The 111,682-nt window shown below is 74.1% G+C and carries 112 protein-coding genes and 1 tRNA gene (2 of these 113 running past the window's edge); 35 read left to right on the top strand and 78 right to left on the bottom strand.

Going from position 1 to position 111,682, the window contains the following annotated elements; translation table 11 throughout:
* A protein-coding gene (locus tag MJ876_RS08710) for an SOS response-associated peptidase (protein ID WP_240235872.1) crosses the window boundary here: on the bottom strand, positions 1-263 show its beginning. Its footprint begins 562 nt before the window's first position; 263 of the gene's 825 nt are visible here — the first part of the coding sequence; the start codon lies at positions 261-263; its stop codon lies off the left edge, out of view.
* Positions 264-312: 49 nt separating this feature from the next.
* On the opposite strand from MJ876_RS08710, the gene MJ876_RS08705 reads away from it, so the two are divergent.
* From MJ876_RS08705 to rsgA, 3 genes are read left to right on the top strand one after another with little or no spacing between them, the layout of a single operon-like run.
* Positions 313-843 carry a DoxX family membrane protein gene (locus tag MJ876_RS08705; protein WP_240235871.1) on the top strand — a complete coding sequence of 177 codons (531 nt, stop codon included), beginning with the start codon at positions 313-315 and terminating at the stop codon, positions 841-843.
* Positions 844-849: 6 nt separating this feature from the next.
* On the top strand, positions 850-2,145 hold the full coding sequence (aroA, locus tag MJ876_RS08700; RefSeq protein WP_240235870.1) for a 3-phosphoshikimate 1-carboxyvinyltransferase: 1,296 nt from the start codon (positions 850-852) through the stop codon (positions 2,143-2,145).
* A gap of 7 nt (positions 2,146-2,152) precedes the next feature.
* Positions 2,153-3,196, top strand: coding sequence for a ribosome small subunit-dependent GTPase A (gene rsgA, locus MJ876_RS08695; protein ID WP_240235869.1), 1,044 nt, complete (start codon positions 2,153-2,155; stop codon positions 3,194-3,196).
* Positions 3,197-3,205: 9 nt separating this feature from the next.
* On the opposite strand, the gene MJ876_RS08690 is transcribed toward rsgA, so the two are convergent.
* Complete coding sequence (locus tag MJ876_RS08690; RefSeq protein WP_240235868.1) at positions 3,206-3,685, bottom strand: DUF2231 domain-containing protein; 480 nt, start codon at positions 3,683-3,685, stop codon at positions 3,206-3,208.
* Between the two features lie 49 nt (positions 3,686-3,734).
* Between MJ876_RS08690 and MJ876_RS08685 the strand changes: the two genes are divergently transcribed.
* From MJ876_RS08685 to MJ876_RS08670, 4 genes are all read left to right on the top strand, one after another.
* The gene (locus MJ876_RS08685) at positions 3,735-4,619 is read left to right on the top strand and encodes an inositol monophosphatase family protein (protein ID WP_240235867.1); all 885 of its coding nucleotides are present in this window, start codon (positions 3,735-3,737) and stop codon (positions 4,617-4,619) included.
* Positions 4,620-4,717: 98 nt separating this feature from the next.
* Positions 4,718-5,161, top strand: a complete 444-nt coding sequence (locus MJ876_RS08680) for a CBS domain-containing protein (RefSeq protein WP_240235866.1) — start codon at positions 4,718-4,720, stop codon at positions 5,159-5,161.
* 47 nt (positions 5,162-5,208) lie between these two features.
* Positions 5,209-5,580, top strand: a complete 372-nt coding sequence (locus MJ876_RS08675; RefSeq protein ID WP_240235865.1) for an FKBP-type peptidyl-prolyl cis-trans isomerase — start codon at positions 5,209-5,211, stop codon at positions 5,578-5,580.
* Between the two features lie 8 nt (positions 5,581-5,588).
* Positions 5,589-5,819 (top strand): RNA-binding S4 domain-containing protein, encoded by a 231-nt coding sequence (locus MJ876_RS08670; RefSeq protein WP_240235864.1) that lies wholly within the window; start codon positions 5,589-5,591, stop codon positions 5,817-5,819.
* Between the two features lie 429 nt (positions 5,820-6,248).
* Here the strand turns inward: MJ876_RS08670 and MJ876_RS08665 are convergent, their stop codons facing one another.
* Entirely contained in the window at positions 6,249-7,520 is a 1,272-nt protein-coding gene (locus MJ876_RS08665; protein ID WP_240235863.1) for a DUF445 domain-containing protein, read from the bottom strand.
* A 43-nt stretch (positions 7,521-7,563) separates the two neighbouring features.
* On the opposite strand from MJ876_RS08665, the gene MJ876_RS08660 reads away from it, so the two are divergent.
* From MJ876_RS08660 to MJ876_RS08650, 3 genes are all read left to right on the top strand, one after another.
* Positions 7,564-7,962 carry an adenylyltransferase/cytidyltransferase family protein gene (locus MJ876_RS08660; protein ID WP_240235862.1) on the top strand — a complete coding sequence of 133 codons (399 nt, stop codon included), beginning with the start codon at positions 7,564-7,566 and terminating at the stop codon, positions 7,960-7,962.
* Positions 7,963-8,099: 137 nt separating this feature from the next.
* Entirely contained in the window at positions 8,100-9,698 is a 1,599-nt protein-coding gene (locus MJ876_RS08655) for an MXAN_6640 family putative metalloprotease (RefSeq protein ID WP_240235861.1), read from the top strand.
* A 65-nt stretch (positions 9,699-9,763) separates the two neighbouring features.
* On the top strand, positions 9,764-11,362 hold the full coding sequence (locus tag MJ876_RS08650) for an MXAN_6640 family putative metalloprotease (protein ID WP_240235860.1): 1,599 nt from the start codon (positions 9,764-9,766) through the stop codon (positions 11,360-11,362).
* Positions 11,363-11,404: 42 nt separating this feature from the next.
* On the opposite strand, the gene MJ876_RS08645 is transcribed toward MJ876_RS08650, so the two are convergent.
* Genes MJ876_RS08645 through MJ876_RS22180 form a run of 4 tightly spaced genes read right to left on the bottom strand, consistent with a single transcriptional unit; the run spans position 11,405 to position 14,931 of the window.
* Positions 11,405-11,800, bottom strand: coding sequence for a DUF5709 domain-containing protein (locus MJ876_RS08645; protein ID WP_240235859.1), 396 nt, complete (start codon positions 11,798-11,800; stop codon positions 11,405-11,407).
* Entirely contained in the window at positions 11,797-13,296 is a 1,500-nt protein-coding gene (locus tag MJ876_RS08640) for a cell wall metabolism sensor histidine kinase WalK (RefSeq protein ID WP_240235858.1), read from the bottom strand. The genes MJ876_RS08645 and MJ876_RS08640 overlap by 4 nt, the downstream gene beginning before the upstream one ends.
* Positions 13,297-13,310: 14 nt before the next feature.
* A complete protein-coding gene (locus MJ876_RS08635; protein ID WP_240235857.1) occupies positions 13,311-14,039 on the bottom strand; it encodes a response regulator transcription factor in 729 nt (242 codons plus the stop codon).
* A 10-nt stretch (positions 14,040-14,049) separates the two neighbouring features.
* Positions 14,050-14,931 (bottom strand): AraC family transcriptional regulator, encoded by an 882-nt coding sequence (locus MJ876_RS22180; protein ID WP_240235856.1) that lies wholly within the window; start codon positions 14,929-14,931, stop codon positions 14,050-14,052.
* A gap of 25 nt (positions 14,932-14,956) precedes the next feature.
* On the opposite strand from MJ876_RS22180, the gene MJ876_RS08625 reads away from it, so the two are divergent.
* The gene (locus tag MJ876_RS08625; RefSeq protein WP_240235855.1) at positions 14,957-15,328 is read left to right on the top strand and encodes a VOC family protein; all 372 of its coding nucleotides are present in this window, start codon (positions 14,957-14,959) and stop codon (positions 15,326-15,328) included.
* Between the two features lie 12 nt (positions 15,329-15,340).
* Here the strand turns inward: MJ876_RS08625 and MJ876_RS08620 are convergent, their stop codons facing one another.
* Positions 15,341-15,925 carry a dual specificity protein phosphatase gene (locus tag MJ876_RS08620; protein ID WP_240235854.1) on the bottom strand — a complete coding sequence of 195 codons (585 nt, stop codon included), beginning with the start codon at positions 15,923-15,925 and terminating at the stop codon, positions 15,341-15,343.
* Between the two features lie 62 nt (positions 15,926-15,987).
* On the opposite strand from MJ876_RS08620, the gene MJ876_RS08615 reads away from it, so the two are divergent.
* Positions 15,988-17,214 (top strand): SLC13 family permease, encoded by a 1,227-nt coding sequence (locus MJ876_RS08615; protein WP_240235853.1) that lies wholly within the window; start codon positions 15,988-15,990, stop codon positions 17,212-17,214.
* A gap of 22 nt (positions 17,215-17,236) precedes the next feature.
* On the opposite strand, the gene MJ876_RS08610 is transcribed toward MJ876_RS08615, so the two are convergent.
* Positions 17,237-17,692 carry a MarR family winged helix-turn-helix transcriptional regulator gene (locus MJ876_RS08610; RefSeq protein WP_240235852.1) on the bottom strand — a complete coding sequence of 152 codons (456 nt, stop codon included), beginning with the start codon at positions 17,690-17,692 and terminating at the stop codon, positions 17,237-17,239.
* 90 nt (positions 17,693-17,782) lie between these two features.
* Here MJ876_RS08610 and MJ876_RS08605 point away from each other — a divergent pair, with 90 nt between their 5' ends.
* The 4 genes from MJ876_RS08605 (at position 17,783) to MJ876_RS08590 (ending at position 21,732) form a co-directional block, all read left to right on the top strand.
* Positions 17,783-18,346 carry a YceI family protein gene (locus MJ876_RS08605; RefSeq protein ID WP_240235851.1) on the top strand — a complete coding sequence of 188 codons (564 nt, stop codon included), beginning with the start codon at positions 17,783-17,785 and terminating at the stop codon, positions 18,344-18,346.
* A 54-nt stretch (positions 18,347-18,400) separates the two neighbouring features.
* Complete coding sequence (locus MJ876_RS08600) at positions 18,401-18,922, top strand: VOC family protein (RefSeq protein ID WP_240235850.1); 522 nt, start codon at positions 18,401-18,403, stop codon at positions 18,920-18,922.
* 96 nt (positions 18,923-19,018) lie between these two features.
* Positions 19,019-20,635, top strand: coding sequence for an AMP-binding protein (locus MJ876_RS08595; RefSeq protein WP_240235849.1), 1,617 nt, complete (start codon positions 19,019-19,021; stop codon positions 20,633-20,635).
* Positions 20,635-21,732 (top strand): hypothetical protein, encoded by a 1,098-nt coding sequence (locus tag MJ876_RS08590; protein WP_240235848.1) that lies wholly within the window; start codon positions 20,635-20,637, stop codon positions 21,730-21,732. Before MJ876_RS08595 ends, MJ876_RS08590 begins: the two co-directional genes overlap by 1 nt.
* Positions 21,733-21,793: 61 nt before the next feature.
* On the opposite strand, the gene MJ876_RS08585 is transcribed toward MJ876_RS08590, so the two are convergent.
* On the bottom strand, positions 21,794-22,705 hold the full coding sequence (locus MJ876_RS08585) for an alpha/beta fold hydrolase (protein WP_240235847.1): 912 nt from the start codon (positions 22,703-22,705) through the stop codon (positions 21,794-21,796).
* 56 nt (positions 22,706-22,761) lie between these two features.
* Between MJ876_RS08585 and MJ876_RS08580 the strand changes: the two genes are divergently transcribed.
* Positions 22,762-23,394, top strand: a complete 633-nt coding sequence (locus MJ876_RS08580; protein WP_240235846.1) for a TetR/AcrR family transcriptional regulator — start codon at positions 22,762-22,764, stop codon at positions 23,392-23,394.
* A 143-nt stretch (positions 23,395-23,537) separates the two neighbouring features.
* Here MJ876_RS08580 and paaI read toward each other — a convergent pair whose 3' ends face one another.
* The 6 genes from paaI to paaA all read right to left on the bottom strand — a co-directional run bounded on the left by paaI (position 23,538) and on the right by paaA (position 27,896).
* Positions 23,538-24,008, bottom strand: coding sequence for a hydroxyphenylacetyl-CoA thioesterase PaaI (gene paaI / locus MJ876_RS08575; RefSeq protein WP_240235845.1), 471 nt, complete (start codon positions 24,006-24,008; stop codon positions 23,538-23,540).
* Positions 24,005-25,060 (bottom strand): 1,2-phenylacetyl-CoA epoxidase subunit PaaE, encoded by a 1,056-nt coding sequence (gene paaE, locus MJ876_RS08570; protein ID WP_240235844.1) that lies wholly within the window; start codon positions 25,058-25,060, stop codon positions 24,005-24,007. The genes paaI and paaE overlap by 4 nt, the downstream gene beginning before the upstream one ends.
* The gene (paaD, locus tag MJ876_RS08565; RefSeq protein WP_240235843.1) at positions 25,060-25,557 is read right to left on the bottom strand and encodes a 1,2-phenylacetyl-CoA epoxidase subunit PaaD; all 498 of its coding nucleotides are present in this window, start codon (positions 25,555-25,557) and stop codon (positions 25,060-25,062) included. Before paaD ends, paaE begins: the two co-directional genes overlap by 1 nt.
* Positions 25,554-26,480, bottom strand: a complete 927-nt coding sequence (gene paaC / locus MJ876_RS08560) for a 1,2-phenylacetyl-CoA epoxidase subunit PaaC (RefSeq protein ID WP_240235842.1) — start codon at positions 26,478-26,480, stop codon at positions 25,554-25,556. Before paaC ends, paaD begins: the two co-directional genes overlap by 4 nt.
* A gap of 13 nt (positions 26,481-26,493) precedes the next feature.
* The gene (gene paaB, locus MJ876_RS08555; protein ID WP_240235907.1) at positions 26,494-26,805 is read right to left on the bottom strand and encodes a 1,2-phenylacetyl-CoA epoxidase subunit PaaB; all 312 of its coding nucleotides are present in this window, start codon (positions 26,803-26,805) and stop codon (positions 26,494-26,496) included.
* An 80-nt stretch (positions 26,806-26,885) separates the two neighbouring features.
* Complete coding sequence (gene paaA / locus MJ876_RS08550; RefSeq protein WP_240235841.1) at positions 26,886-27,896, bottom strand: 1,2-phenylacetyl-CoA epoxidase subunit PaaA; 1,011 nt, start codon at positions 27,894-27,896, stop codon at positions 26,886-26,888.
* A gap of 53 nt (positions 27,897-27,949) precedes the next feature.
* On the opposite strand from paaA, the gene paaZ reads away from it, so the two are divergent.
* Both paaZ and MJ876_RS08540 read left to right on the top strand, forming a co-directional pair.
* Entirely contained in the window at positions 27,950-30,007 is a 2,058-nt protein-coding gene (gene paaZ / locus MJ876_RS08545; protein WP_240235840.1) for a phenylacetic acid degradation bifunctional protein PaaZ, read from the top strand.
* A 367-nt stretch (positions 30,008-30,374) separates the two neighbouring features.
* Positions 30,375-31,271: a sulfite exporter TauE/SafE family protein gene (locus MJ876_RS08540; RefSeq protein WP_240235839.1), complete on the top strand. Its 897-nt coding sequence runs from the start codon at positions 30,375-30,377 to the stop codon at positions 31,269-31,271.
* Here the strand turns inward: MJ876_RS08540 and MJ876_RS08535 are convergent.
* The gene (locus MJ876_RS08535) at positions 31,261-32,730 is read right to left on the bottom strand and encodes an NAD(P)/FAD-dependent oxidoreductase (protein WP_240235838.1); all 1,470 of its coding nucleotides are present in this window, start codon (positions 32,728-32,730) and stop codon (positions 31,261-31,263) included. The two genes, MJ876_RS08540 and MJ876_RS08535, sit on opposite strands and share 11 nt — an antisense overlap.
* A gap of 55 nt (positions 32,731-32,785) precedes the next feature.
* Here MJ876_RS08535 and MJ876_RS08530 point away from each other — a divergent pair, with 55 nt between their 5' ends.
* Positions 32,786-33,325, top strand: coding sequence for a DUF4334 domain-containing protein (locus MJ876_RS08530; RefSeq protein ID WP_240235837.1), 540 nt, complete (start codon positions 32,786-32,788; stop codon positions 33,323-33,325).
* Positions 33,326-33,349: 24 nt separating this feature from the next.
* Here MJ876_RS08530 and MJ876_RS08525 read toward each other — a convergent pair whose 3' ends face one another.
* From MJ876_RS08525 to MJ876_RS08495, 7 genes are all read right to left on the bottom strand, one after another.
* Complete coding sequence (locus MJ876_RS08525; RefSeq protein ID WP_240235836.1) at positions 33,350-34,375, bottom strand: CNNM domain-containing protein; 1,026 nt, start codon at positions 34,373-34,375, stop codon at positions 33,350-33,352.
* Positions 34,372-35,886, bottom strand: coding sequence for a hemolysin family protein (locus MJ876_RS08520; protein ID WP_240235835.1), 1,515 nt, complete (start codon positions 35,884-35,886; stop codon positions 34,372-34,374). Before MJ876_RS08520 ends, MJ876_RS08525 begins: the two co-directional genes overlap by 4 nt.
* 242 nt (positions 35,887-36,128) lie before the next feature.
* Positions 36,129-36,638, bottom strand: coding sequence for an Hsp20/alpha crystallin family protein (locus MJ876_RS22175; protein ID WP_240235834.1), 510 nt, complete (start codon positions 36,636-36,638; stop codon positions 36,129-36,131).
* A 27-nt stretch (positions 36,639-36,665) separates the two neighbouring features.
* Positions 36,666-37,607 carry a glycine betaine ABC transporter substrate-binding protein gene (locus MJ876_RS08510; protein ID WP_240235833.1) on the bottom strand — a complete coding sequence of 314 codons (942 nt, stop codon included), beginning with the start codon at positions 37,605-37,607 and terminating at the stop codon, positions 36,666-36,668.
* Positions 37,604-39,187 carry a BCCT family transporter gene (locus MJ876_RS08505; protein ID WP_240235832.1) on the bottom strand — a complete coding sequence of 528 codons (1,584 nt, stop codon included), beginning with the start codon at positions 39,185-39,187 and terminating at the stop codon, positions 37,604-37,606. The genes MJ876_RS08510 and MJ876_RS08505 overlap by 4 nt, the downstream gene beginning before the upstream one ends.
* Before the next feature lie 76 nt (positions 39,188-39,263).
* Positions 39,264-40,082, bottom strand: coding sequence for a cytochrome c oxidase assembly protein (locus MJ876_RS08500; protein WP_240235831.1), 819 nt, complete (start codon positions 40,080-40,082; stop codon positions 39,264-39,266).
* Position 40,083: 1 nt separating this feature from the next.
* Complete coding sequence (locus MJ876_RS08495) at positions 40,084-40,611, bottom strand: DUF2243 domain-containing protein (protein ID WP_240235830.1); 528 nt, start codon at positions 40,609-40,611, stop codon at positions 40,084-40,086.
* A 114-nt stretch (positions 40,612-40,725) separates the two neighbouring features.
* Here MJ876_RS08495 and purU point away from each other — a divergent pair, with 114 nt between their 5' ends.
* The gene (gene purU / locus MJ876_RS08490; protein ID WP_240235829.1) at positions 40,726-41,631 is read left to right on the top strand and encodes a formyltetrahydrofolate deformylase; all 906 of its coding nucleotides are present in this window, start codon (positions 40,726-40,728) and stop codon (positions 41,629-41,631) included.
* Between the two features lie 94 nt (positions 41,632-41,725).
* On the opposite strand, the gene MJ876_RS08485 is transcribed toward purU, so the two are convergent.
* The 9 genes from MJ876_RS08485 to boxC form a co-directional block, all read right to left on the bottom strand.
* A complete protein-coding gene (locus MJ876_RS08485; protein WP_240235828.1) occupies positions 41,726-42,223 on the bottom strand; it encodes a nucleoside deaminase in 498 nt (165 codons plus the stop codon).
* Positions 42,224-42,446: 223 nt separating this feature from the next.
* Positions 42,447-43,334, bottom strand: a complete 888-nt coding sequence (mmuM, locus tag MJ876_RS08480) for a homocysteine S-methyltransferase (protein ID WP_240235827.1) — start codon at positions 43,332-43,334, stop codon at positions 42,447-42,449.
* 28 nt (positions 43,335-43,362) lie between these two features.
* Entirely contained in the window at positions 43,363-44,673 is a 1,311-nt protein-coding gene (gene paaK, locus MJ876_RS08475; protein WP_240235826.1) for a phenylacetate--CoA ligase PaaK, read from the bottom strand.
* 174 nt (positions 44,674-44,847) lie between these two features.
* Entirely contained in the window at positions 44,848-45,408 is a 561-nt protein-coding gene (locus tag MJ876_RS08470) for a DUF6158 family protein (RefSeq protein WP_240235825.1), read from the bottom strand.
* Positions 45,405-46,292, bottom strand: coding sequence for an amidohydrolase family protein (locus tag MJ876_RS08465; protein ID WP_240235824.1), 888 nt, complete (start codon positions 46,290-46,292; stop codon positions 45,405-45,407). Before MJ876_RS08465 ends, MJ876_RS08470 begins: the two co-directional genes overlap by 4 nt.
* 6 nt (positions 46,293-46,298) lie before the next feature.
* Positions 46,299-46,628 (bottom strand): ferredoxin, encoded by a 330-nt coding sequence (gene fdxA / locus MJ876_RS08460; protein WP_240235823.1) that lies wholly within the window; start codon positions 46,626-46,628, stop codon positions 46,299-46,301.
* Positions 46,629-46,645: 17 nt separating this feature from the next.
* Entirely contained in the window at positions 46,646-47,680 is a 1,035-nt protein-coding gene (locus MJ876_RS08455; RefSeq protein ID WP_240235822.1) for an NAD(P)/FAD-dependent oxidoreductase, read from the bottom strand.
* On the bottom strand, positions 47,680-49,317 hold the full coding sequence (locus MJ876_RS08450) for a benzoate-CoA ligase family protein (RefSeq protein ID WP_240235821.1): 1,638 nt from the start codon (positions 49,315-49,317) through the stop codon (positions 47,680-47,682). Before MJ876_RS08450 ends, MJ876_RS08455 begins: the two co-directional genes overlap by 1 nt.
* Positions 49,318-49,320: 3 nt before the next feature.
* Positions 49,321-51,051, bottom strand: a complete 1,731-nt coding sequence (boxC, locus tag MJ876_RS08445) for a 2,3-epoxybenzoyl-CoA dihydrolase (protein WP_240235820.1) — start codon at positions 51,049-51,051, stop codon at positions 49,321-49,323.
* Positions 51,052-51,238: 187 nt separating this feature from the next.
* Between boxC and MJ876_RS08440 the strand changes: the two genes are divergently transcribed.
* Positions 51,239-52,093, top strand: a complete 855-nt coding sequence (locus MJ876_RS08440; RefSeq protein ID WP_240235819.1) for a PaaX family transcriptional regulator C-terminal domain-containing protein — start codon at positions 51,239-51,241, stop codon at positions 52,091-52,093.
* A 159-nt stretch (positions 52,094-52,252) separates the two neighbouring features.
* On the opposite strand, the gene MJ876_RS08435 is transcribed toward MJ876_RS08440, so the two are convergent.
* Both MJ876_RS08435 and boxB read right to left on the bottom strand, forming a co-directional pair.
* Positions 52,253-52,819, bottom strand: coding sequence for a GNAT family N-acetyltransferase (locus tag MJ876_RS08435; protein ID WP_240235818.1), 567 nt, complete (start codon positions 52,817-52,819; stop codon positions 52,253-52,255).
* Between the two features lies 1 nt (position 52,820).
* Complete coding sequence (gene boxB / locus MJ876_RS08430; protein ID WP_240235817.1) at positions 52,821-54,305, bottom strand: benzoyl-CoA 2,3-epoxidase subunit BoxB; 1,485 nt, start codon at positions 54,303-54,305, stop codon at positions 52,821-52,823.
* A 97-nt stretch (positions 54,306-54,402) separates the two neighbouring features.
* Between boxB and MJ876_RS08425 the strand changes: the two genes are divergently transcribed.
* Positions 54,403-55,299 carry an alpha/beta hydrolase gene (locus MJ876_RS08425; RefSeq protein ID WP_240235816.1) on the top strand — a complete coding sequence of 299 codons (897 nt, stop codon included), beginning with the start codon at positions 54,403-54,405 and terminating at the stop codon, positions 55,297-55,299.
* Here MJ876_RS08425 and MJ876_RS08420 read toward each other — a convergent pair.
* The 6 genes from MJ876_RS08420 to MJ876_RS08395 form a co-directional block, all read right to left on the bottom strand.
* The gene (locus MJ876_RS08420) at positions 55,272-56,450 is read right to left on the bottom strand and encodes a YibE/F family protein (RefSeq protein WP_240235815.1); all 1,179 of its coding nucleotides are present in this window, start codon (positions 56,448-56,450) and stop codon (positions 55,272-55,274) included. The two genes, MJ876_RS08425 and MJ876_RS08420, sit on opposite strands and share 28 nt — an antisense overlap.
* Before the next feature lie 229 nt (positions 56,451-56,679).
* The gene (locus MJ876_RS22170; RefSeq protein WP_240235814.1) at positions 56,680-57,501 is read right to left on the bottom strand and encodes a PaaX family transcriptional regulator C-terminal domain-containing protein; all 822 of its coding nucleotides are present in this window, start codon (positions 57,499-57,501) and stop codon (positions 56,680-56,682) included.
* 34 nt (positions 57,502-57,535) lie between these two features.
* Positions 57,536-59,911, bottom strand: coding sequence for a bifunctional salicylyl-CoA 5-hydroxylase/oxidoreductase (locus tag MJ876_RS08410; RefSeq protein ID WP_240235813.1), 2,376 nt, complete (start codon positions 59,909-59,911; stop codon positions 57,536-57,538).
* Positions 59,908-61,593 (bottom strand): AMP-binding protein, encoded by a 1,686-nt coding sequence (locus MJ876_RS08405; RefSeq protein ID WP_240235812.1) that lies wholly within the window; start codon positions 61,591-61,593, stop codon positions 59,908-59,910. The genes MJ876_RS08410 and MJ876_RS08405 overlap by 4 nt, the downstream gene beginning before the upstream one ends.
* Positions 61,590-62,492 carry an acyl-CoA thioesterase II gene (locus MJ876_RS08400; RefSeq protein WP_240235811.1) on the bottom strand — a complete coding sequence of 301 codons (903 nt, stop codon included), beginning with the start codon at positions 62,490-62,492 and terminating at the stop codon, positions 61,590-61,592. Before MJ876_RS08400 ends, MJ876_RS08405 begins: the two co-directional genes overlap by 4 nt.
* Positions 62,489-62,974 carry a cupin domain-containing protein gene (locus MJ876_RS08395; protein WP_240235810.1) on the bottom strand — a complete coding sequence of 162 codons (486 nt, stop codon included), beginning with the start codon at positions 62,972-62,974 and terminating at the stop codon, positions 62,489-62,491. Before MJ876_RS08395 ends, MJ876_RS08400 begins: the two co-directional genes overlap by 4 nt.
* Positions 62,975-63,030: 56 nt before the next feature.
* On the opposite strand from MJ876_RS08395, the gene MJ876_RS08390 reads away from it, so the two are divergent.
* Complete coding sequence (locus MJ876_RS08390; protein WP_240235809.1) at positions 63,031-63,459, top strand: RidA family protein; 429 nt, start codon at positions 63,031-63,033, stop codon at positions 63,457-63,459.
* A 30-nt stretch (positions 63,460-63,489) separates the two neighbouring features.
* Here MJ876_RS08390 and MJ876_RS08385 read toward each other — a convergent pair whose 3' ends face one another.
* Positions 63,490-63,906, bottom strand: a complete 417-nt coding sequence (locus MJ876_RS08385; protein ID WP_240235808.1) for a hypothetical protein — start codon at positions 63,904-63,906, stop codon at positions 63,490-63,492.
* A gap of 125 nt (positions 63,907-64,031) precedes the next feature.
* On the opposite strand from MJ876_RS08385, the gene MJ876_RS08380 reads away from it, so the two are divergent.
* From MJ876_RS08380 to MJ876_RS08370, 3 genes are all read left to right on the top strand, one after another.
* Positions 64,032-65,039: an acetamidase/formamidase family protein gene (locus tag MJ876_RS08380; protein WP_240235807.1), complete on the top strand. Its 1,008-nt coding sequence runs from the start codon at positions 64,032-64,034 to the stop codon at positions 65,037-65,039.
* Positions 65,040-65,078: 39 nt separating this feature from the next.
* A complete protein-coding gene (locus MJ876_RS08375) occupies positions 65,079-65,837 on the top strand; it encodes an SDR family NAD(P)-dependent oxidoreductase (protein WP_240235806.1) in 759 nt (252 codons plus the stop codon).
* A 399-nt stretch (positions 65,838-66,236) separates the two neighbouring features.
* Positions 66,237-66,683: a DUF1707 domain-containing protein gene (locus MJ876_RS08370; protein ID WP_240235805.1), complete on the top strand. Its 447-nt coding sequence runs from the start codon at positions 66,237-66,239 to the stop codon at positions 66,681-66,683.
* Positions 66,684-66,724: 41 nt separating this feature from the next.
* Here MJ876_RS08370 and MJ876_RS08365 read toward each other — a convergent pair whose 3' ends face one another.
* From MJ876_RS08365 to MJ876_RS08345, 5 genes are read right to left on the bottom strand one after another with little or no spacing between them, the layout of a single operon-like run.
* Positions 66,725-67,084, bottom strand: coding sequence for an ANTAR domain-containing protein (locus MJ876_RS08365; RefSeq protein ID WP_240235804.1), 360 nt, complete (start codon positions 67,082-67,084; stop codon positions 66,725-66,727).
* A gap of 42 nt (positions 67,085-67,126) precedes the next feature.
* Positions 67,127-68,302 (bottom strand): zinc-dependent alcohol dehydrogenase, encoded by a 1,176-nt coding sequence (locus MJ876_RS08360; protein ID WP_240235803.1) that lies wholly within the window; start codon positions 68,300-68,302, stop codon positions 67,127-67,129.
* Entirely contained in the window at positions 68,299-68,775 is a 477-nt protein-coding gene (locus MJ876_RS08355; RefSeq protein ID WP_240235802.1) for a hypothetical protein, read from the bottom strand. Before MJ876_RS08355 ends, MJ876_RS08360 begins: the two co-directional genes overlap by 4 nt.
* A complete protein-coding gene (locus tag MJ876_RS08350) occupies positions 68,772-69,347 on the bottom strand; it encodes a type 1 glutamine amidotransferase domain-containing protein (RefSeq protein ID WP_240235801.1) in 576 nt (191 codons plus the stop codon). The genes MJ876_RS08355 and MJ876_RS08350 overlap by 4 nt, the downstream gene beginning before the upstream one ends.
* A gap of 1 nt (position 69,348) precedes the next feature.
* Complete coding sequence (locus tag MJ876_RS08345; protein WP_240235800.1) at positions 69,349-70,503, bottom strand: glutathione-independent formaldehyde dehydrogenase; 1,155 nt, start codon at positions 70,501-70,503, stop codon at positions 69,349-69,351.
* Between the two features lie 616 nt (positions 70,504-71,119).
* On the opposite strand from MJ876_RS08345, the gene MJ876_RS22165 reads away from it, so the two are divergent.
* A complete protein-coding gene (locus MJ876_RS22165; protein ID WP_240235799.1) occupies positions 71,120-72,157 on the top strand; it encodes a response regulator transcription factor in 1,038 nt (345 codons plus the stop codon).
* 47 nt (positions 72,158-72,204) lie between these two features.
* Positions 72,205-73,398 carry a glycosyltransferase family 4 protein gene (locus tag MJ876_RS08335; protein ID WP_308192579.1) on the top strand — a complete coding sequence of 398 codons (1,194 nt, stop codon included), beginning with the start codon at positions 72,205-72,207 and terminating at the stop codon, positions 73,396-73,398.
* On the opposite strand, the gene MJ876_RS08330 is transcribed toward MJ876_RS08335, so the two are convergent.
* Positions 73,356-75,515: a glycogen debranching N-terminal domain-containing protein gene (locus tag MJ876_RS08330; RefSeq protein WP_240235797.1), complete on the bottom strand. Its 2,160-nt coding sequence runs from the start codon at positions 75,513-75,515 to the stop codon at positions 73,356-73,358. The two genes, MJ876_RS08335 and MJ876_RS08330, sit on opposite strands and share 43 nt — an antisense overlap.
* Positions 75,516-75,665: 150 nt before the next feature.
* On the opposite strand from MJ876_RS08330, the gene MJ876_RS08325 reads away from it, so the two are divergent.
* On the top strand, positions 75,666-76,655 hold the full coding sequence (locus tag MJ876_RS08325; RefSeq protein ID WP_240235796.1) for a hypothetical protein: 990 nt from the start codon (positions 75,666-75,668) through the stop codon (positions 76,653-76,655).
* Between the two features lie 29 nt (positions 76,656-76,684).
* Here the strand turns inward: MJ876_RS08325 and MJ876_RS08320 are convergent, their stop codons facing one another.
* From MJ876_RS08320 to MJ876_RS08305, 4 genes are all read right to left on the bottom strand, one after another.
* Positions 76,685-76,984 carry a putative quinol monooxygenase gene (locus MJ876_RS08320; RefSeq protein WP_240235795.1) on the bottom strand — a complete coding sequence of 100 codons (300 nt, stop codon included), beginning with the start codon at positions 76,982-76,984 and terminating at the stop codon, positions 76,685-76,687.
* A gap of 147 nt (positions 76,985-77,131) precedes the next feature.
* Complete coding sequence (locus MJ876_RS08315; protein WP_240235794.1) at positions 77,132-78,004, bottom strand: MEDS domain-containing protein; 873 nt, start codon at positions 78,002-78,004, stop codon at positions 77,132-77,134.
* A 124-nt stretch (positions 78,005-78,128) separates the two neighbouring features.
* Positions 78,129-79,508, bottom strand: a complete 1,380-nt coding sequence (locus MJ876_RS08310) for an NAD(P)-binding protein (protein WP_240235906.1) — start codon at positions 79,506-79,508, stop codon at positions 78,129-78,131.
* An 81-nt stretch (positions 79,509-79,589) separates the two neighbouring features.
* Positions 79,590-79,666: transfer RNA gene (locus MJ876_RS08305), tRNA-Met, on the bottom strand.
* 83 nt (positions 79,667-79,749) lie between these two features.
* Here MJ876_RS08305 and MJ876_RS08300 point away from each other — a divergent pair.
* Complete coding sequence (locus MJ876_RS08300; protein ID WP_240235793.1) at positions 79,750-81,243, top strand: four-carbon acid sugar kinase family protein; 1,494 nt, start codon at positions 79,750-79,752, stop codon at positions 81,241-81,243.
* Here MJ876_RS08300 and MJ876_RS08295 read toward each other — a convergent pair.
* The 5 genes from MJ876_RS08295 to MJ876_RS08275 all read right to left on the bottom strand — a co-directional run bounded on the left by MJ876_RS08295 (position 81,240) and on the right by MJ876_RS08275 (position 86,851).
* Positions 81,240-84,260, bottom strand: coding sequence for a UPF0182 family protein (locus MJ876_RS08295; RefSeq protein WP_240235905.1), 3,021 nt, complete (start codon positions 84,258-84,260; stop codon positions 81,240-81,242). The genes MJ876_RS08300 and MJ876_RS08295 overlap by 4 nt on opposite strands.
* A 5-nt stretch (positions 84,261-84,265) precedes the next feature.
* Positions 84,266-84,892: a PPA1309 family protein gene (locus MJ876_RS08290; protein WP_240235792.1), complete on the bottom strand. Its 627-nt coding sequence runs from the start codon at positions 84,890-84,892 to the stop codon at positions 84,266-84,268.
* Positions 84,889-85,938 (bottom strand): PDZ domain-containing protein, encoded by a 1,050-nt coding sequence (locus tag MJ876_RS08285; RefSeq protein WP_240235791.1) that lies wholly within the window; start codon positions 85,936-85,938, stop codon positions 84,889-84,891. Before MJ876_RS08285 ends, MJ876_RS08290 begins: the two co-directional genes overlap by 4 nt.
* Before the next feature lie 90 nt (positions 85,939-86,028).
* The gene (locus MJ876_RS08280; RefSeq protein WP_240235790.1) at positions 86,029-86,268 is read right to left on the bottom strand and encodes a hypothetical protein; all 240 of its coding nucleotides are present in this window, start codon (positions 86,266-86,268) and stop codon (positions 86,029-86,031) included.
* 64 nt (positions 86,269-86,332) lie between these two features.
* On the bottom strand, positions 86,333-86,851 hold the full coding sequence (locus tag MJ876_RS08275) for a molybdenum cofactor biosynthesis protein MoaE (RefSeq protein ID WP_240235789.1): 519 nt from the start codon (positions 86,849-86,851) through the stop codon (positions 86,333-86,335).
* Positions 86,852-86,942: 91 nt separating this feature from the next.
* Here MJ876_RS08275 and MJ876_RS08270 point away from each other — a divergent pair, with 91 nt between their 5' ends.
* Both MJ876_RS08270 and MJ876_RS08265 read left to right on the top strand, forming a co-directional pair.
* Positions 86,943-88,412 (top strand): zinc-dependent metalloprotease, encoded by a 1,470-nt coding sequence (locus MJ876_RS08270; protein ID WP_240235788.1) that lies wholly within the window; start codon positions 86,943-86,945, stop codon positions 88,410-88,412.
* Positions 88,409-88,975 (top strand): NUDIX hydrolase, encoded by a 567-nt coding sequence (locus tag MJ876_RS08265; protein WP_240235787.1) that lies wholly within the window; start codon positions 88,409-88,411, stop codon positions 88,973-88,975. The genes MJ876_RS08270 and MJ876_RS08265 overlap by 4 nt, the downstream gene beginning before the upstream one ends.
* Positions 88,976-89,115: 140 nt before the next feature.
* Here MJ876_RS08265 and MJ876_RS08260 read toward each other — a convergent pair whose 3' ends face one another.
* Both MJ876_RS08260 and MJ876_RS08255 read right to left on the bottom strand, forming a co-directional pair.
* On the bottom strand, positions 89,116-89,667 hold the full coding sequence (locus MJ876_RS08260; protein WP_240235786.1) for a M48 family metallopeptidase: 552 nt from the start codon (positions 89,665-89,667) through the stop codon (positions 89,116-89,118).
* Positions 89,664-90,716 carry a PHP domain-containing protein gene (locus MJ876_RS08255; protein ID WP_240235785.1) on the bottom strand — a complete coding sequence of 351 codons (1,053 nt, stop codon included), beginning with the start codon at positions 90,714-90,716 and terminating at the stop codon, positions 89,664-89,666. The genes MJ876_RS08260 and MJ876_RS08255 overlap by 4 nt, the downstream gene beginning before the upstream one ends.
* A 374-nt stretch (positions 90,717-91,090) precedes the next feature.
* Here MJ876_RS08255 and MJ876_RS08250 point away from each other — a divergent pair, with 374 nt between their 5' ends.
* Entirely contained in the window at positions 91,091-92,053 is a 963-nt protein-coding gene (locus MJ876_RS08250; protein WP_240235909.1) for a TOMM precursor leader peptide-binding protein, read from the top strand.
* 27 nt (positions 92,054-92,080) lie between these two features.
* Here MJ876_RS08250 and MJ876_RS08245 read toward each other — a convergent pair whose 3' ends face one another.
* The 6 genes from MJ876_RS08245 to MJ876_RS08220 form a co-directional block, all read right to left on the bottom strand.
* Entirely contained in the window at positions 92,081-92,239 is a 159-nt protein-coding gene (locus tag MJ876_RS08245) for a hypothetical protein (protein WP_240235784.1), read from the bottom strand.
* Between the two features lie 120 nt (positions 92,240-92,359).
* Positions 92,360-92,578: a hypothetical protein gene (locus MJ876_RS08240; RefSeq protein ID WP_240235783.1), complete on the bottom strand. Its 219-nt coding sequence runs from the start codon at positions 92,576-92,578 to the stop codon at positions 92,360-92,362.
* Positions 92,579-92,591: 13 nt separating this feature from the next.
* Positions 92,592-92,756 (bottom strand): hypothetical protein, encoded by a 165-nt coding sequence (locus tag MJ876_RS08235; RefSeq protein WP_240235782.1) that lies wholly within the window; start codon positions 92,754-92,756, stop codon positions 92,592-92,594.
* A gap of 113 nt (positions 92,757-92,869) precedes the next feature.
* Complete coding sequence (locus tag MJ876_RS08230) at positions 92,870-93,187, bottom strand: WhiB family transcriptional regulator (RefSeq protein WP_240235781.1); 318 nt, start codon at positions 93,185-93,187, stop codon at positions 92,870-92,872.
* A 107-nt stretch (positions 93,188-93,294) separates the two neighbouring features.
* On the bottom strand, positions 93,295-93,534 hold the full coding sequence (locus tag MJ876_RS08225) for a hypothetical protein (RefSeq protein ID WP_240235780.1): 240 nt from the start codon (positions 93,532-93,534) through the stop codon (positions 93,295-93,297).
* A 176-nt stretch (positions 93,535-93,710) separates the two neighbouring features.
* Entirely contained in the window at positions 93,711-95,780 is a 2,070-nt protein-coding gene (locus MJ876_RS08220; protein WP_240235779.1) for an ATP-dependent DNA helicase UvrD2, read from the bottom strand.
* A gap of 77 nt (positions 95,781-95,857) precedes the next feature.
* On the opposite strand from MJ876_RS08220, the gene MJ876_RS08215 reads away from it, so the two are divergent.
* Entirely contained in the window at positions 95,858-96,106 is a 249-nt protein-coding gene (locus tag MJ876_RS08215) for a mycoredoxin (protein ID WP_240235778.1), read from the top strand.
* Positions 96,107-96,133: 27 nt separating this feature from the next.
* Here the strand turns inward: MJ876_RS08215 and nudC are convergent, their stop codons facing one another.
* The 13 genes from nudC to moeZ all read right to left on the bottom strand — a co-directional run.
* Positions 96,134-97,051, bottom strand: a complete 918-nt coding sequence (gene nudC / locus MJ876_RS08210) for an NAD(+) diphosphatase (protein WP_240235777.1) — start codon at positions 97,049-97,051, stop codon at positions 96,134-96,136.
* Between the two features lie 11 nt (positions 97,052-97,062).
* On the bottom strand, positions 97,063-100,368 hold the full coding sequence (locus MJ876_RS08205) for an ATP-dependent DNA helicase (RefSeq protein ID WP_240235776.1): 3,306 nt from the start codon (positions 100,366-100,368) through the stop codon (positions 97,063-97,065).
* Positions 100,365-103,598 carry an ATP-dependent DNA helicase gene (locus MJ876_RS08200; protein ID WP_240235775.1) on the bottom strand — a complete coding sequence of 1,078 codons (3,234 nt, stop codon included), beginning with the start codon at positions 103,596-103,598 and terminating at the stop codon, positions 100,365-100,367. The genes MJ876_RS08205 and MJ876_RS08200 overlap by 4 nt, the downstream gene beginning before the upstream one ends.
* Before the next feature lie 29 nt (positions 103,599-103,627).
* Positions 103,628-104,251 (bottom strand): VC0807 family protein, encoded by a 624-nt coding sequence (locus MJ876_RS08195; RefSeq protein WP_240235774.1) that lies wholly within the window; start codon positions 104,249-104,251, stop codon positions 103,628-103,630.
* On the bottom strand, positions 104,248-104,700 hold the full coding sequence (locus tag MJ876_RS08190; protein WP_240235773.1) for a MarR family winged helix-turn-helix transcriptional regulator: 453 nt from the start codon (positions 104,698-104,700) through the stop codon (positions 104,248-104,250). Before MJ876_RS08190 ends, MJ876_RS08195 begins: the two co-directional genes overlap by 4 nt.
* Positions 104,681-105,898 (bottom strand): FAD-dependent monooxygenase, encoded by a 1,218-nt coding sequence (locus MJ876_RS08185; protein WP_240235772.1) that lies wholly within the window; start codon positions 105,896-105,898, stop codon positions 104,681-104,683. Before MJ876_RS08185 ends, MJ876_RS08190 begins: the two co-directional genes overlap by 20 nt.
* Before the next feature lie 38 nt (positions 105,899-105,936).
* The gene (locus MJ876_RS08180; RefSeq protein ID WP_240235771.1) at positions 105,937-106,692 is read right to left on the bottom strand and encodes an SDR family NAD(P)-dependent oxidoreductase; all 756 of its coding nucleotides are present in this window, start codon (positions 106,690-106,692) and stop codon (positions 105,937-105,939) included.
* Positions 106,685-107,350 carry a 1-acyl-sn-glycerol-3-phosphate acyltransferase gene (locus MJ876_RS08175; RefSeq protein WP_240235904.1) on the bottom strand — a complete coding sequence of 222 codons (666 nt, stop codon included), beginning with the start codon at positions 107,348-107,350 and terminating at the stop codon, positions 106,685-106,687. The genes MJ876_RS08180 and MJ876_RS08175 overlap by 8 nt, the downstream gene beginning before the upstream one ends.
* Positions 107,351-107,381: 31 nt before the next feature.
* Complete coding sequence (locus MJ876_RS08170; RefSeq protein WP_240235770.1) at positions 107,382-107,696, bottom strand: MGMT family protein; 315 nt, start codon at positions 107,694-107,696, stop codon at positions 107,382-107,384.
* A 19-nt stretch (positions 107,697-107,715) separates the two neighbouring features.
* Positions 107,716-108,636: a hypothetical protein gene (locus MJ876_RS08165; protein ID WP_240235769.1), complete on the bottom strand. Its 921-nt coding sequence runs from the start codon at positions 108,634-108,636 to the stop codon at positions 107,716-107,718.
* A gap of 48 nt (positions 108,637-108,684) precedes the next feature.
* Positions 108,685-109,605 (bottom strand): hypothetical protein, encoded by a 921-nt coding sequence (locus tag MJ876_RS08160; RefSeq protein WP_240235768.1) that lies wholly within the window; start codon positions 109,603-109,605, stop codon positions 108,685-108,687.
* Between the two features lie 209 nt (positions 109,606-109,814).
* On the bottom strand, positions 109,815-110,696 hold the full coding sequence (locus MJ876_RS08155; protein ID WP_240235767.1) for a hypothetical protein: 882 nt from the start codon (positions 110,694-110,696) through the stop codon (positions 109,815-109,817).
* Between the two features lie 134 nt (positions 110,697-110,830).
* Positions 110,831-111,682: the 3' portion of an adenylyltransferase/sulfurtransferase MoeZ gene (gene moeZ / locus MJ876_RS08150; protein ID WP_240235766.1), read on the bottom strand. Its footprint extends 348 nt past the window's final position; 852 of the gene's 1,200 nt are visible here — the last part of the coding sequence; its start codon lies off the right edge, out of view; it ends in the stop codon at positions 110,831-110,833.

The raw sequence follows: 111,682 nt of genomic DNA, 5'->3' as shown, positions 1-111,682 counted from the left end.
TTCGCCCAGAAGGGCACGAGGCCCCAGGTGAGCGTCCGCAGCTGCCGCTGGGGCCCGGCGTCCGCACGGCCGCCCGCACCGCCGTCCGCACGGTCGTCCCCGCTGTCGTCCCCGCGGGGCGGACGCTCGACGATCGCGGGGACCGGCTTGGTCGGTGCGACGTTCCAGTCGGGCTCGACGGGGGCCGCGAGGACCTGCTCGACGACCTCGAACTCCTCGGCGAGGGCGTCGGCGTCACGGGTCGAGGCGTAGCGGCCGCACATGATCCGAGCGTACGGCTCCGACGTCGGTCGCATGCTGTAGGAATGGCGCATGACCGCCATCAGACTGATCGCCCGGCCGATGCTCGCCTCCGTGTTCTTCATCGGCGCGGCCAACGCGCTGAAGAACGCCGAGGCCCTGGGTCCGAAGGCCCAGCCCGTGACCGACCGGGTCGTGCCCGCGGCCAAGCAGGCGGTCCCCTCCGCGCCGATCCCCGAGGACCCCACCACCCTGGTGCGGGTGAACGCCGTCGTGCAGATCGTCGCCGCCGCCGCCCTCGCGACCGGTCGCTACCCCCGCGTGTCCTCCTCGGTGCTCGCGGCCTCGCTGGTGCCGACCACGATCGCCGGCCACGCGTTCTGGAACGAGTCCGACCCGGCCGAGGCCAAGGCCAAGCGTCTCGCCTTCTTCAAGAACGTCTCCACCCTGGGCGGCCTGCTGCTCGCCGGTGTCGACACCGAGGGCAAGCCCGGCGTCGCGTGGCGCGCGCGCCGCGCCGCCAAGGACGCCAAGCGCGAGGCGAAGCACCTCCAGCGCGACATGGCCAACGCCGCGAGGATCGCGGCGGCCAAGGCCAGCTGAGTGTCGGTGGCGGGTCCGACCGACCTCGCGGGACCGGTCTGGCCCGCGCCCGTCGCCGACGGGCCGGTGGACGTCGCCGTGCGCCTGCCGGGCAGCAAGTCGCTGACGAACCGGGCCCTGCTGCTGGCGGCGACGGCGGACGGCCCGTCCGTCGTGAGGCGGGCGCTGAGGTCGCGCGACACCGAGCTCATGGCGTCCGCGCTGCGGGCGCTCGGGCACGGCGTCGACTCCTCGGGTGACGACTGGGCGGTGACCCCGGCCGTGGACGCGTCCGGTGACGCCCGGGTCGACTGCGGCCTGGCCGGCACGGTCATGCGGTTCGTGCCGCCCGTCGCCGCGCTGCGGACCGGTCGCGTCGCGTTCGACGGCGACGAGCACATGCGCACCCGACCGGTCGGCACGCTGCTCGACGCGCTCCGCGACCTCGGCGTCGACGTGGACGGCGGACCGTTCCTGCCGTTCGGCGTCGTCGGGCGCGGCTCGGTGCGCGGAGGCCGGGTGGTGCTGGACGCCTCGGCGTCCTCGCAGTTCGTCTCCGCGCTGCTGCTCGCGGGGCCGTCGTACGAGGAGGGCGTGGACGTCGTCCACGACGGCAAGCCGGTGCCGTCGCTGCCCCACCTGGAGATGACGGTCGCCATGCTGCGCGACCACGGCGTCCGGGTCACCGCCCCGGGCGACGAGGGGTCGGAGCCGGACCGCTGGACGGTCGCGCCGGGCCCGGTCGCCGCGCTCGACACGGCGATCGAGCCCGACCTGTCGAACGCCGCCCCCTTCCTGGCGCTGGCCGCCGCGACCGGCGGACGCGTCCTGGTGCGCGACTGGCCGCGATCGACGACCCAGCCGGGCGACCGGCTGCGCGAGATCCTGCCGCTGATGGGCTGCACGGCGGAGCTGGGCGACGACGGCCTCCTCGTGGCCGGGCCCGACGAGCTCGCGGGGGTCAACCTCGACCTGCGCGAGGTCGGCGAGCTGACCCCCGTCATCGCCGCGCTCTGCGCACTCGCCGGCTCGCCCTCGGTGCTGCGCGGCGTCGCGCACATCCGCGGTCACGAGACCGACCGCATCACCGCCCTGGCCACCGAGCTGGGCCGCCTCGGTGCGGACGTGACCGAGCGTGAGGACGGCCTCGAGCTGCGGCCCGCCCGCCTGCACGGCGCGGTGTTCCGCACCTACGCCGACCACCGGATGGCCCACGCGGCGGCCGTGGTGGGCGCCGTGGTCCCCGGGGTGGGTGTCGAGGACGTCGCGACGACGTCGAAGACCTTCCCCGGCTTCGCCGACGTCTGGTCCGGCCTGCTGTGAGCGCCTGATGGCACGCGGGGCCCGGCGCTACGGCGAGGAGGACCAGGAGCACTACGACCGGCCCCGGCGCCGGACCCGACCGCGCACGAAGGAGCGCCCGTCGTACGACGACGCGGTGGACGGCACCGTGATGCGCGTCGACCGCGGCCGCCTGCGGGTGCGGCTCGCGGACCGCAGCGCCGACGACCCGACGGTGACCGCGATGAAGGCGCGGCCGCTCGGCCGCAAGGCCGTCGTCGTCGGCGACCGGGTCCGCCTCGTCGGCGACGTCTCCGGTGACGACGGCACGCTCGCGCGGATCGTCGAGGTCGGGGAGCGGACGACGACCCTGCGCCGCACCGCGGACGACGACGACCCCGTCGAGCGCATCGTCGTCGCCAACGCCGACCAGCTCGTGGTCGTGGCGGCGCTCGCCGACCCCGAACCACGCGCCCGGCTCATCGACCGAGCCCTGGTGGCGGCGTACGACGCGGGGATGGACCCGCTGCTGTGCCTCACGAAGGCGGACCTGGCGTCCCCCGACGAGCTGGTCGCGACCTACCGCAGCCTCGGGGTGCCGTGGGTGGTGAGCCGGCGCGGCGAGGACCCGGCCGCCGTCCGCGACGCGCTCGCCGGGCGGGTCTCGGTGCTCGTCGGGCCCAGCGGCGTCGGCAAGTCGACGCTCGTCAACGCGCTCGTGCCCGGCGCCGACCGCGAGACCGGCGGCGTCAACGCCGTCACCGGGCGCGGCCGTCACACCTCGACCCAGGCGCTCATGCTGCCGCTGCCCGCCGCCGACGGCGCCGCCCCGGACGAGGGGCGGGACGGCTGGATCGTCGACACCCCCGGCATCCGGTCGTTCGGGCTGGCGCACGTCTCCCCCGACGACCTGCTGCGCTCCTTCCCGGACCTGGACGAGGCCGCCGCGGACTGCTCCCGCGGCTGCGACCACTCCGCCGAGGCCCCGGAGTGCGGCCTCGACCTCGCCGTCGCGGAGGGCCGCGTCGAGCCGGAGCGCGTCGACAGCCTCCGCCGCCTGCTCGCCGCCCGCGTCCGCGACGCCGGCGACTGAGTCCGCGCCCTACCCGCCCCAGACCGCGCGAGCGCCGGCGTCCCCGGTGAGGACGACGAGCACGAGGGCGGCCAGCGCCGCGACGACGAGGACCACGGCGAGACCGCGGTCGACCGCCACGCTGCGCACCTCGCGACCGCCACGCCCCGACGCGAGGCCGGTCGGACCGCCCAGCACGAGGGCCGCGGCGACGGCGACGACCGCGAACGCCAGGCCCACCCACAGCATCACGTCCGCGCGCGCGGCGTGCGTGGAGACGGCGGGGACCTGCTCCAGCGACGGGTTCGCGTCCAGGTAGGAGCCGCCGGTGAACCAGGCGAGCACGATCGACAGCCCCGCGACCACGGCCAGGCCGAGCAGCGGCCACCGCAGCGCCCAGCGCCACCGCGCCACCGCGGCGTACGGGACGGCGAGGAGCGCCGCCAACGGCGTGAGGACGACCGCGGCGTGGACGACGAGGGCGTGGGCGGGCAGCCCGGCGATCTCCATGCGCACAGGGTAGGCACCTGCGTGAGGGGGCAGGCCCTAGCCTGAGGCCATGCCGCTGCTGGGAGCGACCGACCACACCGACGACCTCCGTCTGGCGCACCTGCTCGCCGACGACGCGGACTCCCTCACGACGGCCCGCTTCAAGGCCCTCGACCTGCACGTCATGAGCAAGCCGGACCTGACCCCCGTCACCGACGCCGACAAGGCGGTCGAGGAGGGTCTGCGGCGCACGCTGGGCCGGGTCAGGAGCCGTGACGCCATCACCGGCGAGGAGTTCGGGTCGGACGGCGACGCGGAGCGGCGCTGGATCGTCGACCCGATCGACGGCACCAAGAACTTCATCCGCGGCGTCCCGGTCTGGGCGACGCTGATCGCCCTCGCGGTCGACGACGAGGTCGTGTGCGGCGTGGTGTCGGCCCCTCAGCTCGCCCGCCGCTGGTGGGCCTCGAAGGGCAACGGCGCGTGGACGGGACGCTCCCTGGTCCGGGCCAGTCGCATCCAGGTCTCCGACGTCCGCCGGATCGAGGACGCCTCCCTCTCCTACAGCTCCCTCGACGGCTGGGACGAGCAGGGGCGCCTCGAGGACTTCGTGACCCTCTCGCGCCGCTGCTGGCGCTCCCGCGCGTACGGCGACTTCTGGTCCTACATGCTCCTCGCGGAGGGGTCGGTGGACCTCGCCGCGGAGCCGGAGCTCGAGACGTACGACATGGCCGCGCTGGACGTGATCGTGCGGGAGGCCGGGGGGCGGTTCACCTCGCTCGCGGGCAAGGACGGACCGTGGGGCGGCAGCGCGCTAGCCTCGAACGGGCACCTGCACGACGTCGCGCTGTCCTTCCTCGGCACGGCCGCCCACGACCACGGCGACCCGGACGTCCGCGCCTTCGGACCCGGGTCGGTGTCCCACCTGCGTCGCCGCCCCCGCACCGAGGACTGAGCAGGCCCGGGCTCTCACCCTGGTCAGGGACCCGCCCCGGGGTTACCTTGTCGCCCACTCGACGCCTGACGCGTCGGACGTCGACGGAGGAGGCCCGGATGCGGATCCACGAGGTGCTCGACGCCCAGGCGAGCGGCGCGCGGCGGACGGTGGTCACCATCACCGCGGACGCCGCGGTGCGCGACCTCGTCGAGCTCCTGGCCGCGCACAACATCGGTGCGGTGGTCGTGCGCGACAGCGACACCGGCCCGGTCGCGGGCATCGTCAGCGAGCGGGACGTCGTCCGGCGGCTCCGGGACGGCGCGGGGGTCCTCGACGGGCCGGTCTCCGCGATCATGACCTCGACGGTGCAGACCTGCGGCGCCTCCGACTCCGTGGACGAGGTCATGGCGACGATGACGGAGTACCGCGTCCGTCACGTGCCCGTCCTGGACGGCGGGTCGCTCGTCGGGATCATCAGCATCGGTGACGTGGTCAAGAGCCGGATCGGCCAGCTCGAGTTCGAGCGGGACCAGCTCGACAGCTACCTGCGCCAGTCCTGACCCCCGCCGGGCCCCGGCCGCGGACCGCCACCTCGTAGGCTCGGGGCATGGCTGAGCGTCCCGAGATCGACTTCCCCGACTTCGACCCGCCGAGCGACCTCGAGGTCACCGACCTCGTCGTCGGAGACGGCCCGGAGGCCACCGCTGGCTCGCAGGTGTCGATGCACTACGTCGGTGTCGCGCACTCCACCGGCGAGCAGTTCGACGCCTCCTGGGACCGCGGACAGCCCCTCGACGTCCGCATCGGCGTGGGGCAGGTCATCGCGGGCTGGGACCAGGGAGTGCCCGGCATGAAGGTCGGCGGCCGCCGCCAGCTCGTCATCCCCCCGCACCTGGGGTACGGCGACCGCGGCGCCGGCGGCGTCATCAAGCCCGGCGAGACCCTCATCTTCGTCGTCGACCTGGTGTCGGTCCGCTGACCCCGCCCGTGCCCGGGCAGGAGCCCGTCGAGGTGCCCGTGTCGGGCTCGATCAGGCTCGGGCAGTTCCTCAAGCTCGCCGACCTCGTCGACTCCGGCGCCGAGGCGAAGGCCGCCGTCGCCGAGGGCCTGGTCACGGTCAACGGCCACCCCGAGATCCAGCGCGGGCGGCTGCTGGCCGTGGGCGACGTCGTCTCCCTCGACGATCGCTCCGCCGTCGTGGCGGCCTCCCCCGAGTAGCCGAGTCGGCACGTCTGCGCAGCCCACGAGGCTCGAGTCGGCACGTCTGCGCAGCTCGTCCACACCTGGGCCGTGCCATCGACGTACTCCCCTGCGGGACGGTCGTCGCGATCCCTCCCGGACGACTGATCGTCAGGCGACTACTCCCGTCCGCCGCCGGGACTGTGGATGACGCCTCGCTCCGGGCACTGCGACGGCTGGACGGTCGTCCCGATCCCGGCCGACGTGGCGTCTGCCTGCGCAGACGTGCCGACTCGACACCCCCAGCCTGCGCAGACGTGCCGACTCGACACCCCCAGCCTGCGCAGACGTGCCGACTCGACACCCCCAGGCTGCGCAGACGTGCCGACTCGACGCCCCGAGCCTGCGCAGATGTGCCGACTCGACACCGCTCGGTCGCGGCCTCGCGAGCCCGGCCGTGGCGGCTGGCTAGCCGATGAGGACGGCGAAGGCGTGGATGACGACGCCGACGAGGCCACCGACGACGGTTCCGTTGATGCGGATGAACTGCAGGTCCCGCCCGACGTGGAGCTCGATGCGGCGGGAGGCCTCCTTGCCGTCCCACCGCTGGATGGTGCGGCTGATGACGGCGGTGACCTCCTCGCCGTAGCGACTGACGACGAAGACGGCGGCGTCCGCGACCCGGCCGTCGAGGCGGGAGCGCAGGTCGGCCTCGGTCACGAGGCGCTCCGCGAAGGCCGTCAGCTCGCGCAGCAGCCGACGGTGGACCTCGCCGTCCGGCTCGCGCAGCGAGGTGAGCAGCGCCCGCCGGAACGCCTGCCACAGCGACACGGCGGTGGCGAGCACCTGCGGGTGCTCGAGCACCCGCTCCTTCAGCCGCTCGGCACGCTCCTGGGTGGCCGGGTCGAACAGCAGGTCCTGGGCGAGCTGCTCCAGCATGGAGTCCAGCGCCGCCCGGGCCTCGTGGTACGGGTCGTCGCGGATGTCGGTCAGCCACCGCATCGCCTCGGTGTGCAGACGCCCGGTGACCGCCTCGTTGAGCGCTTGCGGCGCCCACCAGGGCGCCCGGGAGCCCACGATCTCCGCGAACCGGTCGGGGTTCTCGCTGAGCCAGCGGTGGATCTCGTTCAGCGTCAGGTCCACGAGCCCGTGGTGCACGCGGTCCCGGACGACCTCAGCGAGCAGCGACCCGGCGAGCGGTGCGACCCGCTCCTCCCGGAAGCGCGGGAGGACGGCGCCCTCGACGAGGTCCGCGATCTGGTCGTCGCGGACCTTCGACAGCGCGATCGTCGCGACCTCGACCGCCTCGTCGACGACACGCCGCGCGTTGGCCGGCTCGGAGAGCCAGGTGCCGACACGCCGGGACGGCTCGGCGTTCGTCACCTGCTCGCGGACGACGGCCTCGGCGAGGAAGTTCTCCCCCACGAACTCCTGCAGCCCCTTGCCCAGGTCGTCCTTGCGGCGCGGGATCAGCGCGGTGTGCGGGACCGGCAGCCCCAGCGGGTGCTTGAAGAGGGCGGTGACCGCGAACCAGTCCGCGATCGCGCCCACCATCGAAGCCTCGGCGCCGGCGTTGACGAAGCCGAGGAAGCCGCCCTGGCCCAGCGTCGCGACGTACACGACGGCGGCGAGGACCAACAGGGAGGTGGCCACCGTGCGCATGCGGCGCAGACCGCGGCGTCGGAGCTCGTCGGCCGCCGGATCGGCCTGCACCATGGGGGCGAGGGTCGGTGTGCTCATCGCCGCCGATGATCGCACCTGGGCCCGTGCCAGAATCCCGGGCATGTCGCGCACGGTCATCACCTTCGGGACCTTCGACGTGTTCCACGTCGGCCACCTCCGGGTGATCGAGCGCGCCGCCGCCCTCGGCGACCGCCTGGTGGTGGGTGTCTCGGCCGACGCGCTCAACCTCCGCAAGAAGGGACGCGAGCCCGTCTTCAGCCAGGAGGAGCGGCTCGAGATCGTCGCCGCGCTCAAGCCGGTCTCGGCGGTCTTCGTCGAGGAGAGCCTCGAGCAGAAGCGCGACTACATCCTCGAGCACTCGGCCGACGTCCTCGTGATGGGCGACGACTGGGCCGGCCGGTTCGACGAGTTCGAGGACGTCTGCGAGGTCGTCTACCTGACCCGGACGCCGGCCATCTCGACCACCGCGCTGATCGAGAAGATCTCCTCCACCGGCTGACACACCCTCCGGCGGGCCCCCTCGCCGGATCCCTCGCGCCCCGCGCGTCACACACGCCACACGCGTCCGGGGCCCCTACTCTCGACGGGCAGCCCCGGGACGGCTCCGATCGTCCTCCCCCGACGAGAGCGAGCACCGTGCAGCAGACCCGTGCCCTGCCGGCGCTGCTCCTGGCCTGCCTGCTCACGACGGCCCTCGCCGCGGGCCTCTCGACGGGTCCGCTGCTGGGGGCGGCCTCGGCGGCCGGCCCCGCCCAGGACCCCGGCCCGCGCACCGCCACCCCGCTGCCGGAGCTGCTCGAGGGCCTCACCGCCATCGCGGACGCCGACGGCGACGACGTGCTCCGACGGGCCCGGACGGCGGTCGAGGGCGCGCCGCGCGAGCGCGTCGACGCCCCGACCCTGACCCTCGCCGAGCTGTTCACGGCGTACCCGCGGCTCGACGCGGAGCAGCGCGAGATCGCCGACTCCCTGCTGGCCCGGCCGACCGACCGCGCCCGCGACACGTACGGCGACGGCTACGACCGGCCCGAGGCCGAGCCGCTGTGCGGCGCCCGGATCTGCGTCCACCACGTCACCGACGGACCCGACGCGCCCCCCGACCTCGCCTGGGTACGACGGGTGCGCACGGTGATGGCCCGGGTGTGGGCGCACCACGTGGACGAGCTCGGCTACCGCCCGCCCGCCCCCGACGGGGACCGCGGCGGCTCCCCCGGTGGCCGCAGCCGCTTCGACGTCTACCTGGCCGACATCGGCGCGCAGGGCTACTACGGCTACTGCAGCCCCGAGAAGGGCCGACCCGGCCAGGAGCGCCGCGCGTCGGGCTACTGCGTCCTCGACAACGACTTCGCCGAGTTCGACGGTCCCCCCGGACGCAACCTCGCAGTCACCGCGGCCCACGAGTTCTTCCACGCCGTGCAGTTCGACTACGACGTCGGCGAGGACCGCTGGTTCATGGAGGCCACGGCGGTCTGGATGGAGGAGCAGTTCGCGCCCGGCGCGGACGACAACCGTCAGTACCTGCCCCAGGGCCAGCTCGGCCGGCCGGGCACGGCCCTCGACGCCTTCGACACCGAGGGCCTGGCGCACTACGGCAACTGGCTGTTCTTCGAGCGCCTCGCCGACACGTACGGCGTCGACGCCGTCCGGCGTCTCTGGGAGTGGGTCGCCGCCGGTCGCGGCGAGCCCGACGAGTACTCCGTGCAGGCGCTCAGCCGCTTCCTGTCGGAGCAGGGCAGCTCGCTGCGCTCGTTCCTCGCGGTCTACTCGGCCGGCAACCTCACGCCCGGCCGCGCCTACCGGGAGGGGGCGGCGTACACCCCCGCCCCGGTGGCCTCGACCCGGCGCCTGCGCGCGGGCGGGACGACGAGCTTCACCGCCACGCTCCCGCACCTGTCGAGCCGCAGCATCGCGATCATCCCCAAGGCGGCGCCCCGCAAGCGGCCCCGGGTGCTGCGGGTGAAGGTCCGCACGCCCGGCTCCCCGGTGCGCACGGCGGCGCGGGTGATCATCCACCTCGCGGACGGCCGGGTGCAGGCCCGACCGGTAAAGATCGGCGGCAACAGGAGCGGCAAGGTCCAGGTGCCGTTCGGCCCCGCCCGGGTCGAGAAGGTCACCGTCACGCTCGTCAACGCCTCCGCGCGCTACGACTGCTGGAAGGGCCAGCCGTACGCCTGCGCCGGTCGCCCGCGGTACGACGGCCAGGAGCTGTCCGCCACGGTCCGCGCCGTACGCTGAACCCGCCCGTCCCGCCACCCGCCGCGCCCGATCCCCCGCCGTGCCCGGCTCTCGGAAGGCCCCTCGTGCTGCGCCCTCGTCGCCCCGCCCCCGGCTCCACCACCCGGCTCCTCACCGTCGCACTGGCCCCGCTCGTCGCCGCGGCGATCGCGCTGGGCGGGCTGGGCGCGCCCGGCCCCGCCGCGGCCGCAGGACCGTCGCCCAGCAGTCCGACCGGCAGTCCGACCGGCAGTCCGACCGGCAGTCCGACCGGCAGCCCGGCCGGCACTCCGGCCGGCGGGACGCCGGTCGACCCCGGTGCCGTCCTGGACGCCGCCGAGGAGGCCCTGACGGAGCCCGGCGACCCGGCCGCGACCGAGGCGAGCCTCGCCCTGCTCGACCTGGCCCTCGTGGTCGACGACCTCAGCGGCACCGACCGCAGCCGGGCGCGGAGCCTGCTCGCCCGCCCCACCGACGGCGCCGCGGCGGACCTCGGTGGCGGCTACCGGACCCGCGACGTCGAGCGGTCCTGCGACGAGCACGTCTGCGTGCACCACGTGACGACCACGAGCGACGCCGCCACCGAGGCGTTCGCGGCCCGTGCCCTCGAAGTCGTGGGCGACGTCCGGACCCACCACGTCGACGCCCTCGGCTTCCGCCCGCCCGTCCCCGACGCGGGGACGGCGGCGAAGGGCGGCGACCGCCGCTTCGACGTCTACCTCGCCGACATCGGCGGCGCCGGCCTCTACGGCTACTGCGCCCCGGAGCGCGCCACGGGCGACCAGCCGCGGGTGCGGCCGGCGTACTGCGTGCTGGACAACGACTACGACGTCCGCGAGTACGGCAACCGGCAGACGCCCGACGACAACCTGCGCGTCACCGCGGCGCACGAGTTCCTCCACGCCGTGCAGTTCGGCTACGACGCCGGCGAGGCGAGCTGGCTGCTCGAGGCCACCGCGACGTGGGTCGAGGAGCGGTACGCCGACGACGTCGACGACAACCGGCAGTTCCTCGGTGACGGCCAGGTCCGGCGTCCGCGGCTCTCGCTGCGCGCCTTCGAGGCGGCGTACGGCAACTGGGCGTTCTTCGAGCACCTCACGACCCGGTACGGCGACGACGTGGTCCGGGAGACGTTCGAGCGGGCCGCGGCGCCGGCCACCGGCGGGGGCGGCCTCGCGGGCCTCCCCGCGCTGCGGCGGGTGCTGGCCGCCCGCGGCGGCGACTTCCGTGAGGCCTACACGCGGTTCGCCGCCGACAACCTCGACCCCGGGTCGAGCCCCTACTACCCCGAGGGCGGCGAGTGGGGCCTGGCCGCGCCCGTCGCCACCACGGCCACCCTGCGCGGGTCGTCGCGCGACTTCCGCACCACCGTGCGACCGGCGCACCTGGCCTCGACGACGATCGCCCTGCGCTCCCGCGGTCTCGGCACCGCCGCCCGGTTGCGCCTGCGGGTCGACGGACCCGCCGGCGCGGCGAAGCCGGCGGTCACGCTGCTGACCCACCGCACGGACGGGACCGTCGAGCGTCGCTACGTCCCCCTCACCGGTCCCGCCGGGACGGCGACCCTGCGCACCGACCTGGCGTCCGCCCGGGTGCGGCAGGTGACCGTGACCCTCGTGAACGCCTCGGGCCGCGGTCGCGACGGCGGGCGCCCGTTCACGGTCGAGGCCCGCGCCGTGCGCTGAGCGCTCGACGCGGGCCTCGGTGACCGTGGGACCGAGGAGACCTCAGTCGTCCTCGATGGTGTGCATCGCGGCCTCCTCGGCGGACGCGCCGGCGCCGTCGATGCCCTCGTCCTCGGCCGTCATGCTGCCCTGGTCGTCGACGTCCTCGCCGAGCCGACCCGTGCGCTCCTCGCCGACCTCGCCGGCGACGGCGCCGTCGACCACGCCCGACGAGTCGGCGGCCTCCGTCTCCTCGTCGACCTCGCTGGCCTCCCACGCGTCCGGCTCCTCCTGGGAGATCCGGTCGTCGATGGTCTCGCCCTCGATCTGCTCGGCGGTGGTGGTGCCCTTCGCGGTGACGCCGCGGTAGGCCTCCGGGGGCGAGATGCCCTCGTCGAGGACGTCGTCGACCCCGCGGTCGTCCAGGGTGTCCTCCGGCTGCAGCTGGTCTTCGCTCATGCGTCCACCGTAGTGGCCGGACCTGGGACGCTGACGCCCACCGGCAGGGTGACCGAAACGGTGGTGTCGCCCGGGCGGCTCTCGAGGTGGGCGGCACCGCCGTGGGCGACGACGATGGCCTCGACGAGGGCGAGCCCGAGGCCGACGCCGCCGGCCCGGACCCGGGCCGGGTCGCCCCGGGCGAACCGCTCGAACGCGTGCGCCGCCGCGTCGTCGTCGAAGCCGGGCCCGTCGTCGTGGACGGCGAGGACGACGGCGCCGTCGCGCTGCGCGGCGCGGGCCGTGACGGTCGAGCCGGCGGGGGTGTACTTGCGCGCGTTGGTCAGCAGGTTCGTCACCACCTGGTGCAGCCGCAGGGGGTCACCGACCACGACGAGCGCGTCGTCCGGGACGTCGAGCCGCCACCGGTGGTCGGCCCCGACCACGCGCGCGTCGGCGACGGCCTCCAGCATCAGCTTCGTGACGTCGACCTCGCGCCGCTCCAGCGGGCGCCCGGAGTCGAGGCGGGCCAGCAGCAGGAGGTCCTCGACCAGCGCCGTCATCCGTGCCGACTCCTCCTCCACCTTGGTCAGCGCCGTCGCGGTGGCCTCGCGGTCGTCGGGACGGCGCCGGGCGAGCTGCACGTAGCCGCCGATGGTCGTGAGGGGGGTGCGCAGCTCGTGGGAGGCGTCGGCGACGAAGCGGCGGATCTGCTCCTCCACCCGCCGGCGGGCGGCGAACGACGTCCCGACGTGGCTGAGCAGGTTCGCGAGGGCGTCGCCGACGCGGCCGACCTCGGTGCGCTCGTCGCGGAGGTGCCCGGGGACGCGGTCGTGGAGGTCGACCTCGTCCGTCGCCAGCGGCAGGCGGGCGACGTCGTCCGCGGTCGCGGCGACCTCGCGCAGCGGGCGGAGCTGACGGCGGACGAGGAAGCGTCCGCCGAGCCAGGCCGCGACCGCGCTGAGCACCAGGAGCAGCAGCTCCCACAGGACCATGGTCCTGACCACCTCGTGGACCGGCTCGGTGGGCAGCCCCGTCACGAAGCTGGCGGCGTCCCCGCTCTCGGCCGGGACGGCCGCGACCCGGTACTCCCCGAGGACGGGGAGGTCGACGTCGTGCAGGTCGCCGTCGTCGGGGACGCGCGCGAGCACGGCGAGGTCGGCCTCGGACAGCGGGACGTTGGCGGCCTCCCCAGGGTCCCGCTGGAGGAGCACGGAGCCCTCCCCGCCGCTGGCGTCGCCGGGCAGCTGGGCCGTCACGGTGCCGACCGGCTGACCGGGGGGCGGCCCGAGCTCGTCGCCGTCGCCGTCGCCGGGGCTGAGCCGTGACCCGTCCGGGCTCAGCGTGACGCGGGCCAGCTCCGCGCGCACCTCGTTGTCGAGCCGGTCGTGCAGGAACCGTCCGACGGCCACGCTCGTCACCCCGCCGGCCACGACGGTGACGACGACGGTCAGCGCGACCACCGTCAGGACGAGGCGCGCGGTGAGCGAGACGGGTCGACGGAGCACGGGGGCCACCAGGACGTCGTACCTCAGCCCGCGGGACGCAGCACGTAGCCCGCGCCGCGCATGGTGTGGATCATCGGCGGGCGGCCGGCGTCCACCTTCTTGCGGAGGTAGGAGATGTAGAGCTCCACCACGTTGGCCTGGCCGCCGAAGTCGTAGTTCCAGACGCGGTCGAGGATCTGCGCCTTGCTGAGCACGCGCCGCGGGTTGCGCATGAGGTAGCGCAGCAGCTCGAACTCGGTCGGGGTCAGCAGGATCTCGTCGCCGCCGCGGGCGACCTCGCGGCTGTCCTCGTCCATGGTCAGGTCACCGACGGTGAGCACGGACCGGGCGGTCGCCCGACGCGCTCCGGAGCGGCGCACGAGGGCCCGCAGCCGCGCCACGACCTCCTCGAGGGAGAACGGCTTCGTCACGTAGTCGTCGCCGCCGACGGTCAGGCCGGCGATGCGGTCCTCCACGGCGTCGCGGGCGGTGAGGAACAGCACGGGCACGTCGTCGTCCGTGGCGCGCATGCGCCGCAGCACCTCGGGACCGTCCAGGTCCGGCAGCATCCAGTCGAGGACGACGACGTCCGGGTGGACGTCCTTCGCCGTGCTGACCGCGTTGCCGCCGGTGTGGGCCACGCTGACGTCCCACCCCTCGTACCGCAGGGCCATCTTGAGCAGCTCGGCGATGTTGGGCTCGTCGTCCACGACCAGGACGCGCAGGGGCGACCCGTCGGACCGCACGAGGTCGGGCTGTGTGAGGTCGCTCATCCGCACAGGATCACGCACGTTGCTGTGGCGAACCTGTGGATCCGCTGCGCCGTTCGCGTGCGTGGGCTCGGTACTCCGAGGGCGGCAGCCCGACCAGGGCCGTGAACTCCCGACCGAAGTGCGCCTGGTCGTACCACCCGGAGGACGCCGCCAGATCGGCCAGGGACCCGTCGTACCCCGCGTCGAGCGCGGCCACGACGTCGTGCATGCGGTAGCGCGCCAGCACCCACTTCGGGGTGGCGCCGACGTACGTCGCGAACGACCGCTCCAGGCGGCGCCGCGACCATCCGGTCAGCTGCTCGAGCTGGGTCACGCGCTGCAGGTCGCGGTCGGCGAGCATCGTGGTCACCAGCCCGAGCAGCGACGCGTACACCGGGTCCGCCCGCTCCGGCAGGATCCCGGAGAGCGCGTCGTCCGCGACGGCCGCCGCGTCGGCGGGCGACACGTCCGCGGTGAGGCCGCGCACCGGGGCGAGCACCGCCGCGGGCAGCACCTGCGCCGCCGGCAGCGTGCGGTCCGTCCAGTCGCGGGCCCGGGCGCCGGCCAGGGCGGCGAGGCCCCCGGGACGGAACTTCGTGCCCAGCACCCACCCGCGCCCGGTCAGCGTGATGTCGAAGCGACGCGTGACGACCCCGGTGACGACGAGCCGGTCCTCGCCCACACCGGCGCGGGGCTGGCCCAGCTCGAGTCTGAGGGTGCACGCCGGGTGCGGCAGCGTGCGGCTGGTGAAGGACCTCCCCTCGGGCAGGTCCCAGCGCAAGCACCAGTGGTTCTCGACGTACGCCCCGAGCGCAGCGCCCGACGCCACCCTCTCCAGCGACGCGTGCCGGAGGAGCTCCGCCGGGCGGAGGATGCCCGCGGTCGTGCTGGTCGCATTCGTCCTATCGACCACCTCGGGATCGTAGGAGCCTCGTGGCATGACCACCACCGAGCTGAAGATGATGACCCTCGACTGCGCGGACGTGCGCGCGGAGGCGGCGTTCTGGGCCGGCCTGCTGGGCTGGGACGTCGCGGTCGTCGAGGACGAGTACGCGATGCTCACGCGCGCCGGCGCACCCGCCCTCGGCCTGGGCCGCGTCGAGGACCACGAGGCGCCCGCCTGGCCGAACCCCCGCGGCACGAAGCAGTTCCACCTCGACCTCGGCTGCGAGGACGTGGCGGCGAGCGAGGCCCGCGCGGTCGAGCTGGGCGCGCGGGTGCCCGAGGAGCAGCCGGGCGAGACCTGGCGCGTGCTGCTGTCACCCGCCGGACACCCGTTCTGCCTCACGGACGCGGCCGCCTGGGAGTGAACCGGGCCGGGTTCAGGAGCCGGGCGGCGTGCTGCGGGTCCGCCGGACGAGCTCGCCCATGGTGACGCCGCGCTCGTCCCGCCACCGACGCACCCGGGCGACCGCCTCGGCGCGGACGCGCTCCTCGGCGCCCTCCCGGCGCCGCCACCAGTCGACGGCGTCCTCGGCGTAGTCGACGTACGCGACGGGTCGGCGCTCGACGATGCGCTCGAGGGCCTCGACGGGGTCCCACCCGAGCCGGAGCATCACCGCGAAGCCCATCGAGGGTCCCCGGTTGATGCCCATGTGGCAGTGCACGAGCGAGGTGCCGCCGCCCTCGAGGTGCTCCAGGACGGCGTCCGTGCCGGTCTCGAACCACTCGTCGGGCATGGTCTGCCCCGCGTCGTCGACCCCGAGCCACCGGTAGTCGAGGTCGGGGTGCTCCGCGAGCACCCAGGACGAGTCGTCCCACTCGATGCGGCAGTCGACGATCTGCCGCACCCCCGCGTCGTACAGCGCGTCGAGCTGGCCCCTCGCCATCCCCTCGTCCTCCACCGGCAGGTCGCCGCCGATCCAGAGCCGGTCGAGCACCCGGTCGGCGTTGGGCCCCTCGGACATGCGTTCCCCCATCGTGGACACCCGTGGTGACGTCCGTCACCCCGCGACCTAGGTTGGCTCGGATGAGCCCGGAGGTCGTCTCGATCATCGTCCTGCTCGTCGTCTTCGTGGTCGGCACCGTCCGCTCCGTGAACCTCGGCGTCCTCGGCTTCACCGCGGCCTACGCCGTCGCGCAGCTCTCCCTCGGGCTCACGGCGGAGGACGTCGTCGCGCTCTTCCCCGGCGACCTGTTCCTCGTGCTGGTGGCGCTCACGCTGCTGTTCGGGTTCGCCCAGCACAACGGCAGCATCGAGGTGCTCGTCACCTGGATCCTGCGGGCCTGCCGCGGCCGGGTCGCCCTCGCACCCTGGGTGTTCTTCCTGCTGGCGGCCGTGCTCATCGCGCTCGGGGCGCTGTTCGCCGTGGCCATCGTCGCGCCGCTCGCCCTGCCCTTCGCCCGGCGCTACGGGCTCGACCAGCTCATGACCGGGATGATGGTCGTGCACGGCGCGCTGGCCGGGGCGTTCAGCCCCATCAGCGTGTACGGCGTGACGATCGCCGGGTTCCTCGGCGACGACGTCCCGTTCTCGCCGCTCGCCTTGTTCCTCGTCCCGCTGGTCTTCAACGTCGCCGTCGCCGCGGTGCTGTACGGCGTGCGCGGCGGCTGGCGGGCCACGGGTCGCGTGGACGACGACGAGGCGCGCGCCTCGGCCCGCGCGACGCCGTACCAGCTCCTCACGCTGGGGGCGCTGCTCGTGCTCGCCGTCGGGACGACGGCGTTCGGGCTGGACATCACCGCCCTCGCGCTCGTCCTCGCCACGGCCCTGGCCCTGGCGCGGCCGGGCGCGGCCAAGCAGGCCCTCGGCTCGGTCAGCTGGTCGGTCGTCGTCCTCGTGACCGGGATGGTCACCTACATCGAGGTGCTGCAGCTGGCGGGCACCGTCGAGTTCGTCTCGGACGGGATCATCGCCCTCGGCGTCCCGCTCGTGGCCGCGCTGCTGCTCTACTACCTGGCCGGGGTCACCTCGGCGATGGCGTCGTCCGTCGGCATCATCAGCGTCGCGATCGCCCTCGCGGTGCCGTTCCTGCAGGCGGGCGACCTGGACCCGGTCCTCTTCGTCGTCGGCCTCGCCATCGCCTCGACCATCGTCGACGTCAGCCCGTTCTCGACCAACGGCGCGCTGGTGCTGGCCAACGTGCGGGAGGACGAGCGCGACGCCTACTACCGCCGCCTGCTCGGCTACGCCGGGGTCGTGGTCGCCGTGGGCCCCGGGCTCGCCTGGGCCACCGTGCTCGCCCCGGGCTGGTAGCGGCGACGGGCCGGCGACGACCTCAGGCCTCGAGCCGCGAGACCACCCGGGTCAGGACCGTGTCGAGCACCTCGAGCTCGGTGTCGCTCAGGCCGTCGAACACCAGCGCGCGGACCTCCCGCACGTGGCCCGGCGCGGCGGCCACGATGGCCCGGCGACCCGCCTCGGTGACGCCCACGAACGAGCCGCGCCCGTCCTCCGGGCACGCGCGGCGCTCGACCAGCCCGCGCGCCTCCATCCGGGTCAGGTGGTGCGAGGCGCGGCTCTTCTCCCACGTGAGCAGCCGGGCGAGGTCGGTGACCCGCAGCCGGCCGTCGGTGTGCTCGGTGAGCTGCACCAGGACGGCGAAGTCCTGCAGCGAGAGACCGGCGTCCGCCTGCAGCTCGCGGTGCAGGGCCGCCGGCAGCAGCGTCTCGACCGCGAGCCAGCGTCGCCACACCTGCTGCTGGCGCTCGTCGAGCCACGGTCCGTCGGTCATGGGGTCCATCCTACTGGAATAGTTGACGCATCATCATCTGTTCGGCAGGATGGTTGACACATCACCAAACCACCCACCAAGGAGTACCCCATGACCGAGTCCGCCAGCACCGCCACCGTCGCCGACCTGTCCGGCACCTACGAGATCGACGCCTCGCACAGCCGCGTCGGCTTCGTCGCCCGCCACGCCATGGTCACCAAGGTCCGCGGCGCCTTCAACGACGTCGCCGGCACCGCCACCGTCGGCTCCGACCTCTCGGACGCCCGCGTCGAGGTCACCATCCAGGCCGCGAGCATCGACACCCGCAACGAGCAGCGCGACGGCCACCTGCGCAGCAACGACTTCCTGGCGATGGACGAGTACCCGACCATCACCTTCGTCTCCACCGGCGTGACCCAGACCGGCCCGACCAGCCTGGACATCACCGGCGACCTCACCATCAAGGGCACGACGAACTCCGTCACCGTCCCCTTCGAGTTCGAGGGCGGCGCCACCGACCCGTTCGGCAACCAGCGCGTCGGCTTCGAGGGCTCCGTCAAGATCAACCGCAAGGACTACGGCGTCACCTGGAACGCCCCCCTCGAGACCGGCGGCGTCCTCGTGAGCGAGAAGATCGACCTCGAGTTCGAGATCTCCGCGATCAAGACCGCCTGAGCACCGACCCGTACGTCGCACCACCCCGCAGACCCCGAGGACCGAGGAGCCATCGTGACCGAGCAGCAGGACACCGCCGCCACCACCGTGGACCTCGACGCCGTGGCGGTCGAGCGCGACCGGATCCGGGCCACGCACCTGCGTGAGCCCGGCGACCGGCCCGCCTCGACCGCCCGGGGGCTGCACCACACCGCCCTCGTCAGCGGCGACGTCGAGCGCACCGTCCGCTTCTACCAGGACCTGCTCGGCTTCCCGCTGACCGAGGTCATCGAGAACCGGGACTACCCGGGCTCGACCCACTTCTTCTTCGACATCGGCCACGACAACCTCCTGGCCTTCTTCGACTTCCCCGGCCTCGACCTCGGCCCGTACGCCGAGGTGCTGGGCGGTCTGCACCACGTCGCGATCTCGATGGAGCCCTCCCGGTGGGAGGCCATCGTCGAGCGTTTCCGGGCCGAGGGCGTCGAGCACGTCGTCCACTCGGGCACGTCGGTGTACTTCACCGACCCCGACGGCGCGCGCATCGAGCTCATCGCCGACCCCCTCGGCGAGATGTACGGCGAGGTCGTCCTCTAGGACGTCGGCCACGACACGACCTGCCCGGTCGGGCATTGCCCCGACCCCGGCGTTGACGGTTGGCTGTAGGCAGCCGTCCCACGACGAGGAGGTCACGTGGAGTCGTACGACGTCGGACCCACCGAGGTCCCGCTGCTCGAGGACACCATCGGCGAGCGGTTCGCCCGCACGGTCGCCGAGCACGCCGACACCGAGGCCCTGGTCGAGGCGGCCACGGACCGCCGCTGGACGTGGGGCGAGCTCGCCGCCGACGTCGAGGCGTTCGCCCGCGGCCTGCTGGCCCGCGGCGTCCGCACCGGCGACCGGGTCGGCATCTGGGCGCCCAACTGCGCCGAGTGGACCATCACCCAGCTCGCCACCGCCCGCATCGGCGCGGTCCTGGTGACGATCAACCCGGCGTACCGGACCCACGAGCTCACCTACGCCCTCGACAAGTCGGGCGTGAGCCTGCTGGTCTCCGCGTCGTCGTTCAGGAGCAGCGACTACGCGGCGATGATCGGCGAGGTCCGCGAGGACGTGCCCTCGCTGCGGAGCGTCGTCCTGCTGGACACCGACGACTGGGGCGAGCTGCTCGAGGAGGGCGCCGGGCTCCCCGCGGACGCGGTCAGCCGCGTCGCGCACGACCTCCGGGCCAACGACCCCATCAACATCCAGTACACGAGCGGGACCACCGGGCGACCCAAGGGCGCCACGCTGAGCCACCGCAACATCCTCAACAACGGCCACTTCGTGACCGAGACCATCGAGCTCACGGCAGCCGACCGGCTCTGCATCCCGGTGCCCTTCTACCACTGCTTCGGCATGGTGATGGCGAACCTCGGGTGCGTCACCCACGGCTCGACGATGGTCATCCCGGGCCCCGCCTTCGACCCGGCGACGGTGCTGCGGACCGTGCAGGACGAGCGCTGCACCGCCCTGTACGGCGTCCCGACGATGTTCATCGCCATGCAGAACCACCCGGACTTCGCGTCCTTCGACCTCACGAGCCTGCGCACCGGGATCATGGCCGGCTCGATCTGCCCGGTGGAGGTCATGAAGCGCTGCATCGAGGACATGCACATGGACCAGGTCTCGATCGCCTACGGCATGACCGAGACGTCACCCGTGTCGTGCCAGACCCTGATGAGCGACGACCTGGACCGCCGGACGTCGACCATCGGCCGGGTCCACCCGCACCTCGAGATCAAGGTCGTCGACCCGGCCACCGGCGCCACCGTCGAGCGGGGCGAGACCGGCGAGTACTGCACCAAGGGCTACAGCGTCATGCTCGGTTACTGGGAGGACCAGGAGAAGACCGACGAGGTGCTGGACGCCGACGGCTGGATGCACACCGGCGACCTGGCGGTCATGCGCGAGGACGGCTACTGCAACATCGTCGGCCGCATCAAGGACATGGTCATCCGCGGCGGGGAGAACATCTACCCGCGCGAGATCGAGGAGTTCCTCTACGGCCACCCCGACATCGAGGACGTGCAGGTCGTCGGCATCCCCGACGAGAGGTACGGCGAGGAGCTGTGCGCCTGGGTGCGGATGCGTTCCGGCGCGGAGCCGCTCACCGCGCAGGCGGTGCGCGAGTACTGCGCCGACAAGCTCGCGCACTTCAAGATCCCCCGCCACGTCGTGGTCGTGGACGAGTTCCCGATGACGGTGACGGGCAAGGTCCGGAAGGTCGAGATGCGTCAGCGCAGCCCCGAGCTGCTGGGCCTGGAGTAGTGGGACCGACCGCCACCGACGGCCCCGAGCAGCCGCTCACCCGCGCCGGGGCCCGCGCCTGGGCGCTCGCGGTCGCCGAGCAGCGCGGCGTGGCCGCGTCCGAGGTGTCCGAGGTCGTCGTCGACGGCTACGCCGACGACCCGGACGGCGGCTTCGCCTTCCGCTTCGGTCCGTTGCTGCTGCTCGCCGGGCGCGACGGCTCCCACAGCATCCGCATCGACCCGGGTGACGAGGCGGCCCGCCGCGAGGTCGTGCTCCAGGTGTGGGAGCGATCGATCCGCGACCCCGCCCCGGTCCCGCCCAAGCACCTCGGGCCCCACCAGCGCGCCGCGCTGGCCGCCCTGCGGCTCGGCGTGCGCCGGGTGGCCGCGGTGCCGGCCGACCAGCGCCCCGGTGTGGGGCCGGCGCAGCTGCCCGGCGCCGAGTGGGTGCTGGCCGGCCTGCGGGCCTTCCACCCGCTGCGGGCGCCGACCGTGCCGCAGGCGGTCGCCCACCTCGAGGAGGCGGAGGCGCTGCGGCGGGTGCCACCGTCCGACCCGCCCCTGCACCCCTGCCCGGTGTGCCGGGGTCTCGCGGAGTGGTCCCCGGAGCACCCCCGGACCGTCTGCCGCGACTGCGCGGCGACGGCCCGGTGCGACCACGGACGCCTCGTGGAGGGGCGTCCCACGAACGGCCCCGCCCGACACCTCCTCGTGCTGCACCGCGACGACGGGTCGCGCTGCGACGCGGCCCGCGAGCGTCCCGACCGGGCCGAGGTGGCCGTGGCCGCGTGGCCGGCCGAGCTCGTGGCGACCCTCACCGGCGTCGTCGTCCAGGCCAGCCCCCGTCCGGTCAACGCCGGTGACGACCTCGCGATGCTGGCCGCCGCCCGGGACCTCGCCGAGCTCCTCGCCGAGGTCAGCGGCCTGCCCGCTCCCCCGCTCCCCGCCTGGACGGCCGGGCCCTTCCCCGACGGGGACGCCGACGAGCACCTCTGGCGCCTCGCCGAGCACCTCGTGGAGGAGGCCGCCACCGCGTGGTGCGACGAGCACCCCGACGACGACCTCGAGGCCGTGCGGCACGCACTGGCGCACCTCATGGACCCCGCCCTGGCCTGAGGTGCCCCGGAGTGAGGGGGACGGGACCGTGCCGACACGGCGGTGGCGGCCCGCTGACCTGCTAGCGCTGCGGCAGCACCCGGTCGAGCCACGCGACGAGACCGTCGAGCACCTCGACCCGGGTGGTCTCGTTGAGCACCTCGTGCCGGGCCCCCGGGTGGGCCACGAACGTCACGTCGGACAGCCCGGCGGCCTCGAACCGGTCGGCGACCGGGGCGGCCAGCGCGAGGCCCGCGTTGAGCGGGTCCGCGTCGCCGACGACGACGTAGACGGGCAGGTCGTCGCGCACCGCGGCCACACGGTCGGCGTCCGCGAGCGCGCGACCGCCCTCGAAGGCCGCCCGCACCGCGGCCGCGTCGATGCTGAAGCCGCACCACGGGTCGGCGACGTACGCGTCGACGACCGCCTCGTCGCGGGTCAGCCAGTCGAAGTCCGTGCGCGCCGGCTCGAAGGGCCCGTTGAAACCGCTCAGGTCCATCTCGGCGTCGAGGTCGACCGCGGGCTCCAGCAGGTCGATCGCGGCCGTGCCCGACAGGACGAGGGCGTCGAGGTCGCCGCTGTGGTCCAGCACGTACTGCTGGGCGGCGAAGCTGCCGAGGCTGTGCGCGACCACGGCGAGCGGCAGCCCGGGGTGCGCCTCCCGGGCGGCGGCACCGACCCGGCCGATGTCGAGGACGAACTCGCGCCACCCGTCGGACCCGACCCTCCCCAGCGCCTCGACCCCGCCACCGAGCTCGACCGCCGTCCGGCCGTGGCCGCGGGTGTCGTGCGCCCACACGGCGTACCCCTCGGCGGCGAGACGACGGGCGGTCTCGCCGTACCGGCCGACGTGCTCGCCCATGCCGTGGACGAGCTGGACGATGCCGCGGGGCTCACCGGAGGTCGCCGGCGCCCAGCGGTAGCCCGCGAGGCGGACACCCCCGGCGCTCTCGATCTCGACGTGCTCGGCCCCGACCTCGGCGTGGTTGCTCATGGCGACATCCCAGCACCCTCCGCGCCGGCGCGGGAAGGGCTGGGAGACTGTGACCCGTGACGTCGGCCCCCACCCCCGACCCCACCGGGCTCCCCGGGTCCACCGCCCGTCGCGGGCGGCCCGGGTACGACGCGGCGACGGTGCTCGAGCGGTCGGTGGAGCTGTTCAACGCGCAGGGCTACGACGCGACGTCGATGTCGGACCTCGCCGCGCACCTGGGGCTGACCAAGTCCGCGATCTACCACCACGTCGACGGCAAGGAGTCGCTGCTGCGCGCGGCGCTGGACGACGCGCTCGACGCCCTGGAGGCCGCGATCGGCGAGGCCGAGTCCGCCGACGACCTCACCGCCGAGGCGCGGCTGCGGGCCGTCGTCCGCCGCTCGGTGCGGGTGCTCGTCGACCACCAGCCGACGGTGACCCTCCTGCTGCGGGTGCGCGGCAACAGTCCCGTCGAGCAGGCCGCGCTGGCCCGCCGCCGCGACGTCGACCACCGCCTCACCGCGCTCGTCGCCGCGGCCGTGGCCGACGGCGCCCTGCGCTCCGACCTCTCCCCCGACCTCGTCAGCCGCCTGCTGTTCGGCACCGTCAACTCGCTCGTCGAGTGGTACCGCCCCGGCGGCCCCGTCACCGGCGACGACCTCGCCGACACCCTCACCACGCTCGTCTTCGACGGGCTGGCGCGGCGGTAGCGGTGGCCCGGTCGCCGGGCTGACGGCGCGGCCCGGGGGCGGTCGATTTCCCAGGGTAAGTGGTCGTCTTGTCGCTTCCCGTGCTGAATTCGGCACGGTAAGCGACAGCACGACCACTTACCCTGGGAATCTGCGCGCAGCCGTCATCCCTCAGCCAGCGCCGGGTTCGGCCGGCCGGTGGAGCGGCTGCGGCCGCGGAACTCGGCGATGACGACGCCGTCGCCGTCGCCGTCGGCCTCGCGGACGACGGTGACGTCGTAGATGCCCGACCGGCCGCGGCGGGAGACCTCGCGACAGCGGGCGACGAGGCGGTCGCCGAGGCGGCCGGGCTCGAGGAAGCTGATGTCGAAGCCCGCGGCGACGGTGACCTCGCCGCCGGCGTTGCAGGCGACCGCGAAGGCGGTGTCGGCGAGGGTGGCGATGAGGCCGCCGTGGCAGATGTCCCAGCCGTTCACCATGTCCGGGCGCACGACCATCGCGACCTCGGCGCGGCCGGGGCCGACGTCGAGGTGCTCGAGGCCGAGGGCGCGGCCGGCGGCGTCCCCGCGCAGCATCTCCTCGGTGCTGCGGCGGGCGACCTCGTCGGGCGTGGGACCGGGGTGGGCGGCGCTCACGCGTCGAAGTCCACCGTGAGGGCGTCGCTGACGGGGACGGTCTGGCAGGTCAGCACGAAGCCGGCCTCGACCTCGTCGTCGCCGAGCGCGTAGTTGCGGCGCATGTCCGCCTCGCCGTCGACCACCTTGGCCCGACAGGTGCCGCACACCCCGCCCTTGCAGGCGAAGGGGACGTCGTTGCGACTCGCCGCCGCGCCGTCCAGGATCGTCGTGGACCGCTCGATCGCGCCGGTCGTCGTCCGGCCGTCGAGCACGATGGTCACCTGCGCGGCCTCGCCCGACGCCTCGGGCTCGGGCCGGTCGAGCTCCGGCGGCGGCTCGTCGACGTAGAAGAGCTCGACGTGCACCTTCTCGGCGGGGACGCCGAGCTCGCCGAGCACGTCGCGGGCGTCGTTGACCATCCCGAACGGCCCGCAGAGCCACACGTGGTCCGTCGCGCCGAGCGGGGCGACGACGGGCAGCAGCCGGCGCATCCGGTCGGCGTCGAGGCGACCCGAGAACAGCTCGACGTCGCGCGGCTCGCGCGACATGACGTGGACGAGGTTGAGGCGGGCGCCGTGACGGTCCTTCAGGTCGGCGAGCTCCTCGGCGAACATCACCGAGTCGGTGCGGCGGTTGCCGTAGACCAGCGTCACCGAGGACGCCGGGTTCGTGAGCACCGTGGCCGCGATCGACAGCATCGGGGTGATGCCGGACCCGGCCGCGATGCAGAGGTGGCGGCCGGCCTCGGTGGGGTCGGCCCGGAAGCTGCCGGTCGGGGTCTGCACCTCGACGACGTCGCCGGGGCGCACCTCGCGCGACAGCCAGGTCGAGAACAACCCGTCGGGGATCTCCCGTACGCCGACCCGCGGCCGCGCCCCGGCGGGGGCGCAGATGGAGTAGCTGCGGCGGTGCTCGGTGCCGTCGATCCGCCGGCGCAGCGTCAGCGACTGCCCGGCGGCGAAGTCGAACTCCCCGCGCAGGTCGTCCGGGACGTCGAAGGTGACGGCGACCGCGTCGTCGGTGAGGCGCTCGACCTCGGCAACGGTGAGCTCGTGGAACGCCGAGCGCATCAGATCTCCTTCACGTGGTCGAACGGCTCGAGGCACTCCCGGCAGGCGTAGATCGCCTTGCAGGCGGTGGCGCCGAACTCCGAGACGAGACGGACGTCGTCGCTGGCGCACCGCGGGCAGCGGACGGCGCGGCGGGTGGGCAGCAGGTCCAGCGCGATCGGGCCGCCCGCGGGGGCGGCGCCGGGCGGGGAGATGCCGTGCTCGGCGAGCGCCCGCCGTCCGGCGTCGGTGATCCAGTCGCTCGACCACGCCGGGGTCAGGCTGACCCTGACCTCGACGTCGTCGTACCCGGCGTCGAGCAGACGGTGCTCAAGGTCGTCACGCATGGTCGCCATCGCCGGGCACCCCGAGTACGTCGGGGTGATGGTCACGACCACGCGTCCGTCGTCCGCGACGACGTCGCGCAGGACGCCCAGGTCCTCCAACGTCAGCATCGGCATCTCCGGGTCCGTCACCCGGGCCGCGACGCTGCGGGCGTCCAGCACCGCCGCGCTCACCACTGCCCCAGGGGGTGCGCGCGGGCGACGGACTGCATCTCGGCGAGCATCCGCGACAGGTGCTCGGTGTGCCGGCCGTCGCGGCCGCGTCCGCCGGCGACCGGACCGGCGGAGGGCACCTCGGGCCGGTCCACCCCCGCGGTGGCGAGCACCTGGTCGAGGACGGCGCCGACCTCGCCGGCGAGCTGTGCGGGGTCGACCCCGACACCCTGCACGGCGGCGTCCGCCTCGACCGGGTGGGTGGCGAACAGCTCGTCGTGATGGCGCCAGACCACCGGCAGTGCGGCCTCCAGGCGGCGGCGCGACTCGTCGGTCCCCTGCGCGAGCGTCACGAACCACCGGCCGGCGTACGTGCGGTGGTAGGCGACCTCCTTCACGCCCTTCGCGGCGATCGCCGACAGCACCGGGTCGGCGGAGGCGACGAGGCGCTCCAGCAGCGCGAGACGGTACGTCGCGAAGACGAGCAGGCGCGCGATCGTGACCGCGAAGTCGCCGTTCTCCGGCTCGACGAAGCGCAGGTTGCGGAACGCCGGCTCGTCGCGGAAGAACGCGAGCGCGTCCTCGGCGGGAACGGGCGAGCCCTCCGGCATGGCCGGCACCACGGAGGCGTCCGCCGCCGCGGCCCGCGCGAGCAGCAGCCGGGCCTGGCCGAGCAGGTCGAGCGCGGTGTTGGCCAGCGCGATGTCGTCCTCGAGGTCGGGTGCGTTGCTGGCCCACTGCGACAGGCGGTGGGAGTAGACGAGGGCGTCGTCGCCGAGCATCAGGCAGTACACCGCCAGCGTGGCCGGGTCGGCGCCGTCCGGGATGGTGGTGTCGACGCCGGCCAGCGGGTCCTCGAAGGAGGTGCCGAACGCCCAGTGGGAGTCGTCCTCCCCGAGCAGGCCGTCGTAGACGGAGTCGTGCCCGGAGTCGTGGTCGCTCATGGGTCCTCCGCCCTCACATGTGGGGGACGTCGTCGGGGATGTCGTAGAACGTCGGGTGCCGGTAGACCTTGTCGCCGGCGGGGGCGAACAACGGGTCCTTCTCGTCCGGGCTGGAGGCGGTGATGGCGTCCGCGCGGACCACCCAGATCGACACGCCCTCGTTGCGGCGCGTGTAGACGTCGCGGGCGTGGTGGACCGCCATCGCGTCGTCCGCCGCGTGCAGGGAGCCGACGTGCACGTGGTTCAGGCCGCGCTTGCCGCGGACGAACACCTCGTAGAGCGGCCACTCCCCCGACGGCGGCTGCTCGCCGAGCGCGGTCGGCACGCCCTCGAGCGGGACGGCGCCGTGGCCGCCCTCGGCGGCGAAGTCGGTGCCCGCCGGTGTCGTCGCTCCCGTCTGCTCGCTCACCGGGTCTCGACCCGCCCGTCGCGACCTCGCGAGCTCGGTCGCGGGGCTTGCTCGACCTTCGCGCGGTCTCGCCCGGTCTCGTCCCTCGACCGGGCGAACGCACTCGCCGCCTCGCGAACCCACGCGCCCTCGTCGTGGGCGCGCTTGCGGTGCGCGATGCGCTCGACGTTGCAGGGGCCGCCGCCCTTGACGACGGCCATGAACTCGTCCCAGTCGGGCTGGCCGAAGTCGTGCGCGCCGCGCTCGTCGTTCCAGCGCAGGTCGGGGTCGGGCAGCGTCACGCCGAGGCGCTCGGCCTGCGAGACCGTCATGTCGACGAACTTCTGGCGGAGGTCGTCGTTGGTGTCGCGCTTGATGCCCCACGCCATCGACTGGGCGGTGTTCGGCGAGTCGGCGTCCGGCGGGCCGAACATCATCAGCGCCGGCCACCAGAAGCGGTCGACGGACTCCTGCACCATCGCGCGCTGCTCCTCGGTGCCGCGCATCATCGTCATCAGCAGCTCGTAGCCCTGCCGCTGGTGGAAGGACTCCTCCTTGCAGATCCGGATCATCGAGCGGCCGTAGGGCCCGTACGACGTCCGGCACAGCGGAACCTGGTTGCAGATCGCCGCGCCGTCGACGAGCCAGCCGATGGTGCCGACGTCGGCGTACGACAGGGTCGGGTAGTTGAAGATGCTGGAGTACTTCTGCTTGCCGGAGATCAGCTTCTCGGTGAGCTCGCCGCGGGAGGTGCCGAGGGTCTCGGCGGCGGAGTAGAGGTAGAGACCGTGACCGGCCTCGTCCTGGACCTTGGCCAGCAGCGTCGCCTTGCGCCGCAGCGACGGCGCGCGGGTGATCCAGTTGCCCTCCGGCTGCATGCCGATGATCTCGGAGTGGGCGTGCTGGGCGATCTGGCGCACGAGGGTGGCGCGGTACTTCTCGGGCATCCAGTCGCGCGGCTCGACCCGGTCGTGGCGGGCGATGACGGCGTCGAAGCCGTCCTGGAGCTCCTGGGTCGAGAGCGTCATGCAGCCTCCAGAGAATCTTTCCTGACCGATCGGTCTGTAATAGTGTGCCACGCATGACCTCCGCCGGGAAGACGCCGTTGCTCGAGCACTACCTGGCCGGGAGGTGGGTCACCCCCGCCGACGAGGGCGTGCCGCTGCGGGACGCCTCGACCGGCGAGGAGGTGGCGCGGTTCTCGCAGACCGCGCCGGACCTGGGGGCCATGACCCGCCACGCCCGCGAGGTGGGCGGGCCCGCGCTGCGGGCGCTGACGTTCCACGAGCGCGCCGGGCTGCTCAAGGCGCTCGGCAAGCACCTCGGCGAGCACGCGGCGGAGCTGCACGAGCTGTCGCTGCGCACCGGCGCCACCCGCGCCGACGGGACCGGTGACATCGAGGGCGGCATCGCCACCCTGTTCGCCGCGGGCAGCGTCGGCACCCGCGAGCTCCCGGACGACACGATCGTCCTCGACGGTCCGCCGGTCCCGCTCGGCAAGGGCGGCACCTTCCTCGGCCAGCACCTCTTCAGCGCACGCGACGGGGTGATGGTGCAGGTCAACGCCTTCAACTTCCCGGTGTGGGGCGTGCTCGAGAAGCTCGGCCCGGGCCTGCTCGCGGGGCTGCCGCAGATCGTGAAGCCGGCGCCGCAGACGGCGTACGTCACCGAGCGGCTGGTCCGCCTCGTGGCGGACTCGGGCCTGCTGCCCGCGGGGGCGCTCCAGCTGCACGTCGGCAGCACCGACGGTCTGCTCGGCGCCCTCACCGTGGGCGACCACGTCGCCTTCACCGGCTCGGCCCGCACCGGCGCGCTGCTGCGCACCCACGACGCCGTCGTCGGTGGCGGCGTGACGCTCGGCGTCGAGGCGGACTCGTTGAACTGCTCGATCCTCGGCCCCGACGTCACCCCGGACGACCCCGAGTGGGACCTGTTCGTCAAAGGCGTCGTGACCGAGATGACGTACAAGGCGGGCCAGAAGTGCACCGCGATCCGCCGGGCGATCGTCCCGGCCCGCCGCGCCGACGAGGTCGTCGAGGCCATCTCGGCCCGCCTGGCGCGGACGACGGTCGGGCACCCCGCCGCCGACGGCGTCCGGATGGGCGCCCTGGTCAGCCTCGAGCAGCGCGACACCGTCCGCGCGGCCGTCGAGCGGCTGCGCGCGTCGTCGCGGGTGGCGTACGGCGACCCGGCGTCCGTCGAGGTCACGGGCGCGGACGCCGAGCGTGGCGCGTTCATGTCGCCGGTGCTGCTCCGCGCCGGCGAGGGGGCCTCCGAGCCGCACGACGTGGAGCCGTTCGGCCCGGTCAGCACGGTCATGACCTACTCGAGCGTGGAGGAGGCCGTCGAGCTCGCCGCCCGCGGCCGCGGCAGCCTCGCCGGCTCGGTCGTCACCCACGACCCGGTCGTCGCGCGGGACCTCGTGCGCGGCCTGGCGCCGCACCACGGCCGCGTCCTGGTGCTCGACCGTGACGACGCGGGCGAGTCCACCGGCCACGGCGTCCCGCTGCCGACCCTCGTGCACGGCGGACCCGGTCGCGCCGGCGGTGGCGAGGAGATGGGCGGCGTCCGCGGCGTCCTGCACCTGATGCAGCGCAGCGCCGTCCAGGGCTCGCCGGACATGATCACCGCCGTCACCGGCCGGTGGACGACGGGCTCGCGGCGCCGCGACGACGGCACCCACCCGTTCCGCAAGTCGCTCGCCGAGCTGCGAGTCGGCGACACCATCGCGTCGGGGTCGCGCCGCGTGAGCCTGGAGGACATCGAGCACTTCGCCGAGTTCACCGGCGACACGTTCTACGCGCACACCGACGAGGAGGCCGCGCGGCAGAACCCGCTGTTCGGCGGCATCGTCGCCCACGGCTACCTCGTGGTCTCGCTCGCGGCCGGCCTGTTCGTGCAGCCCGACCCCGGCCCCGTGCTCGCGAACTTCGGCGTCGACTCCCTCCGCTTCCTCACCCCGGTCAAGGCCGGCGACGACATCGCCGTGACCCTCACCGTCAAGCAGATCACCCCCCGCGCCCGCGCCGACTACGGCGAGGTCCGCTGGGACGCCGTCGTCACCAACGCCGACGGCGCCCCCGTGGCGACGTACGACGTCCTCACGCTCGTCGCCAAGACCTGGCCGCCCGCGGACTGAGCCGCTCCCGGGTCTCGGCGCGGGTCGCTCCAGTCACGGGAGCCTCGGGAGTCACGAGAGCCTCGGGTTTCACCAGCCGGCTGGTGATGTCCCCGGCCTGGCGGACGACGTGCCGACCTGGCGGACGAAGTTTCGGGGGCCGAGTCGGGGTTTCACCAGCCGGCTGGTGAAACCCCCGGGCTCAGGACCCGCCCCCATCCAGCCCCCAGTTCAGCCACGAGCCGGCCCGGAACGGCCTCGCGAGCGCCCCGCGCGGCGCGACACGCCGTGGAAGGCTGGGCCGATGCTGTGGAAGGTCGTGTATTCCACTAGTCTTCGGTCGGTCGCTAGATCTAGCAGACCAAACCGGACTTGGAGGACTTGACGCATGTGGCTCGTACTCGCCTTCGCGCTGGCCGGTGGCCTCGCCCAGCTCGTGGACGGCACCCTCGGCATGGGGTTCGGCGTCACGTCGGCCACGGTCCTGCTCGCGCTCGGTGTCGCCCCGGCGACGGCGAGCGCCGCGACCCACGCGGCCAAGCTGCCGACGACGCTCATCTCGGGCCTGTCGCACTGGCGTGAGGGCAACATCGACACCAAGATCCTCCTCCGCGTCGCCCTGCCCGGCATGGTCGGCGGCTTCCTCGGCGCCGTCGTGCTGACCGGCATCAGCCTCGAGGCCGCCAAGGGCTGGATGTCCGGGCTGCTGCTGTTCTTCGGCGCCGTGATCCTGCTGCGCTTCGGCTTCGGCGTCCGCCTGATCCCGGTCCCGAAGAACGGCGAGCGCACCCGCTGGCTGGCGCCGGTCGGCGTCCTCGGCGGCTTCGTCGACGCCACCGGGGGCGGCGGCTGGGGTCCGGTCGTCACCCCGAGCCTCATGACCATCACCCGCCACGAGCCGCGCAAGGTCGTCGGCACCGTGAACGCCGCCGAGTTCGCCGTCGCCGTCTCGGTCTCCGCGGGCTTCATCACCGGCGCCGCGCACCAGGACATCCCCTGGCTGCCCGTCCTCGGCCTCGTCCTCGGCGGCGTCTGCATCGCCCCGATCGCCGCACGCCTCGCGGGCCGTCTCCCCCACGCGCCGATGGGCACGATGGTCGGCGGCCTCGTCATCCTCGTGAACCTCGTGACCGTCGTCTCGCTGCTCGGTGGGCTGCCGGGCTGGCTGGACGCCGTCCTCATCGTCGCCTGGCTCGCGCTCATCGGCCGCCTCGCCTGGCGCGCCTGGGAGAAGGAGAAGGCCGGCCGCCTGCAGGTCGTCGGCACCCCCGAGGTCAACGCCTGAGGCCGAGGGCCTCGTAGTCCGCGGGGTCGAAGCGGGCGGCCCGGCGGTACTCCACGCCGAGCCCCGGCCAGTTCGTGGTGATGCGGCCGGACGCCGTGCGGTACCACGACGAGCAGCGGGTCCAGACGCTGTCGCGCAGTCGCCGCTGCACCTTCTCGTCGTGGGCCCGCTCCACGTCGGCGCGGACGTCGAGCGGAGCGCCGGTGCGCCGGAGCTGGTCGACGTAGTCCCCGACGTACGCCGCCTGCGTCTCGAGGAAGTAGACGATCGAGCCGCCGCCGGTGTTGGTGTTCGGCCCGTACATGCACAGCAGACCGGGGAACCCGGGCACGGTCAGGCCGTGCAGCGCGTGGGCGCCGTCGGCCCAGTACTCGTGCAGGTCCCGCCCGCCGGCGCCCCGCACCGTCATGCCGGCCAGGAACTCGCTCGCGGCGAACCCGGTCCCCCACACCACGACGTCCGCGGGGTGCAGCGTCCCGTCGTCGGTGACCAGGCCCTCCGGCACCACCCGCTCGACACCGCCCGTGACCAGCGTGACGTCGGGGCGCGCGAGCGCCGGGAGGTAGTCGTCGGAGAAGAGCAGCCGCTTGCAGCCGATCGCGTACGACGGCCACACCTGCTCGAACAGCCCCGGCTTCCCCGCGGTCTGGCGACGCATGTGACGCCGTGACCAGGCACGGACGACGGCCGCCAGCGGACGCGAGTAGGCCCAGGCGACGCTGAGCGTCTCGACCACGAGGTACCAGAACAGCCGCTCGGCGCGGAGCGTCAGCGGGACCAGGCGGAACAGCCGGTGCCGCCCCGGCCCGAAGGCCCGGTCCGGTCGGGGCGCCAGGTACGGCGGCGTGCGCTGGACGACGGTCGTGTGGCCGGCCACCGCGACGATCTCCGGCACGGCCTGGATCGCGCTGGCGCCGGTCCCGACGACGGCGACGCGCTTGCCCGTGAGGTCGACGTCGTGGTCCCAGGTCGCGGTGTGGAACGCCGGGCCGGCGAAGTCGTCACGGCCGGGCAGGTCCGGGACCGCCGGCGTGGACAGCTGCCCCACCGCCGAGACCAGGACGTCGCAGACCAGCTCCTCGCCGTCGTCCAGCGCGACGGTCCAGCGGCCCGTCGCGTCGTCGTACGTCGCGCCGACGACGGTCGTGCCGAAGCGGACGTGGCGGCGGACGTCGTGCTCGTCGGCCACCCGGCGCAGGTACTCGAGGATCGCGGGCTGCCGGGAGAACCGCCGCGGCCACCGCGTGTGCGGGGCGAACGAGAAGGAGTAGAACGGCGACGGCACGTCGCAGGCCGCTCCCGGGTAGGTGTTCTCCCGCCACACCCCGCCCACGTCGTCGCCGCGCTCGACGAGCACCAGGTCGGTCACGCCCCGGCCCTTCAGCTCGATCGCCGCGGCGAGACCGCCGAAGCCCGTCCCGACCACGACGACGGACGGCGTTCCCGAGGACGTCTCCATCGCCCTAGTCTCGGGGGTCCCGACCGGCGGCCGGGCGGGGGCACGGAGGGTGGACATGACGATCGGCACGGACCTCGAGGGCGGTGTGACGACCGCGGAGGCGCTCGCGGTGTACGACGACCTGCCCGCCGTGACCGTCGAGAAGATGCTGGGCTCCTGGCGCGGCAGCGGCGTGCCGACCGGCCACCCGATGGACGGGCTGCTCGAGACGTACGGCTGGCACGGCAAGCGCTTCGACAGCCCGGAGGACGGCCACCCGCTGGTCTTCCGAGGCCCCCGCGGTCTCTACAGCGCGAACCCGGCGCTGGTGCCGATGGGGCTGGTGTCCCGGTTCGGGCCGCGGCTGCGGCCGCCGGCGGTCGCCGCCGCGGGGCGCCGGGCCGTCGCCCTCACCAGGACGCGTGCGCCGCGCTCGCGGCTGCGCATGGTGGAGCACCGTGGCGTCGTCACCGCGACGATGGCCTATGACGCGCTGCCGATCTGCGACCACTTCCGCCGGCTCGACGAGTCGTCGCTGCTCGGCGTCATGGACCTGCGGGGCATGGCGCAGCCGTTCTTCTTCCTGCTGCGGCGCGACCCCGGCCGGGGGCTCTGAGCCCCGGCCGGGGTTGCGGCATCCTCAGGCCGGCTCCGGCTCCGGCTCCACCGGGTGCGGGAACAGCCGCGACAGCACGTCGCTGAGCGTGATCACGCCCGTGCCCTCGTCGGTGGAGACGAGGACGAGGTGCGAGCGCTCCTCGCGCATCCGGCGCACCGCCTCGTAGACGGGGGTCGCGCCGTCGATGGTCGGCAGGTCGCGCAGGAGCGACTCCGCCGGCCGGTCGTCGTCCTCGGCGAGGGTGTCGCGCACGTGGACGAAGCCCGTCCAGCGGCCGGGCGGACCGACGAGGACCCGCAGGTGCCCCGTGTCGCGGGCGACCCGTCGTACGTCGGCCATGGTGGCGCCCGCGGGCACCGCGGTGGCCTGCCGCCTCACGTCGACGAGCTCGCCGAGGGTGAGGTTCTGCAGGTCGAGGGTCTCGGTGAGGTGCGCCGAGAACGCCGGGTCGAGCGCGCCCACGTTCGCCGAGTGCTCGATGAGCTGTCGCAGGTCGGAGGCGTCCTGGCCGGACGACACGCTGTCCTGCGGCGTGACGCCCACCCGGCGCAGCAGCCAGTTGGCGGCCTCGTTGAGGAACACGAGCACCGGCCGGAAGACCCACATGAAGCCACGCATCGGCAGCGCGAGCATGGTCGCCGCGGTCTCCGGGTGCGCGATGGCCCACGACTTCGGCGCCATCTCGCCGATGACGAGGTGGAGGAACGTGACCACGATCAGCGCGATGGCGAACGCCGCCGCGGTGGCGAGCCACCCGGGTGCGCCGAGATCCGCGAGCAGGGGCCGCAGGGCGTAGTCCAGCGCCGGCTTGGTGACGGCACCGAGGCCCAGGGCGCAGGCGGTGATGCCGAGCTGCGAGCCGGCGAGGAGCACGGTCAGCTCCCCGTGGCTCCGGAGCGCCGCGCGGGCGGCCCGGCTGGTGGGCGCCTTCTCCTCGAGGCGGTGGCGGCGGGCGCCCAGCAGGGCGAACTCCACCGCGACGAAGAACGCGGACAGGACGATCAGCGCGATGGTGACGGCCACGACCGCGATCGGGTTCGAGGTCATGCCCGCTCCTCCTGTCGGTCGGTGGTGCCCGCGACGGGCTCCGTGGTCGTGCCGTGCTCAGCCGTCGCCGGTCCCGCGGGGACGTCGTCGTCCCCGGCGGCCGGGGCGTCCTCGTCGTCGGTCGGCGCGATCTCGTCGGCGTCCACGAGCGTCACGTGCACCAGGCCGGGGACGTGCCGCTCGAGCTCGAGGACCTCGAGCCGCAGCCGGTCCGGTGGGGCGTCGCTCTCGAGCAGGTCCTCGCCGGTCGGGACGAGGTCGACCTCGACCACGTCGCCGACCTCGGCGAAGGCACCGTTGACCTCGACGAGCAGGCCGCCGAGGGTCTCGCTCTCGAGCTCGGGCAGGTCACGGCCGACGGCGCGCTCGAGCTCGTCGTACGGCAGGGAGCCGGGCAGGGTCCACTCGGTGACGGGCTCCTCGCCCTCCTCGTGCGTCTCGAGCACGGTGTAGCCCGGGTCGAGCTCGGGGTCGTGCTCGTCGTCGATCTCGCCGACGAGCTCCTCGGCGAGGTCCTCGAGGGTGATGACGCCGGTGAGGCCGCCGTGCTCGTCGAGGACGCAGGCCAGCTGCTGCTTGCGGCTGGTGAGCTCGGTGAGCGCGTCCGGGAGCGACATGACCGCCGGCACGAGGACCGGCTCACGCATCACGCTGGCCACGTCGCGACCCGTGCGGTCGGTGACCGCGAGGACGTCCTGCAGGTGGACGACGCCCACGATCTCCTCGATGCCCTGCTCCGAGGAGAGGACCGGGTAGCGGGAGTGGCCCGAGGCCATGGTCGTCCACAGGTCGTCGAGGGAGTCGTCGGCGCGGACGACGCCGAGGCGCGCCCGCGGCACCATCGCGTGCTCGACGTCCTCGTCGGGGAAGTCGACGATGCGGTCGATCAGCAGCGCCAGCTCGCCCGGGAGGTCGCCGGTCTCGCGCGAGTCGGCGACGATGTGGGCGAGGTCCGCCCGGCTCGCCGACGACTCGACGTCGTGCACCGGCTCCATGCCGGCGAGCTTGAGCAGGCGGTTCGAGGCCGCGTCGAAGATGACAATCAGCCAGCCGAACGCGGCGAGGTAGATCGTGGTCGACCGCGCGAGCCAGCGCGCGACGGGCTCGGGCTTCGCGATGGACAGGTTCTTCGGGAACAGCTCGCCGAACAGCATCTGCACGAACGTGGAGAACAGCAGCGCGAAGGCGGTGCCGATGCCGATGCCGACGCCGGTCGGCACGCCGACCCCGCCCAGCGCGACGCCGAGTGCCTCACCGATGAGCGGCTCGGCGACGTAGCCGACGAGCAGGGCGGTGACGGTGATGCCCAGCTGGGCGCCGGACAGCATGAACGAGGTGCGCCTGGTGACGGCCAGCGCACGGGACGCGGCGACGTCACCCTCGGCCTCACGGGCCTTCAGGCGGTTGCGGTCCACCGTCATGTAGGCGAACTCCTGGGCCACGAAGTAGCCCGTGGCTGCGGTGATCAGCAGCACGACGAGCAGACCCAGCAGCAGGCTCAGGACCCACATGACGGCACCTCCCTCAGCGGGAGGGGCGCCGGCTCAGCGGCGCAGCGAGGACGGAGGGGGCGAGTGGGAGCCGGTTGTCGGCTCGGACTGTCGCAGTCCATCGGTGTGTCGGGTCTCCTGGAGACGACGGGAAACGGAGAGATCAGTCTGCCAGACCCGCCCACTCCCTGTCCGATCCGCGTGCACGCCGACTTCCTGGCACCCGCTCACGCAGGTCGGGGCGCTGAGCGCCGGTGAGGAGGTCAGTCCGCCGTGACGGGGCGGGTGGTGGCGCCGGCGGAGCGGTCGGCGACGGAGATGCGGGTCGAGCCGGACTCCCGGGCGGCGCCCGCGACCGTGATCTCGACCAGGCCGTCCACGAACTCCGCGGTGAGCTGGGTCGGCTCGGTGCCGTCCGGCAGCGTGATGGAGCGCCGGAACTCGCCGCGGTAGCGCTCCTGGACGTAGTACGCCGCGTCCCCGAGCCGCGGATCGGGCTTGCGGGCGCCGCAGACGGTGAGGACGCCGTGGTGGAAGCGCAGGTCGACCTCGTCGGCCGGGACGCCGGGCAGCTCGACCTGGATGAGCAGGTCGTCGCCCACGGCGAGGATGTCGGTGGTCGGCACCCAGGCCGAGGCGTGGGTCCGCTCGGCGGCCTCCACCCCGCGCTCGGGCCCGCCCACCGTGCCGTGCGTGCCGAGGCTGCGGATCCGGCCGAGCTCGCTGAAGTAGTCGGCGACGCCGTCGAACGGGTTGGTGTGGCGGTCGGGCACGGGTCCTCCTGGGGACGGGGTGGCGGGTCAGCCGAGGTCGAGCGGGGTGGTGAGGCCCTGGCCCTCGAGGTAGGAGCGGGCGACGACGCCCGGGTCGCGGCCGTCGGCGACCTGCGCGTTCATCGCGACCATCGCCTCCTCGGTCAGGGTCTCGTTGACGGTGTCGACGACGGTCAGGAACGCGTCGCCGTCGATGCGCTCGAGCTTCGGCTCCCCCACGACCATCACCACGTTCTGTGACCCGAACAGCCGCTCGGGATCCTCCAGCAGCGTGTAGCCGCCGCCCTCGAGCTGCGGGTCGGTGCTGAACGCGTCGACGGCGTCGACCTCGCCCTCGTCCAGCGCGGCGTACTGCGCGCCGAGCTCCAGCGGCACGAAGTCCACGTCGTCGAGCCCGTACACCTCCGAGAGCCCGAGGAGGCCGAGCCGGAGGTCCTCGAACTCGGGGCGGCCGCCGAAGCGGACCGACCCGACCTCCGCGAGGTCACCGATCTCGGTGAGGCCCTCGGCGCGGGCGTACTCCGGGGTGACGGCGACCGCGTCGGTGTTCTCGAACGGGGTCATCGCGCTCATGACCATGTCCTGGGTGGCGTAGAAGTCCTCCGCCCGCGCGTAGGTCTCCTCCGGGTCCAGACCCGAGACCTCCTCGCCGGCGACCACCGACAGCACGGTGCCCGTGTAGGCGACGTAGCCGTCGATCTCCTCGGCGGCCAGGGCCTGGTCGAGGTCCTCGGCGGGGCCGACACCGGTCCGCAGGTCCACGGCGTACCCGTTGGTCGCCAGGGCCTGGCGCCACAGCTCGCCGAGGACCCGGGCCTCGGGGAACTCCTGGGTGCCGATCCGGATGCGGAGGGCGGCGCCCTGCGGCTGCTGCGAGGCGTCCTGCTCGGTCGACGTCCCGCAGGCGCTCAGGACCCCGGCCGCGACCAGGCCGGCGAGGCCGAGAGCCGTCGTCCGGGCGGACCTCACGCCGTGCCCCGCGGCTCGGGCAGGACGTCGTCCGCGTCGGCGGTCCCCCTCTGCGGTCCGCCACCGGCGCCCGGCTCCCGTTGCTCGCGTGTCTCCTCGCGCAGCGCCTTCACCCAGCAGTACGCGACGCCGATGATCACGAACGTGAACGGCACGGAGCCGAGGACGGCGGCCTGCTGGAGGGCCACGAGACCCCCGACGAGCAGCATCGCGCAGGCGATGCCGCCCATCAGCACGCCGAGGACGATCACGACCGCCTTCGACGGCTCGAGGGAGCCGCGGGAGGCCATCGTCGCCATGACGACGCTGGCGGCGTCCGCGCCGGAGATGAAGAACAGGGCGATGAGGATGACGCAGACGAACGAGATGATCGTCGGGAACGGCAGCGCGTCGAGGGCCTGGAACAGGGAGAGCTCCGGCGTCGCGAGGGTGCCCAGGATGTCGGCCTCGCCGGTGCGCTGCAGCTCGATGCCGGTGCCGCCGACGACGGCGAACCACACGAACCCGAAGCCGGTGGGCGCGGCCACGACGCCGAGCACGAACTCGCGGATCGTCCGTCCGCGCGAGATCCGCGCGACGAACATGCCGACGAAGGGCGCCCACGAGATCCACCAGGACCAGTAGAAGATCGTCCAGCTCGCCATCCACGGCTCGTCGCCGACGCCGGTCTCCAGCGACATGGGGATGACCTGCAGCACGTAGTCGCCGATCGACTGGATCCCGTTGGAGATGACCAGCACGGTCGAGCCGCCCACGACGAGGAAGAACACGAACAGCACGATCGTGGCGACCGCGCCGGCGTTGGCGAGGACGTTGATCCCCTTCTCCACCCCGGACGTCGCGGACACCAGGAACAGCGCGGTGACGGCGACGATGATGGTGACCGCGACGGCGTTCGACTTGGGGACGTCGAAGAGGTAGTCCAGGCCGCTGTTGAGCTGCAGACCGTTCAGCCCGAGCGCGGTGGCGGTGCCGAAGATGGTGGCCACGATGGCGAGCGCGTCGACGAGCCGGCCCAGCGGCCGCGTCGTCGCGTTCGGCCCGAGGATCGGGGTGAAGGTGGCGCTGACCAGCGTCGGCAGGCCCTTGCGGTAGCTGAAGTACGCCATCGCGCCGCCGAGGATCGCGTACATCGCCCAGCCGTTGAAGCCCCAGTGGAAGTAGGTGTAGCGCAGGGCCGTGAGCGTCGCCTCCTGGCTCTGTGGCTCCGCGAGCCCGTGCGGGGGCGCCGACCAGTGCGTCACCGGCTCCGCGACGCCGTAGAAGAGCAGCCCGGCGCCGAGGCCGGCGGCGAACATCATCGAGACCCACGAGAAGGTCCTGAAGTCGGGCCGTGAGTCGTCCGGGCCGAGCCGGATCCGGCCCCAGGGGTGCACGACCAGCACGAGGCAGAAGACCAGCCCGGCGAAGGCGATGAGGATGAACGCCCACCCGAAGTTGCCGACGACCCATCCCAGCGCGGTGGTCATCGTGCCGCCGAGACTGGCGGGCGCGACGATCCCCCAGACGACGAAGACCGCGATCAGGGCGGCGGAGCCCCAGAACACGGCCGGGTCGGTCCCACGGGTCAGGCGGTTCACGCGCACCTCCGAGCAGATGGCACCGCGACGGAGCGCGCGGCCGTCCCACCCAACCGGACGAATGTGGCCATGTCCATCAACCAACAGGCTGATGGTCGCGACGTCCGGCCGTGCACCCCGGACGGTCACGCCGGGGGTCGGGTCTCCAGGTCGACACCAGGGCCAGGGCGAGGAGGAGCTCGGCGACGTCGCCGCCGTAGTACATGAGGGTCCCGGCGCCGCGGAGCTGCTCCGCGGGAGCGGTCACGTGACCCAGCGCCCCGGCGTACAGCAGCTGGGAGAGCACGGCGTGGCCCGCGACGGCGACCCCGAGGACGACGAGGCGCGACGGGACGGACGGCCGGTGGGGTGCCGGGTCGGGTCCGGCCACCGCGTGCGTGAACAGGCACCCGGCCAGCAGGAAGTGGAGCGTCACCAGGTGCGCGGCCGCGGGCTCGCGCATCGCCAGCGCGTGCAGTGGCGTCAGGTGGAGCGCGGCCAGCCCACCGAGCGTCAGCACCAGCCCGGTGACCGGGTGGGTCAGCGGCACCGCGGGGCGCGAGCGCAGCACGCGCACCAGGCGCCGGGCCCGGCGGGTGGGCAGCGAGCGCAGCAGGAGCGTGACGGGGGCGCCCAGCACCAGGCCGAGGGGTGCGTACATGCCGACGAGGAGGTGCCCGAGCATGTGGGTGCGCAGGTCGTGAGCCGGGTACGGCGCCCACCCGGAGGGGTGGCCGACCAGCAGCCCGGCCACCAGGACGGCGGAGCCGGTGAGGAAGGCCACGACGCGCCACGGGCTCCAGCCCCGTGGCCCCACAGCCTCACGGGCGGCGAGGACGGCGTACGCGGCGGCCCCGAGGAGCACGATCGCGGTCGCGACGACCACGACGCCCGGCGTGCCGGCGTCGTGGTGCACCTCAGGCCGGCCCGCCGGCGGGCGTGGCCGCCCGCCGCTGCAGGAACCACCCTCCGGCCACCAGGGCGGCGCCCAGCGCGAGGAAGAGCAGGTCGGCGAGGGTCTGGTGGCGCCCGCTGACGACGTGGTGGATGCCGAGGAGGTGGTGGTCGACCAGTCCCTCGACGAGGTTGAAGGTCCCCCAGCCCACCAGCATCCAGCCCCACAGCGCCCGGGAGCGCCACACGCGCCCGCGGGCGTGGGCCACACGGGCCGAGAGGACGCCGAGCCCGGCCAGCACGGCCAGCCAGGTCACGGTGTGGAAGAGACCGTCCCACAGCGTGTTCATCTCCAGGCCGTGCACGGTGTCGACCGGGTGGGTGCCGACGTCGATCCGGGCCGTGGCCGAGCTCGACAGCATGTGGTGCCACTGCAGCACCTGGTGCAGCAGGATCCCGTCGACGAACCCGCCGAGGCCGACGCCGAGCAGGATCCCCGGCAGACGGACGTCGGCGTGCGTCCGCCTCGACCGTTCCCGTGTCGTGGGCACCGGCACCACCTCCGGGCCGCCCGTACCCGGGGACGCGCCACCCATCGGGACCCCGCCCTGCGGTAGCGTCCCGGCCGCGCGGCGCGACGCGGGCGCACGAGGACCGGAGGGACCATGACCAGCACACCCCACGCCCCGCTGCCCCCGGCGACGCCCGCCACCCGGGCCGCCGACCGCGGCCGCCTGATGATCCAGTGCCAGGACCGCCCCGGCATCGTCTCGGCCGTCAGCACCTTCCTCACCAACGCCGGCGCGAACATCGTCTCGCTGGACCAGTTCTCCACGGCCGCGGAGGGCGGGCGCTTCTTCCAGCGCACCGAGTTCCACCTGCCCGGGCTCAGCGCCGCGCGCGACGACCTCGAGCAGCGCTTCGCCGCCGAGGTCGCGGACCGCTTCGAGGTCGAGTTCTCCCTGTCCGAGGCCGCACGCCCGAAGCGCGTCGCGATCATGGCGTCGAAGACCGACCACTGCCTGCTCGACCTGCTGTGGCGCAACCGCCGCGGCGAGCTCGACCTGACGGTGGCGATGGTGATCTCGAACCACCCCGACCTGGCGGACGACGTCCGGCCGTTCGGGGTGCCCTACTTCCACGTGCCGGCCACGAAGGACAACCGGGCCGAGGCCGAGGCGCGGATCCTCGAGCTGCTGCGCGGCAACGTCGACCTCGTCGTCCTCGCCCGCTACATGCAGATCATCACCGACGACTTCCTCGACGCCGTCGGCTGCCCGCTCATCAACATCCACCACTCGTTCCTGCCGGCCTTCATCGGCGCCGCGCCGTACCAGAAGGCGAAGGACCGGGGCGTGAAGCTGGTGGGCGCGACCGCGCACTACGTGACGGCCGACCTCGACGAGGGGCCGATCATCGAGCAGGACGTCGTCCGGGTGGACCACCGACACTCGACGGCCGACCTCACCCGGCTCGGTGCCGACGTCGAGCGCGCCGTCCTCTCGCGCGCCGTCCGGTGGCACTGCGAGGACCGCGTCGCGCGCCACGGCAACACGACGGTGGTCTTCTAGCCCGTCCCGGACCCGGCCTCAGCGCTGAGGTGGTCGAGCAGGGAGGAGCGCCAGCGACGACCGCGTCGAGACCGCCGGTCGGCGAGCGGCAGCCTCAGGCCTCCCCGGTGACCGCCTGGCGGTGCAGCTCCCTCACCTCGTCGGCGAGCTCGGCGACGGGGCCGGCGGTCGGGACCCCGGGCGCGACCGCGCGGATCGGCAACGGCGCGACCGGGGACGCCGGTGCGCCGAGCTCGCTCGCCCAGCGCGTCGTCTGCTCGACGGAGGTGGCGAAGACGATGCGCCCCAGCCCCGCCCACGCGTGGGCAGCGGAGCACATCGCGCAGTGCTCGCCCGAGGTGTAGACCGTCGCGCCCGGGCGGTCCTCGACGGCCAGGTGCTGAGCACCCCAGCGCGCGAGCTCGAGCTCCGGGTGCCGGGTGCCGTCTCCCCCGGCCACCTCGTTGCGGCCCTCGGCGAGGACGGTGCCGTCCGCGCCCACGAGCACGGACCCGAACGCCTCGTCCCCGGCGGCCACCGCCTGTGCCGCGAGCTCGACGCAGCGGCGCAGGTGGACGAGGTCGGTCTCGGTGACGATCGAGGGGTCGCTCATGGGGCCATTGTCCGACGGGTGGCCCGAGCCCCCGCCGGTCACAGGGTGGTCGAGCAGCCGAGCCGCGCCAGCGGCTCCGCGTCGTCGAGACCGCCGGAACCAGCCCCGGGGCCCCTCACCGTGGTCTCGACGACGCGCGCTCGCCAGGGCTCGCGGGCTGCTCGACCACCTGCAGGGCTGCTCGACCACCTGAACCGCCCCGGCTCGTGCAGCCAGGCTTCGACTACCCCAGCCGCTCGACCAGCGCGGTGACGTCCTCGGGGCCGACACGGCAGCAGCCGCCGACGAGGCGGGCACCGCCGTCGACCCAGCGGCGGACGTCGTCCGCGGCGAAGGCGGACTCCCCCGTCCAGGCGCGGGCGACGGCGTCCCAGTCCTGGCCGCTGTTGGGGTAGGCGACCGCGGGCGCGACGTCCGCGGCCAGGTCCACCGCCGACGCCACCTCGGCGGGCGGGACGCAGTTCACGCCGACGGCGACCACCTCGGCGACGTCCGCGGCCATCGCGAAGGCCTCGGCGAGCGGCTCGTCCTGCCGGGTCCGACCACCGACGGCGGTCAGGGAGAGCCAGGCCACCAGCCCGGTGCCGTCGAGCTCGGCCAGCACGGCCTCGACCTCCGCCAGGCACGGCACGGTCTCGACGGCGAGGACGTCCGCACCCGCCTCCGCCAGGACGGCGAGCCGCGGACGGTGGAAAGCGCGCAGCCCCGCGACGTCCAGGTCGTAGTCGCCGCGGTACTCCGAGCCGTCGGCGAGCACGGCGCCGTACGGGCCGACCGAGGCGGCCACCCAGCCGTCGGGCGCGACCGCGTCGCGGGCGGTGGCGGCGACCTCGACGCTGCGGCGCATCAGCGCCGCGGCCCCGTCGCGATCGAGACCGAGCCCGGCGAAGCCCTCGAACGACGCCTGGTACGACGCCGTGGTGGCGACCTCGGCGCCGGCGGCGAAGAACTCGCGGTGGGCCGCCTCGACCGCGGCCGGGTCGTCACGCAGCAGGCGGGCCGACCACAGGGACGACGACAGGTCGTGGCCGTGGCGTTCCAGCAGGGTCGCGAGCCCGCCGTCCAGGACGACGGGGCGGTCACGGACGACGTCGACGAGGGCGGGGCGCACGGTGCCATCGTCGCAGCGCGCGGGACCCTCAGCGCTTCGGGCGCTCGTCGACGATGCGGCGCATCTTGCCGACCGACCGCTCGACGCCGCCGGGCCCGACGACGTCCACGGTGACACTGACGCCGATGACGGCCTTGATGCGCTCGCGGAGGGTCCGGCCGGCGTCCTCGGCGCTCTCGGGGCCGACGCCGTCGCGACGCTCGACGACCACGGTGAGCTCGTCGAGGGTGCCGGGGCGCGACAGCCGGCACTGGAAGTGCGGTGACAGCGCGGGGAGGTCGCGGAGGATGAGCTCCTCGATCTGCGTCGGGAACAGGTTCACCCCGCGCAGGATGATCATGTCGTCGGTGCGCCCGGTGATCTTGCCCATCCGCCGCATGGTCCGCGCGGTGCCGGGCAGCAGCCGCGTCAGGTCGCGGGTCCGGTAGCGGATCACCGGCATCGCCTGCTTGGTCAGCGAGGTGAAGACCAGCTCGCCCTCCTCGCCGTCGCCGAGCACCTCACCGGTGATCGGGTCGATCACCTCGGGGTAGAAGTGGTCCTCCCAGATGGTCGGGCCGTCCTTGGTCTCGACGCACTCGCTGGCCACGCCGGGGCCCATCACCTCGGACAGCCCGTAGATGTCGACCGCGTGCATGTCGAGGCGCTGCTCGAGCTCGGCGCGCATGTCGTCCGTCCACGGCTCGGCGCCGAAGATGCCGACCTTCAGCGACGACGAGCGCGGGTCGATGCCCTGGCGCTCCATCTCCTCGACGATCGCGAGCATGTACGACGGCGTCACCATGATCACGTCGGGCGCGAAGTCGCCGATCAGCTGGACCTGGCGCTCGGTCATGCCGCCGGAGACGGGGACGACGGTGCAGCCGAGCCGCTCCGCGCCGTAGTGGGCGCCGAGGCCGCCGGTGAAGAGGCCGTAGCCGTAGGCGACGTGGACGACGTGCCCGGCACGGCCGCCGGCGGCGCGGATGCTGCGGGCGACGACCTCGGACCAGACGTCGAGGTCGTCCTTCGTGTAGCCGACGACGGTCGGGCGGCCGGTCGTCCCCGACGAGGCGTGGATGCGCGCGACCTGCTCGCGGGGCACGGCGAACATGCCGAACGGGTAGTTCTCCCGCAGGTCGGCCTTGGTGGTGAACGGCAGCCGCGCGAGGTCGGCCGGCTCGCGGACGTCGTCCGGGTGGGCACCCGCCGCCTCGAACGCCGCGCGGTAGTGCGGGACGTTGTCGTAGGCGTGCCGGACGCTCCATCGCAGCCGCTCGGTCTGCAGGGCCCGCAGCTCGTCGGTGGACGCCCGCTCGATGGGGTCCAGCTCGTCCGGACGGGGGCTCAGGTCCTCCATGGGCGCTCCTGGCAGAGAGTGACTGACCGATCGGTCAGTAATGCTAGCGCCGGAGGACGCACGCGGCTACGGGCACGCACGGCTGCCGCGACTCCCGCCGGTCGAGCCTGTCGAGACCCTTGCGGTCGTCATGGTCTCGACAAGCTCGACCGGCGGTCGTGCGGTCGGCACGCGTCAGAGCCGCGCGCGGCCGGCGTCGGTGAGGACGCGGTCGCCCTTGTCGGTGGCCAGCGCCGGCTCGTCACCGGTGTAGAGCCGCGCGAGGGCGGCGCGCTCGAGACCGACCTCGCGGGCGAGCTGGTGCACCTCGAGCTTGTTGATCCGGCCGCCGGGCGCCTCGGCGACCCGGCGCAGCAGCAGGGTGACGGGGTCGTCGCCGGCGGGGACCCCGTCGGCGCCGTCCGCCTCGACCGCAGCCGGCTCCAGGAGGGCCTCGAGCTGGACCAGGACGCCGCGCAGCGCCTTGCGCAGGACGACGAGCTGCGACTCCTCGGTCGCCGCGCCGCCCGAGCCCTGCCAGGTGCGCTTGGGGTGGCGGCGCAGGTACTCCTGCTCCAGCTCGAGCATCCGGGACGTGTGCGTGGCGAACTGCTCGGCGGTGCCGTGCAGGAAGACCCAGTTGCGGGTCTCGTGGGCGTTGCGTCCCTGCTGCTCGAGCTCGTCGTCGCTCAGCTCGGCGGCGGGGCGGCCGAGGTAGGCGGGCCGGGTGTGCGCGGTGGTGGGCGACGTGGTCATGCGGCATCTCCTCCGGGCGGTGGGGCGAGGTGGTCGAGGCCGGCGTACACGCGCAGGGCGTTGCCGCCGAGCACCAGCCCGGCGAGCTCGTCGTCGAGCCCCAGGTCGACGACCGCGCGGGCGTTCGCGGCGGTGCCGGGGACGCCGGGCCAGTCGGTGGCGAAGATCCAGCGGCGCGCGAGGCGGCGCAGGTCGTACTTCGCGTAGTACTCCGGCAGCCGCTTCGGCGGCAGCCCGCTCAGCTCGATCCACACGTTCGGGTGGCTGAGCGTCATGAACGCGGCGGCGTCGTACCACCAGCCCCGGCCCCCGTGGGCCAGGACGACGTCCAGACCGGGGAAGTCGCGGGCGACCGGGAGCAGGAACTCCGGGCTCGCCAGCTCGTTGCGCGAGCCCGGGAAGCTGCTGGTGCCGCAGTGGACGACGAGCGGCACACCCCGCTCCTCGAGCACGGCGTACGCCGGGTAGAGCTGGGCGTCGTCGCAGCGGAACCCGCCGTGCACGGGGTGCAGCTTGAGGGCGGCGGCCCCGAGGTCCAGCTGGCGTCGAACCTCGTCGGCGATCGGGAAGTGCAGGTGCGGGTTGACGTTGGCGACGGGACGGAACCGCCGCGGGTTGTGCTCGACGAGCGGCAGCAGGTCGTCGAAGCGCTGGTAGCCGGTGGCGCGGGGGCTGTACTCGCAGAACAGCAGCGCCGCGTCGACGCCCTGCTCCGCGAACAGCTCGTCGAGGACCTCGGGGCGCGGGCGCCCGTCGGCGTCCCACACCCGGTCGAGGATCCCCTCGGGCCCGAAGTCGCGGGCCCACTGGATCCACGCCGGGGCGAGCGAGGTCAGGACGGGCACGTGGACGTGCGCGTCGACCAGGACGTGGTCGTCGAGCACGGCGGCCTACAGGCCGGCGACCAGCGGGGTGTCCACGCCGATCTCACCGGTCTTGTGGGCGCCGCCGGGGGCGCCGAGCGGCTCGTCCCGACCGTCGAGCACCTCGGTGAAGAAGGCCCGGTTGTCCTCGACGTGGGCCTCCTCGCCGTCCGCGACCCGACGGTCCTGGCTGATCGCCTCGACCGGGCACACGGGCTCGCAGGCGCCGCAGTCGATGCACTCCTTGGGGTTGATGTAGAGCTTGCGCTCCCCCTCGTAGATGCAGTCGACGGGGCACTCCTCGACACAGCTGCGGTCCATCGTGTCGATGCACGGGCCGGCGATCACGTAGGGCATGCGGTGCTCTCCTGTCGTCAGGCGGGGACGGGGACGGCGTGCGGCTGGTCGGTCGAGTGGCCGGGGAACAGCTGCGCGTCGGGGTCGAGGTGGACGGCGGCGTTGTTGACCGCGGTGGCGACCTCGCCGAAACCGACCGAGATCAGCCTGACCTTGCCGGTGTAGTCCGTGATGTCGCCCGCGGCGTACACCCCGGGGACGGCTGTCGCCATGGTGGTGTCGACGACCAGGTGGCGGTTGTCGTGGAGCTCGACGCCCCACTCGCGCAGCGGGCCCAGGTTCGCGGTGAACCCGAGCGCGGCGACCACCTGCTGGCAGGGCACGGTCTCGGGCTCCGCGCCCTTGGCCTGGATGGTCGCGGACTCGACGTGGTCCGTCCCGCCGAGGGCGACGACCTGGGCGTCGGTGACGATGCGCACCGACGAGGCCTCGACCTGGGCCAGGCTCGCGGCGTGGGCCCGGAACGCGGACCGGCGGTGCACGAGGGTCACCGACGAGGCGACCGGCTCGAGCATGAGGCACCAGTCGATCGCCGAGTCGCCGCCGCCGACGACCACGACGTCGCGACCGACGTACGCGTCCTTCGACGGCACGAAGTAGTCGAGGCCACGGCCGAGCAGCTCCTCCCCGGCCGGGAGGGGGCGGGGGGTGAAGGTCCCGATGCCGCCGGTGACGACCACCGCGCCGCAGTCGACCACCACACCGGCGCTCGTGCGGACGACGAGCCGTTCGCGGCCGTCGTCGTCGGTGCGGCGGGACAGCTCCTGGGCCTCCTGGCCGAGCAGGTACGTCGGGGAGTACTGGTCGGCCTGCGTCCGCAGGCCCGCGATGAGGTCGCGCCCGGTCACCACCGGCAGCGCGGCGATGTCGTAGATCTCCTTCTCGGGGTACATCGCCGTGACCTGCCCGCCGACCTGGCTGAGCGAGTCGACGACCGCGACGGACAGGCCGCGCACGCCGGCGTAGTAGGCGCCGTAGAGCCCGACCGGGCCCGCGCCCACGACGAGGAGGTCGACGGTGTGGTGCGTGCTCGCGGGGGCGGTCGCGGACATCAGGTCGCCACCGCCGGCTGCGCGGGAGCGGGCTCGACGACGACCTCGGGCTCGGCCTCGACGAGGAAGGCGCGGACCTTGAACCGCTGGAGCTTCCCGGTCGCGGTCTTCGGCAGCTCGTCGACGTGGACCACCTGCCGGGGCGCCTTGAAGTGGGCGAGCCCGTCGCGGCACCAGGCGATGAGGTCGTCGGCGCTGGCCCGCGTGGCGTCGGCGACGACCACGGCGACGGGCTTGTCGAGACCGTCGGCGTCCGCGAGTCCGACCACGGCGGCCTCCTGCACGGCGGGGTGCTCGAGCAGGCGGCTCTCGACCTCGGCCGGGGACACCCAGATGCCGCCGGCCTTGAGCATGTCGGTGTTGCGCCCGAGGCAGCGGAAGTAGCCCTCGTCGTCCTGGACGTAGGTGTCGCCCGTGCTCAGCCAGGAGCCCTGGAAGACCTGACGGGTGGCGTCGGTGCGGCGCCAGTAGCCCAGCGCGATCGACTCCCCGCGCACGAACAGCGCTCCGGGCTGACCTGCGGGGGCGCGGTGGCCGTCCTCGTCGCGCACCTCGACCTGGTACCCGGGGACGGGCCGTCCGGTGGTGCCGGGACGGATGTCGTCGGGTCGGTTCGACAGGAAGATGTGCAGCGCCTCGGTGGAGCCGATCCCGTCGAGGATCTGCACGCCGAACCGGTCGGTGAACCGCTGCTGCAGCGGCGCGGGCAGCGCCTCGCCGGCGCTGGCGGCCCACCGGACGGAGGCGAACGCGTCGTCCGGCAGGTCCGAGGCGACCAGGGCGGCGTAGAAGGTGGGGACGCCGAAGAACAGCGTCGGGTGGTCGACCGCGAGACGCTCCCCCACCACCGCCGGACTGGGCCGGCGCGGCTCGAGCACCGTGGTGGCGCCGACGGAGAACGGGAAGAACAGCGAGTTGCCGATGCCGTAGGCGAAGAAGAGCTTGGCCACCGAGAACGTGACGTCGTCGGCGGTGATGCCGAGCACCTGGACCCCGTAGGTCTCGCAGACGTGACGGATGTTCGCGTGGCGGTGCATCGCCGCCTTCGGCTGGCCGGTGGTGCCCGAGGTGTAGAGCCACAGCGCCCAGCCGTCCTCGCTGGTGGCCGCGACGTCGCCGGCGGTGTCGTCGGCCGCCCGGGCCTCGCGGCCGAGCGCGACGACGGCGTCGAAGTCGCGGACGACGTGGCTGCCGTGGTCGTGGGCGAACGCGCCGGGGTCGCCGATGGTGGTGACCATCTCGACCTCCGGCGCGGCGGCGAGCGCCTCGGCGACGGTCGCGGCGAAGTCCTGGCTGACCACGACCATGCGGGCGCCCGAGTCGGCCATGATCCCGCCGAGCTCCTTGGCGGTGAGCATGGTCGAGACGGGGACGGCGACCACGCCGGCGTGGAACGCCGCGAGCAGCCCGGCGAGCAGCGGGACGTCGTCCGCGGCCACGAAGAGCACCCGGTCGTCACGGCGCAGCCCCATCGCGCGGTACGCCGCGGCGACGTCGCGGACGAGCTCGGACAGCTCGCCGTACGACGTCTCGGCGCCGGTGGTGCGGACGGCGGTCTTGGCGCCGCGGCCCTCGTCGAGGTGGCGGTGCAGGAGGTAGTCGGCGGCGTTGAACCCCCCTGCGGTCACGGTGCTCACGGCTCAGACCCGCTTGTAGTCGTAGCTGCCGCGCTGACCGCTGCCGTAGCGGCGCAGCGCTCCCTCCGGCCCGGACGCGTTCGGTCGGTTGAAGATCCAGTTCTGCCAGGCGGTGAGCCGGCCGAAGACCTTCGTCTCGAGGGTCTCGGGGCCGACGAAGCGGTGGTTGGCCTCCATGCCGGTGAGTGCGTCCGGGGACAGCGAGGCGCGCTCCTCCAGGACGATCCGCAGCTCCTCCTCGAAGTCGATGTCGTCCATCGCGAGGGTCACCAGCCCGGCGTCGTCGGCGGCGGTCGCGTCGAGGGCGGTGCCGAACGTGGCGCGGGCGGCCTCGAGGTCGGCGTCGTGGCCCCAGAAGCGGCTGGCGAGCCGGCTGAGGCCGTTGCCCATGGGGTAGTCGCCGTCGTTGGCGGGGGTCAGCGTGATCGTCGCCGGGTCGGCGTCGGGGTCGACGTCCTCGTAGACGCCCTCCAGCATGTACTGCCGGTCGCAGGCCAGCAGGACCTCGGCGAGGAAGCCGGCGAAGCAGCTGCCCGGCTCGACGACGCCGATCAGGCTGCGGCTGGTGACGTCGAGGCGCTTGTAGAGACGCTTGAGGAAGTGACGGACCTCGTTGACGAACCAGTCGTCGGCCAGCGCGCGCAGCTGCTCGTCGTAGGCGAGGACGGCGGCGGGGTCCCCGGCGGTGCGGAAGGTCCAGGTGCCGAGGTCCTGGGAGTTCGTCCGCAGGCGCAGCACCAGGTCGTCGAGGGCGCGGGCGACCGCGAACGGCCAGTAGTCGACCCCGGCGGCCAGGACGCCGGCGGCGTCGGCGGGCGGCGCGTCGGTCGGCCCCTCGATCGTGATGTCGACGCGGCGGGCGTCGCGGGCGATCGCGGCGCGGACGTAGGGGTAGGTGATCGCGTCGCCGTCCTCGGTGCGGTCGAGCGGCGTCAGGGTGACGCCCTCACCGCCGGGGCGCGACGAGCGGGACGCCGCCTCCGCGGCGCGGGCGGCGAGCTTCTCGGTCCACTCCCGCTTGGGGAAGGTGGCGTCGACGAAGCCCCACCTCACGGCGGTCTCGCCGCGGTAGCCCTCGGACTTGGTCGCGAACAGGTCGGCGCGGTCCTTGCGGACGAGGCGCTTGTCCACGACCCGGGTCAGCCCGCCGGTGCCGGGCAGCACGCCGAGCAGCGGCACCTCCGGCAGCGACACGGTCGAGCTGCCGTCGTCGATCAGGACGATGTCGTCGCACGCCAGGGCCAGCTCGTAGCCACCGCCGGCCGCCGTCCCGTTGAGGGCGGCGAGGTAGGTCTGGCCGCTGTTCTCGGTGGCGTCCTCGATGCCGTTGCGGGTCTCGTTGGTGAACTTGCAGAAGTTCACCTTCCAGGCGTGGGACGACTGGGCGAGCATCCGGATGTTCGCGCCGGCGCAGAACATCCGGTCCAGCCCGCCGGTGACGACGACCGCCTTGACGCCCGGGTGCTCGAAGCGCAGCCGCTGGACGGCGTCGTGCAGCTCGATGTCGACGCCGAGGTCGTAGGAGTTCATCTTCAGCTCGTAGCCCGGGACGAGTCCGCCGTCCTCGGCGACCGCGAGGGTCAGCGTCGCGACCTCGCCGTCGACGTCGAGGCGCCAGTGCCGGTAGCGGTCCGGGTGGGTGTCGAAGTCGACGACCGGCGGGGCCACGGTGCCGGCGTCGGGGCCCGGTGCGGCGGTCTGGGTCTCCGGCTCGTCGTGCTGGACGGCAGTCATGTGGGCACCTCTCGGTCAGGACCTGGCTCGGCTCGGACGGACCTCCGGCGTGAGGTGAAACACTCTACGTAAAGTTGGTAAGCCGTCAAGTGTGTGTGGAACGAATTGTGGCAGGCTGCGCCGTGACACCCTGTCCACCCGTCTCCGCCGGCACCTCGACCGGCCCGCCGCCGCGAGAGGAGAGCCCGTGAGCGAGAGCCCGACCGCCCTGACGCGGCGCCGCGAGGTCGGCTCGGCGTCCGCGCGGTCGCTGCTGCTCACGATCCTCGGCGAGTTCGCGCTGCCCCGCGACGAGCCGGTGTGGACCGCGACCGTCCTGGACGCCCTCTCCCGCCTCGGGGTGGAGCAGCGCGCCGCGCGGCAGGCCCTCGCCCGCACGAGCGCGGAGGACCTGCTCGCCTCGGAGCGGCACGGCCGCCGGACGGCGTGGTCCCTCACCCCCCGCGGTGCCGAGCTCCTGGCGGAGGGCACCACGCGCATCTACGGCTTCCTGCGCTCCTCGCACGCCTGGGACGGCCGCTGGCTGGTGCTGACCGTCTCGATCCCGGAGACGCAGCGCCGCCTGCGGCACCGCCTGCGCACCCGGCTGACGTGGCTCGGGATGGGCTCGCCCTACTCGGGGCTGTGGGTCTCCCCCGACGCCGAGAAGGCCGCCGAGGTCGGCGAGGTCATCGACGAGCTGGGACTCGGCGACCAGACCGTCGCCTGGGTCGGACCCACCGCCGGCATCGGTGACGAGGGCTCGCTCGTCGACGCGGCCTGGGACCTCGCGGGCCTGACCGAGCGCTACCGGAGCTTCCTGGAGACCTTCGACGGCCGCCGGGTGGCGGACGCCGACGAGGCGTTCGCGGCCCAGGTCGAGCTGGTGCAGGAGTGGCGCCGCTTCCCGTTCCTCGACCCCGACCTGCCCGGCGAGCTGCTGGACGACGACTGGCCGGGCCCCCGCGCGGCGGCGGTCTTCCACGACCGCCACGCGGCCTGGCACGCCGACGCACAGCGCGTCTGGGCCCGCCTGCAGTCCGAGGCGTCCGACCGCATCTGAGCCGACCCGGGGGTGGCCGACCACCTCGACCCCCGCCCTGAGGTGGTCGAGCAGTGACCGAGCCCTGGCGAGGGACCGCGGGCGGCGCTCCTCGCTGCTCGACCACCCCGGGCGGCGCTCGTCGCTGCTCGACCACCTCGGCCACCGCCGGTCACCGGCTCAGTACTGGTGCTCCTCCACGTCCACGTAGCCGCCCTGCTCCTCGTGGCCGGGGCCGCGACCGTCGGGCACGCCCGCCGCGGCGTACGACGCGGGACGCGCCGCCGGGGCGGGACGTCGTCCGCCGGCGCCGACGCGCTTGCGCAGGTCGCCGTCCACCGGGCCCCGGAACCCGCGCACGACCAGCCAGTCGTGGACGACGTCGCGCTGGGCGTGGTCGCGGATCCGGTTGTGGATGTAGTTGATGTCGCGGGCCGCGGCCTCCGCCTCGAGGTGCTCGAGGACGAAGGAGCCGACGCCGGACTCCTGCCGCCCGGGGTCGACGGCGAGGAGGATCTCCGCGTCACCGCCCCAGGTGGTGTCCAGGCGCCCGTAGCCGACGACGGTGCCGTCGGCGTCCCGCGCCGAGAACCAGTCCCCGGGCAGGGCCTCGTCGTCGGCGAACGGGAGGACGAAGGCGCCCTCCGGCGCGCCGCCGATGACGCGGACCTTGTCGGCGTCCCACGTCGGGGACTCCTCGCGGACCCACTCGAGCGGGCCCGCGAGGCTCGACTGCTCGGCGGTCATGTCAGGCCATGCCCTCTTCGGCGAGGTGGACGTAGTCGAACTCGACCGGCTGGTCGTTGATGCCGGTCTTGGGCGCGGCGATCCACGGGGCGAACTCGCCGTACTCGTAGACCGGCACCATGAGCGCGGCGACCTGGCGGCGGTCCTCGTCGGAGGGCAGCCAGCCGTCGACCTCCGCCTCCCACGTGGCGTCGTCGAGGACCTCGCCCTCGGGGCTGACGTGGTGGTTGGCGTAGACGCCCACCTTGCGGTTGAAGCCCTCGTGCGGCAGGAAGAGTCGCTCGGTGAGGCCGGCGTCCTCGAGCTCCTGGTTCCAGCGGCGGACGCCGTTGGCGCAGTCGGCGACGTACTCGTCGCGCAGGTCGAGGTTGAGGGCGCTCAGCATCGGGACGGTCCTCTGCTTGATCTGGCCGTCCTCGACGTAGTTCATCTCGCGCTCGTCGTCGAGGAGCACGTGGTCGTCCTTGCGGCGCGTCTCCTGCCAGCGGCCCTTGAGCCCGGAGGAGTAGTAGTTGCCCGCGTTGGTCGACTGCTCGGAGCCGAACAGGTCCATCGACACCGAGAACTGGAAGTTGAGGTACTTCTGGATGACGTCCAGCGGGATCACGCCGTCCTCGAAGCCCGCCGTGCCGCCGTTCGCCTTCATGACCTCGGCGGTGCGCTCCACGGTGCGCTGCACGCCGGTGGTGCCGACGAACATGTGGTGCGCCTCCTCCTTGAGCATGAACTCGCAGGTGCGCGCCAGCGGGTCGAACGCCGACTCCTTCAGCGTGCCGAGCTGGTACTTGCCGTCGCGGTCGGTGAAGTAGGTGAACATGAAGAACTGCAGCCAGTCGGTGGTCTCCTCGTTGAAGGCCCCGAGGATGCGCGGCGCGTCGAGGTCGCCCGAGTTGCGCTTCAGCAGCTGCTCGGCCTCCTCGCGGCCCTCGCGCCCGAAGTAGGCGTGCAGGAGGTAGACCATCGCCCAGAGGTGGCGGCCCTCCTCGACGTTGACCTGGAACAGGTTGCGCAGGTCGTAGATGCTCGGCGCGGTGTTGCCGAGGATGCGCTGCTGCTCGACGGACGCCGGCTCGGTGTCGCCCTGGATGACGATGAGGCGCATGAGGTCGGCGCGGTGCTCGCCCGGCACCTCCTGCCAGGCCGGCTCACCCTTGTGCTTGCCGAAGGCGATCTGGCGGTCGGGGTTCTGCTCGGCGAGGAAGATGCCCCAGCGGTACTCCTCCATCGGCACGTGCTCGAAGTGGGCCCACCCGTCGCGGCCCACGGCGATCGCGGTGCGGAGGTAGACGTCCTCGGTCGGCAGGGCCGGGCCGAGGGTCTTCCACCAGTCGAGGAACTTCGGCTGCCAGCCCTCGAGGGCGCGCTGCAGGCGACGGTCCCCGGCGAGGTTCACGTTGTTCGGGATGCGCTCGTCGTAGTCGATGGTGCTGACCGGGCCGGTGGGCTCGGGAGCGGCTCCGGTGCGCGGGTCGTCAACGGTCGTCATCGCGGTCTCCTCGTGAGCGAAGTAGGTCCTTACGTTCTACACTCTCGTGACGGAAACAACAAGAGATGTCACACTTTTCTCCGGCACACTGCCGCCCGTGCGCGAGGAGACGAGCTTCCCGAGCGGCGACGGCACCTGCGCGGCGTGGCTGTACCGCCCGGACGACGGACACCCCCGCGCGCGACCCGCGGTCGTGCTCGGCCACGGCCTGGGAGGGACCCGCGCGATGCGCCTCGCGGCGTACGCCGAGCGGTTCGTCGCGGCCGGGTACGTCTGCCTGGTCCTCGACTACCGCCACTTCGGTGACAGCAGCGGCGAGCCCCGCCAGCTGCTGTCCGTGCGCCGACAGCTCGAGGACTGGCGCGCGGCGGTCGCGCACGTCCGCGGCCTCGAGGGCGTGGACGCCGACCGGGTCGTCGTGTGGGGCACCAGCTTCGGCGGCGGCCACGCGATCAGCCTCGCCGCGGAGGACCACCGCCTCGCCGCCGCGATCGCCCAGTGCCCGTTCACCGACGGCGTCGCCTCGGCCCTCGCCGTCCCGCCCACGACGAGCGTCCGCCTGACCGCCGTGGCCGTCGCGGACCGTGTGCGGGGTGCGCTCGGCCGGGCGCCGGCGTACAGGCCGGCCGCCGGGGAGCCGGGCACGACGGCCTTCATGACGTCCCACGACGCCCTGCCCGGGATCACCTCACTGGCGGAGGGGGCGACGGTCGACGACCGCCTCACCGCGCGGTCGCTGTTCGACGTGCTCCGCTACGCCCCCGGACGACGGGCGTCGCGGGTGCGCTGCCCCCTGCTCGTGGCGCTGTGCGCCTCCGACACGGTCGCGCCGAGCGGGCGCGCCCGCCGCCAGGTGTCCCGGGCGCCACGGGCCGAGGTCCTCACCTACCCCGTCGGGCACTTCGAGATCTACCTCGGTGAGCCCTTCGAGACCGCGGTGGCGGCCTACCTCGACTTCCTGCGCCGTCACGTCCCCGTGGGGCGGGCCGGCTGAGTCTCCGCGGCGGGGCGACCGCGCCGGATGACGAAGGCGGCCAGCAGTGTCGTGATCGGCACCGCGGCGACCAGTCCGAGGGTCGCGACGGCGCTGCGGGCGATCTCCTGCGCGACGAGCTGGGTGGTGACCACGCCGGTGAACGACGAGTTGTCGGCGACGATCAGCAGGAGCAGCGGCAGCGTCGACCCGGCGTACGCCAGCACGATGGTGTTGACGACCGAGGCGATGTGGGCGCGACCCACGCGCGAGGCGGCGGCGTACAGGCCGCGGACGCCGGACGTCGGGTCCGCCGCGGCGAGCTCCGCGACGGTCTCGGACTGCGTCACCGTGACGTCGTCCAGGACCCCGACCGAGCCGATGATGATCGCGGCGACGAGCAGACCGGCCATGTCGACGCCGTACGTCGTGAACACGGAGCCGGACAGGTCGTCCGTGACGCCGGTGAGGTTCAGACCGGCGGTGGCGACGAGGGCGAGCACCCCGGTCAGCGCGAGGCTGGCGAGCGTCCCGACCACGGCCACGGTGGTGACCAGCGTGAGGCCGTGGGTGAGGTAGAGGACGGTCAGCACGATCAGTGCGGCCCCGACGATCGCGACCAGGACGGGGCTCGAGCCCGCCAGCACGGCCGGGACGACGAACAGCAGCAGCACCCCGAAGGTCACCGCCAGGCCGAACAGCGCCGCCAGCCCCCGCAACCGCCCGAACGCCACCAGGGCCAGCGCGAACACGCCCAGGAGCAGCACCATGCCGGTGCCGCGCTGGTGGTCGACGATCGTGTACGTCGTCCCGTCCGGGCCCTCGGCCTCGGTGACCACCACGTCGTCGCCGACCGACACGCGCGGCGCCCCGGCCCCGTTGGGCAGCGCCACCTCCACGTCGGTGTCGGACTCCTCGAGCAGGATCCCGGCGGTCCCGCAGCCGTTGACGTCGTCCGGCAGCGAGGCCTCGCAGGGCTGCGCGTCGATCGCGGTCACGGTGGCGTCCTGGGAGGCGGCGGCGAGCCCGTCCGCGGAGTCGACGCCCTCGGAGGGCCACAGCAGCACGAGTCCCAGCACCGTCAGGGCGGCGACGGGTACGACCAGCAGCAGCGCCAGCCGCCGCATCCGTCGGGTCTCGGGCGCAGCCGTCCGTGCGTGGTTCCCACCCATGACCGCATCCTCCCAGGAGGGCGGCCAGGGGTGGGTCGGGTCATCGCACGCGGAAACCGAGCGACCACCGCTGGTCGAGCAGCGACCGAGCCCTGGCGAGGGAGCGGCGTCGAGACCTCGGTCAGCCGACGGCGGTCTCGACGCGCTCGTCGCTGGCGCTCCTCACTGCTCGACCACCTCAGGAAGTCGCTCGTCCACCTCAGGCCGTCAGCGGGTGTCGGTCGATGCCTCAGCCCGCGGCGGAGGCCGGGGTCCAGCGCTGTCCCGCGTGGGCGAGGGCAGGGGGCTCGAGGAGCGCGACGAGGCCCTCGAACAGCGCGAGCGCGTCGCCGGCCGGCCAGTCGGCGGGCAGCAGCTCGGGCGGCAGCCCGGGGTCGCGGAACGGCAGCTTGCGCCAGTGGTCGACCAGCGAGACGTACGACGCGAACGGGGTCGCCGTCCCGGTGTCGCCGAAGTGGGCCAGGAACGCCCGGTAGCCGTCCGCGATGCCGTCGAGGTCCCAGCTGCGGGCCACGAGGGTCCGCAGGTCCTGCCCGCCGACGTGGGGCCCGACGAACACCGCCGAGTACGACGTCAGCTCGAGCTCGGCGATGGCCTGCTCGGCCGCCGCCCGCATGCGGGCCGGCGCGATCCACATGGCCGTCCCCACGTTGCCGAAGCCCAGCGCGGCGAGGTGCGAGCGGAGCTGGTGACGCTTGGCGCGCTCGGCCTCCGGCACCGAGAAGTTCACGACGCACCACCCCTCGTCCAGCGGGGCGGGGCGGCGGGCGTGCCAGATGACCTCGTCGCCCGCGGCGAGCGACGACAGCGCCTGCCGGGTCAGGGCGTAGCCGCGGACGCCGCCCCGCGTCTGCGACCCCAGCCAGCCGCGCTTCTTGAGGCGGAACACGGCGGTGCGGACGCTGGTCGGGTCGAGCCCGACCTCGCCGAGCAGGTCGACGGCCCCGCCGATGGGCATCCAGTCACCCATCGGCCGCACCACCGACCCGAGGAAGGTGACGACGACCGTCCGCGTCCGCGGGGCTGCGCCCGTGCGGTCCGACTCGCTCACGCCGCCATCCTCCCCCGGGCCCGCCCCGCCCACGTCACGGCGTCGGCGTCCACCTCACGTGCACGTCGTGCGCGCCCTCCCGCAGCAGCGCCAGTCGCGGCGGCACCTTGTCGGTGCGCGCGCTCGGCGGCTTGCGCCGACCGGCCGCGAACGACTCCGGCCACTCGGCCCCGGGCCCGACGTAGTCCTGCTCCGCCGCGGCGGCCAGGGTCCAGTTGGGGTGGTGCAGGTGCGTGCGGCCCAGGGCGCAGAAGTCCGCGCGACCGGCGAGCAGGATCGAGTTCACGTCGTCGTACGACGAGATCGCGCCGACCGCGATGACGGCGGCGCCCGCGGGCTCTGCGACCCGGTGACGGATCTTGTCGGCGAACGGCGTCTGGTAGCTGCGACCGAACGCCGGCTGCTCGTCCTTGCTCACCTGTCCCGAGGAGACGTCGATCGCGGCGGCGCCGTGCTCCACGAAGGCGCGCGCGATCTCGACGCCGTCCTCGTCGGTGTTGCCGTCCGGCAGCCAGTCGGTGGCGGAGATGCGCACCGTCACCGGCACGGAGTCGGGCACGACCTCCCGCACGGCGTCGAAGACCTCCAGCGGGAAGCGCAGGCGGTTCTCCAGGGAGCCCCCGTACGCGTCGGTGCGCCGGTTCGACACCGGCGAGAGGAACGACGACAGCAGGTAGCCGTGCGCCGCGTGCACCTCGACCAGGTCGAAGCCGGCCTCGACGCCGCGGCGGGCGGCGTCCACGAACTGCGCGGTGATCGCGCGCAGGTCGTCCTCGGTGGCCTCGCGCGGCACGTGGCAGCCCTCGCCGTACGGCAGTGCCGACGGGCCGACGACCTCCCAGTTGCCCTCGTCGAGGGGCTCGTCCATGCCCTCCCACATCAGCCGCGTCGAGCCTTTGCGGCCGGAGTGACCGAGCTGGAGGCCGATCCTCGCGGCCGTGCGGGAGTGGACGAAGTCGACGACCCGGCGCCACGCGTCCCGCTGCTCGTCGGTCCACAGGCCCGGGCAGCCGGGGGTGATCCGCCCCTCGGGCGACACGCAGGTCATCTCGGTCATCACCAGGCCGGCGCCGCCGAGCGCCTTCGACCCGAGGTGCACGAGGTGGAACTCGTCGGGCACGCCGTCGGTCGCGACGTACATGTCCATCGGCGAGAGGATCACCCGGTTCCTCAGCTCCAGCGGGCCGATGCGGCCGGGCTGGAACATCGCGGGGCCGGGGTCCGCCGGGTCGGCGCCGGGGTGCGCACCCTGCTGCCGGGCGAACTCCCGCTCCATCCGCTGGGCGAACTCGGCGTCGCGCTCCTGGAGGTTCGAGAACGTGATGCGTCGCGAGCGCGTCAGCAGGTTGAAGACGAGCTGGGCGGGCTCCTGGTCGGCGTACATGCCGATGTTCTCGAACCACTCGAGCGAGGCTTGCGCGGCGCGCTGCGTCGACTCCACGACGGGCTTGCGCTCCTGCTGGTACGCCGCCAGCGCGGCCTGCGTGGTCGGGTGCTCGTGCAGGCACGCGGCCAGGGCCAACGCGTCCTCCATCGCGAGCTTCGTGCCGGAGCCGATGGAGAAGTGCGCGGTGTGGGCGGCGTCGCCGAGCAGCACCACGTTGCCGTCGTACCAGCGCTCGTTGCGGACCGTGGTGAAGCTCAGCCACCTCGAGTTGTTGAGCAGCACCCGGTGGCCCTTCAGCTCGTCGGCGAAGATCTCGGCGACCCGCTCGGCGGCGTAGGTGTCGGACTCGCCGGGCGCGTAGGTGCGGTCCTCGGTCGCGTCGAGGCCGGCGCGTCGCCAGACGTCGTCGTGCATCTCGACGATGAACGTGGAGCCCGTCGCGGAGAACGGGTAGCCGTGGATCTGCATCGTGCCCCAGCGGGTCTGCTTCACCACGAACTGGAACGCCTCGAGGACCAGGTCGGTCCCGAACCAGATGTACTTGTTGCGCCGGCGGTCGAGCGACGGACCGAAGGCGTCGGCGTAGCGCGTGCGGACGGCGGAGTTCACGCCGTCGCAGGCCAGCACCAGGTCGTACGACGCCCGCAGCCCGTCGACGTCGGGCGCCTCGGTCCGGTAGTGCACCGTGACCCCGAGGTCGGCGACCCGCTGCTGGAGCACCCGCAGCAGGTCCTTGCGCCCCATGGCCGCGAACCCCTGCCCGCCGACGGTGAACGTCGTGCCGTCGACGTCGGTGTCGATGTCGGTCCACCGGGCGAACGCCCGCTCCATGTGCGCGTGGACGACCGTGTCGGCGCCCTCGATGCTGCCGAGGGTCTCGTCGGAGAACACCACGCCGAAGCCGAAGGTGTCGTCGGGGGCGTTGCGCTCCCAGACGGTGATCTCGTGGCCGGCGTCGAGGCCCTTCATCAGGGCGGCGAAGTAGAGCCCTCCGGGTCCGCCGCCCACGACCGCGATCCTCATGGCGTCGCTCCTTCCGGGCTGCCGGCCTCGGCCTCGACCTGCCGGCGCAGCCGGTAGTGCTGAAGCTTGCCGTTCGTGTTGCGCGGGAGCGTGTCGACGAAGCGCACCTCCCGCGGGTACTTGTAGGGCGCGATGGTCCGCTTGACGTGCGCCTGGATGTCCTCTGCGAGCGCCTCGCCGACGTCGGCCCCCTCGCGGGGGACGACGAACGCGCAGACGATCGAGCCGCGCTCGGGGTCGGGCTTCGCGACCACCGCAGCCTCGGCCACCCCCGGGTGGGTGTCGATGGCCGCCTCGACCTCGGGGGCGCCGATGTTGTAGCCCGACGACACGATCATGTCGTCGGCCCGGGCGCAGTAGGTGAAGTAACCGTCCTCGTCGCGCACGAAGGTGTCGCCGGTGAGGTTCCAGCCACCGGAGACGTAGGCGCGCTGACGCTCGTCGTCGAGGTAGCGGCAGCCCACCGGCCCGATCACCGCGAGCCGGCCCTGGACGCCCGGCCCGACCTCCTGCCCCAGCGGGTCCAGGACCGTCGCCCGCCAGCCTGGCACCGGCCTCCCGGTCGCGCCGGGGCGGATGTCGGGGCCGGCGGCGGAGATGAAGATGTGCAGCAGCTCGGTGGAGCCGATGCCGTCGACGACCTCGAGCCCGATCTCGTCGCGCAGCCGGCGCCAGGTGTGGGCGGGGATGTGCTCCCCCGCGCTGACCGCGGTCCGCAGGCCGGCGAGACGGCCGACCCTGCCGGCCTTGATCATCTGCTTGTACGACGTCGGCGCCGTCGCCAGGACCGTCACGCCGTGCTCGGCGACCAGGTCGGCGACGACCGGTGGCGCGGCCGCCTCGACGAGCAGCGCGCTCGCCCCGGCGTGCAGCGGGAAGACGACGAGCATCCCGAGCCCGAACGTGAACGCGAACGGCGCGGTGCAGGCGACGACGTCGTCCGGCTCCAGGCGCAGGACGTGGCGGCCGAAGGTGGCCTCGATCGCGAGCAGGTCGCGGTGCGTGTGCATGGTGATCTTGGGGACGCCGGTGCTGCCGGACGTCGGGCAGAGCAGCGCCACGTCGTCCGCGCTCGTGGCGACCGGGGTGAAGTCACCCGGCTTCGCGGCGGCGAGCACGGTGAGGTCGGCGGGGTCGTCCGCGCCGACGGTGACGACGCGGAACGGGCCGGGGAGCGCGTCGGTCGCGAGGTCGGCCACGTCGGCGGTGAACCGGTGGTCGACGAGAGCGACCGCGGGGCCGGTGCGCCCGACGACCGGACCCAGCTCCCGGGCCCGGAGGGCCGCGAAGGTGGTCACGGCGACGGCCCCCGCCTTCAGGACGCCGAGCCAGCAGGCGACCGTCCACGGGGTGTTCGGCGCGCGCAGCAGCACGCGGTTGCCGGGCACCACGCCGAGGTCGTCGACGAGAACCTGGGCGACCTGGTCCGACGTCCGGTCGAGCTCGGCGTAGGTCCACCTCTCGCCCTCCGGCGTCCGCAGGGCGACACGGTCGCCCCCGAGACGACCGATGGTGCCCGCGAGGAGCGCGCTCCCGGCGTTGTAGGTGTCGCCGACCTCCCGCAGCTCGGGCAGGGTGAGCTCGATCGTGGGCCACAGCTCGGCCGGCGGGAGGTGGTCGCGGGTGAAGGTGTCGACGTGCGCCGAGGGCCGCAGTGCGGCCCGGGTGAGCAGCCGCGTCACGGCGCCGGCTCCCGCAGCATGCCCTCCTGGGCGACGGTGGCGACGTGGGTGCCGTCGGGGGTGAAGAACCGCCCGAGCCCGAGTCCCCGGCCGTGCTCGGCGGACACGGCCTCCTGGGCGTAGAGCAGCCAGTCGTCCATCCAGCCCGCCGGGGGCGTGCGGTGGAACCACATGGCGTGGTCGAGGCTGGCCGTCACGAGCCCGGGTTCGGCCCACGGCCGGCCCAGCACCCGCAGGAGGGGCTCGAGGATCGTGTAGTCGCACACGTACGCCAGGGCGGCCAGGTCGCGCTGGGCGTCGGTGAGGCCCTCGACGGCCCGCAGCGCGTCGTACGGCCTGACCCAGACGGCCTGGTACGGCGCGCGGCCGCCGTCCACGGTCAGGTAGACGGGGCCCGGCACGTGGCGCATGTCGAAGCTGCGGCCGCCGGACCAGTAGGCGCGGGAATCCTCGGTCGACGTGCCGCCCTCGCGACCCTCCAGGTACGCCGCCGAGGTCGGCAGCCCGTCCGGCCCGGGCAGGTCGGAGGGCACCGCGCTGCTGACGCTGCCGCTTGCCTCGCCCGCGGCGAACGACGCGAGGCTGACGTGGACGCACCTGCCGTGCTGGTAGGCGCGGACCTGGCGGGTGGCGTAGCCGCGGCCGTCGCGCAGCAGCTCGACCTCGTGGCGGATCTCCGCGCCGATGTCGGCGGGCCGCATGAAGTAGGAGTGCATCGAGTGCAACGTCTTGCCCTCGACCGTCCGCACGGCCGCCGCGACGGCCTGGGCGACCAGGTCGCCGCCGTACGCCTTGGGCCAGGGGCAGGGCTGGGTCGTCGCGGTGAACGCGACGTCGAGGTGCTCGGCCTCCGCCTCCACGAGCGTGACGGCGTCGGTGAAGGTCCGCGAGGTGCTCACGGGCGGTCCACCCAGCCGGGCAGCTCCTCGTCGGCCACCTGCGGCAGGTTGACCACGATGTTGTCGGGCGTGCGGGTGGTCATCCACGTCAGCGGCCTGGTGCGGTCGAGGTTGCACTCGACGTGCGGCATGAAGGGCGGCACGAACACCCAGTCGCCCTCGGACATGTCGAGGTAGTCCTCGAACCGCTCACCGAAGTAGATGCGGGCCCGGCCGGAGAGCACGAACCCCCCGGTCTCCGCCTCGCCGTGGTGGTGCGGCACCGAGCGGAAGCCGGCCAGGTTGTGCACCTGCCCGAACCAGATGCGCTGCGCCGGCGTGTGCTGCGGGCTGACCCCGGAGACACGCGTCGCGCCCGGCGACTGGCCGGTGTCGTCGGGCTCCAGGCCCCCGCGGGTCACGACGGGCACGACGAGCCCGTTCGCGTCGGCCCAGGGCGAGGGGTCGCCGTCGAGGACGTACCGGCTGCGGTCCGCGTTCATGTTCTAGTTCTGGCACGATCGTTGTCGAGGTGTCAATGGATGACTAGCCTCGTCACATGAGCGACCTGACCCCCGTGGCCGTGAACCCCGCCGCGCTCCCGGCGCCGAGCGGCTACTCGCACGGCACGCTGTCCGGCAACACGCTCCACCTGGGGGGCCAGACGGCGCTCGACGCCGACATGCGGATCGTCGGGGGCGGGATCGTCGAGCAGTTCCGTCAGGCGTTCTCGAACGTCCTCACCACGCTGGCCGAGGCCGGCGGTGAGCCCGGTGACCTCGTGAGCATCACGATCTACCTCACGGACATCCCGGACTACCAGGCCCACGGCCGGGAGATCGGCCGCGTCTGGCGCGAGCTCGCGGGCCCGACGTACCCGGCGATGGCGGGCATCGGGACGACGGCCCTGTGGCAGCCGGAGGCCCTCATCGAGATCGTCGGGGTGGCGGTGATCCCGGACGAGCGGCTGGTGCGACCGGGCGCCTGAGCGCCCGGTCGCAGCAACGTCCCCGGGGGGTCAGAAGCGCACGCTGCCGGCGCAGACCTCGCCCGAGCCGCCGCGCTCGGCGCGGAAGGTGAACAGCTCGGTCCCGGCGCCGTTGCGGGCCCGACGCTCGACGGAGAACGAGCCGCTGGGCCCGCGGGTGCGCGACGTTCCGCGGGCGACGAGGTCGCCGTCGGCCTTGATGACCCACTGCCAGGTCTGACCGGCGCGGTTGCTGTCGACCTCGCCCTCGACCTCGACGCCGCCGTCGTCGGACTTGGCCTTGAGCTTCCAGCGGGCCGCGCCGGGACCGGAGCAGCTGCCGCTGCGCTCGACGCGGTCGTCGCCCGAGGCCTGGGCGGGGGCGCCGGCGACGCCGAGGAGGCTCGCGCCGAGCGTCGCGGCGACGAGGGCGGACGCCGCGGCGCGGCGCACGGGGGTGGTGGTCATGGGTCCTCCAGGTGGGTGGACGTCGGTGTCGACGTGTCACCGATCCTGTCGACGCAGGCGGCGGGCCGACAGTTGTCCGATGGTCGTAGGACCCCCGTCACACGCCGGTCGCGGTAGGTTCGGGCATGGACGTCATCGAGTACACGCCCACCCGGGAGCAGTACACCTACACCTTCGGCGGCGCCGCCCCCGTGATGCGGGTGAAGCCCGGCAGCGTGCTGCGGATCTGGTCGGACGACGCCTTCGGCGGGGCGCTGCGCAGCGTCGACGACCTGTCGGCCGAGAAGGTCGACCTGCGGTTCGTGAACCCGCAGTCCGGGCCGTTCCACGTCGAGGGCGCGGAGCCGGGCGACACCCTCGCGCTGCACCTCGTGGCCCTCGAGCCCGCGCGCGACTTCGGCGCCTCGGCCGCGATCCCGTTCTTCGGCGGCATGACGTCCACCGACCGCACCGTCACCCTGCAGCAGGCGCTGCCGGACACGACCTGGATCTACGAGCTCGACCGCGAGCGCGGCACCGTCGGCTTCGCCGCCCGTCACTCCGACCACCGCCTCGAGCTGCCGGTGGAGCCGATGCTGGGCACGGTCGGCGTCGCTCCCGCCGGCGGCGAGGTCCGTTCCTCCCTCGTGCCGGACCGCTTCGGCGGCAACACCGACACCCCGGAGATGCGCGCCGGCACCACCTGCTTCCTCGGCGTCAACGTCGAGGGGGCCATGTTCTCCATCGGTGACGGCCACTACCGCCAGGGCGAGGGCGAGGCCTGCGGCACCGCCGTCGAGGGGGCCATGACCACCACCCTGATCGTCGAGCTGATCAAGGGCGGCGCACCCGGCTGGCCCCGCCTCGTGGACGACGAGCACCTCATGGTCATCGGCTCGAGCCGCCCGCTGGAGGACTCCTGGCGCATCGCCAACGCCGACCTCGTCGGCTGGGTCGCCGAGCTCAGCGGCCTCGACCCGATGGACTCCTACCAGCTGCTCTCGCAGGTCGCCCGCGCACCCATCGCGAACGTCGTCGACGCCAACTACAGCGTGGTGGTCAAGGCGGCGACGTCCCTGCTGCCCGCGGTCACGCCGTACGACGGGCTCCACGCGGAGCTGCGCGACCGCGCCCGCGCCCTCGGCTCCGTCTGACCACCCCCGACCACCCGCCGCTCCCCCGAAAGGCCCTCCATGGACCTCCAGCTCACCGGCACCCGCGTCCTCGTCACCGGCGGCACCCGCGGCATCGGCCGCGCGATCGTCGAGGCGTTCCTCGACGAGGGCGCCCACGTCGCCTTCTGCGCCCGCAACGCCGACGACGTCCGCTCCGTCTCCGAGGCCCTGGCCGGCCGCGGCACCGTGCACGGCGCCAGCGTCGACGTCGGCGACGGCCCCGCCCTCGCCGCCTGGGTCGCCGGGAGCGCTGAGGCCCTGGGCGGGGTGGACGTCGTGGTCGCCAACGTGAGCGCGCTCGCGATCCCGGACACCGAGGAGAGCTGGGAGGCCAGCCTGCGGGTCGACGTCATGCACACCGTCCGCCTCGTGCAGGCCGCGATGCCCCACCTGGAGGCCAGCGACGCCGGGTCGATCATCGCGATCTCGAGCGTGTCCGGCCGTGAGTCCGACTTCGCCTCCGGCCCGTACGGCACCGCGAAGACGGCGATCATCGGCTACGTGCACGGCCTCGCGCTGCAGCTCGCGGAGAAGGGCATCCGCGCCAACACCGTCTCCCCCGGCAACACCTACTTCGAGGGCGGCGTGTGGGCGGGCATCGAGTCGGGCGACCCGGACCTGTACTCGACCGCGCTCGGCCTGAACCCCACCGGCCAGATGGGCACCCCCGAGGAGGTCGCCGCCCCCGTCGTCTTCCTCGCGAGCCGAGCCGCCCGCCGCATCAGCGGCACCAACCTCGTGGTGGACGGCGCCCTCACCCGCGGCATCCAGCTGTAGGTGGCCGGTCCGGCGATCGAGGTGCGAGGCCGCCCGAGGCCGAGCCTCGAGATCCCGGGAAGGGCCCCGCGACCGTCCACCGTGTCTCGAGGCTCCTCGCCGAGCTCGTCGCACCTCGACCGGCGGGAAGCCGGCAATCGTGTCGAGGTGATCGGCCGTGCGACGACACTGTGCCGTCCGTGGGTCACCGGTTGAGTCACAGCCAACACGCAACCCGGTTGTGTGGTCACGACCCGGCTGAGCGGCGATCTCGACGCGCTCGTCGCCCAGGGGCTCCTCACTCTCGATCACCTCCGGCCACCGGAGGTCGAGGTGCTCCGAGCCCCGGCGAGGAGCCACGAGACCGCCACACGCCGCGTGGCGACGCCCCAGGGCCCACCCCCGGTGCGACCATCCAGCATGCGACGGACGACGGGCACCGTGACCGGGCAGCCGACGATGCGCATCGGCGACGCGGAGCGCGACGCGTGCGTCGACCTGCTGGCCGAGCACCACGTCCGAGGACGGCTCTCCGTGGACGAGCTGGACCGGCGGCAGCGGGCCGCCTTGACGGCGACGACCGAGGCGGACCTGTCGTCGCTGCTCCTGGACCTCCCGGCCGAGCCCACGTCCGGACGGGCAGGCCTCCGCACTCTCGCCGCCCGGGCCTGGGACTCCCGGGCCGTCCGGGCCGTCGTCCTGGCGCCCGCGGGGCTGGCCGCCGGCGGTGGGCTGATCGCCGTCTCGGACACCAACCAGGACGTGTGGAAGTTCCTCCTCGGGATCGGTGCTGCAGCCGCGGGCTTCGTCGCCAACGCGGCGATCGAGCGGCGGCGACCCGGCGGCGAGGACCCGGACCACCGCTGAGGGGCCCGGGGCGAGGGTCGGGCGGGCCCTCGCCCCGGACCTCACCGGCGGTCCCGCGACCGACGGTCCGCCGGGTGGGAACCCGACCACCTGCTCGCGTCGTCGATCACCTCCTCGGCGAGCTCGCGCACCTTGACGTTCCGCTCCTGGCTGATCCTCCTCAGGAGGTCGATGCCCTGGTCCGGCGAGAGCCGGTAGTGGCACATCAGCAGGCCGACGGCGATGCCGATCCGCCGGTTGCTCGCCAGTGCGCGCTCCAGGTGGAGCGCCTCGAGCTCGGCGGAACGGGCCCGCTCCGCCAGCTCCTCGAGGACCGCACGCTGCGCGTCGGCGTGCGCGTGGGCGTGGGCTCTGGCCTGGGCCGCGGCGACCGGTGACCGTGTAACCGGGCGAGAGGACATGGTGGCCTCCTCCAGATCGACTCCGGTGGGCGCGTTTGCGGGTCAGTCACCGGGCCGGAACACGGCGCGGACGCATCCGTCGTCCTTGCCCTTGAACATGCGGTAGCCGGCGGGCCCGTCCTCCAGGGACATCACGTGCGTCGCCAGGTGCTCGGTCCGCACCTCGTCACGGCTCATGCGCTCGAGGATCTCGGGCACGTAGCGATGGCCGTGCTGCTGGGCGCCGCGGAGGGTCAGCCCCTTGTTCATCACCGCCCCGAGCGGGAACTTGTCCACGAGTCCGGCGAAGACCCCGAGGGTGAACACGGTCCCTCCCTTGCGGCAGGCGTAGATCGCCTCCCGGACGGCGGTGGGCCGGTCCGTCTGCAGGCGGAGCTGCTGCTTGACCTGGTCGTAGAGGTAGGACGGTCCGAGACCGTGCGCCTCCATCCCCACCGCCTCGATGCACACGTCGGGACCGCGTCCCCCGCTGAGCTCCCTGAGCTCCCCGGGGACGTCGACCTTCGAGTAGTCGAGCGTCTCGGCGCCGATGTGCGTCTCCACCTGGCCCAGCCGCTCGGCGAGCCGGTCGATGACGACGACCCGCTCGGCTCCCTTCAGCATCGCGGCCCGCGCGGCCATCTGGCCCACGCCTCCCGCTCCCCAGACCGCCACCACGTCACCCGGGGCGACGCCGGCCAGGTCGGCGCCCGTCCAGCCCGTGGGAGCCGCGTCGGACGCGAAGAGCGCGCGTTCGTCGGAGACCCCGTCCGGGATGGCGAAGGCCCCCTGGTCGGCGTACGGCACCCGGATGTACCGGGCGTGGCTGCCCGCCCAGCCGCCGAGGGCGTGGGAGTAGCCGTAGCACCCGCCGATGGCCTGGCCCCACAGCGCCTCGGTGATCCCCGGGTTGGCGTTGCCGTTGTCGCACAGCGAGTAGAGCTCCTGCCGGCAGTACCAGCACTTCCCGCAGCTGGTGAAGGAGACCACGACGACCCGGTCACCGACCGCGTGCCGGGTCACGGCCGCACCGACCTCGACGACGGTGCCCATGAACTCGTGCCCGAGCACGTCGCCGGCCCGCATGGTCGGCACGTAGCCGCCCACCAGGTGCAGGTCGGAGCCGCAGGTCGCGCTGAGCCCGACCTCGAGGATGACGTCGTGGCCGTTGAGGATGGTGGGCTCCGGGACGTCCTCCACCCCGATCTCGTTGACCCCACGCCAGGTCACCGCCCTCATCGGACGCCTCCCCCGGGAGCCGCTCGTGTCCACGACTCGACCACCATGCCGGTCGGGGTCGCGGGTCGCTGGCCGTGCGGCGCCGGGTCGACCACGAGGACCTCCCCGACCTCGATCAGCTGCTTCGAGCGGCGCAGGGCCGACCGCAGCTCGGCCTCTGGGTCGTCCCCGACCAGGCGCCGCGGCAGCGACGCCCGCGGCGGCCGGTCTCGGAACCTGACCGAGAGCTCGGTGCCCTTGTCGGCGGGCGCGGGTCGGACCCGCACCTCGATGCGGTCGACCAGGATCGCGAGGGGACCGGGCAGCGCGTCCTCGCGGACGTCGTCCGGCTCGCAGAGGACGGTGACGCTCAGCCAGCCGGAGGCACAGTGCCGACCTGCGTGCGAGCCGCCGGGCCGGAGCTCCTGGGGCTCGGCGAGCCGGCGCAGGAGGTCCCCGCCGGCCCGGAGCAGGCGCGTGGGGGGGTCGGTCATCGCGACCGCCCCGGCCCGGTGCCGCGCTCGGCGGACGCGAACTCGTCCACGATGCGCTCGCAGAACGCCGGGAGGTCGTCGGGGGACCTGCTCGAGGTCAGGTTCCCGTCCGTCACGACCTCCTCGTCGACGACCTCCGCGCCCGCGTTGCGCAGGTCGGTGCGCACGCTGGGCCACGACGTCAGCCGGCGGCCCCGGGCCACGTCCGCCTCGACCAGGGTCCAGGGGCCGTGACAGATCGTCGCGACGGGCTTGCCGGACCGCACGAAGTCGCCGACGAAGCGGACGGCGCCGGCGTGCGTGCGCAGGGTGTCCGGGTTCACGGTCCCTCCGGGCAGCAGGAGGGCCTCGTAGTCCTCCACCGCGACCTCGTCGACGAGAGCGTCGACGGTGAACGTGCCGGCGTCCTCCAGGTCGTGGTCGCGGGCCGCGATCTCGCCCGACCGGAGCGAGACGAGCACCGTCGACGCCCCGGCCGCCTCGAGGGCCCGTCGGGGCTCGTCGAGCTCGACCCGTTCCACACCGTCCGTCGCGAGGATCGCCACTCGCGAGCCGGTCAGGTCCGCGGCCATGTCACGCCCCTCCGGTCGACGGGTGCAGGACGACCTTGGTCCACCCGTCGTCACGGGCGTCGAACCGCTGGTAGGCCTCCGGGGCCTGGTCGAGGGGCAGCTCGTGGCTCACGATGAACGACGGCTGCGCCTTCCCGCCCGCGACGAGGTCGCGCAGCTGCCGGTTGTACTTCTTGACCGGCGCCTGCCCCGAGCCGATGTGCTGGCCCTTGAACCAGAACATCCCGAAGTCGAACGCCAGCTTGCCCTGCTGGGCCAGCTCGTCGGTGGCGCCGGGGTCCTGGGGCACGAACACGCCGACGGTCCCGATCTTCCCCGTGAAGCGCACCGAGGCGACCAGCCGGTTCATCGTCAGGTTGGCCTGCTCCTGACCTCCCGGGTCGTGGGCCTGGTAGCCCACGCACTCGCACCCGTTGTCCGCACCCAGACCCATCGTCTGCTCCAGCACGGCCTCGACCGGGTCGACCTGGGAGTCGTCGATCGCGATCGCCCCGATCGACTCCGCCAGCGCGAGCCGGTCGGAGTGACGGTCGACCACCATCACCTTCCCCGCGCCGCGGATCGTCGCCGACAGTGCGGCCATCAGCCCCACCGGGCCGGCGCCGTAGATCACCGTCTGGTCCCCGGGCTTGACCCCCGCCATCTCGGTGGCGTGGTAGCCGGTCGGGAAGATGTCGGAGAGCATGACGTAGTCGGTCTGCCGCTCCTCGGCGTCCTCGCCCAGCCGCAGGCAGTTGAAGTCACCCCAGGGCACCCGCAGCAGCTCGGCCTGACCCCCCGCCCACGGTCCCATGTCGGCGAAGCCGTAGGCCGCGCCGGCCATCGACGGCTCCGGCTGGGCGGTGAGGCAGTAGTTGGTGAGCTGACGCTCGCAGTTCTTGCAGTACCCGCACGCGACGTTGAACGGCAGGACGACGTACTCCCCGACCTGCACCTTCTCGACGGCGTCCCCGACCTCGACCACCCGTCCGAGGTTCTCGTGCCCGAACCACCGTCCTGGCTCGAAGTCGGTGCGGCCCTCGTACATGTGCAGGTCCGACCCGCAGATGTTCGTCGAGGTGATCTGCACCAGGACGTCGGTCGGACGTTCGATCCGCGCGTCCGGCACGTCCGTGACGCTGACCTGACGCGGCCCCTCGTACACCACTGCCTTCATGCTGGTCCCTTCGTCGGAGCTGCTGACCACCCGTGCGGGCGGTCCGTCCATTCAAGGGAGACGACGCGGCGGCCGGTATCGGCAGACCTGCCGATACCGGCGCCACGGGCCGGCGGACGCACCCGAGCATCGGTCAGGTTGCCGATGGACGGCGGCGGCCCGGCCCCCTTCGATGGGGGCACGGGCGACGCACCGGCGCCGCGGGGTCGTGCCGGTCGTCGTGCGAGATGAGGTCGAGACCCTGGCCGCCCCTCACGCAGCGCGGCGGTCGGGGTCTCGCTCCGGCCCGGCGCACGACGCCCGGGTCCCCCTCCCCCCTGGTCACGGGAGGCCGTGGTGCGCGGCGGCGTCCGCGGACACCACTGCACGGGATGCGGACCCGGTGTCGGCAGCGCGACGATGAGCAGCGGAGGCGGGATCCGGCCGGAGGCTTCTCGACGAGCCGGCCAGCCCGCCCTCGATCGCCGGCACGCACCTCGCCGGCGGGGTGCCCGGGGGGGACGCGCTCCCGGTCCGGCACCGGGACCGCACGCTCGACGAAGCACGAAGGGGGCCACCATGACGGGTTGCGAGACGGACACCGGCCGGAGACGACGGGCGACGGTGGCCCACCACCGTGGGTGAGGCGCTCGCCACGACGCTCGGACGTATCGCCGCCTCCGCCGACGCGGCGCCCGTGCGCGGCCTGGCGCTGCTGACGGCGCTGCGGTCCACCGTGCCCTTCGACGCGGCCTGGCTGGCGTCCGCGGACGCCCGCGGGGGCGTCTACCTGTCGTTGGCCGAGCTCGACCTGTCGCACGACGTGCGGGAGTTCCTGGGCGGACCTGCGGCGGCGCGCGACGTCGCGGAGGCCGGGGCCGACCGGGACGGCCCGCCGGTCTGCCACTCCGACGACCCCGGCGCCTCGGCGACCCCGACCTGGGTCGACTGCCTGACCCCGGCCGGGTTCCAGGAGTCCCTCACCCTGGGGCTCTTCGTGCGGGTCGGTGGTCGCGTCGGCCTCCTGGTGCTGCTGTTCCGCAGCCCGTCCCCGCCCCCGCGGACCGTCCGCCGCCGACTGGCGGGGCTCGCACCGGTGCTGGCCCTCGGGATGGACCCGATGCCCGGGCTCCTGGCCACCACGCGTCTGGTCCCCGGGACGACCGCCGGGACCCTGTTGCACGGCGACGGGTCGGTCGAGCCACTCCCCGGGCTCCCCGGTGACCACCTGCTGGAGGACGGCTCGCCCGTGCTGGCCGAGGCTCGGGGACGACTGGACGACGGGTTGTTCCACTCGTCCTTCCTGTGGCCCCTGGGGGGCTCCTCCGCCCCCGACGGCCACGCACGCGTCACCGTCGTGGCGGCCCCCGAGGACGCCCCCGCCTTCCTGGCCGGCGTGGTCCTGGTCTCGCCGTCACCGGGTCTGCACGGACTCACCCCGCGCGAGCTGGAGGTGCTCGGCCTGATGGTCCACGGGTGCTCGAACCAGGAGATCGCCCGAGCCCTCGTCGTGGCACCCCGGACGGCCGCGGCGCACGTCGAGCACGTGCTCGTCAAGCTGGCTGCGGGGACGAGGACGACCGCAGCGGTGAGGGCCGAGCGCGAGGGCCTCTACGTGCCGTCGTCCGTGGCCGCCCCGACCGGGCCCCCCCGCGCCCCCGCGCACAGCACCTGAGTCACGACCTCGGCGGACGGCGGGGTCCCGCGGTGGTCGATCTGCCGATGGCTGGTGCTGCCACGGGACTGCTGGCATGGCCACCTCCGGACCCCAGCGGCGCCGGCACCCACCCAGGAGGCATCTCCATGCGCATCGGTCTCGTCGCCCCGCCAGCCGTCCCCGTCCCCCCTCCCGCCTACGGGGGGACCGAGTCCGTCATCGACAGGCTGGCCCGAGGCCTGGTGGGTGCCGGTCACGAGGTGCTCCTGGCGGCGGCGGGGAACAGCACGTGCCCGGTCCCTCGGGTGCCGGGGTGCGTCGAGGCGACCGCGACGGCCCCGGTGTGCTCGGACTCCGCGACCGAGCTCGCCCACGCCCTCAGGAGCCACCTGGCGATGCGCGACGTCGACGTCGTGCACGACCACACCCTGGTCGGACCGCTCCTCGCCCGTGCGCTGTCGAGGCCTCCGCTCGTGACGACGGCCCACGGACCCTTCGACGCCACCCTCGCCCCCGTCTACCGGGCGATGCGAGGGGCCTCGGTCGTCGCCGTCTCCCACCACCAGGCGAGCACCGCGGTGGGGGTCCCGGTGGCGGCGGTGATCCACCACGGGCTGGACGTGGACGTGGTCCCACCCGGGGCCGGCACCGGCGGGTACGCGAGCTTCCTGGGCCGGATGTCCCCGGAGAAGGGGCCGCGCGAGGCGGCCCTCGTCGCCCGGGCCGCCGGCGTCCCGCTCCTCATGGCCGCCAAGCTGCGCGAGCGCGCGGAACGGGAGTACTTCGACGCGGAGGTCAGACCGCTGCTGTGCTCTGACGTCGAGTACGTCGGCGAGCTGGGGCCCGCCGAGAAGCTGCAGCTGCTCGGCGACTCCTTCGCGCTCCTGAACCCCATGCAGTGGGCGGAACCGTTCGGCCTGGTGATGATCGAGGCCCTGGCGGCGGGCACGCCGGTCGTGGCCACCCCGGTGGGGTCGGCGCCGGAGATCGTGGACGACGGCGTCACCGGTCTGCTGCGCGACCGTCCCGCCGCCCTCGCGGCCGCGCTCCTCGACGCCTCCTACCTCGACCGCTCACGCTGCAGGTCGGCGGTGGCCCGCCGGTTCAGCACCGAGCGGATGGTCGACGCCCACCTCCGCCTCTACGAGGCCCTGGCCGCGGACGTCGCACCGGGCCGTGCCGGGCCTCGCTCAGGACGTCGCGTCGCTCCGCGGGCTCAGCAGGACGACGCCGGCCCGTGGCCCGGCCGGACCGCCTGACGCACCACGACGTCGTCGGGCGCCCGGAGCACGCTGACCGCGTCGGAGCTCACGTCGAGGTCGACGCGCACGTCGCCGAGGGAGACGCCCTCGATGTGCAGCGGGACGAACGACGGTGGCAGCACGGGGTCCACCCACAGCTCGCCGTCCGGCAGCTGCGGGTGGAACCGCAGCAGGCTGCGAACCAGGTGGACGGGTGCGGCCGCCGCCCACGCCTGCGGCGAGCACGAGGTCGGGTAGGGGATCGGGACGGCGAACTCGTCGCGGTCGAAGCCGCTGAAGAGCTCCGGCATCCGCCCGTCGAAGTGCTGGGCCGCCTCGAGCAGCCCCACGGCGACCCTCCGGGCCTCGTCGACGAACCCGTAGCGCACGAGACCGGCGACGACCAGGGCGTTGTCGTGGGGCCAGACCGACCCGTTGTGGTAGCTGACCGGGTCGTAGGCGCCCATCGCGCTGCTCAGCGTGCGCACGCCCCACCCGCTGAACATCTCCGGGGAGAGCAGGTGCGCCGCCACCGCGGCCGCCTTGTCGTCGTCCACGACGCCGCTCCACAGGCAGTGACCCATGTTGGAGGCGCAGGAGTCGACCTGGCGACCCTCCCGGTCGAGCGCGAGGGCGAACCATCCCCGCTCGGGGACCCAGTAGCGCGCGTTGAACGCCCGCTTGAACGTCGCCGCGCGGTCGTCCCACGCACGGCCGGCCGCCTCGTCCCCCATCGTGCGGGCCAGGGTGGCCCGGGTGCGGTAGGCGTCGTAGACGTAGCCCTGGACCTCGCAGAGGGCGAGGGGAGCCTCCGCGGGACGGCCGTCGGCGAAGGTGACGCCGTCCCAGGAGTCCTTCCACCCCTGGTTCGCCAGCCCCCTGTCGGTGGTCCGCTGGTAGGCGACGAACCCGTCGCCCTGCTCCGCCCCCCGGCGTCGCACCCACTCGAGCGCCCGGTCGGCGTGCGGGAGGAGAGCGGCGATCTCGTCGGGGTGTGCGCCCCACCGGGCCAGCTCCCCCAGCACGACGACGAACAGCGGGGTGGCGTCCGCGGTGCCGTAGTAGACCGTGTCGCCGGTGGACGGCAGGCCCGACTCCACCCCGGTCCGGACCTCGTGCAGGATCCGGCCCGGTTCCTCCTCGGTGAGGGGGTCGGTGCGCCGGCCCTGGTGGCGCGCGAGGGTGCGCAGCGTACCCAGGGCCAGGCTGCGGTCGACCGGGAGCGCCATGTAGGCGGTGAGCAGCGAGTCGCGACCGAACAGCGCCATGAACCACGGCGACCCCGCGGCGACGGCGACCAGCGACGGGTCCTGGGGGTCGAAGATGCGCAGTGCCCCCAGGTCCCGCTGGCTCTGGCGGAGGACCTTCTGCAGACCCTCGTGCCCTGTTGTCGCGATCGGCGTCGTCCGCTGCCAGCGGCGGCGGCGACGAGCGGGCACGGACTCCTCCGGCGGCGCGCCCAGGGGGAAGAACGGCTCGACCCCGGCCCCGTCGACGACCGGCTGCACGAGGATCGAGGTCGTCCAGCGGCCACGAGCGGGCACCACGACCTCGAAACGGACCGTGCCGGCGCTGTGCCCGGCGTACGAGGCCGCCTCGACCGACCCGCCCGGTGCCGCGACGAGCGCGCCCCGGTGATGACCGCGCCAGTGCTGGTCGAGCTCGAGCCGGTCGACGTGGGCACCGGCCCGACGGTCACCTCGTGCTCGCACCCTCCCGGCCTTCACGTCGAAGAGGTCGGCGAAGTCGGACTCGACGGTGATCGTCACCGTGCAGGCTGCGGGCTCGGAGCCGGGGTTGCTGATGGCCAGGTCCTCCCGCATGCCGTTGCCCACCCGGCGGTCGCGCTCGACGACCAGGTGCGTGTCGGTGCGCCCCGCCCGACGGGCCTGGCGTCCGAGGAAGACCCCCCGGTAGGCCTCCGGGGTCATGACCGCGAGGTGCTCGGGAGCCTGGCCGTCGACCCGCAGGTCCCAGCGCGACAGGATCCGCGTGTCGCGGAAGAACAGGCCACGGGGCTCGACCTCGCCCAGGTCTCCCCCCGGGGCGCAGAGGCAGAACGACGCCCCCTCGACGAGGGTCACCGACCCGCCGACGCCACCGGTCGGCTCACTCTCCGGTGTCCATGCCACCATGCTGGCCGCCCTCCGGTCCTCGCTCCGGGCACCCGGCTCGCACGAGCGCCGCCGGCGCACTGTGGACCACCCTCCCGGCTCGGTGGACGGCGGCGCCATCGGCCGTTCTGCCACTGGTGGCGACCCGGCGACCTGGGGTGCCATCCCCTCATGAGGACGCTACGCATCGGCCTGGTCGCAGAACCGGCCGCGCCCACCGTCATCGCTCGCACGATGACCGACCTGGACGCGCCCGAGGCCGGCGACTCGTGGGACGTGGACGTCGAGAGCGAGCCCTTCACCACCGGGTCCGAGGACGGTGACGCCGCGGTGGGTCGGCTCCAGGAGCGTGCCCGCGACCAGGACTGGGACCTCGTCGTCGGCCTGACCGAGCTGCCGCTCCACGATTGTGAGGGCCGCCACCTGCTGGTGCAGACCGACGCCGAGCAGCGGGTGGCGGTGCTGTCGCTCCCCGCGCTGGGCGGCTTCCGCATGCGGTCGCGTGCCACCGCGGTGGTGCGCTCGCTGGTCGCCGGCATGGCGGACTCGTCGAGCGACGGCGACGAGCGCCGCGTCCTCCTGCCGCCCCTGCGGGGACGCGGGCGGCTGCTGCTCGGCATGGTGCTGGCCAACCGCCCGTGGCTGCTGGTCCCCGGCATGAAGTCGGCGCTGGTGGCGGCGCTGGCCACCGGGGCCGTCGCCACCGTCAACTCCACCGTCTGGCTGCTGGCGGACTCGCTGTCGTGGTGGCGCCTCGTCGTGGCGACGGTCGTCTCCATCGGCCTGGTCGTGGGCTGGCTCGTGGTCGACGCGGACCTGTGGGACCGTCCCGAGGACGGCTCCGCGCCGGCACGGAGGAGAACACGTCTGTACAACGCCTCCACGGTGGTGACCCTGACGACCGGGGTGACGATCTGCTACGCCGTGCTCTTCCTCGTGAACCTGGCGTGGGCGGTCTTCGTCCTCGACCCGGACGTCATGGGCGGCTTCCTCGGCTCGTCGGTCGGCTACGGCGACCTGTGCGCACTGGCGTGGTTCGTGGCGTCGGCGGCGACCGTCGGCGGTGGGCTCGGCTCCGGCCTGGACACCGACGAGGCGATCCGCGCCGCCGCCTACTCGAAGCGCGAGGAGGAGAGGCGGCAGCGCCTGGCCGACGAGTGATCCCCGCCGGCCGGGACCGGCCGGACCGACTACCCGGGCAGCTTGTCGGCGATCAGGTCGATCTTCTCCACCTGCGGCTCGGAGAACAGGACGCCGGTGCTGGGACCCAGCGCCTGACCGACACCACCGGCGAGGTGCGCGTCCCGCGCCGCGTCGTCCGGGAAGACGTCGAACACGCCGAAGGTCGTGGGGCCGAGCCGCAGGGCGAACCAGGCGACCGTGCCGGGCTCCTCCATGACGATGGACCGTGCCCCGGTGAGGAACTCGGCGAGCTCGGCCTCCTTGCCGGGGAGCGCCTCGAGACGGACGAGAAGAGCTTTGGTGACCATGCGTGGACTCCTTGGGTCGGGGGACCGCCACGGACGGACGTCGGTGTCGTCGCGACTCGGGGCGCTCCCGTCCGGTCATGCTCGTCCGCGGCGCCGACGCCCCGCATCCCGTGAACGGGTGTGCCGCGGGCTGCTCCGCGGCGCCTCCTACGCCCGGGCGAGGCCGCGCTGCATCGCCTGGACGGCCAGCTCGACGCGCGAGTGGATCTCGAGCTTCACGAAGACGTGCTTGAGGTGGGCGTCGACCGTGTGCCGGGAGACGATGAGCTCCTCGGCGATGGCGCGGTTGGTCATCCCCCGGGCGACGCACGAGGCGACCCTCAGCTCGGCGCCGGTGAGCGAGTGCCACCTGGCGTCCATGCGCTCCCTGTCGACCTCCACCTCGCGGGCCGTGGGGGTGGGCGTGGGCGCAGGGCGTCGGTAGCGCTGGGGCGGTACGTAGTGCGGGTTGTCGATCACGGTGCGGTCGAGCAGGACCTTGGGGTGGGTGCGGAGGACCTCGACGAGCATGTCGGCCCCGAACTTCTGCAGGTCGAAGAGGCAGATCAGGATGGCCGGCACCTCCTCGACGAGGTGGTTGAGCCCCGACTCGTAGCTGAACAGCTCGTCCCGGCCCGGCGGTCCGGGCAGCACCCAGGACATCTCGCCGGCCGCACGCAGCAGGTCGAACTCGTCCTCCATCGCGCTGTCGACGCTCTCGGAGAGGAAGTCGGTCATGTCGGCGACCGTGAACTCCCCCGAACGCAGGTACACGTCCGACGCGCGCTCGACGTCCAGCTGCGCCGACCGCTCGGCGTACCCCGGGCCCGGCTGGCCGAGCACGCGGTCGCGGACCAGGGCCGGCTCGACGTCGTCGATCAGGCACAGGCACTTGTCCCCGTGCCGCAGCCCCTCCTCGAGGAAGGGGAACAACAACCGGTCCCGCTCGGCGGGTCCCGAGTACAGCGCGCAGAAGTGCGTCCCGGGTCTGACCGGCCCCACTCCGGGGATCCCGAGGCTGAGATCGTCCGTGCCGGGCATCCGTGCCTCACATCCAAGTGACCTGGATCATGCAGGTGTGGTGTGCAACTTACCGCGTGGGGGGGCGATGTGTCAGCAGGCTCCGACGTCCGTCTTCGCAGGTCAGGCCGCGGACGGGCCGGGCTCAGGACGCCGTCTCGCCGCTGAGCCGCGCGAGGCGCTCGAGCCCCGGACCCACGTGCGTCGCCACCTGCTCCAGGGCGGCGTCGAGCTCGGGCGAGCCGGGGTGTCCGGGCGGGACCCGGGAGGGGTTGATGGCGACACGGTCGGCCCAGGCCTTGATGTCGGGCTCGGCGTTGAAGGAGGCGCTGGCGCGGAAGCCGCGCACCTGCATCGCCGCCCAGTCGGTCAGCGAGTTGCCGAACGAGGACGGCGGGCACAACCGGTTCTTGGTGGCGTCGTCGTCGCGGGTGGCCTCGACGTAGCCCGCGAGCCCGGCCGCGAAGCAGGGGAAGCCCGCACGGATGGGCTGCAGCGTGATGGCCTCCTCCCCCCAGATCGGCACGAGCCTCCGGTTCCTCAGCCCGTCGGCGGCGCAGTTCACCACCAGGGCGTCAGGGGCGGTGGCGACCGAGCCGTCCCGCAGCTCGAGGCGCCCGCGCCCGGCACTGACCACGTGGCCGAGCCGGACGACGTCCTCGACCTGCCGCAGGCGCTCGAGCTCCCACCGGCCCAGGGTCGGGGCCTTGGCCATCGTCGGTGTCACGGCGGGGTCGAGGCGCATCATGATCCCGGCGTCCTCGAGATCGAGGAAGAGTCGGTCGAGGTCGTCCGCCCCGCTGGCCACGCGCATCATGTCGGCGACCATGCCGAGGTAGACGACGGGGTCGGGCTGGATGACGGCGCGGTCCAGCATCCAGGGGTCGCGCGGGCGCACCCACGTGATGCGCCCGGGGTCGATCCCGCGGCCGACCTCGGTGTCGGTGAGCCAGACGATCGCGTCGGTGGCGGTCTTGCCGGAGCCGACCACGACGTACCGGCTGGGGTCGTCGTCCACGCCCGGCAGGTCCCCCACCGGCACCACGCGGGCACCGTCGACCGCGAACCGCGGCGGCACCTCGGAGGGCACCTCGGGGGCGAGGTAGCGCGCGTCGACGACGCGGCAGTGCTGCGGGAGCCCGAACCGCCGGCCGGTCTCCCGCTCGACGACGGTGCGGCCCTCGACCTCGTGACCGGTGAGCAGCTCGACCCGGCCGGTCGCCCGCAGGGCGGCGAGCACGTCGTCGTAGTAGGCCAGGATCGTCGCCCGGTCCGCCCGCTCGTGCAGGCCCGCCTCCGGGCCGGACTCCTGCACCCGGCCGCCGAGCACGGTCGACTGCACGCCGTAGAACTGCGACGCCTGGTGCAGCCGCACGAAGGGGTACGCCGCGCGCCAGTGGCCCCCGGGGCCGTCCCGGCGGTCCACCATCACCACGCGGGCGTCCGGGTCGTGCTCGACGAGCGCGTCCGTGAAGCCCATCCCCATCGCACCGGCCCCGACCACCAGGTAGTCGGCCTCGATCATCTGCGTCACGGGCCAAAGCCAAGCATGTCGCTCAAGAATGACGAAACCGCCGCCGGAAGAGTTCCGGCGGCGGTTCGCACGTGGTAGCGGGGGCAGGATTTGAACCTGCGACCTCTGGGTTATGAGCCCAGCGAGCTACCGAGCTGCTCCACCCCGCGTCGGTGAACAGAACACTACGCCAGGGCTTCCACAGCCTCAAATCGGGGTCCGGCCTCGGTAGCCTCACCGCGACGGAGGTCGAATGCCCTACTCGCTGGAGTCCCTGATCGGCGGCGCTCCCGCCCCCACCCGGGTGACGCCGGCGGACGTCCGTGCCGCCCGGGGGTCGGGCGCGCGGCCGCTCGTCGTCCTGGACGACGACCCCACCGGCACGCAGTCCGTGTCCGACCTGCCCGTCCTCGTGTCCTGGTCGGCCGACGACCTGGAGTGGGCGCTCGCGACCGGTGCCGGCGGCGTCTACGTCATGACCAACTCGCGCTCCCTCTCCCCCGCCGACGCCGAGGCCCGCAACCGCGAGGTCGTGCGCGCCGCCCTGGAGGCCGCCCGCCGGGTCGGGGTCGACGTGGACGTCGTCAGCCGCGGCGACTCGACGCTCCGCGGGCACGTGCCCCTCGAGCCCGACACCGTGATCGACGAGCTCGCGGCCGCCGGTGTGGGGGTCGACGGTGTCCTCCTCGTGCCCGCCTTCGGTGCGGCCGGCCGCGTCACCGTCGACTCGGTGCACCACCTGCGCAACGCCGACGGTGACTACTCGCCGGTGGGCGAGTCCGAGTTCGCCCGGGACGCCACCTTCGGCTACCGCAGCTCCGACCTCGCCGAGTGGCTCGAGGAGAAGTCCGGTGGCCGCATCGCCGCCGACTCCGTCGTCCGCCTGACCCTCGACACCGTCCGCGGGTCCACCGAGGACCTCGCCGACCTGCTCGCCGACGTCACCGGCTGGCGGTACGTCGTCGCCGACGCCGTCGAGGAGTCCGACCTCTCCGCGCTCGCGCTCGGCCTGCTCGCGGCCGAGGGCCGCGGCCGCCGCTTCGTGTGCCGTGTCGGCCCACCGTTCCCGCGGGCGCTCCTCGGTCACGACGTCCGCGAACCCCTGACCGCCGCCGAGGTCGACGACCTGCGCGGCTCCGGCCGCGGGTCGCCCTCCCCGCAGACCGGTGGCCTCGTCGTCGTCGGGTCGCACGTCGCCCTGACGACCCGCCAGCTCGACGTCCTGCACGCACGACGCAGCCCGGCCACGGTCGAGCTCGAGGTCGAGCGCGTCCTCGGCGACGACGCCTCGCAGCACCTCGACGAGGTCGTCGGGGCCACCGCGGCGGCGCTCGCGGACGGCGACGTCGTCCTCGGCACCAGCCGCGACCTCGTCCGCGGCACCGACCCCGACGACTCCCTGCGCATCGCCCGGCAGGTCTCGGACGCCGTGGCCGCCGTCGTCGCCCGGCTCCTCGAGCGCGCGACCCCGCGCTTCGTGGTCGCCAAGGGCGGCATCACGTCGTCGGACGTCGCCGCCCGCGGCCTCGGCATGCGACGCGCCGTCGTCCGCGGGCCGATGCTGCCCGGTCTCGTGTCGCTCTGGGAGCCGGTCGACGGCCCCGGCCGCGGGGTGCCGTACGTCGTGTTCGCCGGCAACGTCGGGGACGACGGGTCGCTCGCCGAGGTGGTCGCTCCCCTCTCGACACCCTCATATCGTCGTGGGGTTCGGGGCTGGGGGCCCGGACCCCCTCGTCGTCGTCCCTAGTTCTGGCCGGACCCGCCGGCGGTGTCGCCGCCCGCACCGCCGGAAGGCTGGCCCTCCGAGAGCTCGATGGCCTGCTCGATCAGGCTCTGGGCCTGGTCGTTGGCCTCCTGGTAGCCCTGGAGGTCACCGGCGTCCAGCGCGTCCTGGGCGTCGCTGAAGGCCTGGTCGGCCTGGTCGAGCAGGTCACGGATCTGCTCATCGACCGTGCCCGTCGGCTCGCCACCGCCACCGGCGTTGCCCTGCTGCTCCTCACCGCCGCCGTCGGTACCGCCCGGGTCGTCCTCCGTGTCCGGCGGCGGGCCCTCGAGCCCGAGCACGTCGTACAACGCCTCGCCGAGGGTCTCGCCGACACCCACGCGGTCCTGCCCGAAGGACACCGCGACGTAGCGCAGCACGGGAAAGTTGCCCTCACCGGCGGACCGCAGCGCGTAGATCGGCTGGACGTACAGCAGCTGCCCCGCGACCGGGATGGTAAGCAGGTTGCCCCGGACCACCGTGGCGCCGCTGTTCTCGAGCGGCAGCGTGAGCTCGGTGACACCGGTGTCCGAGCCGATCGCGTTCGCGATCTGCGCGGGGCCCGGGACCTGGCTGGTCGACGGCAGGCGGCGGATCCGGATCGTGCCGTAGTTGTCGTCGGCCGCGTCCGCGTCCACGGAGACGAACGAGGCGAGGTTCTCGCGGTTGACCGGCGTGTAGACCGAGGTCAGGGAGAACACGTCGTCCCGACCGCCGCCCTGCGGGAGCGAGAGGCGGTACGGCGGCTGCAGGAAGCGGCCGTCGTTCGGGTCCGCCGGGACCTCCCATCGGTCGTTCGCCTCGTAGAAGTCGCTGGCGTCGGTCACGTGGTACGGCGCGAGCTGGTAGCGCTGCGCCTTGAACATGTCCTCCGGGTAGCGCAGGTGGTCGAGCAGCTCGTCGGAGATCTCGGACCTCGGCTGCACGGTGCCGGGGAAGGCGCCCATCCAGGCCTGCAGCATGGGGTCGGACTCGTCCCACGCGTAGAGCGTCACCGTGCCGTCGTACGCGTCGACCGTGGCCTTCACCGCGTTGCGGATGTAGTTGACCTCGTCGGTCGGCAGCGTCTGGAACTGGTTGTCGTTCGCCAGCGAGTCGTCCGTCATCTCGTCGAACGACTCCTTCTCCGACTGCGGGAAGCGGTCGGTGAGGGTGTAGCCGTCGAGGATCCACTGCACCCGGCCGTCGATCACGGCGGGGAACGGGTCGGAGTCCACGGTCAGCCACGGCGCGACCTTCTCCACGCGCAGCGCGGGGTCGCGGTCGTACAGGATCTTCGAGTTGTCGTTGACCCGGCCGGACAGCACGATGTTCGGCTCGCCGAACTTCACGGCGTACAGCAGCTGGTTGAACAGGTTGCCGACCGAGACGCCGTCCGCGCCGTCGTAGGTGTTGGTGGCGTCGGAGCCGTCCTCGCTCTCCGTGCCGCTCGGAAGGTCGAGCTCGACGTCCTGGGCGTCCTCGGACGCCTTGCCGACGATCGAGTACGACGGGGAGTTCTCGCCGAAGTAGATCCGGCCCTCGTAACCGTCCGGGCTCTGGTCGGTCAGCTCGCCCCGCGGGGGCAGGTCCTGCTCGGCGAAGGCGAGACCGTCGCCCGAGGCGCCGATCACGGCCTCGTCGTTGCTGGCCGGGCGCTGGTTGCCGAAGGCGGCGATGACGCCGTACCCGTGGGTGTAGACGGTGTGGAGGTTCTGCCAGTTCTGGCTGCCCTCGCTGATTCCGCTCTGGTTGAGCTCGCGGACGCCGAGCACCATGTCGCGCTCCACGCCGTTGACGGGATAGCGGTCGACGTCGAGCACGGGCGGCACGCTGTAGTAGCCGCGCACCTGCTGGCTCTGCTCGAAGGTCGGGGGGACGACGGCGGGGTCGACGAGGCGGATGCCCTCGGCGCCCAGGGCCGCGGCCGCCAGCGGCTCCTCATCAGGGTCCAGCTCCGGCGAGTACGGCTCCACGACCGTGTCCTCGAGCTGGTAGGCGTCGCGGGTGGCGTCGATGTTGGCCTGGATGTAGGGCTCCTCGCGGTCCGCCTCGGTCGGCAGCACCTGGAAGCGCTGGACGAGGCCGGGCCAGACGAGGCCGAGCAGGATCGCCGAGAGCAACAACAGGCCGAGGCCGACACCGGGCAGGATCCAGGTGCGGCGCCAGACGTTGACGAAGAACAGGACGGCGCAGATCACGGCGATGGCGGCGAGGATCTCCTTGGCCGGCAGCTCGGCGTTCTCCGCCGTGTAGGTCATGCCGGTGATGAGGCCGCTGCCGTCGGTGAGCAGGTCGTAGCGGTCGATCCAGTAGTCCACGCCCTTGGCGAGGACGAACACGCCGAGCAGCACCGACAGCTGCACCTGGGCGGCGCCGGAGAGCCGGTCGGCGCCGGGCTGCAGGCGGATCCCGCCGTACAGGTAGTGGACGACGGCCGCGGCCATCAGCCCGACCACCGCGGCGGCCATCGTGAAGTCGACGACGTAGTGGTAGGCGGGCAGGTCGAAGACGTAGAAGCCGGCGTCGAGGTCGAAGTAGGGGTCGGAGCGGTCGAAGGACCCACCGTTGCGCCACAGCAGGTAGTTGCGCCACTGGCCGGCGCCCGAGGTGCCGGCGAACGCACCCATCAGCAGCGCGATCCCGAGCACGAGCCACTTGCGCATCGGGGCCACGGCCTCCCGGTAGCGCTCCAGGCTTGTCTGCTCGGGGGACGGCGGTCGGAACGTCGGCCGGTAGCGGTAGGCCAGCCACATGTTGAGCGCCACGACGAGCGCCATCAGGAGGCCGAAGACCGCGAACAGCACGATCCGGGTGACGAGCAGCGTCGTGAAGACCGAGCCGTAGTCGACCGACACGAACCACAGGCGCTCGGTCCAGAACGACGACAGGCCGGTCAGGACGAGGAAGGCCACCAGGAGCACGGCGCCGGTGATCAGCAGCGCCTTGCTGCGCCCGCTGGGTCCGGCGGTCACGGTGCCGCGGCCGCCGCGCTGCGGCCTGCCCGGCTCGTCGTCGAACATGTCACTCACGGGGCCTGCTCCTCGTCGGTTCGGTCGTCCAGGGTGGAGCGCACGAGCTCCACGAGCCCGGGCACGAGGTCGGACCCCGTGACCACGGACTGGTCGTCGTCGTGGGCGCGCAGTCGCAGCGCGCAGTAGGTCGCCCCGGCCCGGGTGACGCCCGCGACCATGCGGACCTCCTGCCGGTCGGGGTGGGCGCGGGCGAAGGCCTCCGCCTCGGCCGGGTCCTCCGGCAGCTCCCCGTCGGCGCCGGGCGGCAGCACCAGCCGCTCGACGACGGCGACGCAGCCGGACACCTCGTCGGGCCACGCCATCTCGGCGAGCATCTCCTCCAGCGGGCGCTCCTGCGGCAGCTGGTCCTGCTCGATCGGCGTCAGCGACCCGGCGGCGCTGGCGTCGTCCAGCCCGGCGTGCGCCGCGAGCGACGGCTCGCGCTCGACGAGGCGGGCGGTCTCGACCAGCGCGAAGAGGCGGCCGGACTGGTCCCAGCCGCCGTCGGCGACGTGGCCCTCGATCTCGAGGACCGCCGCCGCGAGGGCGGGGTCCGTCTCGAGGTCGTCGCCGACGAGGTCGGGGTCGACGACGTGATCGCCGTCGTGGTCGGGGTGGTGCTCGGGACGGTGGTCGGTCACGTGGCGTCCTCGCAGGAGGGGAGGTCGGCGTCCGGGTCGTCGACCCAGGACTCGAGGGCGTCGCGGGCGTCCGCGAGGGTGTCGGCGCGAACGAGACGGATGTCGTCGACGTCCGTCTCGAGGGCGTCGGCGCAGTTGCCGGGCGGCACGAGGAACAGCTCGGCCCCGTCGGCCTCGGCCGCGACGATCTTCTGCTGGATGCCGCCGATCGGGCCGACCTCGCCCTCGGCGGTGATCGTGCCGGTCCCGGCGATGGTGCTCCCGCCGGTCAGCGAGCCGGGGGTGAGCGTGTCGAGGATGCCCAGCGAGAACATGAGCCCGGCGCTGGGACCGCCGATGGAGTCCGGGATCTCGATGCTGACGTCGATCGGGAACTCGTAGCCGATGCCCGGGAGGATGCCGATGCGCGGCTCGCCGTCGACCTCGGCGGGCGTCACCTCGACGGTGCGCCGCTCGCCCTGGCGGCGGACGACGAACTCGACGGGGTCGCCGGCACCCGCGGCGGTGACCGCGTCGACGACGTCCTGCGGGGAGGTGATCTCCTCGCCGTCCACCTCGAGCAGCTGGTCCTCGGCGGCCAGCTTGCCGTCGGCCGGGGTGTCGGCGGTGACGGCGAGCACCTCGACGTCCTCGGTGACGTCGTAGTCGAGCTCGGTGAGGGCGGCGGCGATCGCGGTGTCCTGGGAGGAGACCATCTGCGCCGCGGACTCCGCCTCGGAGTCCTGGCGCGACTCCTCGGGCGCGTAGACCGCGTCGTACGGCAGGACGGCGTCGCTCGGGTCGATCCAGGCGGCCATCGCCTCGAACAGGTTGACCCGCGCCCCCGGCTGGGTGACGTAGACCGTCGTCAGCCGGAGCTGGCCGTCGTCGCGGTAGGTGCGGGCGCCCTGGACCTGGATGGTCTCCCGGTCGTCCGGGGCGGCGAGGACGTCGACGGTCACGCCGGGTCGGTTGGTGACCACCGGGGTCGGCAGCACGAGCGCCAGGACCCAGAGCGCGACGAGCAGCGGCACGGCGACGATGCCCGCCAGGGTCCGCTGAGTCATGGCGTCACCCTCTCAAACCCCGAAAACAGCGGGCCGTGGGACTCTCGCGCGGGCAGGGGGGGCCGGCCGGGGGTCCGGTCGGCGACGTCCTCAGCGGGCCCGCGGCGGAGTCCGGGAGGGGCGGACGGCGATGCCCCGGCTGCGGTCGCGGGCCGGCGCGGGCCGGACGGCGTACCCGCCCCGGTGCTCGCGGCGCAGCGCCTGCGCCATGCGGGCGACGGCGACCTCGCGGTCGACCTCGCCCCGACCCTCGCGGCCGAACCACGACACCCAGCACATGGCGAGCACGGTCACCACGGCGGACGGCACGAGCCACAGCAGGATCTCCACCCGCCCAGGCTAGGCAGCGTGGGCGGTGCGCGGGTGGCGCCACGCGGACGCGGCCCGCCTCTGCTCAGCCGCCCGTCGTGTCGACGCCGACCCAGCCGGCGTCGCCGGCCTCGTAGGTCTGGTGCTTCCAGATCGGCACCTCGGCCTTGAGCGTGTCCACGAGCGCCTCGGTGGCGCGGAACGACTCCCAGCGGTGCGCCGCGGAGGCGGCCGCGACGACAGCGGCCCCGCCGATCGGGATCTCCCCGACCCGGTGGACGACCGAGAGCCCCCGGACGTCGTGCTCGGCCGCCACCCGCTCCGCGACCTCACGCATCCGCTCCAGCGCCGAGGGGTGCGCCTCGTACGCGAGACCCGAGACGTCCCTGCCCTCGTCGTGGTCGCGGACGCGGCCGACGAACACGCACACCGCCCCGGCGGCCAGGTCGTCCAGCGACGCGGCCACCGCGTCGGCGTCCAGCTCGTCGGTCGTGATGTCGACCCAGCGGACGACCTCCCCCACCGGGCGCGGCGGGTCGGGGACGCGCTCGGGCCGGGGTCCGGTGCCGGACGTGGGGCCGGCGGTGGGGTCGGACGGAGTCATGACCGCGAGGGTAGTGCGCCCTGCGCGAACACCGGCCCTCCGCGGGGCTGCTCGGTCGTGGTCGGCTGGCCGGGCCGCGTAGATTCGGGTCATGGCGAACCCTCCGGACGACGGACCCGACGACCCCACGGGCGACGACTCCTCGCGCGGCGAGAACCCCTTCAAGGGCACGCCGTTCGAGCAGCTCTTCGGCGCTCTCGGGGGCGGTGCCGGCGCCGGCCAGGGCGGCATGCCCGACCTGTCCGCGCTCTTCGGCGGGCAGATGCCGGACCTCGGCCAGATGATGGCCCAGGTCCAGGCCCTGATGCAGCCGTACGACGGCCCGGTCAACTGGGACGTCGTCCTCGACACCGCCCGCAAGCAGGTCGCCTCGCAGCCCGACCCGGCCCCGACGCAGGGGCAGAAGGACGCCGTCGCCGACGCCATCCGCCTCGCCGACCTCTGGCTCGACGAGACCACCGAGCTGCCCTCGGGCGTGCGGTCGACCGCCGCCTGGAGCCGCGCGGAGTGGCTCGTCGAGACCCTCGACGTCTGGAAGCACCTGGTCGAGCCGATCGCGGCCTCCGCGAACGGCGCGCTCGGCAAGGCCCTGCCCGCCGAGGCCGCACAGATGGCGGGCCCGCTCATCGGCATGCTCGGCAAGGTCACGGGAGCGATGGTGGGCGGCCAGGTGGCCTCCGGCCTGGGCGCGCTCGCGACCGAGGTGCTCACCGCCTCCGACATCGGCCTGCCGCTGGGCCCGGTCGGGAAGGCCGCGCTGCTGCCGACCAACGTCGCCTCCCTCGCCGAGGGGCTCGACGTCTCCGACGACGACGTGCTGCTCTACCTCGCGCTGCGCGAGGCCGCCCACCAGCGCCTGTTCGCGGGCGTCCCGTGGCTGCGCGAGCACCTCCTGGGCGCCGTCCGCGACTACGGCCAGGGGCTCGAGATCAACACCGAGCAGATCCAGAGCACCATGGAGGAGCGCCTCCGCGGGATCGACCCGACCAACCCCGCCTCGATGCAGGAGATGCTTGAGGGCGGCATGTTCGACCTCGAGCAGTCCCCCGCGCAGAAGGCGGCGCTGGAGCGCCTCGAGGTGACGCTCGCGCTGGTGGAGGGCTGGGTCGACGAGATCGTCGGCCAGGCGACCGCCACCCGGATGCCCGCCGCCGCGAAGCTGCAGGAGGCGGTCCGCCGCCGCCGGGCCGCCGGCGGTCCGGCCGAGCAGACCTTCGCGTCGCTGGTCGGCCTCGAGCTGCGGCCCCGCCGTCTGCGCGACGCCTCCACCCTGTGGGGCTCGCTGCGCACCCGGCAGGGCGTCGAGGCCCGCGACGGCGTCTGGATGCACCCCGACCTGCTGCCCACCGCGGCCGACCTGGACGACCCGCTGGGCTTCCGCGAGGACGCAGCCAAGCCCGACGAGCTCAGCGAGGAGGAGTTCGACGCCGAGCTCCAGGCGCTGCTCGACGGCACCCCGGCCGACGACGGGTCGACCGACGGGACGCCGACCGACGGCAAGCCGTCCGACCGGACCGACGGCGACGAGCCGGACGGGCCGAGGGGCGACGGCTCGGCGTGAGCCTCCACGCCGACGCCCTCGCGGTGCTCGGCGGGTGGGCGGCGCCGGACGACGCGCAGGAGGTCCTGCGCCGCCGGTACGTCGGCCACCTCGTCCGTCACCCCGACGGGCTGGAGCGCACCTGCCTGCCCGACCACCTGACCGCCAGCACGCTGGTGACGAGCCCCGACGGCTCCCGGGTGCTGCTGACGCTCCACGCCCGCGCGGGGCGCTGGTTCCAGCTCGGCGGCCACTGCGAGCCGGTCGACACGACCCTCGCGGGCGCCGCGCTGCGGGAGGCGACCGAGGAGTCCGGGCTCGGGTCGGGCCTGACGCTCGACCCGGTGCCGCTGCAGCTGTCCGAGCACGCCGTCCCGTTCTGCGGGCCGCGGCCGGCCACGGACGACGACCGCGCGGCGACCACCCACCACCTCGACGTCCGCTTCATCGCCGTCGCCGACCCCGACGCACCCCTCGGCATCAGCGACGAGTCGGCCGACCTCCGCTGGTGGACCGCCGACGACCTGCCGGACCCCGACCCGGACATGCTCCACCTCGTGGCCCTGGCGCGCGCGCGTCTGTAGACACGCGGGTCGGCCCCGACCGATGCGGTTCGGGCCGACTCGGCGTCCCTGACGCGACCGTTCGGGCCGACTCGGCGTCCCTGACGCGACCGTTCGGGCCGACTCGGCGTCCCCGACGCGACCGTTCGGGCCGACTCGGGTTACTCCGGCTCCGGCTCGGTCTCGCCGGGCGGGGGCTCGATCTCGTGAGCGGCGGACCAGCCGAGCAGGTAGCCCTGTGCCTTGGCGGTCAGCGGGTAGTGGCGGACCCAGGCCCAGAACCGCGCGTCGTGGCCGGGCTCCAGCAGGTGGGCGAGCTCGTGGACGATCACGTACTCCACGACCCACCGCGGCATCTGCTGCAGCCGCGTGGACAGCCGGATCGTCTTCTCCCCGGGGGTGCAGGACCCCCACCGGGAGCCCTGGTTGTCGACCCACCGCACGGAGTCGGGCTGCGCGAGGCCGCCGAGGTAGCGGTCGGAGAGACGCTGCGACCAGGCGAGGAGGTCCTCCTCGCCGGGCGGGGTCCGGCGCCGCTGCTCGGCGCGCAGCACCCGCTGGACCATCTTGGGGACCCAGACCCGCTCGTCCGCCTCGCTCATCGAGGCGGGGATCAGGACGAGGATCCTCTCGCCGTCGCGTCGCGCCGAGACCGTACGACGGCGCCGCCGCGACCGCCGTACCTCGACCTGCTCCCCCGTCGGCCCGCTCACGGCCCGGCCCACTCCAGCAGCCGCTCACGGGGCCACGTGTTGACGATCCGGTCGGGGTCGATGCCCGCCGCCTCCGCCCGCTCGCAGCCGTAGTCGAGCATGTCGAGCTGGCCCGGGGCGTGCGAGTCGGAGTCGATGCTGAACAGGCAACCCAGGTCGCGGGCCAGCTCCAGCAGCCGGGTGGGCGGGTCGCGGCGCTCGGGGCGGGAGTTGATCTCGACCGCGACGTCGTGGGCGGCGCACGCCTCGAACACCGCTCGCGCGTCGAACTCCGACGGCGGTCGTGTCCCGCGTCCGCCCGTGACCAGCCGGCCGGTGCAGTGCCCGAGCACGTTCACGAAGGGGTTGGCGACGGCGGCCACCATCCGCCGGGTCATCGGCTCGGCGTCCATCCGCAGCTTCGAGTGGACGCTGGCCACACGGAGGTCGAGCCGCGCGAGCATCTCGTCGGTCTGGTCGAGCGAGCCGTCGTCCAGGATGTCGACCTCGATGCCCTTGAGCAGGGTGAAGCCGCCGCCGTCGGGCGCCTGGCCGGCGAGGTGGTCGTTGACCGCGTCGATCACGTCGAGCTGCTTGGCCAGCCGCGCCGCGGAGAGCCCGTTGGCCACCCGCAGCCGTGGGGAGTGGTCGGTGAGCACGAGGTACTCGTGGCCGAGCTCGAGCGCCGTGAAGGCCATCTCCTCGAGCGGGGACCCGCCGTCGGACCAGTCGGAGTGGGAGTGGCAGTCCCCCCGCAGCGCCGCGCGGAGCTCCCGCCCGCCCTCGGCGAGCGGGCCCTGCTGCTCCGCCTCGAGCTTCGCCAGGCGTTTCGGGACCACGCCGCGGACCGCCTCGGTGACGACGGTGGCGGTGCTCCGGCCGATGCCCGGCAGCTCGGTCAGGGTGCCCGCCGCGGCACGCGCGGCGACCTCGTCGGCGTCGAGCGGCAGGAGCGTCGCCGCGGCCGACCGGTAGGCCTTCACCTTGTAGGTGTCCTCGCGGGCGCGCTCGAGCAGGAAGGCGATCCGCCGCAGGGCGGCGACGGGTCCGGCGTCGTACGTCTCCGTCATGCGCCTCCCTCGTCCCACCCCGTCACTTTTCCTCCGTGCACAGGCCCGGTGCCGACATCATGGCTGGTCAGGGGTGTACGACGCCCGCAGCGCGGCGTGTCGTCCCCAGGCTCCTCCCCCGTGGCCGGCCGGTTGTCCACCGGGTCGCCAGCCCCTCCACACCGTTGTCCACAGGTTCGTCCACAGCGTGTGGGCACCGACCGTTGACCTGCGGGCGAGGGGTACCTAGCGTGGACGACGGACGAGGCCCCCGGGCTGGTCCGGACGGTCCGTTAGGGGAAGGCGGGCCGGACGGGTCGACGGGGGCCTCTCCTGCTGCCCGGGCCTGTGGAGGACGGCCGACGTCCCGGCGGCGTCGGTGGCACGGTGCATCCATGACCAGTGCGTCCACCACCGGAGCCGCCACCGCCGCCACCGCTGCCACGGACTCCGCCGGGGCCTGCCGTGCCCGGCAGCCCCGGCCCCGGGGCCCGCGGGTGGCCCTGCGGCCCGGCGTCCGTGTCGTCCGTCGGGACTCCGCCCACCTGCAGGTCGGCCTGGACGCGCTGCAGGTCGTCGTCCCCGACACCCCGGCGACGGCGTCGATCCTCGCGGAGCTCGGGTCCGGGCAGACCGTCGAGCCCTCACGGATCGACCCGCTCCTGCGCGACCGGCTCGACGCGCGCGGGCTCCTGGTGGACCCGGCGGTGATGACGGCCCTGAGCCCGTCGGGCGACCGCGCCCGGGCGTCGGTGACCGCCGCCTTCGCCGCGCACGGGCCGGGGGCGGCGGACCACCTGGCGGCTCGGCGCGCGCTCGGTGTCGAGGTCGCCGGAGGGCCGGACTGGTCCGCCCAGGCCCGCGAGCTGCTCGTGGTGTCGGGGCTGACGGTCCGCACCCCGGACCGTCGTCGCCGTCACGACCACGCGGTGCTCCTGCTGCTCGGCACCGGGGAGCCCGAGAGGTCCCGGCTCGACGCCGCGGTCCGCGCCGGCCGACCCCACCTCGTCGTGGCCGCGGTGCAGGGCCGCGTGCGGATCGGGCCGTTCGTGGTGCCCGGCGTGACGGCCTGCCTGCGCTGCCTGGACGCCCACCTCACCGAGGCCGACCCGCGGCGGGCGCTGGTCGTCGAGCAGCAGGGCGAGGGGCCCGAGCCGGTCGACCCGGTGCTCGCCACGCTGGCCGTCGCGTGCGCCGTCCGGGAGCTGGTCACCTGGGCCGAGGGCGGTCGACCCAGCACCTGGTCCGCGACGCGGCTCGCCGGCGCGGGAGCGGGCGAGCCGCTGCTCGGCGACGTGGAGCGGTGGGCGCCGCACCCCCACTGCGGCTGCTCGTGGGGCAACCGGCTGCCCACCTGACCCCGAGGACGGCGGGCGTCGGTGTCCTCACCACCACTCGCTGTCGAGCTTGCCCTCGATCGCCCGCAGGTGCTCGCGCGAGCAGCGCTCGCAGTAGCGCTGCCGGCGGCCGCGCTCCACCGAGGTCGTCCAGGTCAGGGCGTCGGCGTCGCTGCCGTGGCGTCCGCAGAAGTCGCAGGTCGGCACCGGCCCACCGTAGCGAGGCCGGACGCCGCACCGCCCCGTCGCCGGGGCCGGCGACGGGGCGGTGCTGGGTCGTGCTGGGTCGTGCTGGGTCGTGCTGGGTCGTGCTGGGTCGTGCTGGGCCTAGAGGCTGCGCGCGATGGCGAGCCTGGCCTTGGCGGCGGCGCGCTCGGCCTTGCGGGACAGCCGCTGGGCCTTCGCGAGCCGGTGGCCGCGCTGACGTGACTGCGCCTCTCCCAGGCGCGCGGACATCTGTGCGCGTGCCAGTTCTTCGTGCATGAGTTGCATCTCGGTGCTCCTGATCGTTGCGAGACGAGTGGTGGTGTCGTGGGTGGTGGTCATCGAGGGGTGGTCCTCACAGGTCGCGGACGACGGCCTCGCGAGCCCGGCGGGCGAGCTCGGCGGCCTGACGGTCCGAACGGCGACGACGGGACAGGGCCCGGCGGCGGCGCTCCTGGCGCGCGTCGTGCAGCAGGACCGAGCGGTGCGCTCGGGCCAGCTCCTCCGGCAGGTGGGTCATGACGGTGCTCCGGTTCTCGTGGTGGTGCGGTGGCTGGTGCTGGACGGGTGGTGCTGGACGGGTGGTGCTCCCCGAGGCTGGGTCCTCCCCGTGGGGGAAGGTCCAGGCGCCGGCTAGGCGGCGTCCTTGCGGGGTCGGCCTCGGGGGCGCTTGCGGGGGATGACGTTCCCCTGCAGGAACAGCTCTCCGCCCCAGACGCCCCAGGGCTCGCGCCGGTCCTTGGCCGCGGCCAGGCAGAGGGCCCGGACGGGGCAGTCGCGGCAGAGCGCCTTGGCGTGCTCGACGTCGCTGGGCTGCTCCGCGAACCACAGCTCGGGGTCTCCGCTGCGGCACGGCAACAGGTCGTCGTCGAACTGCTCCGCCTCGTCGTGGAGACGGCTCAGGCTCGGACCAGCAGCGCCCGGGTGGGGCGCGACGAGGGTGCTCGGCATGTCGTGTTCACCTCCTTTCTTCGGTCTCGGTCGGTCAGTGGTGACCCGGGAAACGAAAAGGCCGCGGATCCCGGTGGGATCCGCGGCCTGGAGGCTGCCGGTGCTGTCTAACGACAGTCCGGCGGACTCCAGGCAGGGGTCCCCGTACGACGCTCATCGATGACGACGGCCACGCCGCCCTCGGCGCCGGTGAAGGAGCCGAAGGACGGGGCGACGTCGTAGCCGCGGTCGATGCTGCGAGCGTCGAGCTGCGGGCAGACGTCACCCGTGGAGCGGAGCGCGGCCGCGGGCACGAGGGTCTGCTCGACGTGGTTGTTCCACGGAGCGAGAGTCGTCATGGTGCTCATTGCGGCCACCTCCTTCTGGGCCTCGTGCGCCGCCCCCTGGCGAGGGGCGTGGTGCGCTGCTGGTGATTCCCGTGAACCGTAACGCCCCTTACACGAGGGGGGCAAACGAATAAACCCGTTGATTTCGCCCGGAGGGTGTGCGGTCCCGGAATTCGGCTCCGGAAAGGGCAGGAAGCTCAGCCGACGAGCTCGAGGACGTCCTCGCCGTAGCGCTCGAGCTTGGTGCGGCCCACCCCGCTGATCCGCAGCAGCGCCTCCGGCGAGTCGGGTCGGAGCTCGGCGATCAGCTGGAGGGTGGCGTCGGTGAACACGACGTACGCCGGCACCTTCTCCTCCCCGGCCCGCTCGACGCGCCAGGCCCGCAGGCGCTCGAACAACGCCTCGTCGTACGAGGCCGGGCAGTCCTCGCACCGGCCGGTCTTGCGCTCCGCCGGGGCGCTGAGGGGCCGGCCGCACTCGCGACAGTGCTGGGCCTTGCGGGACCGCTTGCGGCCACCCGGGGCGGTACCGCTCGCGCCGGTGGCACCGCCGGCGTCGGCGGGACGGAGCCCGTCGAGGAACCGCGACGGCCGCCGGCTCTGGCGGCCCCCGGGGTTGCGCGCGGCGGACCAGCTGACCGCGAGGTCGCGGCGGGCGCGGGTGACGCCGACGTACAGCAGCCGGCGCTCCTCCTCGATCGCGTCGGGGCCCTCGGCGTACGTGATCGGCAGCGTGCCCTCCTGGACGCCGGTGAGGAACACGGCGTCCCACTCCAGGCCCTTCGCCGCGTGGAAGGTCGCGAGCGTGACCCCCTCCGCCACCGGGGCGTGCTGCTCGGCGGCGCGGCGGTCCAGCTCGTCCACGAAGTCACCGAGGGTGGCCCCCGGGTGGGTCGCGGCGTGCTCGACGGCCTGGTCGACCAGGGCCTGCAGCGACTCCCACCGGTCGCGGACCTGGCCGCGCCCCTCCGGGGGCTCCTCGCTCCACCCGGCGCCGGTCAGGGTGGCGCGGGCGTCGGCGGCGAGGTCGTCGGAGGACTCCCCCGCGCGGGCGCTGCCCCGCAGCAGGGTGACGGCCTGGCGGACCTCGGCGCGGTCGAAGAAGCGGGCGGCGCCCCGGACGACGTAGGCGATGCCGCGGGCGGCGAGCGCCTCCTCCATCTGCTCCGACTGGGCGTTGATGCGGAACAGGACGGCGATCTCGCGCAGCGGCGTGCCGGCCGCGTGCAGCCGGTGCACCTGCTCGGCGACCGCGGTGGCCTCGGCGACCTCGTCGGTGTGCCCGGTCCAGGTCACCGCGGGGCCCGCCGGACGCTGCGCCGCGAGCTCCACGCCCTTGCTCGACGTCCCGGCCAGCAGGCGGTTGGCGGCGCTGACCACCTCGGGGGTGGACCGGTAGTTGCGGACGAGCTCGACCGTCGTCGCCGCCGGGTGCTGACGGGTGAAGTGGCGCAGGTAGTCGGCGTCGGCGCCGGCGAAGGAGTAGATGGTCTGCGCCGGGTCGCCCACGACGCAGATCTCGTCGCGACCGCCGAGCCACAGTCGCAGCAGGGCGGCCTGGAGCGGGGACACGTCCTGGAACTCGTCGACGACGAACCACTTGTACTGCGCCCGCACCCGGGCGGCGACGCGCTCGTCGGCGTCGAGGGTGGCCGCGGTGAGCAGGAGCACGTCCTCCATGTCCATGCGGCCCTGGTCGCGCTTGACCTCCTCGTACGCCGCGAACAGCCGACCGACCGTCGCGGCGTCGTGGCCGGTCACCGAGCGGCCCGCCCGGGTCGCGACGCGCTCGTAGTCGCCGGGGGTGACGTTGCTGACCTTCGCCCACTCGACCTCGGAGGCGAGGTCCCTCAGCCCGGCCTGGTCGAGACGCAGCCGGCAGTGCCGGGACGCCAGCGCCAGCATCGACAGCTTCGACTCGGTCAGCGTCGGCAGGTCCGTGCCGTGGACCTGCGGCCAGAAGTACCGCAGCTGACGGAGCGCGGCGGAGTGGAACGTCCGGGCCTGCACGCCGGGGGCGCCGAGGGCCCGGAGGCGGCCGCGCATCTCGCCCGCGGCCCGGGTGGTGAACGTGACGGCCAGGACCTCGCTGGGGGCGTAGACCCCGGTGGCCACGCCGTGGGCGATGCGGTGGGTGATCGCGCGGGTCTTGCCCGTCCCCGCCCCCGCCAGGACCCGCACCGGCCCCCGAAGCGCCTCGGCCACCCGACGCTGCTCGGGATCGAGGGCGTCGAGGAGCGACCCGGGGTCGTGCAGGGGGTCGGGCATGGGCGGAATGAACTCCCGGATCGAGGTGGTTGAGTGGGCTGTCAGGAACAGTAGACGTGGGAAGGGACAGTCCTCAGATGGCCGGGTCGTTCACGATGTACAGCACGCCGTGGTGCGGGTACTGCCACCGCCTCAAGAGCCAGCTCGCCCGCGAGGGCATCGAGTTCGAGATGGTGGACATCGAGCAGCAGCCCGAGGCCGTGTCGATCGTCGAGGAGGCGAACGGCGGCAACCAGACCGTCCCGACGCTCCTCTACTCCGACGGCACCACGCAGACGAACCCGTCCCTGGCCCAGGTCAAGGAGAAGCTGGCGTCGCTGGCCTGAGCCGGTCGGCGGGCGGTCACCGCGCGCTCACCAGGAGCCGGGCAGCTCCCCGCCGTACCAGTGCTCGATCAGCGACCGGCTGATCGAGATGCCGCCGGGGAGCACCAGCTCGCCCGACTCCGCCTGATCGGCCATCTCGGCGCGGGTGAACCAGCGGGCGTCCTCCAGCTCGTCGTCCGCGCGGACGATGTCGGTGCTCACCGCCTCGGCGACCATGCCGAGCATCAGGCTGGCGGGGAGCGGCCACGGCTGGTTGCCGAAGTACTCCACCGCGCCGACGAGGACGCCGGTCTCCTCCGCGACCTCCCGGCGCACCGTGTCCTCGAGGGTCTCCCCGGGCTCGTAGAACCCGGCGAGCGTCGAGAAGCGGCCCTCCGGCCAGACGGCCTGGCGGCCCAGCAGGCAGAGCTCGTCGTCGGCGCCCGGCTCGCCGTGGCGGACCAGCATGATGACGGCGGCGTCGGTGCGCGGGAACTGGCGTCGACCGCAGCGCGGGCACTCGAGCTCGTGGCCCGCGGCCGCGACCTCCAGCCCGGCGCCGCAGCGGGGGCAGAAGCGGGTCACCGCGAGCCACTCGCCGATCCCGACGGCGTGCAGCACGAGCGCGGCGTCCGGGTGCCCGTCGACGACGGGCAGCAGCTCGCGCAGCGAGGCCCAGGACCGGTCGTCGTCGGCGACGGAGTCCGGGTCGACCATCACGGCGAACGACGTCGTGCCGTCCCGCTCGCCGAGCAGCACCCGGGTGCCGGCGGGAGCCTCGTCGGGACGGACCCACGCCGGCGTCCCGCCCTCGTCGCGGCCCGTGCGGCGGACCCGGCCACCGGCGACCGGCAGCACTCGCGTGCCCGGGTCGGCCCAGCGCTCGTCCAGCCAGGCGGCGTCACGGCGGTGGATGCCGTGCCGGTCGTGCGGGGACAGCGAGATGCGCTCGTGCGGATGGGCCACGAGGGGCGAATCTACGCCCGCACCGTCGCCTCCAGGGCGGCGCGGTCCGGCAGCGCGTCGGGCACCACCAGGCTCCCGGTCCTGACGAAGAAGAAGGCGGCGCGGACCGAGTCCACGTCCACCCCGACGAGCTCCGCCCACGCGACGCGGTAGACGGCCAGCTGCCACGGGTCGGCCACGTCGGCGTGGCCGGTCTTCCAGTCGACCAGCAGCCAGGTGCCGTCGGGCTCGGCGTACACCGCGTCGATGCGTCCGCGCACGACCTGGCCCGCCAGGACCAGCGCGAACGCCGCCTCGACGGCGTGGGGCGCACGGTCGGCGAACGGGCCGGCCTCGAACGCGGCGACGAGCGCCTCGAAGTCCGCGGGGTCGTCCACCCGGGCGTCCGCCCTGTCGTCGAGCTCGTCGGGGTCGATGAGCTGTTGCTGGCCGAACCGCTGCTCCACCCACGAGTGGAAGTCGGTGCCGGCCCGCGCCGCCGACGACGGCGGACGGGGCAGCGGGCGCGCCAGCTCCCGGGCGTACGCCGCCGGGTCGCGCAGCCGCGAGACCGAGGTCGCCGACACGCTCGGGGGCAGCGGGACGGCCACCTCGTTGCCGGCGTCCCCCGCGGCCTCCGCGAGCAGCCGGTCGATCTCGGCGTCCCAGCGGGCGACCTGCTCGGCGAGCAGGACGTCCTCCAGCGCGTCGGGCTCGTCCGGGTCGGCCTCCCGGACCCGCCGTGCCGCCTCGTGGCGACGCTGGACCTCGCGCGTCGAGTGGTGCGCGATCGGCCAGGCCTGGTCGGGCTCCTCCCCCACCGGGTTGGGCTCCCCCCTGGCGGGGACGCCGAGCCAGGCGTCGGGCTCGGCGCCCCACGCCGCCATGGCCTGCCGGGTGGCCTCCAGGTAGGCCGAGGGGCCGAGGCCGGACTTGCGGCCGCGGGTCCAGCAGTGCGCGGAGACCGTGAGGCGGTGACGCGCGCGGGTCCACCCGACGTAGGCCAGGCGGAGCTCCTCGACCCCCGCGTGCTCGCGGTTGGCGGCGAGCAGCGCCTTGACGTCGTCCGGGGTGTGCCCGCCCAGCGTCGGCAGGTCGCGGGCGTCGCCGCGCAGCGGCATCGGGAGCGCCGCCGGCACGGTCAGCCACGTCGAGCGCGTCTGGCGGGTCGGGAACTTGCTCTCGCAGACGCCGACGACGAACACGGCGTCCCACTCGAGGCCCTTGGCGCGGTGCACCGTCAACAGCTTCACCGAGTCGGCCTCGCTGGGCACGGCCACGTCGAGGCCCTGGCCGTACTCGTCCTCCGCCTCGAGCCAGGCGAGCAGCGCGGGCAGGCTCACGCGGCCGTCGATCGCCTGGAAGTCGGCGACGGCCTGCACGAACAGGTCGAGGTTGTCGCGCCGCGCCGACGCCGCCGGGCTGACCGAGGAGTCGAGCTCGACGTCGATCCCGGTCACGTCGAGGACCCGCCGCACCAGGTCGAGCACGGGCTCGCCGGCCGCTGCGCGCAGCCGGCGCAGCTCGGTGGCCAGGAGGCCGAAGCGCTCCCGGGCCTGGGGGCTGTACGGCCGGTCCCCGGGGTCGTCGAGGGCGTCGCACAGGCACGGCAGCTCGGTGGCGTCCGCCCCCGCCACCGCGGCGAGCAGGTCCTCGCGGAGATCGGCGCGGGGGCCGGCGCCCGCGCCGTCCTCGGCGTCGGACGGGGCGGGCACCGTGGCGAGCTCGCGGGCCCGGGACCCGAGCAGGGCGAGGTCACGGGGTCCGACCGCCCAGCGGGGCCCCGCGAGCAGGGTCAGCAGCGCGGCGTTCGCGGTGACGTCGTCGGCGAGGGTCAGGCAGGCCAGCACCTCGGCGACCTCCGGCAGCCGCAGCAGGCCCTTGAGGCCGACGATCTCGACGGGGACCTCGGCGTCGGACAGCGCGTCGAAGACGGCCGCGGCCTGCTTGTTGTCCCGGGTCAGGACGGCGATCTCGCGCCAGGTCGCCCCGCCGGGGGCGGCCGCCGCCAGCTCGTCGTGGGTGGCGCGGACGGCGTCCGCCAGCCAGGCGAGCTCGTCGGCGGCGGTCTCGTGGACGCGGCAGGTCACCGAGCCCTCGGCGGCGCCGGGCGCGGGCTCGAGGGGGTCGAGCTCCTCCCGGGCGGCGTACAGGTCGGCGGCCAGGTGGTTCGCGGTCGCGAGGATCCGCGCGTCGGAGCGGCGGTTGACCGTGAGCGGGTAGCGCAACGGCTCGCCGGCGAGCGGCGGGAAGTCGCGGGCGAACTCGAGGATGTTCGACACCGAGGCGCCGCGCCACCCGTAGATGGCCTGGTGGGGGTCGCCCACCGCGGTCACGGGGTGACCGAGCCCGGACGCCTCGTCGGGTCCGGAGAACAGCCGGCTCAGCATGAGGGCCTGGGCGACCGAGGTGTCCTGGTACTCGTCGAGCAGCACGACACGGAAGCGCTCCCGCTCGCCCGCGCCGACCTCGGGCCGCTCGTCGGCGAGCCGCGCGACGAGCGCGATCTGGTCGGAGAAGTCCATGGCGCCCAGCTGCGCCTTCCGGTCGCGGTACGCCGCCACCAGGTCGAGGAGCTCGGCGCGCCGGTCGATCGCGGAGATCGCCTTCTCGTTGACCTCGCGGTAGGTCTTGCGGTGCTCGGCGGCCATCCCGTCCACGAAGCGCTGCCGCTCGCGGGCGTCGTGGGCCCGCACGGTGGCCGGGTCGACGAGGTGCTCGCTCATCTCGGCGTCCAGGGCGAGCAGGTTCTGCACGACGGTCTGCGGGTGGTCGGTCAGCTGGGCGACGGGGGCGGTGTGACCCTGCACGGCCTGGGCGGCGAGCTGGTAGCGGCTGGCGTCAGCGATCAGACGGGTGTCGGGCTCGTGGCCGATGCGCAGGCCGTGCTCGGTCAGCAGTGCGGCGGCGTAGGCGTGGTACGTCGAGACCGTCGGCTCCTCCGGCTCGTCGGTCCCGTCGAGGTCGGCCGCGTCCACCGGTCGGGCGCCGCGCTCGGGCAGCAGGCCGGCGGCGCGCAGGCTGCCGCGGATGCGGGTCTGCAGCTCCGCGGTCGCCTTCGTGGTGAACGTCAGCCCGAGGACCTCGTGCGGCTGCACCCGGCCGGTGGCGACGAGCCAGACCACCCGGGCGGCCATGACCGCCGTCTTGCCCGAGCCGGCCCCGGCGACCACGACGCCCGGGGCGAGCGGGGCGGTGACGGCGGCGAACTGCTGCGGACTGAACTCCCAGTCCACCCCGAGCAGCGCCGCGAGCTCGGCGGGGGTGTCGACCCGGCGCGCGGCGACGGCGGACGGAGCTCCGGCCGTGGCCGGCGGGCCCTCGGTGCGGGTGGTCACGACAGCACGCTCCCTGCGGTCTTGTCGGGGCACACGGCGTGGAACGCGCAGCGGTCGCAGTGGGTGCCGGGCCGCGCCGGGAAGTCCTCGTCGCGCAGGGCCGCCGCGGCCCGCGCGAGCTGGCCCAGGACGACGGGCTCCTCCCCCGGCGGGGTCGCCGGCTGCTGCTGGACCCGGGGCAGGTCGCCGCCGTGCCTCAGCTGCACGAGCTCGGCGCCGCCGGAGCGCGCGGGCTCGCCCAGGACGTCGTCGACCGCGCCCTGCTCGACGGCCAGCTGGTAGAGCCCCAGCTGGGGGTGGACGACGACCTCGGCCTTCGTCGGGGGGTACTTGCCGGTCTTGAGGTCGACGACGACCACGGCGCCGTCCTCGTCGAGCTCGAGACGGTCGGCGTACCCGTGCAGGCGGATGCGCTCGCCGCCGGGCAGCTCGACCTCGGCCCGCAGCCGCGGCTCGGTCGCGACGACCCGGCGCGCGCCCGGGGCGCGGGTCCAGGCGACGAAGCGCTCGAGGGCGGCCTGCACCTCGGCCCGCTCCCGGGCGGCGGACCAGGGTGTGCGGAAGTCCATGCGGTCCCACACCTCGTCGACCAGGGGCATGAGGTCGGTCTCGACGTCGAGGTCGCCCTCCGCGGTGGCGTACCGCTCGGCGATGCCGTGCACGACCTGACCGAACCCCTGGCTCGCGGAGCTGACCTCCTCGCCGCCGGCCTCGCGGTGCAGGAACCACTGCGCGGGGCACGTGAGGAGGCCCTCCAGCGTGCTCGCCGAGACGACCAGGGGCTCGTCGTCGGGTCGCACCGGGACGTCGGCCCGGCTCGGGGCGCGCAGGCCCCACCAGGTCGCCGGGTCCGCGGACGCCGCCAGCGGTCGGCCGGCGTGCTCGGCCGAGGCCAGGCGCGCGAGCCGGCGGGCGGCCGCCGCCCGGAGGGGCTCGGGCGCCTCGGGGTCCGCGCACGTGCGGCGGAGCTCCGCCACGAGACCGGGCAGGGACAGCGGACGGCGCGGACGCCCGACTCGGTGGACCACCGGGACGTCGAGCTCGCCGAGGAAGCGGGAGGGCTGGTCGCCGTCGTCGTCCGGCGAGGCCACCGCGGTGACGACGAGCCGCTGCCGGGCGCGGGTCACGGCGACGTAGAAGAGGCGGCGCTCCTCGGCGAGCAGCGCGCGGCGCAAGGGCGGCGGGAGCAGGCCGCCGGCCTCGGGCCCGCCGATCCGGTCCGCGCCCAGCAGCGAGTCCCTGCGGCGGACGTCGGGCCACCGCTCCTCCTGCACGCCGGCGACGACCACCAGGCGCCACTCGAGGCCCTTGGAGCGGTGGGCCGTGAGCAGCCGGACCGCGCCGCCGCGGACGCCGCGCTCGGCGAGGGTGTCGCCGGGGATGCGCTGGGCCCGCAGCGTCTCGAGGAACCCGGCGGCGCCGACGCGGCCGCGGCGCTCCTGGTCACGGGCCGCGGTCTCGAACAGGGCGCAGATCGCGTCGAGGTCGCGGTGCGCGAGCCGGGCGGCGTGGCCGCCGGTCTCGGTGGCGCGGCGGAGCCGACGGCCCCAGTCGACGCCGTCCCACAACGTCCAGAGCACCTCCTCGGCCGTCGCGCCGGCGCGGTCCTGCTCCCGGGCGGTGGCGACGAGGCGCGCGAGCCGGTGCGCCCGCCGGGCGGCCTCGCCGGGGAGGTCGGCGGTCAGGGCGGGGTCGAGGACGACGGCGCGCAGCAGCCCGGCCGAGGCGAGCCGGGGGTCCCGGGCGCGCAGGGCCCGCAGCAGGGCGCGGACGTCCGTGGCGTCGAGGCCGCCCAGCGGCGAGGTCAGCAGCTCCTCGGCGTGCTCGGTCGCGGCGTCGACCAGGCCGTCCTGCGCGCGCGCTCCGTCGGGCCCCTCGTGCGCGTCGTCGTCGGCCACGACCACCCGCAGCGCCCGGAGCAAGGGCTGCACCGGGGCCTCGTCGGCGAGCGGGGTCTCGTCGGAGGCCACGTCGACGGGCACCCCGGAGGCCGCGAGCGAGCGGCGCAGGCCGGGGATGCTGCTGCGACCGGAGCGCACGAGGACGGCCATGTCGGACCAGGCGAGGCCGTCCTCGAGGTGCGCGCGGCGCAGCAGGTCGGCGAGGTGCTCCGACTCCGCCCGGGGGGTGTCGAACGTGAGCACCTCGACCGAGCCGTGGCCCAGCTCCTCGGCGGCGGAGGCGGCCGGGGCCGGGTGGCGGAAGACGGTGCGGGCCTGCTCGGGGATCGCCCCGGTCAGCGGGATGCCGCCGACCACGCGGCGGGACGCCTTGAGCAGGCGGGAGCCGAAGCGGCGGGTGGTGCCGAGCGCGACCACGTCGGCGGGGTCGCCGTTCGCGGCCGGGAAGGCGGCGGGGAAGTCGAGGATGCCGCGGACGTCGGCGCCGCGGAAGCCGTAGATGGACTGGTCGGGGTCGCCGACCACGACGAGGTCGCGCCCGTCGCCCGCCACGGCGCGCAGCAGCGCCACCTGGGCCGGGTCGGTGTCCTGGTACTCGTCGACGAAGACGTGGCGCAGCCCGGCGCGGATCTCGTCGCGGTGCTCCTCGGCGACGGCGGTGGCCCGCGCGACGAGGTCGGCGTAGCCCACCGCATTGCGCAGCGCGAGCACCGAGAGGTACTGGTCGAGGAACCGGCCCGCGGCGGCCAGCTCCGGGGACCGCTCCACCTCGGCGAGGTCGACGAGGTCGCCCGGCTCCAGGGTGCGCTCCAGGGCGCGGGCCAGGACGGCCTGGACCTCACGGACGAACCCGCGTGTGCCGAGCGCGGCGCGCAGGTGGGCGGGCCAGGTGACGGACTCGGGGTGGTCGGCGAGCAGCTCGGCGATGACGACGTCCTGCTCCGGGGCCGACAGCAGCCGTGGCTCGGCGGCGTACAGGTCGTCGGGGGCGTAGCGCCGCACGAGGGCGAACGCGTAGGAGTGGAACGTCCAGGAGGTGCGGGTCGACGTCGTCCGCGCCAGGCGGGCCTGCACCCGGTCGCGCAGCTGGTCGGCGGCCTTGCGGGAGAAGGTGAGGGCGAGGACCTCCTCGGGCCGGCTGCCGCGTCCGGCGACGCGGTCGACGATGGCCTCGACCATGGTCGTCGTCTTGCCCGTGCCCGGCCCGGCGAGCACCAGCAGGGGCCCTCCGGGGTGCTCCACCACCGCCCGCTGGGCGTCGTCCAGCACCGGCGCCGGCGGGGGCGGCGCCGGCGGGACCAGGCGGTAGGTGGGGCTGACCTCGGGCACGGATCCACCCAAGCACGGGCCACCGACAGTCAGTCCCGGGGAGCCTCTGCCCGCCGGGCCGTGCGCCGGGCCGCGACCTCGGTGACGGCCACGAGGCCGACGACCACGGCCGGGCCGGTGAGGTTCGTGACCACCACGGCGACGGTGATCGGCGCCAGCAGGGCCATCGTGGTCGAGCCCGCGGCCTCGGCCAGCAGGCCCGCCACCCACACCAGGGTGAGGCGCCGGTGGAGCCTGCGCAGGTCGTCCCGCTCCCGGAGCCCGGCGTGGAAGGCCTCGGGGTCGCCGGACAGGTCGGCCCGGACGCGCGCGATCGCGGGCCGCTCCCAGGTCAGCGAGACGAGGCCGACGAGGGCGATGAGGCCCGTGACCGCGCTGTCCTTGACCAGCAGGACCCGCGCGTCCCCGGCGAGCCACGCCAGCGCCAGCGACAGGGCGAAGCGCAGCAGGACCAGCCCGCCGAGCGCGTCCAGCCGACGCGTGCGCCGCCAGTCGAGCCCGAGCACGACCACGCTCACCGTGGCCGAGCCCGCCAGCGCCCACACCGGTTCCCAGCCGAGGGCCACCAGGACCAGGTAGGCGCCGACGGGCAGGGCGACGTTCTGCGCGACGCCCAGCAGCGTGCCGAGCCAGGCGGGGCGCCGTCCGCTCACGGCTCGGGCTCGACGGCGGCGTCCAGCGCGGTGTGGACGACGCCGAGCAGGCGTGCGAGCTCTCCCGCGGCGTCCGGGCCGAGCCCGGTGACGGCGGGGTCGTGGAGCCGGGCGACCACGGCGTACCCCTGTCGGAGCCGGTCGCGTCCGGCGTCGGTGAGTCGGACCGGGGTGGCGCGTCCCCGTCCGCCCGGACCGGGGCGCTCCACGAGCCCGTCGTCCTCCAGCAGCCGCACGAGCGCGGTCATGGACTGGGGGCGGACGAGGATCGCGCGGGCCAGGTCGGCCGAGGTGAGGTCGTCACCGTCCGCGAGGGCGGCGAGGACGCCGAACCCCGAGCCCGTGAGACCGACCGCGGCGAAGCCGGCCTCGAACCGTCGGCGGGCGAGGTGGGCGGTCTGCACCAGCCGCCACAGGACGACGTCCGCGTCATCGCCGGAGCGGGTCACCGGGGCCCCGGACGGCGTCGCGGAGGCCGCGGGCGCCGGTCACGGCCCGTTGGGCCCCGAGGAGCGCCAGGGAGGCCGCCGGGGACGAGGTCCGCCGGATCCACCGCGCCGGGGCCACCGACTCGGCGACCGCGGCGGCCCCCCTCCTCGCGATCGCGTCGCCGACGGCGTCGAGCCGGGCGGCCAGGTCCTCACCGCTGCCGTCGGCCAGCACCCCGTGCAGGTCGCCGGCGTCCAGGACCGCCGTCGACGCCGACTGCCCACCCGTGGGCGGCATGGCGTGGACGGCGTCCCCCAGCCCCACGACCGGCGCGGCCCCGTCGACCCGCCAGGGGGCGATCGTGCGCCGCGGGTCGGCGGCGTGGAAGAGGTAGCGGCCCAGGGTCACGGGGTCGGTCCTCGCGACGAGCCCTCGCAGCCACGGGTCCCAGCCCGCGAGCAGGGCGGCGGCGGCGTCACGGGGGTCGGGACGGCCCCGCAGGTCGGTCCGGGTGGCAGCCGCGTCGCTCACCACGAGGCCCCAGACGACCTCGGCGGGCTCACCGGCCGGGGCGTGGAGGGTGAGGAAGGCCCCGACCCCCCGGGGGCCGATCGCGAGCGCCGGCCCGTCGTCGAGGAGCCCGGGGGCGTCGGGGCCGGGCTCGGCCCGCCCGGCGAGGCCCTGCAGACCGACCGGGCGGGAGGTCGGGCGGCCCGCGTGCTGCGTCGCGACGACGGAGCCCACGCCGTCGGCGGCGACGACGACGTCGGCGGCGACCGCCCCGCCCTCGACGTGGACGTCGACTCCCCCGCCGGCGCGCGCGGACGTGCCGGTCACCCGGACACCGAGCCGCACCCGGTCGGCGAGCCCGCGCCCCAGGGCGACGCGCAGCGCCACCCGACCGACCATGCGGTGCGGTTCGCCGCCGGGGCCCGGTTCGAACGGGGCGTGGAACACCGGGCGCAGCCGCCGGTCGACCACGTGCATCCGCCGGGACGACCCGGGGGCGGCGCACGCTGCGAGGACCGCGTCCCAGGCCACCGGGGCGAGCAGCCCACGCAGGGCGGCACCCGCCTGCGGCGTCAGGTGCAGCCGGTAGCCGCCGGTGTCGGCCAGCGCGGCGTCACGCTCGAGGACGACCACGTCGACGCCGGCCCGGACGAGCCCCTGGGCCAGCGCCAGCCCACCGATGCCCGCACCGACCACGACCACCCTCACGGGACCGAGCGTAGTATCAGGTGCCTGATACCGCCAGGTCAGCGGCCGCCCGCGACGCGCAGCGTCGTGCCCGTGACGTACGACGCGGCGTCGCTGGTCAGCCACAGGATCGCGTCGGCGACCTCCTCGGGCTCCCCGGCACGGCGCAGCGCGACGGCGTCGCCGATCCGGTCGAGGCGACCGGGGTCGCCGGCGTCCGCGTGGATGCGGGTGCGGATGGCGCCCGGGGCGACGCCGACGACCCGCACGCCCTGCGGGCCGGCCTCCTGCGCGAGGCCGAGGGTCAGGGCGTCGACGCCGGCCTTGGCGGCGGCGTAGTGCACGTAGTCGCCCGGGGAGCCGATGGTCGCGGCCCCGGAGCTCACGTTGACCAGGACGCCGCCGGAGCCGCCGTACGCCGTCGACATGGCGCGGACCGCCGCGCGGGCGACGAGGATCGCCCCGGTCAGGTTCACGTCGACGACGCGGCGCACGACGGCCGGGTCGGCCTCGGCGAGCGGCCCGACCGGGCCGGTCAGGCCGGCGTTGTTGACGACGTGGTCGGGGCGCCGGGGCAGCGAGGCGACCAGGGCCTCGACGTCGTCGGCCCGGCTGAGGTCGCCCCGGACGACGTCACAGCCGACGCCGCGCGCGAGGCACGCCTCGCGGGTGTCGGACGCCGCCTCGGCGTCGGCGAGGAAGGTCAGGACGAGGTCGTGGCCGGCGTCGGCGAGGCGGAGCGCGGTCGCGGCGCCGATCCCGCGGGTGCCACCGGTGACCACCGTCAGCGGGCGCCCGGGGGCCGTCTCAGGCATCGGCGGGCCGCTCGTTGTAGACGCCCGCCTCCTCCTGGCCGCTGAGGGCGGCGATGGCGGCCATGACGCGGTCGGTGAGCTCGCGCCGGGCGCGCCCGGTGGGGACGTCGTCGTACTGCCCCGCGACGTGGATGGGCTCGCCGAAGCGGGCGGTCACCGTCACCAGGCGTGGGACGCGGGCACCGACCGGCTGGAGCCTCTCGGTGCCCCGCAGCCCGACCGGCACGATCGGGACGCCGGCGGTCAGCGCGAGGTGCGCGACGCCGGTGCGGCCGCGGTAGAGGCGGCCGTCGCGCGAGCGGGTGCCCTCGGGGTAGATGCCGAACGCCTCGCCCCGCGCGAGCACGCCGAGGGCGGTGTCGAGGCTGTCCAGCGCGGCGCGGGAGTCGTCCCGGTCGACCGGCAGCGCACCGAGGCCCTCGTACCAGGCCTTCCACATCCGGCCCCGCAGGCCCGGGCCGGTGAAGTAGTCCGACTTGGCCAGGAAGACGACCTTGCGCGGCACCAGGATCGGGATGACCAGGCTGTCGGCGAAGCTCAGGTGGTTGCTCGCCAGCAGCACCCCGCCGGTGGCGGGCACGTGCTCCAGGCCCGTGACGTCCGGCCGCCACACGGCCTTGGCCACGGGGGGCACCACGGTGTGGAGCACTTGGTACATCACGCGGGCAGTATCCCAGCCCGGCGGCGCCTCAGGTGCCCTCGCCCGGGTCCCAGAACGCCTCGGGGAGGTCGACCCTGCCGGACGGCCGCAGCGGGGTGCCCTCCTCGAGGTAGGCGGCCCGCGCCTCGGCGCCGTGGCTCGGGGGCAGGGAGCCGTCGGCGCGGACCACGCGCCACCACGGCACTCCCCCGCCCCACGCCGACATCACGTTCCCGACCCGGCGCGGGCCGTACCAGCCGACGTGCGACGCGATCGCGCCGTACGTCGTGACCCGCCCGGGCGGCACGGACTCGACGCACGCCAGCACCAGCTCGACGTACTCCTCGACCTCGGGCCGCTCCACCCGGCGACGGTAGCGAGCGTCAGCCGGCGGGATCGAAGGGAGTGAACGGCTCGGTGCCCTTGACCAGCCGCAGCCCGCGGATGCCGGAGTGCTGCTGGGCGAAGGACAGCTCCTCGTCGAGCGACCCGAGGCCGTTCGACGCAGGCAGCGGGGCGATCGCGACGGTCGACAGGGTGCCGACGGCGCGGCCCTGGTCGTCCAGCATGCCGCTGCCGGAGTCACCGGGGATGCCGGGCGTCGCGGTGTACGCCGTGAACCCCCAGCCGCGGCCCGTGACGCCGAGGGACAGGCCGGTCTTCGGCGACAGGACGTCGGTGGGACGGACGCTGGAGCTGCCGTAGGTGTAGACCTGCGTGCCCTCGGCGGGGGCGTCGGCGACCTTCGTCGGACCGCCGAAGAACGGCACCGACGGGTTCACCTCCCGCACGTCCTGCGCCCGCACGCGCACGAGCGCGAAGTCGTTGTTCGCGCAGATGCGGCCGGCCCTCGTGCCGACCTCCCGCATCGTCTGCCACGAGCTGTAGGCGAGGGTGCCGCGCCCGACCGTCTCGCCGCCGCCGGCGAGGGTTCCTCCGCGGGCGAACCGGACCGGGGTGCCCAGCTCCAGCGAGCCCGCGCGGCAGCCGTTCGTGTCCGTGGCCTCGCCCGTCCCGGCGCAGTGGGCGGCGTACCCGACGTACGTGCGGTCCTGCGCGTCGCGGAAGACGAAGTTCGCGGTGCACTGGGCGCCGGCCGTGTACATCTGGACGCCGGGCGTGATGGTCGCCGTCTCCGCGGGCGCCCACCGTCCCGCGGACCCGGTGGTGTCGGCGGCCGGGACGGCGCCGGTCGCGGGGGCGCCGGTCGCGGGGGCGCCGGACGCCGCGGCGCCGGTGAGGCCGAGGGCCACCGACAGCGCGGCGGCGGACAGGACGGAGGCGAGGGCTCGGGCGGGTCGCATGCCAGGGCCAACGACCCGGTGCGGGCGGGGTCACGGGCGCGGGCGGGGTCAGCCCGAGAAGTCCTCCGTGCCGGCCACCATCTCGAGGCCCTCGATGCCCGAGTGCTCCTGCGCGTAGCCGAGGGCGAGGTTGATGTCGGCGATGTTGTTGCCGCCGGGGATGGGCAGGATCGTCAGGGTCGACAGGCTTCCCACGGCGTCGCCCTCGGAGTCGAGGAAGGCGCTGCCGGAGTCGCCGGGGATGCCCGGCGAGAGGGTGTAGAGCGGGTGGGTCCAGGCCCCGGAGGCGTCACCCATCGCCGCACCGGTCTTGGGCGAGAGCAGCGGGTTGAGCTCGCTGCGCAGCGACGACATGCCGTAGCTGTAGACCTGCTCGCCCGCGGCGAGACCGTCGCTGTCGATCCCGACCGGGCCGCCCCAGATCGGGACGGACGGGTTGACCTGGTCGACGTCGTCGGTGTCGACCTCGACGAGGGCGAAGTCGTTGTAGAGGCAGGTGTCGGGGTCCGACTCGCCGAGCTCGTCCATCGTCAGCCAGCTGGAGTAGACCAGCTCGCCGCCGCCGACCTGGGTGCCCTCCTCGGCCAGGGAGCCGCCCTCGGCGAACTCGACCCGCGTCCCGAGCGGCAGCGAGCCGTTGCGGCAGCCGTCGACGTCGCTGGACTCGCCCGTGCCGGCGCAGTGCGCCGAGTAGCCGACGTAGGTGGTGCCCTCGGCGTCGGTGAAGACGAAGTTCGACGTGCACTGGCCACCCTCGGTGTACATCTGCACGCCCGGGGTGATGGTCGCCTCGTCGACGGGGGCCCAGTCGTCGGGGTCGGAGAGCACGGACGCCGTGGTGCCCACCGACGTGGCGGGACCGGCCGGGGAGGCGACCGCGCTGACGGGCGCGGCGACCCCGCCGGCGAGCAGGGCGGCGGCGCCCACGGTGACGAGGGTGGCGCGGCGGGCGCGCGGGCGTGCGGTCATCTCGGGCTCCTGGCGGGGATCGGCGTGACCTGGTCCTGCCCGCCGCCCGGACGCACGAAACCCGCCCAGCCCCACGGCCGGGCGGGTCTCGCTCCGCGTCCGGCGTCCGGTGCCGTGGCGGTTCGGGGGACGGGGTGAGGCGCTGGTCGAACCGTCGTGCCGCCCCGGGGCTGCCGGGGCGGCCGGGGCGGCCGGTGCCGATCCGGAGGTCAGGGGACGGGCGTGAACTCCTCGGTGCCCTCGACGAGCTGCAGCCCGCTGATCCCGGAGGTCTGCTGGGCGTAGGTCAGCTCGCGCGACAGGTCGCCGATGTTGTTCGAGGCGGGCAGCGGGGCCAGGCCGAGGGTCGACAGGGTGCCGACGGCCTGGCCGTCGGCGTCCAGGAAGGCGCTCCCGCTGTCACCCGGGACGCCGGGGGTCACCGTGTAGAGCGGGTGGGTCCAGCCGCCGGAGCCGGCCGGGTCGCCCAGGGCGGCGCCGGACTTCGGCGAGAGGACCTCGAGGCCGCCGCGCAGGCTCGAGTTGCCGTAGCTGAAGACCTGCTCGCCCGCGGGGACGCCGTCGGAGTCGATGCCGGTGGGGCCGCCCCAGAACGGGATGCTCGGGTTCACCGTCCCGGCGTCGGCGGCGTCCACCTCGACGAGGGCGAAGTCGTTGTACGCGCAGGCGTTCTCGTCGGTCTCGCCGGTGCGGTCCATCGCCTCCCAGCTGCTGTAGACGAGCGTGCCGGCGCCGACCTGCGTGCCGCCGCTGACCAAGGAGCCCCCCTCGACGAACTCCACCCGCGTGCCCAGCGGCAGGGACTCCGCCTGGCAGCCGTTCGTGTCCGTCGCGGCACCGGTGCCGGCGCAGTGGGCGGCGTACCCGACGTACGTGCTGCCGGCGTCGTCGGTGAACACGAAGTTCGCGGTGCACTGCGCGCCCTCGGTGTACATCTGCACCCCCGGGTGGATCGCGGCGGAGCCGGCGGGCGCCCAGTCGGAGCGCGGCGCGGCGTCGGCCGGCGGGGCGACGGCGATGGCGGCGACGGCGCCGACGAACGCGGCGGTGACGCCCAGTGCGGTGGAACGTGCGTGGGGTGACGTGATCACGAGGGTTCCCTCCCAGGAATCGGCGCCGGGACCCCGAGGTCACGACACCCCCCTCAACGAGCGAGGCCCGCCCGGGTCACGGTCGGGTCACGACCGTTCTCCGAGCGGGCCTCCGCGCGGCCACGCGTGGTGCGTCAGTACGACGGCTGGCTGGGGTCGATCTGGTTGACCCAGGCCGACACGCCCCCGCCCACGTGGACGGCGTCCGAGTAGCCGGCGCCCTTCACGATGGCGAGGGTCTCCGCGGAGCGGACGCCGGTCTTGCAGTGCATGACGACCTGCTTGTCCGACGGCAGCTTCTCGAGCGCGGAGCCGTTCAGGAAGTCGCCCTTGGGGATGAGGACGGCGCCGGGGATGTGGTTGATCTCGGCCTCGTTGGGCTCACGCACGTCGACGAGGACGAAGTCGCGGCTGCCCTCCTCGCGCTCCTTGAGCATGTGCTCGAGCGTGGTCACCGAGATGGTCGCGTCGGCGGCGGCCTCGGCGGCCTCGTCGGAGACGGCGCCGCAGAAGTACTCGTAGTCGATGAGCTCGGTGACGGTGGGGTTCTCACCGCACAGCGCGCAGCTGGGGTCCTTGCGGACCTTCAGCTTGCGGTACTCCATCTCCAGGGCGTCGTAGATCATCAGCTTGCCCACCAGCGGGTCGCCGATGCCGGTCAGCAGCTTGATGGCCTCGTTGACCTGGATCGAGCCGATGCTCGCGCACAGCACGCCCAGCACGCCGCCCTCGGCGCACGACGGGACCATGCCCGGCGGCGGGGGCTCGGGGTACAGGCAGCGGTAGCAGGGAGCGTCGTCGTCCATCGACGGGGCGAAGACCGACGCCTGGCCGTCGAAGCGGTAGATCGAGCCCCAGACGTACGGGATGCCCTTGAAGTACGCCGCGTCGTTGACCAGGTAGCGCGTGGCGAAGTTGTCGGTGCCGTCGACGATCAGGTCGTAGCCGTCGAAGATGTCGTAGACGTTGTCGTTCTCGAGACGCTC

The organism is Nocardioides sp. CFH 31398, assembly GCF_022436705.1.
In the GTDB taxonomy this organism is placed as follows: Bacteria; Actinomycetota; Actinomycetes; order Propionibacteriales; family Nocardioidaceae; genus Nocardioides.
The sequence above is the reverse complement of the archived record's forward strand: the minus strand, read 5'-3'. Positions and strand labels throughout refer to the sequence as shown.

Coding starts and splice junctions, on each gene's coding strand:
- MJ876_RS08705 (WP_240235871.1), top strand. CDS start 313: ATGACCGCCATCAGACTGATCGCCCGGCCGATGCTCGCCTCCGTGTTC.
- rsgA (WP_240235869.1), top strand. CDS start 2,153: ATGGCACGCGGGGCCCGGCGCTACGGCGAGGAGGACCAGGAGCACTAC.
- MJ876_RS08690 (WP_240235868.1), bottom strand. CDS start 3,685: ATGGAGATCGCCGGGCTGCCCGCCCACGCCCTCGTCGTCCACGCCGCG.
- MJ876_RS08685 (WP_240235867.1), top strand. CDS start 3,735: ATGCCGCTGCTGGGAGCGACCGACCACACCGACGACCTCCGTCTGGCG.
- MJ876_RS08680 (WP_240235866.1), top strand. CDS start 4,718: ATGCGGATCCACGAGGTGCTCGACGCCCAGGCGAGCGGCGCGCGGCGG.
- MJ876_RS08675 (WP_240235865.1), top strand. CDS start 5,209: ATGGCTGAGCGTCCCGAGATCGACTTCCCCGACTTCGACCCGCCGAGC.
- MJ876_RS08665 (WP_240235863.1), bottom strand. CDS start 7,520: ATGAGCACACCGACCCTCGCCCCCATGGTGCAGGCCGATCCGGCGGCC.
- MJ876_RS08660 (WP_240235862.1), top strand. CDS start 7,564: ATGTCGCGCACGGTCATCACCTTCGGGACCTTCGACGTGTTCCACGTC.
- MJ876_RS08645 (WP_240235859.1), bottom strand. CDS start 11,800: ATGAGCGAAGACCAGCTGCAGCCGGAGGACACCCTGGACGACCGCGGG.
- MJ876_RS08635 (WP_240235857.1), bottom strand. CDS start 14,039: ATGAGCGACCTCACACAGCCCGACCTCGTGCGGTCCGACGGGTCGCCC.
- MJ876_RS08625 (WP_240235855.1), top strand. CDS start 14,957: ATGACCACCACCGAGCTGAAGATGATGACCCTCGACTGCGCGGACGTG.
- MJ876_RS08620 (WP_240235854.1), bottom strand. CDS start 15,925: ATGTCCGAGGGGCCCAACGCCGACCGGGTGCTCGACCGGCTCTGGATC.
- MJ876_RS08615 (WP_240235853.1), top strand. CDS start 15,988: ATGAGCCCGGAGGTCGTCTCGATCATCGTCCTGCTCGTCGTCTTCGTG.
- MJ876_RS08610 (WP_240235852.1), bottom strand. CDS start 17,692: ATGACCGACGGACCGTGGCTCGACGAGCGCCAGCAGCAGGTGTGGCGA.
- MJ876_RS08605 (WP_240235851.1), top strand. CDS start 17,783: ATGACCGAGTCCGCCAGCACCGCCACCGTCGCCGACCTGTCCGGCACC.
- MJ876_RS08585 (WP_240235847.1), bottom strand. CDS start 22,705: ATGAGCAACCACGCCGAGGTCGGGGCCGAGCACGTCGAGATCGAGAGC.
- paaE (WP_240235844.1), bottom strand. CDS start 25,060: ATGCGCTCGGCGTTCCACGAGCTCACCGTTGCCGAGGTCGAGCGCCTC.
- paaC (WP_240235842.1), bottom strand. CDS start 26,480: ATGAGCGACCACGACTCCGGGCACGACTCCGTCTACGACGGCCTGCTC.
- paaA (WP_240235841.1), bottom strand. CDS start 27,896: ATGACGCTCTCGACCCAGGAGCTCCAGGACGGCTTCGACGCCGTCATC.
- paaZ (WP_240235840.1), top strand. CDS start 27,950: ATGACCTCCGCCGGGAAGACGCCGTTGCTCGAGCACTACCTGGCCGGG.
- MJ876_RS08540 (WP_240235839.1), top strand. CDS start 30,375: ATGTGGCTCGTACTCGCCTTCGCGCTGGCCGGTGGCCTCGCCCAGCTC.
- MJ876_RS08535 (WP_240235838.1), bottom strand. CDS start 32,730: ATGGAGACGTCCTCGGGAACGCCGTCCGTCGTCGTGGTCGGGACGGGC.
- MJ876_RS08530 (WP_240235837.1), top strand. CDS start 32,786: ATGACGATCGGCACGGACCTCGAGGGCGGTGTGACGACCGCGGAGGCG.
- MJ876_RS08525 (WP_240235836.1), bottom strand. CDS start 34,375: ATGACCTCGAACCCGATCGCGGTCGTGGCCGTCACCATCGCGCTGATC.
- MJ876_RS08520 (WP_240235835.1), bottom strand. CDS start 35,886: ATGTGGGTCCTGAGCCTGCTGCTGGGTCTGCTCGTCGTGCTGCTGATC.
- purU (WP_240235829.1), top strand. CDS start 40,726: ATGACCAGCACACCCCACGCCCCGCTGCCCCCGGCGACGCCCGCCACC.
- MJ876_RS08485 (WP_240235828.1), bottom strand. CDS start 42,223: ATGAGCGACCCCTCGATCGTCACCGAGACCGACCTCGTCCACCTGCGC.
- paaK (WP_240235826.1), bottom strand. CDS start 44,673: ATGGAGGACCTGAGCCCCCGTCCGGACGAGCTGGACCCCATCGAGCGG.
- MJ876_RS08470 (WP_240235825.1), bottom strand. CDS start 45,408: ATGACCACGTCGCCCACCACCGCGCACACCCGGCCCGCCTACCTCGGC.
- fdxA (WP_240235823.1), bottom strand. CDS start 46,628: ATGCCCTACGTGATCGCCGGCCCGTGCATCGACACGATGGACCGCAGC.
- MJ876_RS08455 (WP_240235822.1), bottom strand. CDS start 47,680: ATGTCCGCGACCGCCCCCGCGAGCACGCACCACACCGTCGACCTCCTC.
- boxC (WP_240235820.1), bottom strand. CDS start 51,051: ATGACTGCCGTCCAGCACGACGAGCCGGAGACCCAGACCGCCGCACCG.
- MJ876_RS08435 (WP_240235818.1), bottom strand. CDS start 52,819: ATGACCGCCGAGCAGTCGAGCCTCGCGGGCCCGCTCGAGTGGGTCCGC.
- boxB (WP_240235817.1), bottom strand. CDS start 54,305: ATGACGACCGTTGACGACCCGCGCACCGGAGCCGCTCCCGAGCCCACC.
- MJ876_RS08420 (WP_240235815.1), bottom strand. CDS start 56,450: ATGGGTGGGAACCACGCACGGACGGCTGCGCCCGAGACCCGACGGATG.
- MJ876_RS08410 (WP_240235813.1), bottom strand. CDS start 59,911: ATGAGGATCGCGGTCGTGGGCGGCGGACCCGGAGGGCTCTACTTCGCC.
- MJ876_RS08395 (WP_240235810.1), bottom strand. CDS start 62,974: ATGAACGCGGACCGCAGCCGGTACGTCCTCGACGGCGACCCCTCGCCC.
- MJ876_RS08390 (WP_240235809.1), top strand. CDS start 63,031: ATGAGCGACCTGACCCCCGTGGCCGTGAACCCCGCCGCGCTCCCGGCG.
- MJ876_RS08385 (WP_240235808.1), bottom strand. CDS start 63,906: ATGACCACCACCCCCGTGCGCCGCGCCGCGGCGTCCGCCCTCGTCGCC.
- MJ876_RS08380 (WP_240235807.1), top strand. CDS start 64,032: ATGGACGTCATCGAGTACACGCCCACCCGGGAGCAGTACACCTACACC.
- MJ876_RS08375 (WP_240235806.1), top strand. CDS start 65,079: ATGGACCTCCAGCTCACCGGCACCCGCGTCCTCGTCACCGGCGGCACC.
- MJ876_RS08370 (WP_240235805.1), top strand. CDS start 66,237: ATGCGACGGACGACGGGCACCGTGACCGGGCAGCCGACGATGCGCATC.
- MJ876_RS08365 (WP_240235804.1), bottom strand. CDS start 67,084: ATGTCCTCTCGCCCGGTTACACGGTCACCGGTCGCCGCGGCCCAGGCC.
- MJ876_RS08360 (WP_240235803.1), bottom strand. CDS start 68,302: ATGAGGGCGGTGACCTGGCGTGGGGTCAACGAGATCGGGGTGGAGGAC.
- MJ876_RS08355 (WP_240235802.1), bottom strand. CDS start 68,775: ATGACCGACCCCCCCACGCGCCTGCTCCGGGCCGGCGGGGACCTCCTG.
- MJ876_RS08350 (WP_240235801.1), bottom strand. CDS start 69,347: ATGGCCGCGGACCTGACCGGCTCGCGAGTGGCGATCCTCGCGACGGAC.
- MJ876_RS08345 (WP_240235800.1), bottom strand. CDS start 70,503: ATGAAGGCAGTGGTGTACGAGGGGCCGCGTCAGGTCAGCGTCACGGAC.
- MJ876_RS08335 (WP_308192579.1), top strand. CDS start 72,205: ATGGCTGGTGCTGCCACGGGACTGCTGGCATGGCCACCTCCGGACCCC.
- MJ876_RS08330 (WP_240235797.1), bottom strand. CDS start 75,515: ATGGTGGCATGGACACCGGAGAGTGAGCCGACCGGTGGCGTCGGCGGG.
- MJ876_RS08325 (WP_240235796.1), top strand. CDS start 75,666: ATGAGGACGCTACGCATCGGCCTGGTCGCAGAACCGGCCGCGCCCACC.
- MJ876_RS08320 (WP_240235795.1), bottom strand. CDS start 76,984: ATGGTCACCAAAGCTCTTCTCGTCCGTCTCGAGGCGCTCCCCGGCAAG.
- MJ876_RS08315 (WP_240235794.1), bottom strand. CDS start 78,004: ATGCCCGGCACGGACGATCTCAGCCTCGGGATCCCCGGAGTGGGGCCG.
- MJ876_RS08310 (WP_240235906.1), bottom strand. CDS start 79,508: ATGATCGAGGCCGACTACCTGGTGGTCGGGGCCGGTGCGATGGGGATG.
- MJ876_RS08300 (WP_240235793.1), top strand. CDS start 79,750: ATGCCCTACTCGCTGGAGTCCCTGATCGGCGGCGCTCCCGCCCCCACC.
- MJ876_RS08295 (WP_240235905.1), bottom strand. CDS start 84,260: ATGTTCGACGACGAGCCGGGCAGGCCGCAGCGCGGCGGCCGCGGCACC.
- MJ876_RS08285 (WP_240235791.1), bottom strand. CDS start 85,938: ATGACTCAGCGGACCCTGGCGGGCATCGTCGCCGTGCCGCTGCTCGTC.
- MJ876_RS08275 (WP_240235789.1), bottom strand. CDS start 86,851: ATGACTCCGTCCGACCCCACCGCCGGCCCCACGTCCGGCACCGGACCC.
- MJ876_RS08270 (WP_240235788.1), top strand. CDS start 86,943: ATGGCGAACCCTCCGGACGACGGACCCGACGACCCCACGGGCGACGAC.
- MJ876_RS08255 (WP_240235785.1), bottom strand. CDS start 90,716: ATGACGGAGACGTACGACGCCGGACCCGTCGCCGCCCTGCGGCGGATC.
- MJ876_RS08250 (WP_240235909.1), top strand. CDS start 91,091: ATGACCAGTGCGTCCACCACCGGAGCCGCCACCGCCGCCACCGCTGCC.
- MJ876_RS08240 (WP_240235783.1), bottom strand. CDS start 92,578: ATGACCACCACCCACGACACCACCACTCGTCTCGCAACGATCAGGAGC.
- MJ876_RS08235 (WP_240235782.1), bottom strand. CDS start 92,756: ATGACCCACCTGCCGGAGGAGCTGGCCCGAGCGCACCGCTCGGTCCTG.
- MJ876_RS08230 (WP_240235781.1), bottom strand. CDS start 93,187: ATGCCGAGCACCCTCGTCGCGCCCCACCCGGGCGCTGCTGGTCCGAGC.
- MJ876_RS08225 (WP_240235780.1), bottom strand. CDS start 93,534: ATGAGCACCATGACGACTCTCGCTCCGTGGAACAACCACGTCGAGCAG.
- MJ876_RS08220 (WP_240235779.1), bottom strand. CDS start 95,780: ATGCCCGACCCCCTGCACGACCCCGGGTCGCTCCTCGACGCCCTCGAT.
- MJ876_RS08215 (WP_240235778.1), top strand. CDS start 95,858: ATGGCCGGGTCGTTCACGATGTACAGCACGCCGTGGTGCGGGTACTGC.
- MJ876_RS08180 (WP_240235771.1), bottom strand. CDS start 106,692: ATGCCTGAGACGGCCCCCGGGCGCCCGCTGACGGTGGTCACCGGTGGC.
- MJ876_RS08175 (WP_240235904.1), bottom strand. CDS start 107,350: ATGTACCAAGTGCTCCACACCGTGGTGCCCCCCGTGGCCAAGGCCGTG.
- MJ876_RS08165 (WP_240235769.1), bottom strand. CDS start 108,636: ATGCGACCCGCCCGAGCCCTCGCCTCCGTCCTGTCCGCCGCCGCGCTG.
- MJ876_RS08160 (WP_240235768.1), bottom strand. CDS start 109,605: ATGACCGCACGCCCGCGCGCCCGCCGCGCCACCCTCGTCACCGTGGGC.